This is a genomic window from Adhaeribacter aquaticus DSM 16391 (assembly GCF_000473365.1).
GTDB classification, from domain to species: domain Bacteria; phylum Bacteroidota; class Bacteroidia; order Cytophagales; family Hymenobacteraceae; genus Adhaeribacter; species Adhaeribacter aquaticus.
In genome coordinates this window covers 1574116-1689458 of record NZ_KI421517.1, presented here as the reverse complement: position 1 = coordinate 1689458, position 115343 = coordinate 1574116, and the positions used below count along the sequence as shown (strand labels likewise).

The 115343-nt window shown below is 38.7% G+C and carries 98 protein-coding genes and 4 tRNA genes (2 of these 102 only partly in view); 48 read left to right on the top strand and 54 right to left on the bottom strand.

The window, feature by feature from the left end:
• Positions 1–144: the end of a phosphatase PAP2 family protein gene (locus ADHAQ_RS0109545; RefSeq protein WP_026462739.1), read on the top strand. 561 nt of this gene lie to the left of the window's left edge; only the last 144 of its 705 coding nucleotides appear in the window; its start codon lies beyond the left edge, outside the window; its stop codon occupies positions 142–144.
• Between the two features lie 99 nt (positions 145–243).
• Positions 244–327 (top strand) — tRNA-Leu (locus ADHAQ_RS0109540).
• Positions 328–957: 630 nt separating this feature from the next.
• On the opposite strand, the gene ADHAQ_RS0109535 is transcribed toward ADHAQ_RS0109540, so the two are convergent.
• Complete coding sequence (locus ADHAQ_RS0109535) at positions 958–1674, bottom strand: hypothetical protein (protein ID WP_026462738.1); 717 nt, start codon at positions 1672–1674, stop codon at positions 958–960.
• Positions 1675–1852: 178 nt separating this feature from the next.
• Complete coding sequence (locus ADHAQ_RS0109530) at positions 1853–2197, bottom strand: DUF4359 domain-containing protein (RefSeq protein ID WP_026462737.1); 345 nt, start codon at positions 2195–2197, stop codon at positions 1853–1855.
• 216 nt (positions 2198–2413) lie between these two features.
• Between ADHAQ_RS0109530 and ADHAQ_RS0109525 the strand changes: the two genes are divergently transcribed.
• Entirely contained in the window at positions 2414–3142 is a 729-nt protein-coding gene (locus ADHAQ_RS0109525; protein WP_026462736.1) for a phosphatase PAP2 family protein, read from the top strand.
• Between the two features lie 3 nt (positions 3143–3145).
• Here the strand turns inward: ADHAQ_RS0109525 and ADHAQ_RS25170 are convergent, their stop codons facing one another.
• Positions 3146–5467 carry a hypothetical protein gene (locus ADHAQ_RS25170; RefSeq protein WP_051359823.1) on the bottom strand — a complete coding sequence of 774 codons (2322 nt, stop codon included), beginning with the start codon at positions 5465–5467 and terminating at the stop codon, positions 3146–3148.
• A 518-nt stretch (positions 5468–5985) separates the two neighbouring features.
• Between ADHAQ_RS25170 and ADHAQ_RS0109515 the strand changes: the two genes are divergently transcribed.
• Both ADHAQ_RS0109515 and ADHAQ_RS27210 read left to right on the top strand, forming a co-directional pair.
• Entirely contained in the window at positions 5986–6177 is a 192-nt protein-coding gene (locus ADHAQ_RS0109515) for a hypothetical protein (RefSeq protein WP_026462735.1), read from the top strand.
• Positions 6178–6659: 482 nt separating this feature from the next.
• Positions 6660–8303: a T9SS type A sorting domain-containing protein gene (locus ADHAQ_RS27210; protein ID WP_051359822.1), complete on the top strand. Its 1644-nt coding sequence runs from the start codon at positions 6660–6662 to the stop codon at positions 8301–8303.
• A gap of 88 nt (positions 8304–8391) precedes the next feature.
• Here the strand turns inward: ADHAQ_RS27210 and ADHAQ_RS25160 are convergent, their stop codons facing one another.
• A complete protein-coding gene (locus ADHAQ_RS25160; protein WP_034256713.1) occupies positions 8392–9777 on the bottom strand; it encodes a dicarboxylate/amino acid:cation symporter in 1386 nt (461 codons plus the stop codon).
• Positions 9778–10031: 254 nt separating this feature from the next.
• Between ADHAQ_RS25160 and ADHAQ_RS0109500 the strand changes: the two genes are divergently transcribed.
• Positions 10032–11021, top strand: a complete 990-nt coding sequence (locus ADHAQ_RS0109500) for a dipeptide epimerase (protein ID WP_026462734.1) — start codon at positions 10032–10034, stop codon at positions 11019–11021.
• Between the two features lie 730 nt (positions 11022–11751).
• Here ADHAQ_RS0109500 and ADHAQ_RS25155 read toward each other — a convergent pair.
• The gene (locus ADHAQ_RS25155; protein ID WP_051359821.1) at positions 11752–12384 is read right to left on the bottom strand and encodes a DedA family protein; all 633 of its coding nucleotides are present in this window, start codon (positions 12382–12384) and stop codon (positions 11752–11754) included.
• A gap of 155 nt (positions 12385–12539) precedes the next feature.
• On the opposite strand from ADHAQ_RS25155, the gene ADHAQ_RS0109490 reads away from it, so the two are divergent.
• From ADHAQ_RS0109490 to ADHAQ_RS0109480, 3 genes are all read left to right on the top strand, one after another.
• Positions 12540–12995, top strand: coding sequence for a MarR family winged helix-turn-helix transcriptional regulator (locus tag ADHAQ_RS0109490; RefSeq protein WP_026462733.1), 456 nt, complete (start codon positions 12540–12542; stop codon positions 12993–12995).
• A 35-nt stretch (positions 12996–13030) separates the two neighbouring features.
• Positions 13031–13705: a YceI family protein gene (locus ADHAQ_RS25150; protein ID WP_034256711.1), complete on the top strand. Its 675-nt coding sequence runs from the start codon at positions 13031–13033 to the stop codon at positions 13703–13705.
• Between the two features lie 124 nt (positions 13706–13829).
• On the top strand, positions 13830–14747 hold the full coding sequence (locus tag ADHAQ_RS0109480) for a cation diffusion facilitator family transporter (protein ID WP_026462732.1): 918 nt from the start codon (positions 13830–13832) through the stop codon (positions 14745–14747).
• Here ADHAQ_RS0109480 and ADHAQ_RS25145 read toward each other — a convergent pair.
• The 8 genes from ADHAQ_RS25145 to ADHAQ_RS0109440 form a co-directional block, all read right to left on the bottom strand.
• Entirely contained in the window at positions 14744–15469 is a 726-nt protein-coding gene (locus tag ADHAQ_RS25145) for a Dph6-related ATP pyrophosphatase (RefSeq protein WP_034257267.1), read from the bottom strand. The two genes, ADHAQ_RS0109480 and ADHAQ_RS25145, sit on opposite strands and share 4 nt — an antisense overlap.
• Before the next feature lie 49 nt (positions 15470–15518).
• Positions 15519–17921: an MG2 domain-containing protein gene (locus tag ADHAQ_RS0109470; protein WP_157433384.1), complete on the bottom strand. Its 2403-nt coding sequence runs from the start codon at positions 17919–17921 to the stop codon at positions 15519–15521.
• 46 nt (positions 17922–17967) lie between these two features.
• Entirely contained in the window at positions 17968–19098 is a 1131-nt protein-coding gene (locus ADHAQ_RS0109465) for a DUF4249 domain-containing protein (protein ID WP_034256710.1), read from the bottom strand.
• 31 nt (positions 19099–19129) lie between these two features.
• Positions 19130–20284 (bottom strand): DUF4249 domain-containing protein, encoded by a 1155-nt coding sequence (locus ADHAQ_RS0109460; protein ID WP_051359819.1) that lies wholly within the window; start codon positions 20282–20284, stop codon positions 19130–19132.
• 12 nt (positions 20285–20296) lie between these two features.
• Complete coding sequence (locus ADHAQ_RS0109455; RefSeq protein WP_026462728.1) at positions 20297–21463, bottom strand: DUF4249 domain-containing protein; 1167 nt, start codon at positions 21461–21463, stop codon at positions 20297–20299.
• On the bottom strand, positions 21464–24247 hold the full coding sequence (locus tag ADHAQ_RS0109450) for a TonB-dependent receptor (protein WP_026462727.1): 2784 nt from the start codon (positions 24245–24247) through the stop codon (positions 21464–21466).
• A 60-nt stretch (positions 24248–24307) separates the two neighbouring features.
• Positions 24308–25051 (bottom strand): hypothetical protein, encoded by a 744-nt coding sequence (locus ADHAQ_RS0109445; protein WP_026462726.1) that lies wholly within the window; start codon positions 25049–25051, stop codon positions 24308–24310.
• Between the two features lie 242 nt (positions 25052–25293).
• On the bottom strand, positions 25294–25845 hold the full coding sequence (locus ADHAQ_RS0109440) for a hypothetical protein (protein WP_026462725.1): 552 nt from the start codon (positions 25843–25845) through the stop codon (positions 25294–25296).
• Between the two features lie 216 nt (positions 25846–26061).
• Here ADHAQ_RS0109440 and ADHAQ_RS0109435 point away from each other — a divergent pair, with 216 nt between their 5' ends.
• The 13 genes from ADHAQ_RS0109435 (at position 26062) to ADHAQ_RS0109375 (ending at position 40617) form a co-directional block, all read left to right on the top strand.
• On the top strand, positions 26062–26343 hold the full coding sequence (locus ADHAQ_RS0109435; RefSeq protein ID WP_026462724.1) for an ATP-dependent Clp protease adaptor ClpS: 282 nt from the start codon (positions 26062–26064) through the stop codon (positions 26341–26343).
• 14 nt (positions 26344–26357) lie between these two features.
• Positions 26358–26963, top strand: a complete 606-nt coding sequence (recR, locus tag ADHAQ_RS0109430) for a recombination mediator RecR (RefSeq protein ID WP_026462723.1) — start codon at positions 26358–26360, stop codon at positions 26961–26963.
• 342 nt (positions 26964–27305) lie between these two features.
• Positions 27306–28523: a pyridoxal phosphate-dependent aminotransferase gene (locus tag ADHAQ_RS0109425; RefSeq protein ID WP_026462722.1), complete on the top strand. Its 1218-nt coding sequence runs from the start codon at positions 27306–27308 to the stop codon at positions 28521–28523.
• Positions 28524–29543: a bifunctional heptose 7-phosphate kinase/heptose 1-phosphate adenyltransferase gene (locus ADHAQ_RS0109420; protein ID WP_026462721.1), complete on the top strand. Its 1020-nt coding sequence runs from the start codon at positions 28524–28526 to the stop codon at positions 29541–29543.
• 203 nt (positions 29544–29746) lie between these two features.
• Entirely contained in the window at positions 29747–30778 is a 1032-nt protein-coding gene (locus tag ADHAQ_RS0109415; RefSeq protein ID WP_026462720.1) for a quinone-dependent dihydroorotate dehydrogenase, read from the top strand.
• Positions 30779–30849: 71 nt separating this feature from the next.
• Positions 30850–33519, top strand: coding sequence for an FtsK/SpoIIIE family DNA translocase (locus tag ADHAQ_RS0109410; protein WP_026462719.1), 2670 nt, complete (start codon positions 30850–30852; stop codon positions 33517–33519).
• A 29-nt stretch (positions 33520–33548) separates the two neighbouring features.
• The gene (lolA1, locus tag ADHAQ_RS0109405) at positions 33549–34196 is read left to right on the top strand and encodes an outer membrane lipoprotein periplasmic chaperone LolA1 (protein ID WP_026462718.1); all 648 of its coding nucleotides are present in this window, start codon (positions 33549–33551) and stop codon (positions 34194–34196) included.
• 124 nt (positions 34197–34320) lie between these two features.
• On the top strand, positions 34321–35145 hold the full coding sequence (gene pyrF / locus ADHAQ_RS0109400) for an orotidine-5'-phosphate decarboxylase (RefSeq protein ID WP_026462717.1): 825 nt from the start codon (positions 34321–34323) through the stop codon (positions 35143–35145).
• Between the two features lie 55 nt (positions 35146–35200).
• Positions 35201–36493 carry a DUF2851 family protein gene (locus ADHAQ_RS0109395; protein WP_026462716.1) on the top strand — a complete coding sequence of 431 codons (1293 nt, stop codon included), beginning with the start codon at positions 35201–35203 and terminating at the stop codon, positions 36491–36493.
• Between the two features lie 119 nt (positions 36494–36612).
• Positions 36613–37770: a hypothetical protein gene (locus ADHAQ_RS0109390; RefSeq protein WP_157433383.1), complete on the top strand. Its 1158-nt coding sequence runs from the start codon at positions 36613–36615 to the stop codon at positions 37768–37770.
• 98 nt (positions 37771–37868) lie between these two features.
• Positions 37869–38501 (top strand): NeuD/PglB/VioB family sugar acetyltransferase, encoded by a 633-nt coding sequence (locus ADHAQ_RS0109385; protein WP_026462714.1) that lies wholly within the window; start codon positions 37869–37871, stop codon positions 38499–38501.
• A 202-nt stretch (positions 38502–38703) separates the two neighbouring features.
• Entirely contained in the window at positions 38704–39657 is a 954-nt protein-coding gene (trhO, locus tag ADHAQ_RS0109380) for an oxygen-dependent tRNA uridine(34) hydroxylase TrhO (RefSeq protein WP_034256708.1), read from the top strand.
• 72 nt (positions 39658–39729) lie between these two features.
• Complete coding sequence (locus tag ADHAQ_RS0109375; RefSeq protein WP_026462712.1) at positions 39730–40617, top strand: nucleoside phosphorylase; 888 nt, start codon at positions 39730–39732, stop codon at positions 40615–40617.
• Here ADHAQ_RS0109375 and ADHAQ_RS0109370 read toward each other — a convergent pair.
• Complete coding sequence (locus tag ADHAQ_RS0109370) at positions 40614–40913, bottom strand: hypothetical protein (RefSeq protein ID WP_026462711.1); 300 nt, start codon at positions 40911–40913, stop codon at positions 40614–40616. The genes ADHAQ_RS0109375 and ADHAQ_RS0109370 overlap by 4 nt on opposite strands.
• 122 nt (positions 40914–41035) lie before the next feature.
• Positions 41036–42046: an aldehyde dehydrogenase family protein gene (locus ADHAQ_RS0109365; RefSeq protein WP_026462710.1), complete on the bottom strand. Its 1011-nt coding sequence runs from the start codon at positions 42044–42046 to the stop codon at positions 41036–41038.
• Positions 42047–42157: 111 nt separating this feature from the next.
• On the opposite strand from ADHAQ_RS0109365, the gene ADHAQ_RS0109360 reads away from it, so the two are divergent.
• On the top strand, positions 42158–42508 hold the full coding sequence (locus tag ADHAQ_RS0109360) for a 4Fe-4S dicluster domain-containing protein (protein WP_026462709.1): 351 nt from the start codon (positions 42158–42160) through the stop codon (positions 42506–42508).
• A 66-nt stretch (positions 42509–42574) separates the two neighbouring features.
• Here the strand turns inward: ADHAQ_RS0109360 and ADHAQ_RS0109355 are convergent, their stop codons facing one another.
• A complete protein-coding gene (locus tag ADHAQ_RS0109355) occupies positions 42575–43168 on the bottom strand; it encodes a hypothetical protein (RefSeq protein ID WP_026462708.1) in 594 nt (197 codons plus the stop codon).
• A 152-nt stretch (positions 43169–43320) separates the two neighbouring features.
• Between ADHAQ_RS0109355 and ADHAQ_RS25140 the strand changes: the two genes are divergently transcribed.
• Positions 43321–44823, top strand: coding sequence for an ATP-binding cassette domain-containing protein (locus tag ADHAQ_RS25140; protein ID WP_034256707.1), 1503 nt, complete (start codon positions 43321–43323; stop codon positions 44821–44823).
• A gap of 154 nt (positions 44824–44977) precedes the next feature.
• On the opposite strand, the gene ADHAQ_RS0109345 is transcribed toward ADHAQ_RS25140, so the two are convergent.
• The 4 genes from ADHAQ_RS0109345 to ADHAQ_RS0109330 form a co-directional block, all read right to left on the bottom strand.
• Positions 44978–45316: an avidin-fold protein gene (locus ADHAQ_RS0109345; protein WP_026462707.1), complete on the bottom strand. Its 339-nt coding sequence runs from the start codon at positions 45314–45316 to the stop codon at positions 44978–44980.
• 37 nt (positions 45317–45353) lie between these two features.
• On the bottom strand, positions 45354–45845 hold the full coding sequence (locus ADHAQ_RS0109340; RefSeq protein ID WP_026462706.1) for a dihydrofolate reductase: 492 nt from the start codon (positions 45843–45845) through the stop codon (positions 45354–45356).
• 167 nt (positions 45846–46012) lie between these two features.
• A complete protein-coding gene (fmt, locus tag ADHAQ_RS0109335; RefSeq protein WP_026462705.1) occupies positions 46013–46939 on the bottom strand; it encodes a methionyl-tRNA formyltransferase in 927 nt (308 codons plus the stop codon).
• A gap of 5 nt (positions 46940–46944) precedes the next feature.
• Positions 46945–48168 (bottom strand): exo-beta-N-acetylmuramidase NamZ family protein, encoded by a 1224-nt coding sequence (locus ADHAQ_RS0109330; protein ID WP_034256705.1) that lies wholly within the window; start codon positions 48166–48168, stop codon positions 46945–46947.
• A 530-nt stretch (positions 48169–48698) separates the two neighbouring features.
• Here ADHAQ_RS0109330 and ADHAQ_RS0109320 point away from each other — a divergent pair.
• Positions 48699–49913 (top strand): ABC transporter permease, encoded by a 1215-nt coding sequence (locus tag ADHAQ_RS0109320; RefSeq protein WP_026462703.1) that lies wholly within the window; start codon positions 48699–48701, stop codon positions 49911–49913.
• Between the two features lie 789 nt (positions 49914–50702).
• The gene (locus tag ADHAQ_RS27205; RefSeq protein WP_169727991.1) at positions 50703–52082 is read left to right on the top strand and encodes a sensor histidine kinase; all 1380 of its coding nucleotides are present in this window, start codon (positions 50703–50705) and stop codon (positions 52080–52082) included.
• A gap of 72 nt (positions 52083–52154) precedes the next feature.
• On the opposite strand, the gene ADHAQ_RS27200 is transcribed toward ADHAQ_RS27205, so the two are convergent.
• Positions 52155–52571, bottom strand: coding sequence for a hypothetical protein (locus tag ADHAQ_RS27200; protein WP_051359817.1), 417 nt, complete (start codon positions 52569–52571; stop codon positions 52155–52157).
• Positions 52572–52798: 227 nt separating this feature from the next.
• On the opposite strand from ADHAQ_RS27200, the gene treF reads away from it, so the two are divergent.
• Complete coding sequence (treF, locus tag ADHAQ_RS0109305; protein WP_026462702.1) at positions 52799–54385, top strand: alpha,alpha-trehalase TreF; 1587 nt, start codon at positions 52799–52801, stop codon at positions 54383–54385.
• 67 nt (positions 54386–54452) lie between these two features.
• On the opposite strand, the gene ADHAQ_RS25125 is transcribed toward treF, so the two are convergent.
• Entirely contained in the window at positions 54453–55229 is a 777-nt protein-coding gene (locus ADHAQ_RS25125) for a mechanosensitive ion channel family protein (RefSeq protein WP_051359816.1), read from the bottom strand.
• A gap of 57 nt (positions 55230–55286) precedes the next feature.
• Positions 55287–55982: a peptidoglycan DD-metalloendopeptidase family protein gene (locus ADHAQ_RS0109295; protein WP_034256703.1), complete on the bottom strand. Its 696-nt coding sequence runs from the start codon at positions 55980–55982 to the stop codon at positions 55287–55289.
• A gap of 122 nt (positions 55983–56104) precedes the next feature.
• Between ADHAQ_RS0109295 and ADHAQ_RS0109290 the strand changes: the two genes are divergently transcribed.
• The 3 genes from ADHAQ_RS0109290 (at position 56105) to thiL (ending at position 60180) form a co-directional block, all read left to right on the top strand.
• The gene (locus ADHAQ_RS0109290) at positions 56105–57271 is read left to right on the top strand and encodes a ferredoxin--NADP reductase (protein ID WP_026462700.1); all 1167 of its coding nucleotides are present in this window, start codon (positions 56105–56107) and stop codon (positions 57269–57271) included.
• A gap of 92 nt (positions 57272–57363) precedes the next feature.
• A complete protein-coding gene (locus ADHAQ_RS0109285; protein WP_026462699.1) occupies positions 57364–59085 on the top strand; it encodes a M3 family oligoendopeptidase in 1722 nt (573 codons plus the stop codon).
• Positions 59086–59154: 69 nt separating this feature from the next.
• Positions 59155–60180 carry a thiamine-phosphate kinase gene (thiL, locus tag ADHAQ_RS0109280; protein WP_026462698.1) on the top strand — a complete coding sequence of 342 codons (1026 nt, stop codon included), beginning with the start codon at positions 59155–59157 and terminating at the stop codon, positions 60178–60180.
• 67 nt (positions 60181–60247) lie between these two features.
• Here thiL and ADHAQ_RS25120 read toward each other — a convergent pair whose 3' ends face one another.
• The 3 genes from ADHAQ_RS25120 to rlmD form a co-directional block, all read right to left on the bottom strand.
• Positions 60248–61090 (bottom strand): DUF1206 domain-containing protein, encoded by an 843-nt coding sequence (locus ADHAQ_RS25120; RefSeq protein ID WP_026462697.1) that lies wholly within the window; start codon positions 61088–61090, stop codon positions 60248–60250.
• Between the two features lie 73 nt (positions 61091–61163).
• Positions 61164–61535 carry a hypothetical protein gene (locus ADHAQ_RS0109270; RefSeq protein WP_026462696.1) on the bottom strand — a complete coding sequence of 124 codons (372 nt, stop codon included), beginning with the start codon at positions 61533–61535 and terminating at the stop codon, positions 61164–61166.
• 6 nt (positions 61536–61541) lie between these two features.
• Entirely contained in the window at positions 61542–62957 is a 1416-nt protein-coding gene (gene rlmD / locus ADHAQ_RS0109265) for a 23S rRNA (uracil(1939)-C(5))-methyltransferase RlmD (RefSeq protein ID WP_026462695.1), read from the bottom strand.
• A gap of 178 nt (positions 62958–63135) precedes the next feature.
• Here rlmD and ADHAQ_RS0109260 point away from each other — a divergent pair, with 178 nt between their 5' ends.
• The gene (locus tag ADHAQ_RS0109260; RefSeq protein WP_026462694.1) at positions 63136–63939 is read left to right on the top strand and encodes an SDR family oxidoreductase; all 804 of its coding nucleotides are present in this window, start codon (positions 63136–63138) and stop codon (positions 63937–63939) included.
• A gap of 69 nt (positions 63940–64008) precedes the next feature.
• Here ADHAQ_RS0109260 and ADHAQ_RS0109255 read toward each other — a convergent pair whose 3' ends face one another.
• On the bottom strand, positions 64009–64542 hold the full coding sequence (locus ADHAQ_RS0109255) for an SH3 domain-containing protein (RefSeq protein ID WP_245590591.1): 534 nt from the start codon (positions 64540–64542) through the stop codon (positions 64009–64011).
• Between the two features lie 274 nt (positions 64543–64816).
• On the opposite strand from ADHAQ_RS0109255, the gene ADHAQ_RS0109250 reads away from it, so the two are divergent.
• Positions 64817–64889, top strand: a tRNA-Lys gene (locus tag ADHAQ_RS0109250).
• 105 nt (positions 64890–64994) lie between these two features.
• Positions 64995–65067 (top strand) — tRNA-Lys (locus tag ADHAQ_RS0109245).
• Positions 65068–65361: 294 nt separating this feature from the next.
• Here the strand turns inward: ADHAQ_RS0109245 and ADHAQ_RS0109240 are convergent.
• Positions 65362–66609, bottom strand: a complete 1248-nt coding sequence (locus ADHAQ_RS0109240) for a cation:proton antiporter (RefSeq protein WP_026462692.1) — start codon at positions 66607–66609, stop codon at positions 65362–65364.
• A 365-nt stretch (positions 66610–66974) separates the two neighbouring features.
• On the opposite strand from ADHAQ_RS0109240, the gene ADHAQ_RS28625 reads away from it, so the two are divergent.
• A complete protein-coding gene (locus ADHAQ_RS28625; RefSeq protein WP_026462691.1) occupies positions 66975–67217 on the top strand; it encodes a hypothetical protein in 243 nt (80 codons plus the stop codon).
• A gap of 775 nt (positions 67218–67992) precedes the next feature.
• On the opposite strand, the gene ADHAQ_RS0109225 is transcribed toward ADHAQ_RS28625, so the two are convergent.
• From ADHAQ_RS0109225 to ADHAQ_RS0109195, 7 genes are all read right to left on the bottom strand, one after another.
• The gene (locus ADHAQ_RS0109225) at positions 67993–68391 is read right to left on the bottom strand and encodes a response regulator (RefSeq protein ID WP_026462690.1); all 399 of its coding nucleotides are present in this window, start codon (positions 68389–68391) and stop codon (positions 67993–67995) included.
• A gap of 5 nt (positions 68392–68396) precedes the next feature.
• A complete protein-coding gene (locus ADHAQ_RS27195; protein ID WP_051359815.1) occupies positions 68397–70316 on the bottom strand; it encodes a PAS domain S-box protein in 1920 nt (639 codons plus the stop codon).
• A gap of 528 nt (positions 70317–70844) precedes the next feature.
• Positions 70845–71270 carry a hypothetical protein gene (locus ADHAQ_RS0109215; protein ID WP_026462689.1) on the bottom strand — a complete coding sequence of 142 codons (426 nt, stop codon included), beginning with the start codon at positions 71268–71270 and terminating at the stop codon, positions 70845–70847.
• A gap of 11 nt (positions 71271–71281) precedes the next feature.
• Positions 71282–72253, bottom strand: a complete 972-nt coding sequence (locus ADHAQ_RS0109210) for a deoxyhypusine synthase family protein (RefSeq protein WP_026462688.1) — start codon at positions 72251–72253, stop codon at positions 71282–71284.
• Positions 72254–72274: 21 nt separating this feature from the next.
• On the bottom strand, positions 72275–73162 hold the full coding sequence (locus ADHAQ_RS25110; RefSeq protein WP_034256701.1) for an ABC transporter ATP-binding protein: 888 nt from the start codon (positions 73160–73162) through the stop codon (positions 72275–72277).
• Positions 73163–73173: 11 nt separating this feature from the next.
• Positions 73174–73971 carry an ABC transporter permease gene (locus tag ADHAQ_RS0109200; RefSeq protein WP_071781105.1) on the bottom strand — a complete coding sequence of 266 codons (798 nt, stop codon included), beginning with the start codon at positions 73969–73971 and terminating at the stop codon, positions 73174–73176.
• 41 nt (positions 73972–74012) lie between these two features.
• Positions 74013–75119 (bottom strand): putative urea ABC transporter substrate-binding protein, encoded by a 1107-nt coding sequence (locus tag ADHAQ_RS0109195; protein ID WP_026462686.1) that lies wholly within the window; start codon positions 75117–75119, stop codon positions 74013–74015.
• Positions 75120–75732: 613 nt separating this feature from the next.
• Between ADHAQ_RS0109195 and ADHAQ_RS25105 the strand changes: the two genes are divergently transcribed.
• Both ADHAQ_RS25105 and ADHAQ_RS0109185 read left to right on the top strand, forming a co-directional pair.
• Entirely contained in the window at positions 75733–76914 is a 1182-nt protein-coding gene (locus ADHAQ_RS25105; protein ID WP_071781104.1) for a transporter substrate-binding protein, read from the top strand.
• A 234-nt stretch (positions 76915–77148) separates the two neighbouring features.
• Complete coding sequence (locus tag ADHAQ_RS0109185) at positions 77149–77871, top strand: hypothetical protein (RefSeq protein ID WP_026462685.1); 723 nt, start codon at positions 77149–77151, stop codon at positions 77869–77871.
• A 55-nt stretch (positions 77872–77926) separates the two neighbouring features.
• On the opposite strand, the gene ADHAQ_RS0109180 is transcribed toward ADHAQ_RS0109185, so the two are convergent.
• On the bottom strand, positions 77927–78580 hold the full coding sequence (locus ADHAQ_RS0109180; protein ID WP_026462684.1) for a response regulator transcription factor: 654 nt from the start codon (positions 78578–78580) through the stop codon (positions 77927–77929).
• A gap of 6 nt (positions 78581–78586) precedes the next feature.
• Positions 78587–80401: a sensor histidine kinase gene (locus tag ADHAQ_RS0109175; protein ID WP_026462683.1), complete on the bottom strand. Its 1815-nt coding sequence runs from the start codon at positions 80399–80401 to the stop codon at positions 78587–78589.
• A 459-nt stretch (positions 80402–80860) separates the two neighbouring features.
• Between ADHAQ_RS0109175 and ADHAQ_RS0109170 the strand changes: the two genes are divergently transcribed.
• The 6 genes from ADHAQ_RS0109170 to ADHAQ_RS0109145 all read left to right on the top strand — a co-directional run bounded on the left by ADHAQ_RS0109170 (position 80861) and on the right by ADHAQ_RS0109145 (position 89462).
• On the top strand, positions 80861–81580 hold the full coding sequence (locus ADHAQ_RS0109170; RefSeq protein WP_026462682.1) for an urea amidolyase associated protein UAAP1: 720 nt from the start codon (positions 80861–80863) through the stop codon (positions 81578–81580).
• An 11-nt stretch (positions 81581–81591) separates the two neighbouring features.
• Positions 81592–82242: an urea amidolyase associated protein UAAP2 gene (locus tag ADHAQ_RS0109165; protein ID WP_026462681.1), complete on the top strand. Its 651-nt coding sequence runs from the start codon at positions 81592–81594 to the stop codon at positions 82240–82242.
• Between the two features lie 14 nt (positions 82243–82256).
• Positions 82257–84026 (top strand): allophanate hydrolase, encoded by a 1770-nt coding sequence (atzF, locus tag ADHAQ_RS0109160; RefSeq protein WP_026462680.1) that lies wholly within the window; start codon positions 82257–82259, stop codon positions 84024–84026.
• A gap of 23 nt (positions 84027–84049) precedes the next feature.
• Entirely contained in the window at positions 84050–87742 is a 3693-nt protein-coding gene (gene uca / locus ADHAQ_RS25100; protein WP_051359812.1) for an urea carboxylase, read from the top strand.
• 74 nt (positions 87743–87816) lie between these two features.
• Positions 87817–88818, top strand: a complete 1002-nt coding sequence (gene bioB, locus ADHAQ_RS0109150; protein WP_026462679.1) for a biotin synthase BioB — start codon at positions 87817–87819, stop codon at positions 88816–88818.
• A 17-nt stretch (positions 88819–88835) separates the two neighbouring features.
• Positions 88836–89462, top strand: a complete 627-nt coding sequence (locus ADHAQ_RS0109145) for a hypothetical protein (protein WP_026462678.1) — start codon at positions 88836–88838, stop codon at positions 89460–89462.
• 96 nt (positions 89463–89558) lie between these two features.
• Here the strand turns inward: ADHAQ_RS0109145 and ADHAQ_RS0109140 are convergent, their stop codons facing one another.
• Complete coding sequence (locus tag ADHAQ_RS0109140) at positions 89559–90008, bottom strand: hypothetical protein (protein WP_026462677.1); 450 nt, start codon at positions 90006–90008, stop codon at positions 89559–89561.
• Between the two features lie 352 nt (positions 90009–90360).
• Between ADHAQ_RS0109140 and ADHAQ_RS0109130 the strand changes: the two genes are divergently transcribed.
• From ADHAQ_RS0109130 to ADHAQ_RS25095, 3 genes are all read left to right on the top strand, one after another.
• Positions 90361–91719, top strand: a complete 1359-nt coding sequence (locus ADHAQ_RS0109130; protein ID WP_026462676.1) for a Gfo/Idh/MocA family protein — start codon at positions 90361–90363, stop codon at positions 91717–91719.
• A gap of 313 nt (positions 91720–92032) precedes the next feature.
• Positions 92033–92233 (top strand): hypothetical protein, encoded by a 201-nt coding sequence (locus tag ADHAQ_RS28055; protein WP_157433382.1) that lies wholly within the window; start codon positions 92033–92035, stop codon positions 92231–92233.
• Between the two features lie 540 nt (positions 92234–92773).
• On the top strand, positions 92774–94168 hold the full coding sequence (locus tag ADHAQ_RS25095; protein WP_084523796.1) for an erythromycin esterase family protein: 1395 nt from the start codon (positions 92774–92776) through the stop codon (positions 94166–94168).
• Positions 94169–94252: 84 nt separating this feature from the next.
• Here the strand turns inward: ADHAQ_RS25095 and ADHAQ_RS0109120 are convergent, their stop codons facing one another.
• Positions 94253–95368 (bottom strand): S1C family serine protease, encoded by a 1116-nt coding sequence (locus tag ADHAQ_RS0109120; protein ID WP_026462675.1) that lies wholly within the window; start codon positions 95366–95368, stop codon positions 94253–94255.
• Between the two features lie 67 nt (positions 95369–95435).
• Entirely contained in the window at positions 95436–96014 is a 579-nt protein-coding gene (locus tag ADHAQ_RS0109115; RefSeq protein WP_026462674.1) for an RNA polymerase sigma factor, read from the bottom strand.
• Between the two features lie 224 nt (positions 96015–96238).
• Here ADHAQ_RS0109115 and ADHAQ_RS0109110 point away from each other — a divergent pair.
• A tRNA-Leu gene (locus ADHAQ_RS0109110) sits at positions 96239–96321 on the top strand.
• Positions 96322–96687: 366 nt separating this feature from the next.
• Here ADHAQ_RS0109110 and ADHAQ_RS0109105 read toward each other — a convergent pair.
• The 6 genes from ADHAQ_RS0109105 to ADHAQ_RS25090 all read right to left on the bottom strand — a co-directional run bounded on the left by ADHAQ_RS0109105 (position 96688) and on the right by ADHAQ_RS25090 (position 105608).
• On the bottom strand, positions 96688–96882 hold the full coding sequence (locus ADHAQ_RS0109105; protein WP_026462673.1) for a hypothetical protein: 195 nt from the start codon (positions 96880–96882) through the stop codon (positions 96688–96690).
• A gap of 500 nt (positions 96883–97382) precedes the next feature.
• A complete protein-coding gene (locus tag ADHAQ_RS0109095; RefSeq protein WP_026462671.1) occupies positions 97383–98951 on the bottom strand; it encodes an NFACT RNA binding domain-containing protein in 1569 nt (522 codons plus the stop codon).
• Positions 98952–98954: 3 nt separating this feature from the next.
• Positions 98955–99716 (bottom strand): MBL fold metallo-hydrolase, encoded by a 762-nt coding sequence (locus ADHAQ_RS0109090; RefSeq protein ID WP_026462670.1) that lies wholly within the window; start codon positions 99714–99716, stop codon positions 98955–98957.
• Entirely contained in the window at positions 99713–99988 is a 276-nt protein-coding gene (locus ADHAQ_RS0109085) for a hypothetical protein (RefSeq protein WP_026462669.1), read from the bottom strand. Before ADHAQ_RS0109085 ends, ADHAQ_RS0109090 begins: the two co-directional genes overlap by 4 nt.
• A gap of 9 nt (positions 99989–99997) precedes the next feature.
• On the bottom strand, positions 99998–100375 hold the full coding sequence (locus tag ADHAQ_RS0109080) for a response regulator (RefSeq protein WP_026462668.1): 378 nt from the start codon (positions 100373–100375) through the stop codon (positions 99998–100000).
• A gap of 1 nt (position 100376) precedes the next feature.
• Complete coding sequence (locus ADHAQ_RS25090; protein WP_071781103.1) at positions 100377–105608, bottom strand: PAS domain S-box protein; 5232 nt, start codon at positions 105606–105608, stop codon at positions 100377–100379.
• Positions 105609–106218: 610 nt separating this feature from the next.
• Between ADHAQ_RS25090 and miaA the strand changes: the two genes are divergently transcribed.
• Entirely contained in the window at positions 106219–107148 is a 930-nt protein-coding gene (gene miaA, locus ADHAQ_RS0109070; protein ID WP_026462667.1) for a tRNA (adenosine(37)-N6)-dimethylallyltransferase MiaA, read from the top strand.
• A gap of 31 nt (positions 107149–107179) precedes the next feature.
• On the opposite strand, the gene pfkA is transcribed toward miaA, so the two are convergent.
• A complete protein-coding gene (gene pfkA, locus ADHAQ_RS0109065; RefSeq protein WP_026462666.1) occupies positions 107180–108151 on the bottom strand; it encodes a 6-phosphofructokinase in 972 nt (323 codons plus the stop codon).
• A gap of 307 nt (positions 108152–108458) precedes the next feature.
• Here pfkA and ADHAQ_RS0109060 point away from each other — a divergent pair, with 307 nt between their 5' ends.
• Complete coding sequence (locus tag ADHAQ_RS0109060) at positions 108459–108887, top strand: tellurite resistance TerB family protein (RefSeq protein ID WP_026462665.1); 429 nt, start codon at positions 108459–108461, stop codon at positions 108885–108887.
• On the opposite strand, the gene ADHAQ_RS0109055 is transcribed toward ADHAQ_RS0109060, so the two are convergent.
• From ADHAQ_RS0109055 to ADHAQ_RS0109025, 7 genes are all read right to left on the bottom strand, one after another.
• Entirely contained in the window at positions 108884–109393 is a 510-nt protein-coding gene (locus ADHAQ_RS0109055) for a hypothetical protein (RefSeq protein WP_157433381.1), read from the bottom strand. The two genes, ADHAQ_RS0109060 and ADHAQ_RS0109055, sit on opposite strands and share 4 nt — an antisense overlap.
• A 241-nt stretch (positions 109394–109634) precedes the next feature.
• Entirely contained in the window at positions 109635–111392 is a 1758-nt protein-coding gene (locus ADHAQ_RS0109050; RefSeq protein WP_026462663.1) for an SLC13 family permease, read from the bottom strand.
• Between the two features lie 142 nt (positions 111393–111534).
• Positions 111535–112722 (bottom strand): aspartate aminotransferase family protein, encoded by a 1188-nt coding sequence (locus ADHAQ_RS0109045; protein ID WP_026462662.1) that lies wholly within the window; start codon positions 112720–112722, stop codon positions 111535–111537.
• 167 nt (positions 112723–112889) lie between these two features.
• On the bottom strand, positions 112890–113357 hold the full coding sequence (locus ADHAQ_RS0109040) for a hypothetical protein (RefSeq protein WP_051359811.1): 468 nt from the start codon (positions 113355–113357) through the stop codon (positions 112890–112892).
• Between the two features lie 4 nt (positions 113358–113361).
• Positions 113362–113781 carry a hypothetical protein gene (locus ADHAQ_RS0109035; protein ID WP_026462660.1) on the bottom strand — a complete coding sequence of 140 codons (420 nt, stop codon included), beginning with the start codon at positions 113779–113781 and terminating at the stop codon, positions 113362–113364.
• Positions 113782–113811: 30 nt separating this feature from the next.
• Positions 113812–114351, bottom strand: coding sequence for an RNA polymerase sigma factor (locus tag ADHAQ_RS0109030; RefSeq protein ID WP_026462659.1), 540 nt, complete (start codon positions 114349–114351; stop codon positions 113812–113814).
• A 77-nt stretch (positions 114352–114428) separates the two neighbouring features.
• Positions 114429–115343, bottom strand: partial view of a transketolase family protein gene (locus ADHAQ_RS0109025; protein ID WP_026462658.1) — the 3' portion only. The gene runs 39 nt beyond the window's last position; only the last 915 of its 954 coding nucleotides appear in the window; its start codon lies off the right edge, out of view — the gene reads right to left on this strand; it ends in the stop codon at positions 114429–114431.

Below are 115343 nucleotides of genomic sequence, written 5' to 3'. Positions count from 1 at the left end.
ATTTACCTGCACGTGCATTATGCCACCGATGTGTTGGCTGGATTTGCGGCAGGATTTATCTGGGTTATTCTGGCTATTTTCTTTCTCAATAAATTTGAACGGTACTCCGGGCGGAAACTTAGAAAAACAGTAGAACAAGCTTAAAAAAAGAAATATTTATAAAAAACAGGTGGTGCTGATTAAATATTTTCTTTTACCTTTGTGGCCTACCAGTGGAAACCAGTTGAGATTTTCTCTTAGAATGCGCACGTGGCGGAACTGGTAGACGTGCAGGTCTCAGAAGCCTGTGGGAGTTGTCCCGTGGGAGTTCGAGTCTCCCCGTGCGCACGAAAGCCCTTCTACAAAATGTAGAAGGGCTTTTTTTATAAAATGTCACGATAAGTGTAACTAATCCTATAAAGCACAAGCGGCTCCTTAATTAAGGAGCCGCTTGATGTAAAACGTTAATCTTTAAACAAGTTTTGAAGTTGAGTTATTAGTATATTGACATCTTTAAATAAACAAAAACTAATTTCTATAACTCATTTATATTCTTTATAAATCTAAAAAATAAATTAGAATAATACTATTAATAGAAAGATCAGGACTCTTTTAGCATTTATTAACGATGAGGCGCAATTGATTAAAAAGAATATTGTAAGAAGAGATGAAAATTCCTAAAGTCTGAGGAGTTATTTTCTTTTTGTTGAATACCTGATAGAGAGGTAACAACTGAAGGGAAGCTTAGAAAGAATAAAGCAATAAGTAGAATTACTTATATTTTAAGCCCACCTATAGGTATATACTAGTATAAAGGAAGAAATATTAAAGATAAAAATAAAAATGATAGCCCTATGGGTACTATTTTTTTTGGGATAAGTATAATTAGGAGGGGGGGGCTACTGGCAATCCGTTATTATTGTTCAGTAACAGGTTTTTGTAGCGGAGTGTTAGGCTTTCTTATAAATCCAACAGGATTTACCAATCAGGTCTAAACCTTTTTCTTTCATTTAGTTTAAAGATTTCCTCAAATTGTTTATCCATAATAGACATAGCCTGGATTGCTTCCGGATTTGTTGCCAATAAGGTTTTATCTTGTCGGGTAAAAAGACTATTGCCATCTGGTTGAGGTAACCGAGGATCGGTAAATGCCATATCCCAAATAAGTAGGCTATAAGTACTGCCTTTAAATTGTATAGTAAACTTTCCATCAACTGGGAAAGTAAGCAATAGGCCGCTAGAGGCTAGTTCATTACCATATTTCCGGGTGTCAAAGCTAAGTTCGTCTATTTTACCTGATATTATATTGTTTTCCAGTTTTACTTCTGATAATCCTGTTTCCGAAGACAAATATTTGAAAAGTTTAACGGGCAAATCGTTTTCAGCTTTGGTTGGCGCTTTAAAAAATTTGGTATAATAAAATTGCTTTTTACCTACTAAAAAATTCTGGTACTCGGTAGTTATTTTGGAAGTAGAATCGGGGGAATTGGCATTAGCTGAATCTGCTTTTTTGGCAATAAACTCCTGTGGTAAATGCTGATCAGAATTTAATTTTCCTAAACTGATCTTATCTTCGGCTGGTTCAGGAGATTCCTTTGTTTGCCTGAACCGAACAAAAGGATTTTTATCTTGGTAAGAATTGGAAAATCCGGTTAAAGAAAATAAGCAGAAAAGGAGAGAAGCTAGTAATTTCATGGGGATAAATTTGTTTATTGAATTACTTTCTTTGTTTGGCTACTTATTGCCTTATATTGGCTTTTAGATTGTCTTTTATTATTTGTCTGGCTAATTTAGCAACAGATTAAAATAATAATTAGATATTTTAAAAAGAATTCTTAGGTAAATTTAAATATTTTAAATGAAATAATTTGATTTAAAAGTAATTAATTTTTTCGTTCTTAAAATTATTCATATCCTCTGTTAAAATTACAGCCCCTAATAATCCTACGCCAATGGTTTTACTTTCACCACCTACAGCAGCCTTAGTAACAGAAAAGAGACCATAGTTTTTTCTGGAAATTGCTTTACTCAGGGCATTGCTTATAAAGCTCATTTGAGGATTGCTTTTGTTCTTCTCAAAATTGCTTCTTTGAGAAGAACTATACAAGACAGAAAATAATTCCGTTCTTACTTTTTCCTGGTGCTTTTCTGTTTGAGGATTTGAAACTATCAGTATAAGCACAAGAGCAGCTAAAAATAGAAATACTTTATTTTTCATATCCTTTATTCCAGTATCTAAAAAAAATATATAAAATAGTTTATTTTAGGTACTACCTATTTTCAGGTTACTAAATTACTATATGCTTTTAAAATTTATGGCTACTTCCATAAATATAATTCTTCTTTTAAACAATTATCTGCTTTTTGCTTATCCATAAATTCTAAAAATAAGTATTACATATATTTTTGTGAAAGCATAAAAGAATAGAAAGGCATGTCTGAAGTGTTTAAAAAAGTAATTGCCGTTTTTACTTTGATTGGTCTAGAACTGGCGGTTTTAGCCGGGGTAGCCGTAGTAAGTGTATTTATATTTTTGTATATAGCAAAATTGGTTTTTATTGATCAGAACCAAGCACTTGATGCAGTTGCTTTTTCTTTTGCCGAAGCCCATACCACTCCAGCCCGCACTTCTTTTTTTAAGTTTGTAACGTTTTTTGCTTCTAAAGATTTTTTAATTTATGGTTCTTTAGGGTTGGCAGCTTTATTTTTAGTATTTAAAAAACACCGTTGGTATGCCTTAAAAGTGCCGGTAATTTCAGCTGGTAGTTCTGCCTTAAATCAGGGCATGAAAGCTTGGTTTAACCGGCCCCGGCCAGAAACAGCTTTTTACGAACAATCGGGACTGAGCTTTCCCAGTGGTCATGCCATGATAGGGGGTGCTTTTTATGGTTTGTTAATATATTTGGTCTGGACCAATATTCGCTCCTTGTTTTGGCGTTGGGTTTTATCTGGGTTATTATTTATTTGGATAATTTTAATTGGCTTTAGCCGGATTTATTTACATGTGCACTACGCCAGTGATGTAGTAGCGGGTTGGGCAGCAGGTTTTATCTTCTTAATTATTAGTATTTTGTTGCTACGCCGCCTGGAACCTAAATATGCCCGTAAAGCTACTGATGTAATGGATGAAAGTCCGGTGGAATCTTCTCACCGAAATAACTAAATATTAAGGTTTAATATGCACCCGTAAAGCTTTTAAACCACTTACACCCTGCAATTCTTCTAAATCCAGGTCTTCTACTTGCGCGGTTATCATGCCTACAGTTTGTAAATATTCTATGTAGCCTTTGTATTCGTTTGCTTCGCGACCCTGGGCATACACAATGGCTACGGTACCCGGTTGAGTAAGACGTTCTTTAGTGCCCAAAACAGTGGCTTTATCAATCCGCTTTTTAATAATTTCGTACCGAATATTATACGCGCCGTCTACATCAAATTTGCGCTCATCGCGCCGGAACCGGATAGCCAGCGGCTGACTATAAATAAGAATTAACTGCGTGGTATCTAAAGGTAAACTCAAGGTTGGTTTTAAAGCAGCGGTACGTCTGGCAATTTCGCACATGGTTTTAAGTTGCCACAGACGTAAATTCCGCAAGAAAACCATATCGAAATACCGGTTTTCTACAATAGAGGCCCCTACATAGATATTAAATTCTACCCCATCTGTTTTATATTTTTCAAAGTAATGCGGGTACATTTGCTGCGCTTTGGCTTCTTCCTGTTCCAGGTATTCTGAGATAGTTTCATTTATCTTCGTCAGGCTTTCTTCAAAGTATTTTCTGCGTTTGTACAAAATGCCTAAGTTAGGGTCCATGGCATTCCAGTAAGATGCTATAACCGGAGCTAGTGATGCCGTATTTTTTTCCAAATAATTGAATAAGGGCTCAACATGTTTTTTAACCACCTCTAAAATTCCGGCTTCGTCTTCTGATAAAATTCCTTTCCGGAGTTTCTTTAAGCTTTTAGATACATAAAAATTTAATTCGTCCAAAACCGGTAAAGAAACCAGATTGCCAGCTTGTTTTAGTACTTTCTCCACTAAACGTAGGTGTTCTATTAAATCGGCCTGAATGGCCATGTTCCGTTCAACAGAGGAGCTTCGGATATCGGAAACTCCATATAGCGGATACACATCATGAAATACAATGGGTTCTATTTCGGTAGGTTCACCTGCTTCCTGTTTCTCTAAATAATTGGAGGCCGCATCTTTAAAGCGCCATTCCAGTACCGGGTGAATGGTTGTGAACTTATCTTTTATTACTGATTGAATCCGGCTTTCTAAATCTTCCGCATTGCGTTTTACAGCGGCTTCAAAGTGGGGCAAAAATTGTTCAATTTTCCCCAATGAAAAACTGTTCAGGTCGCGTGGATAAGGGGATCCTAACTCAATGATACCCAAAATTTCGTCTCCGTAGCGAAGTAAGGCCAGAATTATGCTATTTAAACCCATTCGCTGAATTTTTTCTGCTACCCCATCCGGTAAAACCGAATTGGTAATATCTTCTATTACCATTGGGTCGCGTACTTCTATCAGTTTATCATATATTGCTTTAAAAATAATGGAGGTGGTTGGGTCTTCGGTTTGGGGTATTAGAAAGCTGTGATTTATTTTCCGGCCAAAGTTAACGAAGGTATTTTTCTTTTTATTAAAAGCAGCTACTCCCAATTGCAAATGCGGCCGGCCAAAAAAGATGCGGATTTTTTCCTGCAATTGTTCAAACCGGTCAGCCGCCACCAAAACATCCTTTTCCAGTAAGTCCAGTTTTATGGCCGATAGCGTTTCCTGTTCTGTTACATCTACCAAGTCCATTACATAAAATCCTTCAAACTCAAAGTTCTCCGGGCGTAAGTATTCCAGCCATAAATCCAGGTTTTGCATATTGCTAAGTAATAACTGAATATCAGCGGTACTTAATTCTCGTGGTTGTCCAATAGATTTTACCTGTAAAAAGGTTAGGTTAAAAGAGACTTTATAATGTCGGTAAAGCCCCAACTGGTAATCTGGTACGGTAAAAATGGTAGCTTCTTCGTCGGGAACGGGTACCTGATATACTTGTTCCAGTATTACTAACAAGGCAAGCCGGGTCTTAAAAAAAACCATTGCTTGTTTATCCATGTTCAGTGGCCGTTTCAGAATATTTCCATCTGTCAGGAATATTTCCCGAAATCTGGGGGTTTCATAAAAGCTTAAATGCTGAAAGGGAATAAGTGCTCCACTTATCTGAGAGTCCCAGGAAGCAGGAGGAAAAACGGCCGTCATTAAAAGTTCTACTAAATCTTCGAATTTGTTTAGCAACAAAGTGTCATTTATGACTTTCTGTAAATCTGGCGCCTGTTGTAACTGTCGGGTTATTTCTTTAGCAAAGCGGGATATACCTTTATTATCATCGTTAATTTTGGTTTCCCAATAATTAATTATGGGTTCAAAACATAAATTTGATTTAAAAGGAAACTCAGTATAGCTTAATCTAAAGTCAGAACTCTTCATATATTTTTATAACTGGCCGCAGTTATTTGATTCTTGTACCCGATTATACTCTAAATGAAGGTAATTAGGTACATGCCCTAAATAGAAAATTTAGAAGATTATTCAGGTGTAACTGCTTTTTAAATTGAGCCTTTTTTTAGGATACCAGGCATGGCGGGAAAGGCATTATTATTTTGTTATTCTGAAATCTTTTTAATGTAGTTAAATCTTTATTTTGATTCAAAAACCATCACGTAATGAAATTTATCTATTCCCAGTTTTAATTGGTTGATAGAGGATTGAATTTTGGTAAATGTTACTTATATTTATAGAACCTAATATTTAATTAAAGTAACAGACAGGAAGTCGTTTATTTATTAAATATATTAGCCTAATCTCTTTAGATCATTTTATTCAATTTATCTGTCATGAATGAATAATTTATAGAAGTTTAGTTAAGCGGGTAAAATTTTTTAAAATTCATTTTCAGAAAAGAGAAATACACTTTTACTTTGTATTATCAGGTATTGTAAAATTAAATGTTAGAAAGTAGCCTAAAAATTCGGAAAGAGGATATAGAGAAGCTGGGCTTTGCAGAGTGTGAGGAAAAGCTTATTTACCTGCGCTACTTGTTTAAACGTACCGATAACCCGGAGTTGATAATAAAATACAAGCTTATAAAACATCGGGTTGAACTTCGCCTGAAAGAAATAAAAAAAGCACAAGCCTAAGTTGCCTTTCCCCGATCTTCTAGATTAGGCAAATAGCAGGTTGGCTTTTACTAAAGAAAAATTAAGGTAGTTTTAGAAAATTACCTGAATAAAAATTCTCCCTCTTTAAACCTTTCTTTACCAGGTGTCTCGCCTTGTTTGACCAGCTTCTTTTTAAGTATTTTCCTTTTTGGCAGTTGTTGTATTGTCAATAACTTATCTTTTTTAGCCTGTTCGAATCAGTATCAGGGTTATAAATTGTGCCAGGTATTTAAAAATAAGGCTTCCGCAATTAACCAAAGTCATCTCCAGAGGCGCTTCTATCATGCTTTTGTGCTCCAAACATTCCTGAAATGAATGACGATTTATTTTTTCTAAAATGAACTAAAGTACCTGTTCAATCATTTACCTCTTTAAATTTTATTGCCAACTACCTGATTATCAGTAATGGTGTCTGCTGTAAAAGGGGTATGCCTTAAAGAAGCAATCAATCTCTAACATATATGAAGTATCTACAATTTGTTGAATCGAATGTTTCAGTTAAGCTTAGCTTCTTATTATTACTTTTTATTACACCATTTTTCTCTTTTGCCCAATTAGGCAAATACGAATTTACAGGCACCACTGCTATTGATAATCAGAACAACAAGATTACCAGCCAACCGGCTCATGCTACTTTCTCAGATTTTACCAGAGTAGGGGTTAATTATAATTTTGGTAATGATGTGCTAAATTCTAGAAACTGGAGTACTACTGCCAACACCTATTCTACTTTTATTGAGTTTAAAGTTACGGCTCACCCAGGTTATAGCCTCAATCTGTCTAGATTAAGTTTTACCAATTCCAGGAGTAATGCCGGGCCTTCTAAAATACGGGTGGCACATAATGCCTCCGGAGATTTTACCACGGATTATTTAGATTTTGATTCTTCAGTAGAAAATACCGAGACAGTCTGGGATTTTACCGATATTAAAACAGAAGTTGGGGCTACCATTACTTTCAGGATTTATGGCTTTGCTGCTCCAGATGGCAGAGGAGCGTATAAAGTAGATAACGTGTTTTTGTTTGGGAGTGTAGTGCCTAAACTTAAAATTAATGAATTCCATTATGCAAATTCAACCGTTTCTAAAACAGGTTTTGTTGAAGTTATTGCACCCAAAGATTATAGCCAATTAAGTTCTTCAACCCTGTCGTTATATAATGCTGGCGGCAGTGTTTACAATTCATTTCCTTTAAACGCTTTTCTTTCGCATGAAACGGCTGTTTATGGCAATGACAGAATATATTATCTGGATATTCCGGTTGGTTTGGTTGATGGCAGGGGTGGCTTAAGCCTAAGTTCAGGAACAGATTTAATACAATTTATTTCCTATGGCGGCACAATTACCGCTACTTCTGGGCCGGCCGCTGGTACTACCAGCCAGGATATTGGTATTACAGAATCATTGGAAGAAGGAAATAATCATTCCTTATCCTTTAACTTGCTAAATACCCGGCAAGCAAATGGTGGCGCTTGGGTTAGTAATCCTTACAATTATAATACAAAAGGCTATGATAACAATACTGAGAATCTTTCATTAGGTGTTCCTCAGACCCTACCCGTAACTTTATTATTTTTCCGTGCTAAATCAGAACCGAAAGGAGTATTATTAAGCTGGGCCACTGCTTCAGAAATAAATAATGAAAAGTTTGAAGTACAAAGAAGTTTAAACGAAGCAGGTGCTTTTGAATCGATTGCCAGCCTAAAAGGTAATGGAACCACACATCAAGAGCATCAATATACCTATACCGACAATAATCCTATGGCTGGTCTGGTTTATTACCGATTAAAGCAACTGGATTGGGATGGTACCATTTCTTACTCGCCCATATTAGCAGTGAACAGAAAGGTTACTAGTCTTAATTCAATGAAGATTTATCCGAACCCGGTTATGGATGAACTAACAGTAAATTTAGACAAATCCTCTCCCAATAGTACCTACCAAATCCAGGTGATAAATAGTTCGGGACAGATAGTGCTGGAACAACAGGAACCAGCTGGTATTTATACTTTAACAGTACCAACTCAGAAGCTGGCTACCGGAACTTATTATTTGATATTAGTGAAGGATGGTAAAAAAGAGAGTAAAACTTTTATGAAAAAGTAAAGACCCTATCTATTAAACAATAAAAAGCTACTGGTAATTTAAAATTAACCAGTAGCTTTTTATTGTTTAATCTTTATTAAAAGGAAGGCTATATCTCGGTTACATGCTCCTGAATAGGAGTAGGGTTGTCATTAAATTCACCTTCCCAACGGGCCACAATGGCCGATGCTAAACAGTTGCCAATAACATTGGTGGCGGTGCGGGCCATATCCATCAACTCGTCTATTCCCAATATAATAAAAATTGGCTCTACAGGTAAATTAAATGAAGCAGCAGTTCCCAATAAAATAACCAGTGAAGCCCGCGGAACGCCTGCTACTCCTTTGCTGGTTAGCATGAGGGTAAGAACCATTAAAAGTTGTTGTTCCCATGGCATATCAATACCCGCTGCCTGAGCCACAAATATGGAGGCCAGAGAAAGGTAAAGGGTTGTGCCATCCAAGTTAAAGCTATAGCCCATGGGCATAACAAAAGCCACAATTTTACGAGGTACTCCAATAGATTCCATGGCTTCCATGGCACGGGGTAGCGCCGCCTCGGAGCTGGTAGTCGCAAAAGCAATGGAGACTGGTTCGGTCATGGCTTTTACAAATTTTACTACCGGAATTCGGAATAAAAGTGCTGCCGGCAATAAAACCAGTAAAATGAATGCTATTAAAGCAACGTAAAGAGTGGCTAATAATTTAAAGAGGTTTACCAAGATGCCAAAACCCATATGTCCAACGGTATAAGCAATGGCAGCACCCACCGCAATGGGAGCAAACAACATAATAATATTGGTAAATTTAAACATGGTTTCGGCCAGGCTTTCGGTTACAGAAAGCAAAGGCTTTCGCCGGTTTTCAGCCAGCATGGCCAGGGCAATACCAAACAAGATACTAAAAACTACTACCTGTAATACTTCTCCTTCGGCTACTGATTTGGCAATGTTTTCCGGAAAAATATGCAGCAAAATATCTCCTACAGATTTCTTTTCAGGTATGGCTATCTCTTCGTGTACCGTTGCTCTTAATTCAATACCCTCGCCGGCCCGGCTAATATTTATCGCTGCCACCCCAATAAATAACGCCAGGGTGGTTACAATCTCAAAATAGATCAGGGCTTTCAAACCCATTTTTCCTACCTGCTTCAGGTTTGAATGTCCGGCAATACCAACTACCAGGGTGGCAAAGATAAGTGGTGCAATTATAGTCTTAACCAACCGTAAAAACATTTTGCTTAATACATTCAGCTCTGTGGCAAATCCCGGGAAACTGAAACCAATTTCGGCCCCAATGGCCATACTAATTAAAATCCAGGTTGTTAAGGATTGTTTTTTTAACCCGTATAAAACCAGTAACCCTAATCCCACCCATCGAAGAGCAGTTAAGGGTATAGTATAATCTACAATACCATAGTTATTGGCAAGTACTGTTACTAAAGCAGAAAGAAATAAAATGAATAAGGCTCCTTGTAATAATTTTTTTTGATTCATGCAGCACAACTCGAATGAAAATACCAGGAATACAGAGAAATAAATTCTCGGTACCAGTATTATATAATTTCAGGATAAGAAAAATTAAGCAAAGATAGAAGAATCTGTGGTTAAATGATATTTTGGATATTAGGGAGAATGCTAAATTTCTATAATAAATAAAGTGGCTTTTTCTTTAAGATAAATCTTTAAAGTGTAAAATTCCTGCAATATTTGTGATACATCCGTATTACCTGGAATAAAGAGAAGGATTTATGCTCCGATGGCACATTGAGGCAAAGCCATTGCAATTACGATATACCTGGAAGATTTCCCGCAACAGCTCCGATATAAAAACAAATTTGTTTATACGAGTGGCTGACCGGAAACACGTGGGTATTGGGGAAGCAGCGCCCAATATTAGGTATAACGAAACAGCTGAAAACCTGACGGAGCAGTTTGATAATTTAATTGACCACGGCCTAGAATTGATCCGAAGCCTGGAAGATTTACAAATTTTATTAAGTCTTTATCCGCCAGCCAATGCCATCCGGTTTGCTATTGAATCTGCTTACATACATTACATCTGTCAGCAAAAAGGACTTAGTGTAGGCGATTTCTTAGGTATTAATATACCGGCCAGTGTGGCTACTTCCTTTTCGTTACCAATCATGAATCCGGAAACGGTAGCTGATTTTATTAAAACTAACCACCTAAACCGGTTTGCTTCTATAAAAGTAAAGGTAAACGAGGAGGAGGGGCTGGATTTAATAAAGCAGGTAGCGGGAGTGTGCCACCGGCCCTTGATTATAGATGCCAATGAAGCTTGGACAGATCCGGAGAAGTTACTGGTTTTTTTAGAAAAGCTAAAGCAATACAACATAGCCTTTGTGGAGCAACCTATGCCCGCCTCTAGCACCGACGAGTATGTGCACCTGCATAAACATTCTCCTTATAATTTATTTGCCGACGAATCAGTAACCAACCAAATAGAGGTGGAGGTTTTAAAAAAGCAGTTTCACGGAGTAAACATGAAATTAATGAAAGCCGGCGGTTATCTGAATGGGCTGCGAATATTAGAGCAAGCCAAGGCGGCAGGCCTGAAGACTATGGTTGGTTGTATGGTAGAAACGTCGTTGGGTATTTGGTCGGCTATGCAGCTTTGTGAAGGTGTTTATCAGGCTGATTTAGATGGATTCCTGATCCTGAAGGAAGAGCCCTTTGGTATTGTTCAGGAATTAGGCGGACGGTTATACATGAGTTAAACCTAAAGTATATCCTTGCCGGCTGTTATTGCTTTAGGCTTATACCATTATTATTTTTTTCGCTAGAAACACTCCTCTTTTAGGGCATTAACCGTGTAAAATTACAGGTTCATCTAATAATTTCTTCTGCCTCCCTGTCGCCATTTACCTTTGTTTAAATATTATAATTATGGTTATTATAACAATGTTTTCGGGGATGATTGGCTTTTCTTATGTGGTAACCAAATTAATAGATTTGAAAGCCAGAAGTCGTTCTTACAGAAGAATTTATAAATATTAATTCAGAACAGCCCATTTCAGGTAAGGTTACCATGTTTACAACAGCAGCAGCACTTTATTTAATTAAAGCACACTTATTAAAGTTATCTATAATTATGATAGTTAACCCAAAGAAAAAGCTAACCATAAAATATGATTAGCTTTTTAGGACTATTATGAAAAAACTAAGGAAGAATCCAACGCAATTGAACACCTATATCACGGTTTTATCCTTTCACGTATCAGATTAGCAACCTGCTGTGTTATTTTACGGTTAGCAGAAGCAGAAAATTGGATTATTTATACTGATTTTTATTGGAGATAAATACTGAAATAGAATGTTTTAGCCTGATGAGCCTAATATTTTGCATCAATTTACTGGAGAATAATACCTTCAAGCATTTCAAATTAGTTTAATAAGCCTACTTTTAGCCTGTCCGCCTATAAAATTGTTGTTTTACCCAATACTAATTCAGGTTTTTTCTGGCTTCTGATGTTTAAAATATTGGAGTATTAAGGGAATAACGGAAACAAGAATAATTCCGGGTATAATAAAATGTATATAATTTTTTAGCCCAGGGAATTTTATACCGGTTAAATAGCCAATAATAACTAAGGAGCTGATCCAAAGAAATGAACCTATGGACGTAAAAAATACATAGGTTCTTAAGGAGAGCTTACCAATCCCGCACAGTAATGGATTTAGTGTCCGGACAATTGGAATAAATTTACCAGCTATGATGGCTAACTTACCTTTTTCCTGATAGAAAATTTCTGCTTTTTCTAAATACTTACGCTTAAAGTACCAGGAGTCTGGTTTATGGTAAAGCTTGTGTCCCATTTTACTGCCTAAAAAATACCCGAGCAGGTCTCCTGAAATGCCAGCTACAATAAGTAGTGGTATTAATAAATATATATCCGTTTCTAAAACACCTGTTGCACTTAATAAGCCAGTTGTAAATAATAGAGAATCTCCCCCGGGTATTATTAACCCTAAAAGTAAGCCTGTTTCTATAAAAACAATAGCGCTTATAAGTAATAGTCCGCCATACCTGATTAGTTCTTCCGGATTGGGTACAGCTAATAAAAGACAATAATTATTCATTTAAAGAATCATAAGGAGCAGAATAGGTATAGCCTACGGTGCCTCCTGGGATTTGTTTATAATTAAAAAATAATGGGAACTAAAAAATAATTAAAATATGTTGTAACATTAAATGTATATACATACATTTGTAACATCATTTAAAGCTAGTGCAAATGCGGATAGAAGATGAAATAAAACAACCGACTTTTAGGAATGTATTCCAAAAGGCCTATATCAATTTAGCATTTACGGCTAACTGGCTTCAAATGCAAGCTGCTCAAACCTTTAAAAACTATGATCTGACTTTACCTCAATTTAATGTTTTACGAATATTGCGTGGGCAACACCCTAACCCAGCTACTGTAAATCTTATAATTGAGCGCATGTTAGATAAAACATCCAATGCCTCTCGCATTGTAGATAAATTGGTAGCCAAGGGTTGGGTAACCAGAACTCAATGTGAACATGACCGGCGAACTGTGGATGTTCTCATTACAGAAGAAGGCTTAAATTTATTAAAACGGATTGATGAATGTGAGCAAACATTGAATGCTCATATGGGAATGCAGCATTTGTCTGAATCCGAAGCCGAACAACTTAACCAGATACTTGACAAAATTCGAGGATAAATAAACAATTAATAAAAAGTAAATTAAAAATAAACATGAAAAAGTTAGTATTATCATCTTTAGTAGTTGCCAGTTTATTAGTGGCAGATGTTACAACCACTTTTGCTAACACCAATGGACCTGCTCCTAAAGTTGGTAAAACCGTAAAGGTAGCCGCTAATACTTATAAAGTTGATGTAAATCAAAGTAACATGGCTTGGGAAGGTAAAAAAGTTACCGGCCAGCACAATGGTACTATTAAGTTAGCAAACGGAGCCTTACAGGTAGATAAAAATAAAGTAGTTGGCGGTACTGTTGAAATCGACATGAACAGTATTGTTAACTTAGATTTAACCGATAAAGAATACAACGGTAAATTAATTGGTCACTTAAAATCAGATGATTTTTTCTCAGTAGAAAAACATCCGCGTGCTACCTTTAAAATTACCAACGTAACTCCAGTTAAAGGAGCAAAAGCAGGAGCTGCCAATTATAATGTAAATGGTATCTTAACTATAAAAGGTATCTCTAACCCTGTAACCTTCCCGGCAACTGTAGCTGTTAATGGTAACAGTTTAACTGCTAAATCAGAAGCAGTAGTATTAGACCGTACTAAGTGGGATATTCGTTATGGCTCAAAAAGCTTCTTTGCCAATATTGGTGATAAAGCAATTAACGATGACTTTACCGTTCAGTTTAATTTAGTAGCTAATAATCAGGTAGGTTTATAATTAAACCTTCTTTAAATAAATTAAAATCTGCTTCGTTTTGCATTTTGCAAGGCAAGCAGATTTTTTTTTAAGTTAAATCTGCCGAGATTTGCTGAAATTCAGGTGCATTTCTTATTAAATAATTTTGCAAAACGAATCTCTTCACAAACCTACTCATCCGGCCTTAAAGGGATTAAGATCTACTTTAATAAGCATAATGGCCAGTATTGCCCTGGTTGTAGTTAAAGGAACAGCTGGTATTTTAGGTAATTCTTATGCCTTAGTAGCAGATGCCATCGAGTCAGCTTCGGATGTGTTTAGTTCGCTGATTTTATTTGCGGGTTTGCGTATTGCAACCAAAGCACCTGATAAAGATCATCCGTACGGGCATGGCAAAGCCGAACCTTTAGCGGCTACTGTAATTGCCTTAACCATGGGTGCGGCGGCCGTATTGATTGTAGTAGAAAGCATCACCAATATTATTACGCCCCATGCCGTACCGGAAACCTTTACCTTGTGGGTTTTAGGTGCCGTTATTTTAGTAAAAGAAGTACTTTTTAGATTTATTATAAAAGTAGGAGAGGAAGCCGATAGCACGGCCGTAAAAGCTGATGCTTGGCATCATCGGAGTGATGCCATTACATCGGCAGCGGCTTTTATAGGTATTTCTATTGCTATTTTGGGCGGTCCAAATTATGCCGTAGCCGATGATATTGCGGCTTTGGTTGCGGCCTGTATTATATTAATAAATGCTTATTTGGTATTTCGCCCAGCTTTAAACGAAGTGATGGATGCAGCGCCTTCATCCGAAATAGTAGAGGAGGTGAGAAAGCTGGCCAGTACAGTAGAAGGCGTATTGGGTTTAGATAAATGTTTTGTCCGGAAAATGGGTTTTGAGCTGTTTGTGGATTTGCATATAATTGTGGATGGTACCTTATCCGTTAGAGAAGGTCATGATATTGCGCATAAAGTAAAAGCTGTAATACTGCAGGCCAATCCGCGCATATACGATGTGCTTACCCATGTAGAACCGCCAGATGCGTTGCATGAGCCACATTTCTAAGTGGTAATTTCCTTTTCGGATAAGGAAAGTAAATCTAGAAACCAGAATTTAGAATCATAATTGGTAGGGTTATCATTTCCTTCAGCTGCATAATCCCGAAAAATTATTTCACCTGTTTTTATGGAAACTGGTTCCTTGAAGAAGGGAGCCTCATACACAAAAGAATGGTATTCGCCGTTTTCACCACAAGCATCTACAGTCGCGGGTAAATCAATCAGAAACTGATCATCTATTTCCCGGCCAATAAAGTCTTTTCCTAACCGGCTATCGCTAACACAAACTAACTTGGCTTTAAAGCCTAATGTTATAAATTCCTGAATTAGTTTGGTGGTTGATTCCTGCCACAATGGAAAAACAGCATTCAGGCCAATGGCGGCTACTTGTTTTTCGCGGTAATGGCGTAAGTCCTCCAGGAAAATATCGCCAAATATAGCGTTGTTGATGTTTTCACCCTTCATTTTTAGCAAAGCCGTTTCCATGCGCTGGTTATAATCTTCCATGGTGGCTTGCTCCGGAATAAATATTTTCACCAAAGGTATTCCTATGGCCTGGGCCTGTTCTTCCAGTAATGAAACCCGCACCCCGTGCATGGAAACCCGTTGAAATGTTTCATTCACGGTAGTCAACAGGTATTTAACTTTATATTGCTTTTGATCAAGTACCCGCTGCAGGGCCAGGGCAGAATCTTTGCCACCACTCCAAACAAAAAAAGCATTTTCCATTTCTGTTTTTTCTTTTGGCAATAATAAACAGAAAATTATGGAATATGAGTTAAAGCGCTTTTTTTACCTCAAAAGTAAAACTGGTGTGGCCAGCTATCCCCGCTTTTGAAAGACCCTGTACAACTACCAGGTATTTGCCAACCTGGTCTGAGGTATAAAACTCCAGCTTTTGGACTTCATTTGCTCTTGTAGTCAGAACAGGTTTCCAATAAAGCAAATTTCTGAAATCAGGCAAACGACCTTGTTGCTGCTGGGTGGTTGCATAAGTGGGTGCATAAAACTCACGCTGAAGTTGTAAGCCTTCATACTCCATAAGTAAGGCTCTTGAGTCTACCTGAAAACCGCCTAAATCGCCTTTATAAGTTGTATAACTAATTAAGCCTTCATAAGATAAAGAGCCCTGGTTATAGCGGTTGGTTATTACTTCCAGTTTCTGAATCTTTAAAGGATCAAAAGCCATTATTTTATTTATATCAAAAACAGGCAAACCATCCAGCAACACCATTGGGTTATTCTGGAAAAATAAATCATTGGACTTGTCATAAGTTAGGAAATGGAAACCATCTTTCCTGATTCTGACCATTACACCAGGAACGTATTCCCGCATTACTTCTTCCAGCACTTTAAAGCGCGTATAATCATCCAAGTTATATTTAGCATCCGGATTCCCGTAAAAGGATAAACTATCAACCTTAGGCAAACTGTAAATCCTTCGGAATTTATCAAAATAAGCATGTTGGGTTTGTATTTGTACATGCCGTTGGGTCAATTCGGGTTTCAATGCTTCAGATAAGTAAAACGCCGGTAGTTTATAATCAGGAAATTTTGAATAGAAAGGACTGAAGATTTCAAAGCGGTAAGTGCTGTCCCGTTTTATATTGGATTGTAGGATTACCTCCCGGGGGCCTGTAAAATCTTTCATTTCAAATTGGATAAGCCCGTCCTTCTGGCTAGTAGAATTGTATAAGCGGACAAGCCGGCTGGGAGAAGCTAAATAGGTAGCAATTTTTTCGGCCGGAGCACCAGTTGAAGCCTGTACGACCCGCCCTCTTATAATATGGGAGTTTATCTCTGGTAAAAACTCAAAATCAGCTGCTTTTCCGGCTAAAATATTTTCCCATTTAAACCTGCTCCAGCCATGCGTCAGCATTAAATTATCTAAGGCTTCAGAGGTTTCGCTGCTGTTAGAAGTGAAATAATATTCGGGGCTTTCTATAGTGCCTTTTAAATCTGAAGAAAGCCACAAATAATTAAAAATGGTAGCCGGTTGGTGCTTTTGTAAAGAATCAATTTGGAAAACGGCTAGCGAGAGATTGGCTGAATCGGTTTGAACAGGAGTGTTTATAGTCAGAATTACTTTTTCACGGTTTGCAAATTGGGGTTTATTGGCGTTTGCAGAAATGGTTAAGCTTTTTTGTGGTTGTTTAAAATACAAACGTTCACATACCGGCTTTTTCTGGCTGTTAAACAAAGTAAAGTGAGTTATGCCATCACCTAATTTATCTTTATCAATCAATATTTCGGCTTGGCCATTTTCGAGGTTTTTATCTATGGCTACCGAAACTAATTGCCGGGCATGCCCTAGTAAATAAATGGGTTCAGAAGAATTAATATTTTTAGTCTGTACTGATAGCTTAATCTGATTAAAATTGCTTTCTTCCAGGTGCAGAACATAACCTGTTTGGTAAACCTGCGGTAATTTCTGGGTGAGTGGCTGACCATTTTTGAGTTTAAATACTGCTACATAATGCTGGTTTTCGGCAGGGGTAAAGGTAAAATTTCCCATACCAAATTTTAATGTTGAAAATGAAGCAACCGGTTTACTTCTATCATCCAGAATAGATCCTTCTGCTTCCAGGCCTTTACCGTTTCTATCGGTAATTTTGAAGGCTACCTTGTTGGCAAGGCCCGAAACTAAATTTCCTCCTTCCGGGAAAAATTGAACGTTGTAAGTTGGGTCTGTTTTAGCTATTTCTGTACCCAGTACTTTGGTAGTGTTAATAAAGGTAACCGGGCTGGTAAAGAAATAGTCTGAATTAAAATTTTTCATCCAGCTGGTATAGGCCCGAACCGTATAATTGCCCGAGAACAATGATGTCGGAACTACAAAAGATCCTTGGCCTATCCCTTTCTTTAATTCTACTTTAGCTTGCAGAACCGGCGATTGATTCTGGTCTAACACCTCTACATAGGCCACTTTGCTCACATTTAAAGGTTTGTGAAAGGTACCGTCCACGTAATATATTTTAAACCACATGGTTTCACCGCTTAAATAAACCGGCCTGTCCAAGTGTAAGAATACTTTTTCCTGCAGGTGCTTTTGCTGGTAAGAGGTAAACTGCCGGGCAATAGTTTTTAAGCTATCGGTTTGGGCCAAAGCGCTGGATAAACTTAATACCCAAACTAAACTTAAAAGAAATCCCTGTTTTATAAATTGTAGCGCAAACATCATAGTTTAACTAATGCCAATTGATGACTGTAAAATAAAAATTAAGGTACTATTGCCAGAAGCTGGGCCTGACTTTAGTTCCGCGTAACCGGCAATCCACACAATCTGGGGTTGAGTAGGTATACCCTACTAAGGCAGGTCCCCTATAGACCCCACCAACCGGTAGGGATCCGCCATTGGCAAAGAGAGGCACGGCATCTCCTAAACCTACTGTATCTGGTATTGCACAACTTTCGTAGCCAGTCTTATATGGCCATACCGGTAGGTCTTTTTTGTCAACAAAAATCCGTTTCTGTTTTTCTGAAGTGGCTCCCACAAAACCTAACACAGGTTCAGCCGGGTTATTCAGGCATTGAATATTGCCAGTAAGTTGGGAGGGCAAAGGATCAAATAAGGTGCCTATTTGCTCTGTATTTTTACTTAAGATTTCCCAATATTGATATTCTTCTTTGGAAAGAGAGTATTGTTTGACCAGAATACTATACTTGTAGCGGAGCTTTTCGGTATTTTTAGGTAAAAACACGATCGATTGGTTGGAGAGAATATTCTGATTTAACCCGGAAGTGTTGCCAATTTTTATGAAAGTAGGTACTTCAGTGCGCCAGCAATAATAAATATCATTTTGCCGGGCCTCAATCTTTCCGGGAGCTTTATATTCGTAACCAGAATAGTAGCCCGATGAAAATTCATAGGTTTCTTCGTATTGCCAACGGTAATAGCGGGAGCTGTTAGGGTTATCGTTGGTATTAACTAATATTTGTAAGCCGTCGTTTTGTATCCTACTCGATAACTCAAAATCGGGCGTAGTGCTGGCAGATGTAAGCAGCGAAAGATATTCTGATCCATTATCAGTTCTGATATGAAGCTGATATCTTTTTCCCGGGTTTAAGTTCAGTAATGCCGATTGGTAGGTTCCGGGAGCTATTTCGGTTAAATTGTGGTTAGATCCACTTTCTTCTTTAATTTGTAACTGAGCCCGGTTTTCTACACTAGGCTTCATGTTTTCCCCCAGATTTTGCGTCCTGGAAAGCTTTATGGTTGTTACGCCTGATATATTTATAAAGCCATCGACCACCAGAAAAGAACTGGTATGAGATTTTACCTCCGGCGAAAAAGGTTCTACACAACTATTAAGGAAGGATAAAATAATAAATAAAAACAGGTAAACCTTGCGAATCATTATATAGTGTTAAGTATTGTAAATTAATAAATCAATGCCAAAAGTCTGGCATTACATTCGTTCCCCTAAGTCTGCAATCTACACAGCCAACACTAGAGTAAGTATAGTCCATAGAACCATCTTCCAGCATTACCCTGTCCACAATCAGGTAGGCCGGGTTGGCTGGGGTAAGCCCATCCTTACCCATAAGGCCAGTTTCACAGCTAGCGTAGGTAATACTTTTCCTGTTTATGCCATGCCAGCTGGTAGGTAAATCAGCATAAGTTGAAATGAAAATTCTTTTTTCTATTTCGTTGGTAACAGAAACAAAGCCAAAAACCGGCTCTTTCGGGTCGTTTAAACAAGTGATATTGCCAGTAAGCTGACTTGGAAATGGATCGAATAAAGTGCCTATATTTTCAGTGTTTTTGCTTAAGGTTTCCCAATACTGGTAAGCTTCTTTGGTAAGGCTTTGCTGTTTTACCAAAATGCTGTATTTTACCTGTAGTTTTTCAGAGTTTTTAGGTAATAACACCAGAGGGTGTTCTGACAAAACATTTTCTGATAAATTATCAGTGCTGGCTATTTTAATAACCGGATTTCTTTCAGTACGCCAGCATTGAAATATATTATTAGTTCGGGGTAGAATTTGTCCATTCCTATATTCCCAGGCAGAATAAATAAAAGAGTTAAATTCCCAGGTTTCTTCGTGTTGCCAGCGGTAATACCGGGTGTTATTTTCCCTGCCCTGCGAATTGATTGCTATTTGTAATCCTTCATTTTCTACTTTCCAAACTACCTCAAAATCTGGCGTGTACCTTACCGGAACATAATCAGAAACATATTCTTTATTAAAAGCTGTTTTAATGTAAAGCCGGTATTTTTTCTGCGGATTTAAAGTTAAATAGGACGAAGTATAAGTGCCCATTCTGCCTTCGGTTAAAGGATAATGCGGCCCTTGCTCTTCCTGAATAACAACAGATGCTTTTGCTTCGGCTTGAGGCTTATTATTGTCCGATATTTTTTGGGAGCGGGAAAGGTTAATAACCGTAATCCCATTGTTATTGATAAGACCATCAACCACTAAATAGCTATGAACAGTATCTACTACATCAGGCGCAAAAGATTCGACACAACCATAAAACACCATTAGCATAACTATGCTTAAGGTAGATAAAGGCGTTGCTGAATAATGCTTTTGAGTCATTTACAAACTTATTTATCTCCAAAAATCCGGACGAACATTTGAACCTTTTAATGTGCAATCGGTGCAATTGGCAGTAGAATATAAATAATCTATAGTAATATTGGCCGAATCTACCGGGGCAATTATAATAAGGGCTCCATTAGCTACATAATTCCACGGGTTTTGAGAACCTCTTGGTGGAGGGGGAAAATCCTCGCTTAAAAGGCCAATCCGGCAATCTTCATATCCTGTTTTGGAAATCCAACTAGCAGGCAAATTGAGTTTGTCAATAAATATTCTTTTTTCTACCATAGTAGTAATGCCAACATAACCCAATACCGGTTCATTTGGATCGGACAGGCATTCTATATTGCCAGAAACTTGAGTTGGCTGCGGATCAAAGAGTGTTCCTATTTTTTCGGTATTAGTTCTCAATGCTTCCCAATACTGGTATTCTTCTTTAGTTTGAGCAAATTGTCGTACTTGAATGCTATATTTATACCTTAATTTTTCGGAGTTCTTTGGATGAAAAACCAATGGATGATTGACAAGTTTATTGACTGAAAGTTTTTCTGTTGAAGTTAAGTTTATCTTCGAAGGTTTCTCTGAACGCCAGCATCTGTAAATGTTTTCATTCCTCGGAACTAGCCGGTTGTTTTTATAATCTAATACAGATTGGCCGATTGAAGTAAATTCCCACGTTTCATCGTAATCCCAGCGGTAGTAAGTCGGTTGTTCCGGTCCACCCTCCGAATTTATAGCTATTTGCAAGCCTGTACTTTCAATATTGGGAGAAATTTCAAAGTCAGGTGTAAAAATAACAGGCATAAAATTGCTTGCATATTCCTTATTCCAAGCTGTTTTAATGTAAAGCCGGTATTTTTTTTGTGGATCTAAATTAAGATTAGCCGAATTATAGATTCCTGTTTTTGATTCATGTAAAGCAAACTGGCCTCCTTGTTCTTCCTGGATATATAGTAAAGCTTTTGCTTCTGGTTGAGGTTTCCCGGTTTCAGCTATCCGCTGGCTACGCGATAGGTTTATGGTGGTAGTTCCACTGCTGTTTATAAAACCATCTACGACTAAATAGCTATGAACAGAATCTACAACATCAGGTACATAAGAATCAATGCAGGCAGTGGCTAGCAGCAAAAAGCTCCAGCAAATAACCTTTGTTCCTATGTAAAATGGTTGCTGCATTTAAAATTTGAAGTTGTAGGTAACCGTTGGAATAGGCTGACCAAAAATCGATAGCTTATAACCATTTATTTTACCGTTTTCGGTTTTAAAATATACAGAATAAGGGTTTTTGCGGCCGGTTAAGTTATACACAGATAAAGACCAGGAACTATGCGATAACTTCCTTACTTTATGGTTGCCCTCTATGTTCATGGCAAAATCCATCCGGAAATAATCTGGCACCCGATACTCATTGCGCTGGGAGTAATAAACCCGTTGGGCACCACCGATTTCGTATTTAGCTAAAGGCAACGTTATTGGCCGGCCAGTGCTGTAAGTGGCATTCAGGGAGGTGCTAAACCGGCGGCTGAAACGGTAGTTACCTATTAATGTAAAATCGTGAGGCTTGTCAAAGTTACTTGGGTAGTATTTTCCATCATTTACCATATCGGAGGCTAATGCCGTATTTACCCGTACTAAGGTGCGGGAATAGGTATAACTGGCCCAACCATTAATTTTTCCGGTTAATTTTTTCACCATCAGCTCTACCCCATAAGCTTTTCCTTCAGCATTAATAACATCTGTTTCTATGTGGTGATTAAGAATAAGCGTGGCGCCATTTTTATAATCAACAAAATCGCGCATGCTCTTGTAGTAAGTTTCCACAGAGGTTTCAATGGTGTTAGAACGCAGATTACGGTAATAGCCAATAGCATATTGGTCGCCAATTTGCGGGCGAATGTACCGGTCGCTCAATTTCCAGATATCGGTAGGCGACATAGAGGCAGTATTGGAAAGCATGTGAATGTATTGACGCATGCGGTTAAAACTGGCCTTAACAGAAGAGTTATCAGTTAAAATATATTTGATGGAGGCCCGGTATTCGGGGCCATGGTAGGTGGCCATTACCTCTCCATTTTTGTAGTGGGTAGTGTCAATGATGGAGCTTTCATTCCGGGACAGGCCGGAGGTATACTCAAATACATCTTTAGGTCCTAAAGCTTTGTACATAGAGTAGCGTACCCCTAATTGCACCGCTATACGTGGACTGATATTGATTAAATCAGAAATATATAAAGCAGATTCCTGTCCCTTTTCATTTGATAATATGTTAGGAGCAATTAAGGATTTACTGCCCAGCGGGGTTTGGCTACCCGGAGAAACTTGATATAAAATAGTACTGGCACCAAAGTCTATGGTATGCGTTGGGTTCAGAAAAAAGTTAAAATCAGCCTGAACGTTAGATTGGTTTATGCCATACGTTAGTTTAGAGGCTGTACTTTCATGTTTGTCGCTGGTAATATTATAGTTAAATATACTGTGGGCACCGGTTAATACACCATATAATTTGTTGTTAAAAATATGTTTCCATTTCAAACTGGCATTTCTGTTCATGTATTGAAAGGCCGTATCAGTTCCCAGTTTAAATTTATCCTGGCTTTGGTAACCGGTAGCATAAATTGTATTTTTATCATTGATTTCGTGGGTGATGTGGGCATTTACATCATAAAAAGAAGCTTCACTTTGCCTCAAGGTACTATTAGGAAGCTGTTTCAGAATCCAGTCAGAATAGGTGGTTCTGCCGCCAATAATAAAAGAGGTTTTATCTTTAACAATAGGTCCCTCCAACGTTAGCCTGCTGGTTAGAAGGCCAATGCCTCCCGAGCCGGCAAACTGTTTTTTATTTCCATCGCGGGTACTAATCTCTAAAACCGAAGATAGCCGACCACCATATTTAGCTGGTATGGCACTTTTATACAACTCTACCGTTTTTAAAACATCCGGGTTAAAGGCCGAGAAAAAGCCAAATAAATGCGAGGGGTTATAAATAGTAGCATCATTAAACAAAATAAGGTTCTGATCGGTGGCGCCACCCCGTACGTTCATGCCGGTACTGCCTTCGCCAACTGATTTTACGCCCGGTAAGGTTAAAATAACGCGTAAGATATCGGTTTCGCCAAAGGCAGTGGGTACCTGTTTTAAAGTTTTTATATCTAACTTTTCCAAACCCATTTGCATGCCTGCCACATTTTTGTCTTTTTCGGCTTCAATTACCACTTCTTTCAAATTGGTAATATCTTCTTCTACCTCTATTTCTAATTTGCCATCGGAGTGGAGCATAATTTGCCGGCGGGTATTTTTAATTCCGACTCCTTTAATTTTAACTTCGTGCCGGCCAACGGGTAAGGTAAGCGAATAATAACCAAACTGATCGCTGGTACCACCGATTAGTGGTGCTTCAATATAAATAGACGCACCAATAACGGCTTCACCGGACTTAATATCCCGTAAATGACCAGCAATAGTAGCTTTTCCGCTGCCATTGGCCGACCGGCTGTTTCCTATTTCGTAAAGTTTAAGTTCGGAAGTACTTCGGGTTCGCGGCCTTTCCGGTTCTGCGGTGTTTGTATTTATTACATTGTTTTGGGCAATGACGGCCCCTGCTTGTCCGGGAGTGAAGAAATTGGCGGGCAGATTTAATTCAATGGCCCGCCCTTTAGTTATATAAACCTGATTTTCCTGGTCTATGGCAAATGTGAAATTAATAGGTTTCAGCGCTTGCTCCAGTACTACCGGCAGAGGTTTGCCTTGTACTTGTAAATTTACTTTAATGGTATCCATTAAAGCTGGGTCATAATAAAACCGGTAAGTCGAGTTCGCTTCAATTTCCCGGACAAACTGCTCAAATTTTACATTTTGGAAATCGCCAGTAATTAATTTAGTATTGTTTTGCTGACCCAGAACAGGCAAAAGAACTAAAAAACTACCCAATGCAATTAAAAGGGTTCTGTAAAAAAATACCATAGGTTAGAAAGGTAGGGGCAACTAAAAGATTTGGTGTGGTTCAGGTATGATTAAAAATAGTTATTGAGGCAAACTGTTGTAGTGCCTTACTATTTTTACCAAGGCGTCTTCGCGTTTATGCTTAAAGTTAATTTTGTTGGTCCGGGCAAAGGCTTGCAATTCTTTTCTTTTTTCAGGAAGTAAGCTCAAAATTGTTCTTTTTTTATCTACCTCAAACAATTTGTTTCCTTTCAGAACATAAAATTTGTCTTTTAACTCAAATACCTTATAAATGCCGTCAGTTTCTTTAACTTCCTGAATTTCTTTTTTTCTTTTAGCCAGCAACTTAATTTTTCCATCGAGGAGAAACTCGTAAAAACCAGCTTGGGGAAGGTTGCTGTAGAGGCTGTCTTTCTGTAAACGATAAAAATGATGATCATTATAAGTGAAATCTTTTACTTTCTCACTTATCAATTTGATGGAGTTGCCATTTGTTAGTCCCTCTACCACTAATTGATCCAGCACAGTATCGTATAGTAAAGGGACATCTCTAAATAACAGGTTATCATAAGTAACAGTGCCTTCCGTGATTTCGTCGTTCTGGAAAAATTGGTGCCCCACAAAACCCCGATCATAATTTACGTATTGAGGGCCATTGTATAAATGCGACTCCTGGTTTAAAATTTTGGCATGAACACTAATAACGTTTGAGACAGATGTAGCCAGAAAAACAGAATCAGATTTTAGATTCTGGCTAAAAGAAAATTGAGCAGATAATAAACTCAAAAAGAAGAAACTGTAAAAAGTGGTGGCCTTTTTATTCATAGTTCTTAAGTGCTGATAACTGGAATAGTTGCACTAATAAAATTTCTCAAAAAGGTACAGAAAAATCTTCTTTACCTCCAAATATCCAACAGCTTTTCTGAAGATAATACCTAACAATAGGTAAAAAGAGAACAAAAAGAAAACAACAAGGGGAAATGCTTGGCTATAATGCTAAATCAGCCAATTAAAGAAGAAGTATATTTAATATGCTGTTATATGTAAAGCTTTTAATAAGAAGTTACTTAATCTACTTCAAAGGTTTGGGGTAGGGTGAAGCTTAACTGGTTGCTTTTGCTGCGGCTGTTTAGTTGCTGTAAAAAATCATCCAGATCAGTTTTATATTCTATATGGTAATCTTCGTGCAAATTTTTCCGGATTAACTGCATGGTCCGGAGTACTAACCGGGCAGTAGCTACAAAAAAACTCTTAAAACGGCTTTCAAACTGGCCCGTGAAGTTGTCGAAAATTAAACGCAGCAAATAAATGTGTAAATCAATTTCAGCTTTTACGTCTTTGGTAATTCGTTTAAATCGGGCAATTTCCTTCGTAGATTTCCTAAGGGATCGGGTGATGCTTTTAGTCAGGTTTCTGCCGGTTAATCCATACATTAAATCATGAATTTTTTCGGAAGTCTCGGTTGTTAGTTGTTCCAGGGTAATATCGGGTAACAACTCATAAGAAAATAAATCATAAAGTTCGGCGTCCCGCCGCACAGCCCGTAACAGTAATGTTTCTTTTTCTTTGTCAGATAATTGTTTTATGGCTTTTTTAAAGTCGGCGGACGGAACGGGCATACTACCTTTTTCTTTTAAGGGATGTTAGTTTGCAATATTACTAATTTATAAGCGTAAGGTTCTTTTGCGTCTTTAAATCAGCTTTAAGAATAAGGTTTTTTAAAAAATAAGAACCTAAATGAATTAGTTAAAAGTATAATAAAAATAGGTTGGGTTGGAGGTTATAATTAAGTTGAATCCTTTTAAAAATCAGCTTAATTTCGTAAATTTGCTGCTATGAATACAGAAACAGAAATAGCATTTCAGGAAGATGTATTGCTTCTGGAGGAAGTAATAGACCTGAAAAATCTGGTCGTTTATAACGATGATGTGAATACATTTGATCACGTTATAGATACGCTTATTGCTGTATGCAAGCATACGCCTGAGCAGGCTGAGCAGTGTACCTACCTTATTCATTATAAAGGCAAGTGTACCGTAAAAGTTGGAACGTTTGAGGAACTGGAGTCCATGTGCTCAGCCATTCACGATCGCGGTATATCAGCCGATATTGTTTAACCTGATACTATTGGATGAATTTTCCGTCAAAGTTAATTGAAAATGCGGTTGAGGAGCTGGCAAAACTTCCGGGAATTGGCCGAAAAACAGCTTTACGCCTGGTGCTTCATTTGCTAAAAGGCGATACTGAAGATACCAAGGCTTTATCGGAGGCGCTTGTAAAAATGCGTGAAAACATCACGTATTGCAAAACCTGCCATAATATTGCTGATACTGAAATATGTGATATTTGTGCTAATCCGTTACGCGACCGCAGTTTGTTGTGTGTGGTTAGTGATATTCGGGATGTTATTGCTATTGAGAATACCAGTCAGTATAAAGGAATTTATCATGTTTTAGGGGGTGTTATTTCTCCTATTGAAGGAATAGGCCCCTCCGATTTAAATATTACCTCGTTGGTGGAGCGGATTCCGGGTTCCGAAATAAAAGAGGTAGTTTTAGCCATAAGTCCTACTATGGAAGGCGACACTACCGCATTTTACATAACCAGAAAGCTCCGGGATTACAACCTTAAAATATCAACTATTGCCCGTGGAGTTCCTGTAGGTGGTGAGTTGGAGTATACTGATGAAATAACCCTAGGCAGAAGTATTATTGAGAGGACCTCCTACAGTAAATAATAATGCTGAAGAATCTTTTACAAAAGGCTACCGGTTTTCCGGTAGCCTTTTTATTTTGATGCATAGGCTAGTTATAGTACGGTATGTCGTTTTCTAATTTGAGAAGTTGTAGAAATATATAATAAAGCTATTATGTTTCCTTGCCTGTATTTTACCTCAAGAATGATAAAAGGAACGAAATTTGTCTTTGAAATTCGATTGGTTTTTTAGTGGTTTATCAACTTTATGTATGCTATAGCCTTTCCCCTAAACCATTAAAAACCTTAATTTTTTTTTTAATAGACTTATAAATTAAATAATTGATTTTAAATCTTTAATTTTGCCCAAAATTCATAAAAAATCATGCAATCAACAGAACAGGTAACCAGTTTTTTATCCGACAGGATAACGGCACTGGCCGAATCACAAACCATCGCGATGGCGAAAAAAGCCCGCGAACTGGCTGCTCAAGGACATGATGTAATCAACCTGAGCTTTGGAGAACCAGACTTTCAGACGCCGCAATACATTAAGGATGCTGCTAAGAAAGCCCTGGATGATGGATTTACATTTTATACTCCGGTGGCTGGTTACCCAGACCTGCGTCAGGAGATTGTGGCCAAGTTAAAGCGGGATAATAACCTGGATTATAAACCTGAAAATATTGTTGTTTCTACCGGGGCTAAGCAATCTATTGCTAACGTGATTATGACGTTGATTAACCCAGGTGATGAAGTAGTTATTTTCTCGCCTTACTGGGTGTCTTATGAAGAAGTAGTAAAATTAGCCGAAGGGGTGCCGGTTTTAGTAAAAGCTTCTATCGATAACGATTTCGTAATTACACCGGAGCAATTAGAGAACGCCATTACTTCTAATACCAAATTAGTAATGTATTCTTCGCCATGTAATCCAACTGGTTCTGTATTCAGCAAAGATGAATTATTAGCTTTTGCCCGTATTCTGGAGAAACACCCGCAGATTTTTGTAATGGCGGATGAGATTTATGAATACATTAATTTTACCGGCGAGCACGCCAGCATGGCGCAATTCGATTTTATTAAAGATCGCGTTATTACTGTAAATGGTTTCTCTAAAGGATATGCCATGACCGGCTGGCGCGTTGGGTATATTGCTGCCCGTAAAGAAATTGCTGATGCCTGTGATAAAATGCAAAGCCAAATTACTTCCGGTACGTGTTCTATTGCCCAGAAAGCGGCAGTAGCGGCTCTTAAAGGAGGTCGGGGTGCTTCAGAAGAAATGAGCGCTGCTTATTTACGTCGTCGGGATTTAGTTTTAGGTTTAATGAAAGATATTCCGGGCATCGTAACCAATGTGCCGCAGGGAGCTTTTTATATTTTCCCGGATGTTAGTGCTTACTTTGGTAAAACCACACCAGACGGACAAAAAATTAACGGTTCTTTTGAATTAAGCATGTTCATCCTAAATGATGCTCACGTAGCTGCTGTAAGCGGTGATGCTTTTGGTGCGGATGAATGTATGCGTTTCTCTTTTGCAGCTTCTGACGAAAAGTTAAAAGAAGCCATGGAGCGTATTAAAGTTAGTTTGGCGAAATTACAATAAATGCCGGCTTCCGCTAGTTTACAATCCTTGTTCGAGGCGTTTGATCAGCTCACTGTTTTAATTGTGGGCGATGTGATGATAGATTCTTATTTGTGGGGCAAATCAACAAGGCTTTCGCCGGAAGCACCGGTGCCCATAGTAAATGTTTTAAAAAGTGAAAAAAGGTTAGGTGGTGCCGCTAATGTAGCCCTGAATGTTCAGGCATTGGGCGCCACCGCCTTACTTTGCTCTGTTATTGGCGATGACCAGGAGGGGGCAGACTTAATTCGTTTATTAGAGGAAAAACAACTTTCTACTGATGGTATTATCCGTAGCCCTGAACGCATAACTACTGTTAAGCAACGTATTCTGTCGGGTGGCCAACAACTCCTCCGGATTGATTGCGAAGTCGAATCAGATTTAGTAGAACACGAAAACCGGCATCTGCTGGAACGTTTCGAACAATTACTGCAGCAGGCAGATGTAGTTATATTTCAGGATTATGATAAAGGGGTTTTAAACCAGCAGAATATAGCTGAATTAATTGCCCTTAGTCAGCAGAAGAGCATTCCTACAGTTGTAGACCCAAAAAAGAAAAACTTCCTTCGCTATAAAGGTTGTACCTTATTTAAGCCCAACTTAAAAGAGTTAAAAGAAGGTTTGAAAGTAGACTTTGCTGATGCCAATCTGGAAGCTTTTGAAGAGGCTGCCTCCGATTTACAAAAAACTTTACAAACTGAAAATATCCTCATAACCTTATCTGAAAGAGGCGTTTTCTGCATGGCTAATCAAGCCAAGACTTATATTCCAGCGCATTTGCGCACTATTTCCGATGTGTCGGGAGCCGGGGATACCGTAATAAGTATTGCAGCGGTTTGTATAGCGCTTAACCTGCCTTTACCCCTGGTGGCCGAGCTATCTAATTTAGGCGGTGGTTTAGTATGTGAGCAAGTAGGAGTAGTGCCCTTAAATAAACAAAGCTTATACAAAGAAGCCGTTTCCTGTAAAATATTGGAAAAAGATAAGGCCCTAAAAGTTTAAGGCCTTATCTTTTTTATTAGTCTTCTCATTTCCAATTGGCTACTCAGGTAATAAAGGTAAACTTCCTCCCTGTATATCTGAATATAATACTCCTCAAAGTTCAGTTACTCTGGCTCTAATCAAAAACATTCTAGATTGCTTTAATTTTAGCATGTAAGCTAAAATTGCATGGAAGAGCTTGAACTTCTTTTTATCTTTGCTACATGTACAAATCCCTGCTGCGCCCTTTATTATTTAAAATAGATCCGGAAACAGTTCATACTTTTTCTTATTCAGCTATCAAAACCGGATTTAAAGCACCCTTGTCAAAACAATTAAGTAAAAAAATGTTTTGCCTGGAGCATCCTAAGCTAGAACGAAAAGTTTTTGGTTTAACTTTTCCTAATCCTGTAGGGTTAGCTGCCGGATTTGATAAGAATGCCTTACTGGTTGATGAGTTTGAAAATTTTGGATTTGGGTTTTTAGAAATAGGAACCGTTACTCCCCGGCCCCAGCCTGGCAACGATAAGCCAAGACTGTTTAGATTACCTACTGATCAGGCTTTAATTAACCGAATGGGATTTAATAATCAGGGCGTAGAAGTAGCCGCTACCCGCTTAAAGTACCGGAAAAGCAATATTATAATTGGCGGCAATATTGGAAAGAATAAAAATACTCCTAACGAAGAGGCTTTACGGGATTACCAATATTGTTTCGAATCGCTTTACGAGGTAGTGGATTATTTTGTGGTAAACGTAAGCTCGCCGAATACCCCTGATTTACGGGCGCTTCAAGATAAAGAACCATTGCGTTTTCTGCTGGAAGCTTTACAACGCCGGAATGCCCTTAAGCCCAAAGTTAAACCGCTATTACTTAAAATTGCTCCGGACCTAAATCAGGAACAGTTAGATGATATAATTGAAATAGCTATCCAGACCAAGCTTGATGGTATAATTGCTGCAAATACAACAGTAAGCCGGAAAGAATTAAAAACCGACAAAGCTACTTTAGAAGCCATGGGAGCTGGTGGGGTAAGCGGTCGGCCTTTGAAAGAAAGATCAAATGAAATTATAAAATATCTCCGCCAGCACTTACCTGAATCTATTCGCATTATTGGTGTAGGCGGTATAATGACGCCCGAAGATGCCCTGGAAAAGCTGGCTGCCGGAGCAGATTTGATTCAATTATATACCGGTTTTATTTACGAAGGACCTTCTTTGGTAAAACAAATCAATAAACGGATTCTGCAGAGCTAACAGTACTTTATCCTGAGATTTTAGGAGGCAATTTGCCTGAAAAAGTGTAGATTTGATATAATTATTGGAGCATGGCAAATAATACGTATAAAAGTGAAGTGGGAGCGCCTCGCGCTAAGAACGTGCCACGAGGGGTGAACGAGCCCATGAGTAAAAGTGCCGCAAAGGGCCCCAAGAAAGAAAAGGTAAAATTTTTATGGCCAAAAATTAACCTTTCTTTTCTTAATTTTTTCCTGGATAGACGCTTTCAGCTTTTTTGGGGCTTTTTCTTTTTACTAGGCTCCCTTTACCTTTGTATTGCTTTTGTTTCTTATTTGTTTACTGGTCATGCCGACCAAAGTGTAGTAGAGGCCCTGCCCACTACCGACTTAAAAGAAGCTGGTATTGAGTCGGAGAACTGGTTGGGATTGGTTGGGGCCTGGCTTTCAAATTATTTTATATACGAAGGTTTTGGCATAGCTGCATTCTTCTCGGTTCCTATTTTCTTTTTCTTGGGATATAAAATTGTTTTCCGAAGCCGAAATATTTCCCTGTCGTACATTACCACTTTATGCCTGTTTAGCCTGTGTTGGTTTAGCCTTATGTTTGGTTATATGGTATTAAGAACTAATACCGTAGAAGCTTTTAGTTTTTTAAGCGGAGCAGTGGGTTATGAAACATCCCTTTGGCTTGACAGCCTTATTGGCTGGGGAACCATTCCTTTGTTGGGATTCTTTTTAATAACTTTTATTATTTTCTTTTTTAATATTACCAGTTTCTCTACCGGAAAGAAAGTAGCGGCAGAGGTGGTAACCGCTACGGCCAATACTTTTGCCGAGCAACCGGCTACTTATGAGCAAATGTCAAAAGGCGTAAATCAATATGCTAACCCAGCTGCCTCCCTGGACGAAGATGAATTAGACACACAAGAAGAGGAGTTTGAAGAAGAGGATGAGCTGGGAAGTGAAGACGAAATGCCGGAAGCGGATTCGGAAGAACTTTTTGAAGAAACGGTAGAATTAGAACTTAAACCCGCTCCTGTTGCGGCCCAAGTGCCTCGCGCCGTAGTAACTCCTCCAATAGTAACTCCTCCAGTAAATACACTGGCTTTAGATATAGAACCGGCTGCCATTGAACCCGATATATTTGCTGAAGAAACTGAAATAGAAGAGGACCTTTTTGAAGATGAAAAGGAAGTAGTAGACCTTAAAATTAATAAAATACCGGAAGAAGAAATAGGTTCTTTAAGTGAAAATTATGATCCTACTCTGGATCTGGCCCGGTACCATTATCCAACGCTGGAGTTGTTAAATGATTATGCAGCAGCTAGGGTGCAGGTTTCAAAAGAAGAGTTGGAGGCTAACAAAGATCGTATTGTTGAAACTTTAGGAAATTACAGCATTGGTATTGCCAGTATAAAAGCTACCATTGGTCCAACGGTAACTTTATATGAAATTGTACCGGATGCCGGCGTGCGTATTTCCAAAATTAAAAATTTAGAAGATGATATTGCCTTAAGTTTAGCGGCTTTAGGAATCCGGATTATTGCCCCTATTCCAGGAAAAGGGACCATTGGTATTGAGGTGCCAAATAAGAAAAAAGAAATGGTTTCTATTAAGTCCATTCTTTCTACCGAAAAATTCTTGAAAAGTGAAATGGATTTACCCATTGCTTTCGGAAAGACTATCACCAACGAGGTATTTATTACGGACCTAGCTAAAATGCCTCACTTACTTATGGCGGGAGCCACTGGTCAGGGTAAGTCAGTTGGTTTAAATGCCATCCTTACCTCCCTTATTTATAAAAAGCATCCTTCTCAGCTTAAGTTTGTTTTAGTAGATCCTAAGAAAGTAGAACTATCTTTATTTAATAAAATAGAGCGCCATTTCTTAGCTAAGTTACCTGATTCTGACGAACCGATTATTACCGATACCAAAAAGGTAATTAATACCCTTAATTCCCTTTGTATGGAGATGGATATGCGGTATGATTTATTAAAGGATGCCGGCTGTAGGAATTTAAAAGAATATAACTTAAAATTTGTAGAGCGCAGGTTAAGTCCTAAAAAAGGCCACCGTTTTATGCCTTTTATTGTGTTGGTAATAGATGAGTTGGCAGATTTAATGATGACGGCCGGGAAAGAAGTGGAAACCCCGATTGCTCGTTTGGCCCAGCTTGCCCGGGCAATTGGTATTCACTTAGTAGTGGCTACGCAACGGCCATCCGTAAACGTAATTACCGGTATTATTAAAGCCAACTTCCCTTGCCGGATATCTTTTAAAGTAACCTCTAAAATAGACTCCCGCACCATTTTAGATACGGGCGGTGCCGATCAGTTAATAGGGCAAGGGGATATGTTATTTTCAGTAGGATCGGATCTGATTCGTTTGCAATGTGCTTTCGTAGATACGCCGGAGGTTGATCGTATTTGTGATTTTATTGGTAATCAGCAAGGATATGATGATGCTTATTTATTACCGGAGTTTGTGGGAGATGAAAGCGGAAATGAAAAAACTGACTTTGATCCCTCTACCAGGGATTCCATGTTTGAGGAAGCTGCCCGCATTATTGTAACCCACCAGCAAGGAAGCACGTCTTTGTTGCAACGCCGGTTAAAGCTTGGTTATAACCGGGCTGGAAGGTTGATTGATCAATTAGAATCAGCCGGAATTGTGGGGCCTTTTGAAGGAAGTAAAGCCAGGGAAGTTTTAATTCCGGATGAATACAGTTTGGAACAGTTATTGAATAATATAAATAAGTAATAACTAGACTGTATCAATACAAACCATATATGAAAAAAATAACTCTGTTTCTGTTCCTGTTTTTGGCAATAATAACTTTTGCCCAGGCACAGCAAGATCCCAAGGCCGAAAAAATATTGGATGCCATGAGCAAAAAATATCAAGCCATGAAAGCCTTTAATGTGGATTTTGTTCAAACCATGGAAAACTCCACCAATAAGGTAAAGGAAACCATGCAAGGCAATATTACCATTAGTGGTGATAAGTTTCGGTTAAAAATAAAAGATCAGGAAATTATAAATAACGGAAGCACGATCTGGACTTTTATGAAGTCTGAGAATGAGGTTAATATTTCTGAAAGTGATCCGGACGATCAGCAAATGTCGCCGAATGCTATTTTTAACTTGTATAAAAAGGGCTATAACAAATACGCTATTGTGGATGAAGTAAAAGAAGCGGGGCAGGTTTATCAGGTTATTGAATTAGCACCAGAAGATAAAAATAACCCTATTTTCAAGGTTCGCATTCAGATAAACAAGAAAGATAACAGTGTAAAAAGCTGGAAAATGTTTCGGAATAATGGAAACCGTTATACCTATACCATTAAGCAGTTAAATCCAAACCCGGTGGTAGATGCTAATACCTTTACTTTTGATAAGAACAAATACAAAGGAGTAAAAGTGGTGGATCTTCGTTAAGATTAAAAATTTGAATAGAAAAGAGTTGTTTCAGAAGAGGCAACTCTTTTTTTATGGCTAAAAGTTAAAGTAAAATCTATTTTAAAATTTGAATTAAATTAGTTTTGCAGATATAATTTCCAGTATGACCAGAGAAGACCTATTTTCCCAGATTCAGAAAAAGCAATCCTATTTATGTGTTGGTTTAGACGCTGACATAAAAAAGATTCCGTACCATTTACAAAAAGAGGCTGATCCTATATTTGCATTTAATAAACAAATAATAGATGCCACTGCTGATTTTTGTGTTGCCTATAAGCCAAATATTGCTTTTTATGAAGCTTTAGGTCCAAAAGGGTGGGAGAGTTTAGAAAAAACGCTGGCTTATATTCCTGAAAATATATTTACCATTGCCGATGCCAAACGTGGCGATATAGGAAATACTTCGGAATTATATGCCCGTACTTTTTTTGATTATTTTAATTTTGATTCTGTAACAGTTGCGCCATACATGGGACAGGACTCTGTAAAGCCTTTTCTTATTAAGGAAGGTAAATGGGTTATTCTACTGGCTTTAACCTCCAATCCCGGATCTCAGGATTTTCAGTTGATGTCCATCGCTGAAGAGAAAAAAGCCCTTTTTGAAGTCGTTTTACAAAAAAGTCAGGAATGGGCTACGCCTGAACAACTAATGTTTGTAGTAGGGGCCACCCGAGCCGAGTATATAGAGCGCGTACGTAAGATTGCTCCTGAACATTTTTTGCTGGTTCCGGGTGTAGGTGCCCAAGGTGGTAATTTGGAAGAAATCTCCCGGTTGGGGATGAACAAACAGTGCGGTTTATTAGTAAACTCAGCCCGAAATATTATATACGCTGACAATGGAACAGACTTTGCTAAAGCTGCCCAGGTAGAAGCTAAGAAAGTACAACAGGAAATGGCCCAGCTGTTAGACAAGTATCTGCCCCGGTAAATTTTCCGTAAGGTTTGTTTGATTCAGCGCAAGACCTTTTATTGTTTTACCTTCTATGAAAGAAGATTTTCTGCATTATGTATGGCAGCACCAGTATTTTGATAAAAAAGATTTGGCAACTGCTGATGGGGAAAGTTTTCAGGTTTTACGCACAGGCATCCTGAATACAAATGCTGGACCGGATTTTTTAGGAGCGCAGGTAAAAATGAATGAAGTAACCTGGAACGGGAGTGTCGAAATTCATCTGAAGTCTTCGGATTGGTATAGACATAATCATCATAAGGATCCTAAATATGATCAGGTGATTTTACACATGGTTTGGGAACATGATCAGGTGGTAAAGCGTAGAGACGGTACTATAATACCTGTTTTAGAGATAAAAAATAGGGTGCCAGAAGCGCTCCTCCAAAATTACCTGAATCTGACGGCCGACAAACCCACACTTCCTTGTGCTCCATTTGTTTCTGAGGTTCCGCATTTGACCAAACTAACGATGACCGATAGAGTGTTATTGGAACGGCTAGATGAAAAGGCTTGCGTTATCCAGGAATTGTGGCAGAACAATAAAGCTGATTGGGAAGAAACAGCTTATCAAGTTATTCTAAGTAATTTTGGCTTTAAGGTAAATCAGGAACCATTTCTACGGTTAAGCAAAGCTTTACCCTATTCGGTTATTAGGCGGCACCAGCACCAACGCTTGCAGATAGAAGCCTTACTTTTTGGGCAAGCAGGTTTTTTAGAAGAACCACTCTCATCTGATCAGTACCAGCAAAGGTTAAGCCAGGAGTTTGCCTTCTTACGGCACAAATATAGTTTACAAGACTCCTTAACTGTTTCAGACTGGAACTTCTTTCGGTTACGGCCAGCTAATTTTCCAACGGTCCGGCTAGCTCAGCTGGCCTCCTTGTTACTAGGTAAAAGCCACTTATTTGCTACTTTAGTAGAATTAGAGAATATAAAAGATTATTATAATTTTTTTGAAGGAAGGGTTTCAGATTATTGGCAGGAGCATTACATGTTTAGCAGACAAAATAAAACGCTCAAAACAGGTTTGGGAAAGGCAAGTAAAGACAACCTCCTGATAAATACCGTTATTCCTTTAATCTTTGCTTATGGTCGGTATTTGGACAACCAGACTTATATTAATAAAGCTTTAAGTTTGTTAGAGCAACTTAAACCAGAGGAGAACCATAAAACTAAACAATATAAAGCTCTTAACTTCCAGTTTTTATCTGCTTTTGACTCACAAGCCTACATTCAGTTATACAACCAGTATTGTGCTCCGCGGAAATGTTTAAGTTGTTCTATTGGTCACTACATCCTGAAAAATACTAGGGCATGCCAATAAGCATATTATACCTTTTATTTAATATCTTATTACTGGCTGGCCTTGTTTTTTTACTCTGGCGACAAGAACCAGATACTTTTTTGAAGAAACTATTTTTTCCTGCCCTCTTTCTAAAAATAATGTGCGGAATTGGACTAGGTTACTTTTATATAAATTATGCTAACGGGAGTGATACCTATAGATATCATACCCAGTCCCTAGTAGTTTATGACTATTTTCAGGAACATCCATCCAAATACTTCTACTTATTGCTTAGCCAACCTTACCAAAGCTCAACGTTCCGCCACCTAATAGATTTTGCCACCTATTCCAATTCTTATTTTCTGGTGCTGGTTTTAAGTTTGTTAAATATAATAACCAACGGCAGTTATTATTTAAATTCCGTTTACTTTTCTTTGTTTTGTTTTTTTGGGGTTTGGCAATTAATCAGGGTGCTAAACCACCTTAATACAGAATATAAAGTGCCGGTCGTTTTCTCTTTTTTACTTTTCCCTTCCGTTGCTTTTTGGTCCTCAGGGGTTATGAAAGAACCTATTTATTTAGGTGCCCTTTGCTGGTTATTTGCCGCAACGCTTACGATCGCGTACCAGGAAAGAAATAACAACTTTCTGAAGCATTTATTACAAGGAATAATTGCGGCCTATTTGGTTTGGAAAATGCGTTATTATTTTGCTGCTGTTGTTTTTCCATTGCTTTTTAGTTTCGCTTTGGTAAAGCTTTTAGCAAATAAATTAAAACTTTCTGCATCAAGAAGAAGGACCATAGTGATATTCGGAGGTTGGATTTTGGTTATAGCTTTATTTTTAAGCCAACTGCAGACAACCCTTAATCTAGAATTCTTTCTAGAGCAGCTTATGAAAAATTACCATACGCTGCTAAAAGCCTCGGAAGGAAAACCTGTAATAGAATTAACAAACTTAGAGCCAACGGTTTGTAGTGTTATGTTACACGCTCCGTTAGCCCTGCTTCAAACTATTTATAGACCTTTTTTGGGAGAAGGAACTTCTTTTTTTTATTGGGTGGCTGGGTTGGAAAACTTATTTATTTTAGGGCTTTCAGCCTTTTCATTAATAGGATTCATAAAAAAATCACCTAAAGAAATTACCTTTATTTTTATAATCATGGGTATCTATATATTGGTGGTAGGAGCTTTGCTGGGCTTAACTACTCCTAATTTTGGTACCCTCAACCGGTATCGCATTGCCATTCTCCCATTCCTGGTTTTTATTCTTTTACAAGGCTCTTTTACCTATTGGCGGTTTCGGAAGAAAACATAAATCTGAATTGTAAAAGAATGATTTTAAACACGCAAATGTTCTAGTTGTACTGTAGAAACTAATAAAGTAATTTTGTCTCAGAATTAAAACAAAACGAAATGCAAAACCCCGTAATAATTGTAGGTGCTCAGCAACTAGGCAAAAATGCTTTAGATGTATTTATGAGCAATAGTGTAGTAGTTTATTGTTTTTTAGAAGACAACAAGGAGCTGCAACAAAAAGAAGTAAATAATATTACGGTAATGAGCAGTAGCGATGATCCTGAATTTCTGAAGTTATTAGGAAAAAAATGTGAGGTTTTTGTAGCAGTGGAAGATACAGCAGGTCGAAAAAGCATGATAAATCTGTTAAAGGAAGAATACCAGATTGTACCGGTAAATGGTATCCATAAATTTTCGTCAGTATCAGAAAACGCCTGGTTAGGCCACGGGAATCTGGTAAATGCTGGTGCTGTTATAAATGCCAACGTAAAAATAGGGAACCATTGCGTGGTCCATTCCAATGCCGTAATTGATGCCGAAGCTATTTTGGGAGATTTTGTACAGGTTGGAGCAGGAGCCATCATCAACCCGGGTGTTGAAGTTGAAGAAGAAGCTTTTATTGGCTCCGGCGCAATAATTGTAGCAGGGGTGAAAATTGGTAAAAAAGCCCGGATTGGGGCTGGTTCTGTTGTGGTTTCCAATGTTGCGGCTAACCAAACTATGTTTGGAAATCCGGCCCAGAAAGTTTAAAAGATTGTTTTCTTGGTTGATTAATTCTTATGTATATCGTTAATCAATTAAAGCTAAATCTGAAGATAAATAAAAGTTAGCTTATGGTTTTTAATTCAGCACCAAGGTTAATAAACTTAAATAAGCTGTTTGGTGTTGAATTTTAAATTATTTTTGCAGCAAATTATACTTAAAACACTAAGTTGAAACTTAGCCAGTTATTATGAAAGATTACAGTATTCTGCTTTATTACCATTATACACCTATTGAAGATCCGGAAGCTTTTCGGGAAGAGCATCACTTACTTTGCTTAAAATTAAACTTGCTAGGCCGCATTATAGTAGCTGCCGAAGGTTTAAACGGTACTATCTCTGGTTTACGTGAAGATTGTGAGGCCTATATGGCTACAGTTAAAGCTGATCCACGGTTTGCCGGTATTGATTTTAAAGTTGATGAATCTGACAAACATGCTTTTACCAAATTGCATGTGCGGTATAAACCTGAAATTGTGCATTCCAGTCTGCGCCATGTAAAGCCCATTGAAAAAACCGGTGTACATTTATCTCCAGCCGAATTTAAGCAATTGAAAGATCAGGAAGATGTAGTATTACTGGATGTCCGGTCGGATTATGAGCATTTGGTAGGTAAATTTAAAAATGCTATTACGTTAGATATTGAAAACTTCCGAGACTTTCCGGAGAAAGTAGAGGAGTTGGCACATTTAAAAGATAAAAAAGTTATTACCTACTGTACAGGTGGCGTAAAATGCGAAAAAGCCAGTGCATTTTTGCTGGAAAAGGGCTTTCAGAATGTATACCAATTGCACGGAGGGATTATTAAATACGGTCTGGAAGAAGGCGGAGAAGATTTTGAAGGAAAGTGTTATGTATTTGACAATCGCTTAACTGTTGATGTAAATAAAGTTAATCCGAAGGTTATTTCAACTTGTTACATTTGCCAGGAGCCCAGCGACCGAATGGTTAATTGCGCTAATCCAACTTGTAACATTCATGTGCCCATGTGCGAAAAGTGTGGTCACGAAATGGAAGGAGCTTGTTCAGATACTTGTAAAACAGATCCTGAAAAAAGACCTTACGATGGTACCGGGTATTACCAGAAAGAAACCAACGGCTACAACCCTTTTAAAGGTTTATACCGTAAAACAGTTCAGAACTAAAACAAAAAGAGCATTTAATTATTAAATGCTCTTTTTGTTTCTGCTAAACCTAAATTATAAGCCAATAAAACTATGAGAATCCCTGAATCTGAATTGATATTAAATGCTGATAACAGTGTTTATCATTTAAATTTATTGCCGGAGCAAATCTCAGACACCATCATAACCGTTGGCGATCCGGAAAGGGTAGCCCGTGTGAGCCGTTATTTTGACTCCATGGAGGTGCAGGTGCAAAAGCGCGAGTTTGTTACGCATACAGGTTATTTTCAGGGGAAAAGGCTAACGGTAATGTCTACAGGAATTGGAACTGATAATGTAGATATAGTCATGAATGAACTGGACGCCTTGGTAAATATAGATTTAATCAACCGGACGGTAAACGAGGATAAAATTCAATTTAAAATTATTCGGATTGGAACCTCAGGCGCCTTGCAGGCTGGCGTGCCGCTGGATAGCCATTTAGTAGCGGAATATGCCATAGGTTTAGATACATTAATGCATTTTTATCCGCTGGTGCAAACCGGCTATGAAACCACGGTAAGTTGTGCACTGCAGGATGAATTTAAACTCGGTTTTCAGCCGTACTGCGTGCGGGGCTCTGATATTTTAAGGGAGCAATTAGGGTATGATATGGTACCCGGGCATACAGTAACCTGCCCTGGTTTTTATGCGCCGCAGGGGAGAGCATTACGCATAGAAACCAAGGTAGCAAACTTTATAAACCGGCTCCAGCAGTTTCTGGTAGAAGAACCTAACCACGACTTGTTTCAGTTGACCAATTTTGAGATGGAAACAGCGGGGTATTACGCATTAGGGCGTTTGTTGGGGCACGAAGTTATTTCTTTAAATGCCATAGTTGCCAACCGCATAACTCATCAGTTTTCATCAAACCCTGACGCCGTGGTAGACGACTTAATTCTGAAAACATTAGAGCGCTTAGTAATTACCGATAAAACCTAAAAGAATTCGAGTTGGGTTACAGCTTTAACAGGCATGGAAGCGCCTGATTTTAAAATAATATATTCCTGGTCGAAATCCCAAATAGTAGTGACAACGCGTTTTTGTTCGCCATTGCTGGTCTGAAAGGTAATTTCAACTTTCCCATGATAACCGTTACCTAATGATGTAGCCCGGGAAACGTCCTGCAGGCGCTTCTTACGCGCTTGCGGGTCTTTCAGTACATCCTCTTGTCCAAACTTCAAATCCGGAATCTGTTCTTTCTCAATTAATTCAGGGGAGCTTATCATACTTTGCATTTCACCTTCGTTTTTGTGGAGATCTTTCCATAATATAACGAAAATTCTCTTAAATATTTTCTTCTAAAAATAAGAAAGCCCATAATGAGAGCTTTCTTTTTGATTTTTAGGTGGTTAGTGTTTTATAATTTTTCCAGAAAAGCTAATGTGTCCACACCATCGGCATAGTCCCAAACTGCCGGGCATTGGGCTTGTCCAAAGTCAAAGCTTTCCGGATACCAACCATTTGCCGATACAATACACTGAATTTTGTCTGCGGCAGCAGTTACTTGGTCGTTTAGGTTTTGGGTATTGGTGTACTCCTGGTAAAAAAGTACGCTAATGGGCGAAACAAATTGTTCGCTTTGGGTTAAGAGTAAAAAACCATTATCAAAATGGGGCGTTTGGTTTACCAGTAATATAGATTTATTGTAGTCATAATTATTTTGATATTTATGATGGTCTGATAAACTTTTCAGATTTTCTATCGATTCAAAGAAATGATTAAAGCTATATCCTGGCGGTACCATTACTTTGGAAACATTCCGACAGCCTAAGCCATAATACTGAAAAATATCCTGCCCCAGGGCCCGCAGTTCTTCCGGCGTTTCTTTTCCGGTGAGTATGCCTAAACTGGTGCGGTTGCGGCGAATAATATGCGGTTTTTTAGAAAAATAATATTCAAAATACCGGGAGGTGTTATCACTGCCGGTAGCAATAATGGCATCTACATCTTTTAGTATATTTACAAATTTTATTTTTTCGGCGAAGCGGGGTTCAATGGCAATGAGCTTCTGTGCCAGCATTTGCATCAGAAAAGTATCTTCGCTGCTTAGTTTGGCGTGGAGTTCATGCCCTGCAATAAGTACCGATAAAAAGTCGTGAAAACCTACCATGGGAATATTTCCGGCCATGACCACCCCCACTTTTTTAACAGAAATATTCTCCAGATTATAAACATATAGCCAATCTTGCAGGTTTTGCTTATCCAATAAATAAGCTATTCCGTTTAAAGCATTAATAACATTTGGCTCATCAAACCAGGCATTTGCATTGCTTGCCCGGAAAGCTAATTCCTGAATTTCAATAGGAGATAAATTTCTAATTTGTTCTCCTAGCGAAGCAAAGGCCAGGGTACGTTCAGTTAAGTTCATGGTAGATTATAAGGAATAAAGCTTAAAAATGTTTGATTGAAGCCGGAAAATTTATATTTTCGCGGAAAATTTTTGGATTGCAAAAATAAGAAAATAAACATATATACGATTATGGCTATAATGATCACAGACGAATGTATCAACTGCGGCGCTTGTGAACCAGAATGCCCGAACACTGCTATTTATGAAGGCGGTGCTACGTGGACCTGGGGCGGTGGTACATCGTTAACCGAAGTGGAGATTGATGGTGGTGAGGTTGTGGCTGGCAGCGCCCCACAGGCTCCTATTTCCGATGAGTATTATTACATTGTTTCAGATAAATGTACTGAGTGTCAGGGTTTTCATGAAGAACCGCAATGTGCAGCCGTTTGCCCGGTAGACTGCTGCGTAGATGACCCGGATTATCGTGAAACAGAAGATGAATTATTAGCTAAGAAAGCTTGGTTACACGCCGAAGCATAAAATTATCTTAGTTTTAAAAAAGAAGCCTGTTCCAATAGGAGCAGGCTTCTTTTTTATAATTAATAATTAGTTAGCCTTGGGGGGAGTAATCATGATATGAGCTCCGTGAGTGCCTGGGTGCATTATCCAGGGCATACCCGGCACTTCTGCTTTTAATGGCAAACCAGTGCTTTCGGCGGTTGCGTAGGGTATATACACTACATAACGTAAATTACCGGCCTTTACCTCGCCTGTTGCGGCACTGTAATTGTCGGCCGAAGCTGTGTAAACAAATAGAGTAGCGGGCTGCTTGGGCATTGATAACTTGCCAGCTTTAGCTTCCTGTTCCCGCATGTCAAAAATTTCCTGGGCTGTTTTTCCGGATTTTCTCAGCTGGCGGCCTCGTTCCATAAACGGATTTAAATCTTTGTGATAACAGGAAACTGATAGGCCAGCCTGATTGGGATCATCGGCGAGGCAAATCATTTCATTGGTTCCTTTCCGCAATAAAACAAATTCCTTTTGCGCGTTGTAACCATAAACAGTAGCCTCTGCCCGTTTATCAGCCGGGGCTGCTAAAACAGCGGTTTTAATCTGAATGTCTGCCGGAGGAATTTGATTTTGGGCAGATACCTGTAAAAACAGGCCTGACAACAGGCTCAAAAGAATAGATTTTTTCATAGCAGAAGATTTTTTTTATTTCTCAAATTAAGCATTTACCGGCAAAAAATCAAGTAGCAAAAGAGCAGAGGCGGCTGGTTTAAAGCTCCTTCTTGTATTTTCTGTGGAATTAAGAAAATGACTAGTACCTTTAAACCTTAAATTAAAGATGCATGCAACCGGTTACTCAGCCCTCTGACATTCTTTTTGCTTTAAAAGAAGCTACTTTTCAAAAAGGCCCCGAGATTTTTTTCAATAAAATTACCTTGGAAGTCAAAAGAGCCGAACAATGGGCTATTTATGGTTCGGTTGGGGCAGGTAAAACTACTTTAGTGGACGCTCTTTTCGGCAGGTATAGCCTGCGGAGTGGACAGGTAGTTTCTAATTTAAGGCAGAAAGATAATGTTTCAGGCCAGGTTGTTTCTTTGCGTGAAGCTGCCGTTTTGGTTTCTTTTCAAAAAGGCGATCAGTTATTTAATTATTCCCATGCCTTTTACCAGCAACGCTACCACAGCCTGGAAAGTGAGGTATATATGCCAACTGTGTTGGAGGTGTTGGAGAAAGCCCAGCAATTAGCTGGTACAGCTACAAATTTAAGTCAGGTAGCTAAACTTTTACATATTGATGATTTATTATCGCAGGAAGTAATTAGCCTCTCTAATGGCCAGACCCGGCGGGTTTTAATTGCCCGGGCTTTGTTAAAGGAGCCGGCTTTACTGGTATTAGACAATCCCTATACAGGATTAGATGTACAGTCCAGGTCTGATTTAAATCAGATAATAACTCAGCTGATTCAACATGGCACCTCTGTTTTATTAGTCACTAATCAGCCAGAACTTCCGGAAAATATCTCTAATGTAATGTGGCTTGAGAATTTTACCATTAAAGGGAAATATACCCGCTATGAATTTTTGCAGGAATTAAAAGCACATCAGATTCATGAGCAGCAGGCATCTGGGATTCATCAGGTCTCTAAAGCATTACCACAAGCTTCTGATTTCAAAATAGCCATCCAGTTTGAGAATGTTACGGTAAAATACCACGACAAGAAAATACTTGATAATATAAACTGGACTATCCGGAAAGGAGAAAAATGGGCTTTACTGGGACCCAATGGTTCGGGTAAATCTACCTTACTTAGTTTAATAAATGCTGATAACCCGCAAGCTTACTCCAATAAAATTTACCTGTTTGATAAACGAAAAGGTACCGGCGAAAGCATTTGGGATATAAAAAAACGTATTGGTTTTGTGTCGCCGGAGTTGCATTTATATTTCCGGCAAAACCTGAAAGGAGAAGATTTAGTAGCGTCTGGATTTTATGATATGTTGCACCGACCTAACCGGGTTACAGCCGAACAAACGGAATTAGTACAAGCTCATTTAAATTTTTTTAAACGACCGGATTTAGCGCAAAAGTATTTCTTACAGTTATCGGCTGGGGAGCAGCGGATATTATTGCTTATTCGTTCGCTAATAAAAAATCCTGGTTTAATAATCTGGGACGAACCTTTTCAGGGGTTAAGCCCCGAATACATAGATTTAGCCACTCAACTTCTCCAGCAGTATTGTGTGCCCAGCACTACCTTGTTATTGGTGTCTCATTACAGCCAGGAGATTCCTGATTTTGTGCATCATACATTTAGGCTAGAGAATGGAAAAAAGAAAGAGGAGTAATCCTAAGGGTATATTTAGGCTGACGTAGAGTTCAGCATTGCCAGTTTAATAAAGGAAACACTGTGTAATTTATTATAAAGGTTTAACTTCTTTATTCGCCCCGCTATGGAAAAAATTTAGGTTATGGCTTTCCTTAAAATTAACTTCTGACCTTTTATACTTCTTCCATTATGGAATATCCTTTGGATAAGTCGCCTGAAGTCCATTGCCATTGTTCATGCAGCCGTATTTTACCATTGGGCAGTATTTCGGGGGTAGATTTGCAAGTGCCTGTCATGATCTCGCCCTGCTTATTTACCTGATGGTAGCGCATATCTAATGTCCCATCATGGCCTACCAAAGCAATCAAATGACCTTTTATGATATTAACACCTGTATATTCTGAAGTTAAAACATTACCTTGTTGCTGATACAGAAAATGCATACCCGTATCTACTTCGCCATTAACTGAGTTAGCCACCGGTTTAAAAATTTTATTTTTGTAATTAATCATAGATTTAACAAACAGATAGCTTCGGCTAATTGGTGAATTAGCTTTTAATGCGTTCCAGTTTTAAAAAGCTAAAGGCATATTTATTCTTTTCATCTGGTTCATGGTCTTCGCGCCAGGTTTCTTGCCACTCTGCCGGGTTGTATTCCGGATAAAATACATCGCCTTCAAATTCTTCATGAATTTTGGTCAGATACATGGTATCAATCAAGGGAATAGCTTCTTTAAGAATTTCTGCTCCGCCAATAATAAATAAATCCTGATTAATTACCTGGCCGGCTTTTATGGCATCCGAAAGAGAATTTACCACAATAGCTCCGGGTACTTCGTAGTTTTCCTGCCTTGTAATAACAATGGAAGTACGATTAGGTAAAGGTTTACCAATAGATTCATAGGTTTTACGACCCATTAAAATAGGATGACCTGTAGTTTTATTTTTAAAAAATTTCAGGTCTGCCGGCAGGTGCCAAGGTAAAGTATTGTCCTTCCCAATTACCCGATTGGACGACATGGCAAAAATAGAGGCGATCATATTAGGAATGGTAAGTTAAATGAATTCCTTAAAAATACCTGTTAATTGTTGAAGGCAGGTATATGATGAAACAAAATTGGTAATAAAAGTCCAAGTACAATGGGTAGGCAGGCTCCAAATTTATTAGTGAATGGTTACTTAAAACCCATCACTCGCCATTTAATATCTTACTTAAACCGGTAGCCGCGCAAAAAATCTACTATTGTCATTCTTTTTTTACCTTCCAGCTGCAGGTCTGTAATGGAAAGAATGCCAGTGGTAGTGCCAAAGTATATAAAGGTTTTATGGTCGGTGCTAAACGCGCCAGGAGCTAAAGACGATGTATCATTTGTAACCAGTTCGGCGGCAAAAATCTTAAGTACTTTACCTTCTAATATTGTCCAGGCGGTTGGATACGGTGATAAGCCCCGGATAAAATTACGTACCTGAATAGCAGGTTGATTCCAGTTGATTTGGCACGTTTCTTTGAAGATTTTGGGCGCTTCTTTAAGCTCTCCTGTATTGGGTTGTGGTTGAGTAGTAACAGAATCCGCTTCTATGGCTTTAACTGTTTTAAGGGCTAAAGCAGCCCCGGCATATTTTAGTTTCTCGTAAAGTGTGCCAAAATTATCTTCATCCGTTATGGCTACTTTATCCTGTAAAATAATATCACCAGTATCTATCTTATGTTGCAGGTAAAAGGAAGTAACGCCAGTTTCGGTTTCGCCGTGCATAATAGCCCAATTTATGGGGGCTGCACCCCGGTATTGCGGCAATAAAGAGGCATGAATATTAAAGGTGCCTATAACCGGCATATTCCAGACCGCCTCTGGCAGCATCCGGAAAGCCACTACAATTTGTAAGTTGGCTTTATAAATCTTCAATTCTTCCAGGAAGGCTTCCGATTTTAAATTAGTGGGTTGTAATACCGGTATATTTTGCGAAACGGCATATTCCTTCACCGGCGATTGCGATAACTTTAACCCCCTGCCGGCTGGTTTATCAGGCGCCGTTATGACGGCTACAACCTGGTAGTTATTTTGAACTAGAGTTTGTAAAGTAGGTACGGCAAAATCAGGCGTACCCATAAATATAATCCGTAAATCTTGGGGCATCGTTATTATTCGAAATCAGGATAAAGTAAATATTGCTTGCGCATTTTTTTATAGGCTTGCAAAGCTGGTTGCCAGGTGGCTTTTATTTCAGCTTCAGATTTGCCTGCTATAATCTGTTCTTTTAGCTCAGTAGTCCCGGCTAAATTGGTAAAATAGTTATTAAAAAATTTTTCTTTATTAGTTGAATTCTGGTAAAAGTCCAGCAGGTAAGCAAGGGTAAATTTTTCCGGAGTATTTTTAGCGGTAAATTTCTGGCCGTAACAAACCTGGTTCAGGTGAGGCGGATTGGTAGCACCGGGCATAGATTTAGGTGTAAAAGAAAAATCTTTTTTGCTATAAAAGGGGCTGCCAATAACCTGAAAAGGGGTTTCGGTACCTCGTCCTACACTTACATTGGTGCCTTCAAATAAACAGATGGAAGGGTAAATCTGAATGGCAACATCATTAGGTAAATTAGGAGAGGGCTTAACCGGCAGCGAATAGCGGGATTTGTGGGTATAGTTCTTTGCGGGAATAATAGTGACCGGGCAATTTTTACCACCAGCTAACCATTTTTCACCGTTTATCATTTGCGCCAGTTCGCCTACCGTCAGGCCATGCACAATCGGAATGGGATGCATGCCCACAAAGGATTGATGTTTTAGATTTAAGACCGGCCCATCCACGTAATAACCCGTTGGGTTAGGGCGGTCCAGCACCATCAATGGTTTGTTATTTTCTGCACAGGCTTCCATTACATAGTGCATGGTACTAATGTAAGTAAAGAAGCGGGCTCCAACATCCTGAATATCAAATACCACTATATCGATGTCTTTTAATTGGTCGGCTGATGGCTTTTTGTTTTTGCCGTACAAAGAAATAATAGGTAAACCCGTTTTAGTATCGGTACCATTGCTAATGGTGGCCCCAGCATCGGCATCGCCTCTGAAACCATGTTCCGGCGCAAAAATAAATTTAATGTTTATGCCTTCCGATAGTAAAGTATCAACTAAATGTTTTTTGCCGATTAATGATGTTTGGTTAACTACCATTGCTACCCGCTTGTTCTTAAGCAGGGGTAAATACTGCGGAGTTTGATCCGCTCCCGTTTTAATGGCAGCTGGCTGTACAAAAGCAGCCTCTTTCTTTTGTATTGGTTCGGATTTAGCATGGGAGGTTACATTTGCCGGTCCGGAACAATTACCTAGTGACAGAAGCGAAGAGAGGAGAACCACTACAAGGGTATACATAAGAATATTATTCTAGAAATAAAATATAAAAAGCTATTCTGAAATCCTGAATTTTGCCGTGAATATAATTATTTCTTCCGGTGTTCTGGATTTGGCCTTCCTTAATCTAAGTTTATATTTTATTATTACCCGTTAACGCAGAAATAAGTTAAAGAAAAAGGTAATGGATCATTAACAAAAAAGGCAATCATTTCTGATTGCCCTTCTTGTAATCTTAAATAACCAAAACTTTTTGGCAGGTAACCGGTAAGGGTTACCTGCCTAACCACTTAACATGAAAGATAAAAAAACATATACTTATTGTGCGCGGTACAAATATAAAAAAGAGTTTTACTTATTGTGTATTTTACAATAATATTTTTTTTAAATTTTATTGCAGAGTTTTAACTAAAAAATAATACGGTTTTTTTATTTATAATCTACCTATAAAAAAATCCGTACTTTAGAACCACCATTAAAACCATTTCCTACTAATTGTTTCCTAGAAGGCCCAAAGAATGGTTTAATGGTTCAAAAGCTAAATAAACAGCGTGAATACAGCGAGGTATATTTCAAGTAAAATATCCGACTCCGGATCCAATTCTTTTACTGCTTCAGTTACTAAAATTGCCATTACCAGTATTGCTATTGGTTTGGCTATTATGATTGTCTCTTTCTCCATTCTGGAAGGGTTCCGAAATGAGATACAAAATAAAATTTTTAGTTTTGCGGCTCATTTACAAATCAGTAAATACGATACCAATAATTCGTTTGATAACGAACCTGTGAGTATTCGGGCCGTGGAAGAAGATCTTCAGAATATTCCGGAGATAAAAAAATACCAATCTTTTGCTTTTAAAACAGCTATTGCCAAAGCCGGAGATGATGTTTTAGGTATTGTATTAAAAGGAGTGGATAAAAACTATGACCTTACCCCAATGCAAGGTAACCTGGTAGAGGGGCAAACCATTGCTTTTACCGATACGGCCGCTTCCAATGATATTATGATAAGCCAGCAAATTGCAGATAAACTTCAGCTAAATATTGGCGATAAAGCTACTTTTTATTTTATTCAAAATCCTCCCCGGGTAAGGCGCTTTACGGTAGTAGGTATATATAAAACAGGATTAGAGGAATTTGATCAGGCTTATGTGATAGGCGATATTCAGCATATCCGGGATCTGAACAAGTGGGCGGATACTTTAGCGGGGGGCTACGAGGTAGTACTAAAAGATTTTAATCAAATAGATACCGTTGCAACTACCATTTTTAATAACATGAATTATGATCTGCAGCTTGAAAAAATAACGGATCAATACGCTCAGTTATTTGATTGGATGAAGCTGTTAAAGAAGAACGTTGTTATTTTTCTGGTACTCATCTTCTTTGTGGCTACTTTCAATATGGTTTCTACCGTTTTTATAATGATACTGGAGCGAACCAACATGATAGGTTTATTAAAAGCACTTGGTGCCACCGATAAACAAATCAGGCAAATATTCTTCTTTCGGGGTTTAAATTTAACAATTAAAGGTCTGGTTTGGGGAAATATAATTGCCCTCGGCTTTTGCTTTGTTCAGGATAAATTTAAACTTATTCCGCTCGATCCGGAAAACTATTACATGGAGACAGTGCCAATAAACTGGAATTTTAATATAATTATATTGCTAAATGTCTTAACGCTTGCTCTAACTATGTTGTCCATTCTTATTCCCACCTTTATGATTGCCCGCATAAAGCCTGTTACTGCTATAAAGTTTGATTGATTTAACTTGTTGCTAATCAGTGTTTAAATAGTATAGTTTGTTAAAATATTTTTGCTATTTATTTGTGATTTATATAATTATATAAATTATCTTTATAAAAATTTTAAAAATTATTTTTATAATATATTAGTTAGTATTAATATTATAAAAAGGTCTTAAACCTATTGAAAATTAATTTTACCAATTTAGAATGGGGAATATTTTTACTATCGTACTTGTAACCGTTGTTGGGATAGTATTTCTTTATTGTCTTAAATTATTATACCGGGATGTTAAGAGTGAGTATAGCTTATACCGGTTTAGAAAAAATAGACTAAAAAATAAAAGAACAGCTAAATAAAATGTTGTAATTACATGTTTTATCCTGTTCTTTATTGCATATAATTCAAGAAGAATTCTCCTTCTGATTATTTATTATCCCTGTTTTGGCTACCGTCTTAAAAATAAAATCTTAACATTTCCTGGTGTATCAACGCCAGGAAATATCACCTTCCCCTAAACTATTACTGGTAAAGCACTGCTGGATTTCGTGAAATAGCCTTTACTTCTGACGCGAATTATCAATGCTAATAGGATAGCTATACTATTAGATAGTTAGTTTCTTCCTTATCAGGTATAGCTTTCCTCTTTTATTTTAACGTATATGGCCCAACAGCATTCTTCACCAGCATGGACCATAAAATTCCTAGAAACATAAGGTTAAGTTTTATAACCACTTGCTGCTTATTAATTATAGTTTTTGGCCTTTCTTTATGGAGTCTGAATCGGTTAGTAAACAAAGCAGATTGGGTGGAGCATACAAACCAGGTCTTATTAAAGCTGGAGAATATATTGTCTTTGTTAAAGGATGCCGAAACCGGTCAGCGAGGGTTTTTATTAACAAATGATGAAGAATTCTTAGAACCCTACATTGGATCTTACTATAACACCATTCAGAGTTATAAAGCAATTAGAAATCTTACCATTGATAACCCGAGTCAGCAGCAAAAGCTGGATACCCTGATTACCTTGGTAGAAAAACGTTTTAGTATCTTGAATCGGACTATTGAGTTTGAAAAGGCAGGCAATGTACAACAAGCCCACTTTGTAGTTTCCAGTAAAGAAGGAAAGCGGGTTATGGATCAGATTCGGCGGGTAATAAAAAGGATGCAGGCCGAAGAACTCCGGCTTAAGGAAATTCGGTACGATCAGGTACGAACTTCTTCTTTTGTTACGCCCATTACAATGGTTGTTGCTACTTTACTTTCTCTAATTGTAGCCATATTTGCTTACCGAAAAACCAAGGAGGCAATGCATAAAGCAAGACACTTAAACCATGAACTGGCTACATCCAACTCAGAACTTCTTATGGTCAAGGAATCCTTGTTTACCCTTAATCAGGAACTGGAGAAAAAAGTAGATGAACGTACCCAAAATCTGGAGAAAGCAAAAGTAGATTTAAATCATTTAAATCAAGAATTAATAAAGAAAAATAACAAACTGGTGCGCACAAATACGGATCTGGATAATTTTATTTATACGGCTTCGCACGACTTAAAAGCCCCTATTGCTAATATAGAGGGCCTTACTTATGCATTAAAAGATAGCAACTGTTACCAAGAAGAGGAACCTAAAATTTTAATCCAGATGCTGGAAAATGCCAGTTTAACGTTAAGAGAAGTAATAGAAGATTTGGCTCTGGTATCTGGTATTGAGGAGGAAGGTAGTTTTTCTGATACGGAAATAATATCAATTGAAGAAATTACGACCGAAATTCAGCAGACCATTGCACCTTTATTTGAAGAAACTAAAGCAGAAATTATATTAGATTTAAATGAAACTGGCCATATTTACTTTTCTAGAAATAATTTCCAGATAATCCTGTTTAATCTTATTCAGAATGCTATAAAATACCGCTCTCCCCAAAGAGCACCACGAATTTATATTCGCACAAAGAAGTTACCGGATTTTACTGTTCTGTCTGTACAGGACAATGGTATAGGCTTTGATCCGGCTACTACTGATAAAATTTTTGGTTTGTTTAAAAAAATGCATAACCTAGCCGAAGGAACCGGAATAGGGCTTTATATTGTAAAACGAATAATGGATAGGGTTAACGGGCAGATTCAGGTTGATAGTCAGCCAGGAAAAGGTGCCACTTTTCATTTATTCTTTCCGGAGCAAAGATAATTTAGCTTACCCATAGAAATAATTTTTCTACAGGTCTTTATTGTAAAGTAAAACCGCCCAGCCTACCCTTTGCTATTTTCTCCTGCGGGTTTTGTTATAATTAGTTTGAATGATGCGGCTCACATATTCCACCGTATCGTCCAGGTTATGGCGAATCAAGGAATTAGGAATCCGAATGGTATAAATATTTTGTTGCAAGGAATAATAAGTCCGTTTTAAGTCAGCCAAGGCTTGGCGGGCAATGGTATTATGATGAGAACCATCCACTTCAATATGAATATTGGCATCCGGTACGGCGATGTCTACGGTTTTATAACCATCAAAAAACTCCAGTTTTGCCGGTATTCCCATTTCAACTAAAGCCCGGTGCAAGGCTTTGGCTTCGGGTGAAATTTTTGGCAAGAACCAAAGCCGTAACTTTTGCCAGATATAATAAATAAGCAAAAAGCAGCCTAAACCAGCCAGTAAAATTCCAAGAATACTCTCCATCTAAAACCTCCATGAAAATGGCTGCAAATTTAGAGAATAGATAGAAAAGAAAATGCTCTTTCTTACTTATTTCTTCTTTGGAAGATCTAAAAGAATTGTGGTTGTGCTAATAGGTTTACAGCCGAAGAAATATCGACTCTTGCTTTCTAAGCTTACAATCAGATATAATATTTCCTGCCGCTAATTTTTCCTATGCTACGTATAAGCAGCTTAATTAAGCGTTTATTATGCAAAAACCGACTAAGCTTCTATTTAGCCAATACAAAATACTAGCTTTCTTATTATTTCTGATTCAAAGCTTCACATTTTCCTTACAGGCACAATTTCGGCCAGCAGAGGAGCTGGAAGAATTATTTGCGGAGGTTCAGCTTAAGCCTGTTTTCCCCGATTCTAAAACTTTTCCTGATTGCATACCAGTTAAACCTCCCAGGGAAATTTTGGATGCTTACCGGCAGGAAAAAAATAAACCAGGCTTTGACTTAAATAGATTTGTTTTACAATATTTTAAACTGCCTCCGGAGCCTGCTAATAATTTTCGTTCCGATCCAAGTCTTTCCGTCGATCAGCATATCCGAAGATTGTGGCCGGTATTAACCCGGCAACCCGACGCTGAAGAAAGTTCGCTTATTCCGTTGCCACACGCTTATGTGGTTCCGGGTGGCAGATTCCGGGAAATTTATTACTGGGACAGTTATTTTACCATATTAGGGTTACAGGTAAGTGGCGAAGCAGATCTGATTCAAAATATGGTTGATAATTTTACTTATTTAATCAATACCGTAGGGCACATTCCTAATGGAAACCGTAGCTATTACATAAGCCGGTCGCAGCCGCCATTTTATGCTCTTATGTTGCAGGTGCTGGCGGAGGTAAAAGGAAAAGATATTCTATTAAAATATGAACCAGCCCTTAAAAAAGAATACAACTTTTGGATGGATGGAGCTTCACAACTTAACGCAACCAATAAAGAGCACCGACGGGTGGTAAAATTGCCCGATGGTAGTATCCTAAACCGTTATTGGGATGATAACCCAACACCCCGTCCGGAACCATATAAGGAAGATATTACCTTAGCACATGAGTCGGGCAGAAAGCCGGAGGAAATTTACCGGCATATTAAAGCAGCTGCCGAATCAGGTTGGGATTTTAGCAGCCGCTGGTTTGCTGATGGAAAATCGTTGGCTACAATTCGGACCTCTGAACTGATTCCGGTAGATTTAAATGCTTTGCTATATTTCATGGAAATTACCTTGGCCGAAATGGCCGTATTAAGCGGAAACAATTCAGACGCTAAATTTTATAAGCAAGTAGCAAAAGCTAGGAGCAAGGCTTTACTTAAATATTGCTGGAATAACGGGGATAGGTTTTTTTATGATTATGATTTTGTGAAAGGCACCACCACTAATATTCCTACTTTAGCCGCTGTAGTACCATTGTTTTTTAACCTGGCAAAGAATAAACAGGCCGCGGCTGTAGCCCGCAAAATAGAAGCCGACTTTCTTAAACCAGGAGGTGTTGTAACTACTTTAACAGATACCGGCGAACAATGGGATGTGCCTAATGGCTGGGCTCCTTTACAATGGATGAGTATTCAGGGTTTGCGCCAATATGGGCATCAGCAATTAGCCCAGACTATAGCCCAAAACTGGATTAAGCTAAATACCAATATTTATAAAAAGAGTGGTAAACTGGTGGAGAAATACAATGTACTGGACATTAATTTGGAAGGCGGCGGCGGGGAGTACCCGCTCCAGGATGGTTTCGGCTGGACTAATGGTGTTTTGTTAAGATTGTTTTCTGATCCTGCTAATTAAAGCAGAATTAGAAGTTATTGCGTTTTCTGGTAAAATTTCAAATAAATACAGCCTTTTATTTAAGGAGCTAAATATTAAAATTTTGCTTTTGTAAGGTACTTCTAATTATATCATGCAAGTCATTGGTCAGGCTGCCAATGTGCTGCTTATCTGCCCAAACCCGCGTAATAAGAATTACTCCGGCCGGCGTATTTTCCGTTAACACCTGAGGTGCAGGATTGGTTATAATGCGTTGATCTGCTAAAAGTAAGTTGGTAATAAGCGCTTTAGCAGCATCTATGTCGTTATCATATTTAATCTGAATTCTGATATCTGTCCGGCGGGTTTCCTCCACATCGTAGTTTACAATAGTAGAGGCAGCTAAAGGCCCATTAGGTATAAATATTGTTTTGTTTTCAGTGGTTTTAATTATAGTATGTAAAATATTAATTTCTGCAACGGTACCGCCCACATTTTGGGCTTCTATGTAATCACCCACTCGAAAAGGTTTTACCGCTAAAATTAATATACCACCGGCAAAATTGGAAAGACTGCCTTGTAAAGCCAAACCTACCGCTAAACCTGCTGAACCCAAAACAGCAAAGAATGAGGTCATTTCCATTCCTAATTGGGAAATAACTAATATTAGAAGTAGGATTTTTAGCGAAATATTAAGTAGGCTCCTTAAAAAGGGACGAAGAGAGGCATCTACCTGCCGGCTTTGCATTTCATAGTCCAGGAACTTTATAATTTTTGAAATAAGCCAAAGCCCGATAAATAGTATAACCAGAGCAACCACCAAACGAGCACCATAAATAAGAAATAGCTGGGTGATGGTTTCCCGGTATTTTTCAAAATCAAACATAACCTCGGATTTAGAGTAGTTTAAAATTTTTTGACTTTATCATTAAAGTATATATAACTAAGCTAATACTTTGCTTTTTAAGATGAGGTTTGGGTCTAAACAAATTTTTGAAAATTGATCTTGTTGTTTAAGAGTGCATACTCCCGGGAAATCTCCCATCATTCCTAATAAATCAGTCATTAACTGAAAATGTAAGTGCGGAGGCCAATCACCATTTTCCGGGAAAGGCCCAAACTGGGCAAATTCTTCTCCTTTTTTAATAATCTGACCAGGGTGCAGGTGCTGTAAAGAAGTACGGGTTAAGTGTCCGTATAGCGTATAAAATTTACCTTCTTCCAGTTCGTGCTCCAATATTATGGTAGGACCATAATCGCCAAAGTTATTGTTATCCTGGAAACTGTGTACCCGTCCGTCCAGCGGAGCCAGTATAGGAGTAAAAGCGGCGGTCCAGATATCAATACCTAAATGCACGCTCCGTTTATCCTGTAAAGCATCAAAGTGCTGACTGCGACGGTAAATTACCCGGTCTTCTAAATAGCCGCCTACCCCGATGGTAGCATTTTGGATTTGAAGCATTTCGTTTATCAATTCATCAAAAGCCTGGGTATTGGTTAAATTGGCATGGGCTAATGCCTGATTATTAGCTGTTAAATCTAAACGGCATACATTGGGAGCGCTTAAATCATGCGGTACAACCGGGCCAATTTCTTCCTGGTTTTGTTCTAAATATTGAATTAAAGTTTGGGTTTGCATTTGTTTTTGAAAAGAGGTTGCCAAAGGTAGCAGATGGTAATTTCATATCATACCTAAAATATTAAGTCGTAACTTTGGCCGCAAAATTTAGTTATTATAGAATTTCACTTTTGTAAATATACATGAGTAACCAATATACCAAACTAAAAGTAGTTGCTGTTACCCGCGAAACACCTGATGCTGTTACCATTCATTTTGAACATCCTGAGCGTAAAAATATTCCGAGTAAAGCCGGACAGTTTTTAACCTTAATCATTCCGGTAAATGGGAAGCAGGAAAGACGTTCTTATTCATTAAGCTCTGCGCCGTACGAAGCGCCCCAATTAGCCGTTACGGTCAAACGGGTTCCGAATGGTTTAGTTTCCAATTACCTGGTTGATGATTGTAAACTAGGCATGGAACTGGAGGTTTTGGAGCCCTTGGGCAATTTTAAAGTAGATACTAATCCAGCTAATAGCCGAAATATGGTTTTGATTGGGGCCGGCAGCGGTATTACTCCCTTACTAGCCATGGCGAAGGCTGTTCTGCACGATGAACCTAAGAGCCGGGTAACCTTAATATATGGTAACCGAAACGAAGGCACGGTTATTTTCAAAAATAAGCTAACTGATATGGTAGCAGAATACGCTGGCCGGTTTGCGGTAGAGCATGTATTTAGCCAGCCTAAAAGTTCGGGTGAAACGCAAAAGTCAGGTGTTTTTAAGAGCCTTTCTTCTTTATTTTCTAAGAAGAAAGAAGAGCCGGCCCCAGTTGAGCCGACTCTACATAAATATACCGGCCGTTTAAACCGAAAAATGCTTATTCAGATACTGGAAAACCTTAACTTTTCAGGCGCTCCAAATACAGAATATTATTTATGTGGTCCTGAAGGTATGATGACGGAAGCCCGGGAAGCCCTGAATATATTAAAAGTTGCGCCAGAGCGTATTTATAAGGAAAGCTTTGTAACCGAAAAAGAGAAACAGCAGCCTTTGGAGGGAAGTGTAACGCTGGAAGAGACTGGGGAGAAAAAGGAGGAGCACCTGGTAACTTTAATTTACGAAGGTGCTGAATACAAAGTCCCTGTAAAAAAAGGTCAGACTATTCTGGAAGCTGGCTTAGCCCAAGAGATAGATTTACCTTATTCGTGCCAGGCTGGTTTATGCACCGCTTGCCGGGGCAAATGTTTATCGGGTAAAGTGCACCTAGATGAAAGGGATGGCTTATCAGATGCCGAAATTAACGAAGGTTACGTATTAAACTGCGTTGGCCACCCAATTACTGACAATGTGGTAATTGAGATAGGCTAAAAATGTTTTTAGAATTTTAGGTAATTACTTATCAGCTGAAGTCTTCTTAACTGAATTTTAACATTTACCTAATTACTCAAATCTAGAATTATATGACACAAAATACAGCTGTTTTAGAACCAAAACCACGTACTTTTTTACCTCCGGATTATAAGGTAACTAACTGGGATACCCTGGAACCATACCTGGAGGATTTAAAGAACAGGCCCATACATTCTGCCCAGGAGTTAGAGCAATGGCTCCTGGATCGAAGTGAATTAGAAAGCATACTGGGAGAGGATATGGGTTGGCGCTATGTTCGGATGACCTGCGATACCCAGGATGAAAAAGCCACTGAAGCTTTCCAATACTTTGTAAGCGAAATAGAGCCCAAAGCCGCCCCTTACGACCATGCCTATAATGTAAAACTGGTAGAGTCGCCGTATCTGCAGGAGTTAGATCAGGAGAAATACCGGATTTATTTGCGTTCAGTTAAAAAAGCAATCGAAATATTCCGGGAAGAAAACATTCCGCTGAATACAGAAATTACTACAAAACAACAGCATTATGCAGCCATAACCGGAGCTATGACGGTAACCCTTGATGGGGAAGAAATGACCTTGCAACGGGCTTCTGACCGGTTAAAGAACCTGAACCGCGACATCAGGCGGGAAGCATATTTAGCTATTCAGGACCGGCGCATACAAGACCGGGATGAGCTAAACAATTTATATTCAGAGCTTATTCATTTGCGGCACCAGGTAGCTCAAAATGCCAGTTTTGCCAACTTCCGTGATTATATGTTTGCCTCCCTGGGCCGTTTTGATTACACCCCTCAGGATTGTTTTGATTTTCATGAAGCAATTCGGGCTACGGTGGTGCCAATTATAGATGAAATAGACCAGAAACGGAAACAAAACCTGGGATTGGAGGAGTTAAAGCCTTGGGATTTAGATGTAGATGACTCTGGTAAGGCACCTTTGGAGCCATTTAAAACCGGTGAGGAATTACTGCAGAAAACTATTGACTGCTTTTACCGCTTAGACCAGTTTCTCGGCGATTGCCTGGTAACCATGAAGAACATGAATCGCCTGGATTTGGAATCGCGGAAAGGAAAAGCACCCGGCGGGTATAACTATCCTTTAGACGAAACTGGTGTGCCTTTTATTTTTATGAATGCTACTTCCTCGCTACGCGATGTAGTAACGATGCTGCACGAAGGTGGCCATGCTGTTCATTCTTTTTTAACGCACCCCTTATCTTTAGGCGCCTTCAAGCATCCGCCTTCAGAAGTGGCTGAATTAGCTTCCATGTCCATGGAATTAATCAGTATGGACCATTGGGATTTATTTTTTGAAGATGAAGATGAGCTGCGTCGGGCCAAGAAAACCCATCTGGAAAGTGTATTGGAAACATTCCCGTGGGTAGCCACCATCGATCGGTTTCAGCATTGGGTATATGAAAACCCCAATCATACGCTGGAAGAGCGCGAAGCTAATTGGTTGCAAATTTTCAATAGTTTTAATCAGCACGAAGTGAGTTGGGCCGGTTTAGAACAATATAAGCCTTATATCTGGCAGAAACAGCTGCACCTGTACGAAGTACCTTTTTATTACATTGAATATGCTATGGCTCAATTGGGCGCAATAGCCGTTTGGAAAAACTTTAAACAAGACCCGCTGGCTGGTTTAGAAGGCTATAAAAATGCATTAAGTCTGGGCTACACCAAATCTATTGGAGAGGTTTATGCGGCCGCCGGTATTAAGTTTGATTTTTCAGCGGAGTACATTAAGAGCCTGGCTGAATTTGTAAGAGCAGAAATGGCTAAATTATAAGAATCCTGGCTTAAATTTTTACATCAGGATTACTTGCTGAGGAGTCCTGTAAATAAATAAAAAAATAATATGAGTGAATATACAGCCCTAAGTGATTTAGGCGAATTTGGGTTAATCCGGAAGATTCAGGAAAATATTAAACTGGAGAATGCATCTACCAAAATTGGGATTGGAGATGATGCCGCCGTACTGGAACCGGGTCAGAAAAACATTGTTGTTTCTACGGATATGCTGGTAGAAGGCGTTCATTTTGATTTAACTTTTTGTCCGTTGCGCCACCTGGGATACAAAGCTGTAGCCGTGAACGTGTCTGATATAGCAGCTATGAATGCTATTCCTACTCAAATAACTGTTAGTTTGGCTATTGGAGCCCGCTATACTGTGGAGGCTATTGAAGACTTATATGAAGGCATCCGGATTGCTTGCGAAAATTATAAAGTAGATTTAGTTGGTGGTGATACAACTTCTTCTAAAGGGGGGTTAGTGATCAGTGTAACGGCAATAGGAGAGGTAGCGGCCGGTGAGGCCGTATTGCGCAGCACAGCTGAGGTAAATGATTTAGTTTGTGTTACCGGCGATTTGGGCGGCGCCTATTTAGGTTTGCAGGTGCTGGAGCGCGAAAAGCAGGTGTTTTTAGATAACCCGGAGATGCAGCCGGATTTACAGGAAAAAGAATATTTGGTACAACGGCAACTAAAACCCGAAGCTCGGATGGATGTAATTCATGAGTTAAAGGAGTTAGGTATTAAACCTACTTCTATGATTGATATATCGGACGGATTGGCCTCAGAATTAATGCATATCTGCTCCCAGTCTAAAGTAGGAGCCGCCATTTATCAGGATAAATTGCCCGCTGATCCGCAGGTGTTAAATACCGCTGATGAGTTTCGGTTAGATCCGGTTATGTGTATTTTGAACGGTGGCGAAGACTACGAATTGTTGTTTACAGTAAAATTAGCTGATTTTGATAAACTTAAAAACCACCCGGATATTTCAATTATTGGTAAAATAACGGAAGCTTCGGAAGGCGTGAGGCTGGTAACGCCAAGTGGTAATACCTTCCCTATTAAAGCACAGGGCTGGACCCACTTTTAAGAACAGCAAGTCTGAATAAACAAATAAATAAAAAGCCCATTGTTAAATGGGCTTTTTATTTATTTGTTTATGGGGTATTAATCACTTCGTATCTGGCCCGGACAAACATGAAAATGCCATAGCCTATAAATCCTAAGGCTAAAGCACCTAATATTATGGAACCGTGGGTGTTTTTTTCTAAAAATTGAAAGGCTTCTTCCGTACCGCCGGCTTCTTTGGAATTGGTATTATAAGCGGCTTTAAATAGCATATACCCAATTACAAGCCAAACGGCTCCCCGGGCAATATGTCCTACTTTCCCCGCTCGGCAAAGCAGATTTTTGGTTTCGGAATTGTACCCCATAGATTGGATTTTCTTTAAATACTTTCCCGAAAAAGCTTTGTAAATTTGATATAAACCAGCTAGAATAGTACCTGCTGCAACAATGCCTACCAGCCATTGCCCAAACGGTTGATGAAGGAGTTTTTCGGCAAGTACTTGGCGGGAATTAGTATCGCTATTATTTCCGCCAGGTCCATTATTCAGAGAAAAAGCCGAAAAAGCAAAAGCACCATAAACTAATCCAGTAAAGGCATAACCAACTCTACGACCTATTCCTTTTAAATCGGTTCCTTTATTTTCGGTATCTAAAATGGCCATGGCTAAGCGCCAAATGGTATAGGAAAGTAAGCCTACGCCCAAAACTGCCAATAAAAATTTGCCAAATGGCTGTTCCTGGATAAATTTAAATATACCCTTTATACCAGAATCTTTTGCGGTTTGGCCATTAACTTCCAAGGCGGCCATAAAAGCTAAGGTGCCGATTAAGCAGTAAACTATTCCTTTGGCAGTTAACCCGACCCGGGCAAAGGTATCAATTTTAGAATTGTGGGAAGGCGGGAATTTAGAAGTAAAAGCAGGAACATCCATAAAAAAAGCTTTTGTGTAGTAAGTTATTATTCTTACTCAAAAGCTTTTTTTAAGTTATCAAGACCTTAGCTAGTTAATCTTCCGGGAATGGTATAAAAACGAAATTTGTAAAATCTTCATCTATAACAAACAGGCAGCAAAATTCATCAGGGTTTTTATAAGCCTGTTCAAAGTCTTCTACTTTATCTACACTAATGACATCCCGCTGTACAAAATCGTATAAATAGGAAGCATAAATGTGCCAATCTAAAGCCAGTTCATCTGCATTAATTAAAAGAGAGCCTAAAGAGGTTTCCTGCTTCGCGAAAATAAAAATAGGGTAACGGGAAATCTCGCGTTTCCGAATCTGGTAAGAAGCCTCCTTCAATGTATCAGAAACAGCTGCAAAATCTTTTGTAATAGTACCTAAATATTTACCGTTTAGCTCTGGATCGTTGTTGTACATGCTTCTTTAAAATTTAAGTTCAAGGGATACTACGTTTTCTACGTGGTGCGTTTGCGGAAACATATCAACCGGCTGAATTTTTGTTACCTCGTAATTAGCTGATAAAGCTTCAAGGTCACGTGCTTGGGTAGCCGGATTGCAGCTTACATACACAATTCGTTTGGCTTTGATCTGGTTTAGCTTTTCAACTACATCGGGGTGCATTCCAGCGCGGGGAGGGTCGGTTATAATTACATCGGGTTGCCCATGTTCCGCTATGAAATCATCATTCAAAACATCTTTCATATCACCAGCATAGAATTTGGTATTGGTTATATTATTGATGCCAGAATTAATTTTGGCGTCCTCTATGGCACTGGCTATATACTCCACGCCAATTACTTCTTTAGCCTGCCTGGCCACAAAATTAGCAATGGTGCCGGCTCCGGTATACAGGTCGTATACCACTTCTTCACCGGTTAGGCCAGCCATGTCACGGGTTATCCGGTACAATTCGTAAGCCTGGTCAGAGTTGGTTTGGTAAAACGATTTAGGACCTACCCGAAATAGTAAGCCTTCCATGCTCTCGTGGATGTAAGGTTGGCCGTGGTAGCAAATTACCTCCAGGTCGTGGAAAGTTTCGTTTCCTTTATTGTTTATTACATAATGCAAGGAACTAATTTCGGGGAAACTATTTTTCAGGTGCTCCATTAGGCCATTAATCGCTGGCATGTCCTCAAAATAAACCTGCAGAATAACCATGATTTCACCGGTATTAGCTGTCCGGATAATCAGGTTTCGCAAAAAGCCCTCCATCCTTACCATATCGAAAAAGACGAGGTTATGCATTTTAGCGTATTGCCGAACCGCTAACCGGATATTGTTGGAAGGTTCAGGTTGTAGATAACAATGCTTAATATCTAATATTTTATCGAATCGACCCGGTATATGAAAACCAAGTGCATCCCGGTCGTATTCCTGATCTGACTTAATTTGTTCCGTAGTCAGCCAACTGTTATTGGAGAAAGTATATTCAAGCTTATTGCGGTAATAAGTAGTTTTATCTGAGCCCCAAATGGGTTCCATTGGCTTATGTCCAATTTTCCCAATGCGCTCCAGGTTATCTTTTACCTGCTTGTGCTTATAAAATAATTGGGTGTCGTACCCAATATGTTGCCATTTGCAACCGCCACAGGTGCCAAAATGCTCGCAAAAGGGCTCGGTTCGTAAATCTGAATACGCATGAAATTTTACTGGTACTGCTTCCAGGTAATTTTTCTTTTGCTTGGTTATTCTTAGATCTACTACATCGCCGGGAGCAACACCCGTAATAAATACGACCTGGTTTTCGTGCCGCGCCAGGCATTTACCCTCGGCCGCCATTTCTTCAATCCGAATATTCGGAATTATATCAAACTGATGCTTTTTCTTCTTCTTTCTCACAGTACCGCAAAATTACGGTAAATAATATTCTTTTTAAAGATTATAAGTGCATCAGCAGCAAAGATTGAGGTGAAAGTTGCATTATAGCAGTAAGGAAGGCTTATACAGAAGTGGTAGATATCTCTTACCTTTGTGTTGCTTATTTAGGCACTTAAGATCCTGATTTTAGCAATTCATCATGAAAAATAAAGTAGTTCTGATTACAGGTGGTACCTCTGGTATTGGGAAAGCATTGGCATTTAGCTTTGGCAGGGAAGGAGCTAAAGTAGTAATTACCGGCCGTAATCAGGAAAACTTGATTGCAACATCTCAGGAACTACAGCAGCAAAATATTGATAACCTGTCAGTTAAGGCCGATGTAAGTAATGAAGCTGATTGCCAACGAATGGTAGCCGAAACAATTGCCAAATTTGGGCAGCTAGATGTTTTAATAAATAATGCCGGTATTTCCATGCGGGCCTTGTTCGAGAGTTTAGACCTGGATGTAATCCGAAAGGTAATGAACATTAATTTTTACGGGACCGTTTATGCCACCAAATTTGCCCTGCCTTACATTATAGAGGCAAAGGGATCTATTATTGGTATTTCTTCTATTGCGGGTTATCGGGGTTTGCCAGCACGTACAGGTTATTCAGCTTCTAAATTTGCCATGCATGGTTTCCTGGAAACTTTACGGACGGAGGTAATGAACAAAGGAGTACATGTAATGATTGCCTGCCCGGGATTTACGTCCTCTAACATTCGGAATACCGCACTTACAGCTACCGGCGCAGTGCAAGGAGAATCCCCGCTAGATGAAGGGAATATAATGAGTGCCGAAGAGGTCGCCAACCGCATTTTAAAAGCGACTAAACAACGTAAGCGTGATTTGGTAATGACCACCCAGGGTAAATTAACAGTGTTTTTAAACAAATGGCTACCGGGGCTAACAGATAAGCTGGTGCTAAATCATTTTAAAAAAGAAAAAGATTCACCAGTTTAGGTTGTATTTAATTTATTATGTTAAATAGAGTTAAATGTTATAATTAACCCATTTTTGAATGGAGCCTCCTTATGGAAGTTCTAAAACATTTTTTTTGCGGATGTAGGCTTTCTTTCCCATCCATTCTGTTTCGTACCATATATCCTGCTCACCCTTCAGGTCTATTTTATGCCCCTCCGTTGCAGTAGCCAGCCAGGTAGAGGCAGCTGATGGCGCCGACATAATGGCCACATTATTTTCCTGAATAATTCCTTTCCGGCCAAATCTTAGGAAGTTGATGTAGTAAGCAATAAATAATAAATAGAATAAAAATAAAACCCGAATGGGAATTGGTAGCAAGCGCTTTTTACGGTAGGTAATAAAAAGAATGGTTCCTATTCCAACGGCCCCCATCAACAGAGCCTGCAATATATTCAGGTAATGTTTATTAAACTGGGTCTGGAAAAAATCAAGGTCGCTATAGACGTAACCCATATAATGCTGGCGTTGCGCCAGATCTTCCATTTTTTTTAAGACTGACCGGTTGGGCGTTTTATTGTAATAAAGGTGGAGGTAATAAATAGAGGAGGTATAGTTTTTTTCTAACTCTTGAATAAAGGCCATCTTGAGCAGCATTTGCGGCGTATAAGATTGATCTTTTTTTAGAATAGAATCGTAAATATGGAAACTTTCGGAATATTTCCGAAGATTAAATAAACTATCGGCCTTTGTTAATAATAAATTATTGTCCTGACTATTACAAGGTTGGTAAAAAAAGAGGAAAGAAATTAAAAAAAATAGGTATAATTTGTTCTTTTTATTTGTCATTTTGAAATAAGTGCGCTACTTTTGCATCGCAATTCAGGGAAACGCCCTAAGGTTGTAAAGATAGTAAAAAGATTCTGTAGCTCAGCTGGTAGAGCAATACACTTTTAATGTATGGGTCCTGGGTTCGAATCCCAGCGGGATCACAAAGCTTTAAATATTGTCTGTTTAAGTAATAGCAGGCATATAGCTTTAATAAAGAACAATTGTTTTTTTAGTGAACGTAGTTCTTGCATTTACATTTTACTTCTGATTCTGTAGCTCAGCTGGTAGAGCAATACACTTTTAATGTATGGGTCCTGGGTTCGAATCCCAGCGGGATCACTAAAAACAAAAGCCTGTAAGAATTTTCTTACAGGCTTTTGTTTTTTTATACCATCAGCTTTGAGTACATAAGTTTTCAACATGCTTATGGCTAAAATGCTTTTCTCCTGATTATTTGAGCAGGTAGTTACGTCTCATTTTTACCTGTAATATCTTGGTAATGAATATTTCTTTTACCTTGAAGTTATAACTAAAGCTAAAACTTAGTTTAATGCTAATTTTAAACCTTTAACCTTTTATACGAAAAGGGTGTGTACCTGATGGTTTGGTTTATACTACGGCTGCCGTGTATCCTCATTTAATTTCCAAATCAGAATGAGTTCTTCTTAAATCCAGATATTTCATGGTGGGGGCAGCTAAAACACCATGGATAATTATAGAAACCAAAACTATAAAACCAGCTATTGCCCAAAGCTCCTTTGCCTCCGGAAACGTTGCTTTACCTAAGGCAAAGGCCAGGTAATAAAAAGAGCCAATACCCCGGATACCAAAAAAGCTAATAGCCAGCTTTTCCCGAATAGTTATTTTCTGATTGTATAAAGTTGCCAGAGTAGTAAGTGGTCTTGCTAAGAAAATAAAGGCTAGCCCAACGGCTATTCCTCGTCCGGTCAGGTTATCTAATAATCCATTCGCCAGGCTTCCTCCGAATAATAAAAGTAAAATTACTAAAAACAACCTCTCTATTTGTTCTGTAAAGTCATGTAGTTCCAGGTGGTAATGGTGGTTTTTTTCGAGGTGACGAATGGTTAATCCGGCTATAAAAACAGCAATAAAGCCATATCCGTGCACCAACTCCGTTACCCCGTAAACAAGTAAAGTAGCTGCAATGGCTACAAAACCATCGCGTGATTTAGGAAAGTTTGTTTGCTTGGGTAGTACAAAAAGTAAGTAGGAAAGGGCTCTGCCCAAGAAATAGCCAGAAGCGACGCCACAAACAATTTTATAAATCAAATCATCCCAGAACCAGGGCCAGAACCAAGCTTCACCGGTTTGACTTGCTAAGGCCAGGGTTACAGCTAACCAGGTAAAAGGAAAGGCTACGCCATCGTTTAAGCCTGCTTCAGAAGTAAGAGAGAACCGAACATGGTCTTCCTGCTCTTCGCTGGGCGGTCCTACTTGAATATCTGCTGCCAGAACCGGATCGGTCGGTGCCATTACAGCTCCTAATAAAACTGCGGCAGCCGGCGTGAAGCCTAATACCCACCATCCCATAAAACCTAAAAAGCTTATGCACAGTAGCATGGTAACCGAGACTAACAATAGTGGTATTTTCCAATTCTTTAAACTTACATCTCGATTTATTTTTAAGCCTGTACCCATTAAAGTGGTAATAACGCCTAATTCTGTAAGCCGGGTGGTCAGGTTATTGTATTTTAAAGGATCGGGAGCAGGCAGATTTAGCGGTATTTTATATAACAAGTAGCCTAATCCTAAAAAAATCATTGCATAAGAAAAAGGAGCATTTTGGAGCAAGGAAGGCAACCATGCCATGGCTAGTGCGGCTAAACCAATTACCGTAATTACCAAGATAAAAGTAGTCATGAATAATTTAATTTACTTTGGAAGTACGGGAAATACGCAGGAATGACTGATAAATAGTAATAACTTAATTCTTAAATGAATGAAAAATAAATGCTTTAAAATGGATGTATTTTACTTTAGTAAGTATGAAGAACCTATGAAAGTACTGGTATTTAATAAAATTTAAGATGTAAGGGTAGGTAATGTGCTGGATCTGGTAATTGAGCAGCTGCGTGAAGCAATTATTTAGGTAATTTCTACAGCAGTTCGTGGTTCTGATTTACTTGTTTTAGATGGCTTTGATCCATAAATGTATAATATGGTGTTAGGGCATGAATGTATGGGTATTGTGAAAGAAGGAGGCGCAGGCGTAACCAACTTAAAAAATGAGATCGGGTAGTGGTGCCCTTCATTGGCTTGCGGGTAATGCTACTTTTGTACCCACCCATGGCCAACACAATGTTAAAATTCCAATTCGAACTGATGGTGGATTTATGACCGAAAAAGCTACTGCTTTATTCAGGTATACTGATTTATATGGCGGGTATAACGGAGGTCAGGCGGAGTGTGTACGGGTGTTCTTTGCTGATTATGGTCCTCGTGTAGTTTCGGATAGATTAACCGATTAACAAGTTTTATTTCTGAATTGATAATATTCTTATCTACCGGTGGTTTGATAAAGACGTGACTATAATAGGAAAACAAGCACCGGTTCAGTACTACCTCGATCACCTGATGAAGCAGGTAGTAGGTGGTAAAGTAAAGTTAGAAGGCATCATAATATATACGTTACCTCCTTCATAAGCAGCACCTAGTTATTATATTTTTAAGCACAAACGGGAGAATTGGGTAAAAGCGGTGCTTAAGTTACAAAAGTATCAAGATTTAATGAAGAAATTTATGCAGGGAAAAGAGGGTAACCAGCTGCTGTCTTACAGTTTGGTTTTTGCCAGTTATGCCGCAGCTGGTTAGCAGGAAATAATATGCAACATCTTATTTTAAAAGCTTGATTATTATTAGATTTTGAATAAAGATGTTGCTTCAAAAAGCTTAGAGTAACAGAATCTGATCTGGTGATGCCAGGGCAGGTAAAAAATTTACCGCGTTGGTTCAGCTTTTGGCTTGATCAAAGATAATAAGAGAAGTCCGATCCCAATTCCTTTCAAAAGACCGTCAATGAAATCGGAAACATTTAAAAAATAGCCAATTAGATATGTGCAGAAGAAAAACAGCAGAGAAATTGGCAAAAGATAGTTATCCAGGATCCTCATAATCTAAAACTTTAGAAAGTAATTTACTAATATAAGTAATTGGATTATAGAATCCTACGAATTAGTTAAATTTATTTTTGAATTTTGCTGGTAAATTACTGGTGCCGGTAGAATTCAACTATCTTATGTAAAACTAAACTAACAAACTCTTAATAATGGATCTTATTTCATCCCGGTTAACAGGTTTAATTAAATAACCTTTTACCTGATCAAAAGTTCTAGCCTTATCCATATCATCCAGGCTGTTTGAGGAACTGATAACAAATAATGTTATCTGCTTTGGGAATTTGAGTTGAGTATATTTATTCAAAAACTGCCATCCATCCATAAACGGCATCTCAAGATCTAAAAAGATGCAATCGGGTAGTTCATTGGTTTGATTTTCATTTGCAGAAAAATATTCTATGGCCTCCAGTCCATTTTTAAATTGAATAATTGAATCTACAAGGCCTGTATTTTCAATTGTTTTTTTCATCATGAACCGATAAATGTCATCGTCATCAATTAAGCTAATTAGGCTTAAAGTTTTCATGTATTTTAAAACTTAATAGTAAATTCACTGCCTTCCAACGGTACACTTTTTACAGCAATACTGCCTCCAAATGTCTCAATCTGATTTTTGGTAATAAATAAACCAACACCCTTACTGTCGTAGCCCGGATGGAATATTTTTTTTAGTTTAAACACTTGTTTGCCATAGGTATCCAGGTCAATGCCAAGCCCATTGTCTTTTACAGTTAAATATAACTTACCCTTTTCGGTGTAAGACATTACTTTTATTATGGGTCTTTTACTTGGCTGCGAATACTTTAATGCATTACTCATTAAGTTATGCAGGATGCTCTCCAGGTAAACTTTTGGGTATTTAATAATAGGCTCGGCTAAATCATAATCAATAATGGCATTTTTTTCTATAATTTGGGCTTTAAAGGATAAAAGAATTTTGTTCAGCGTTTCTTCCAGGTCACATTCATTAAATTCAATTTCCTTGTTCAAACGTACTTCCAATACTTTCATTAGCTCATCCAAGGTGTCTAGCATGTTTACATTGGCCTGGTTCAGCATGTTGAAGTAGATGTTGCTTTCAATATCTGGATAGTCTGTTGGTAAGGCTTCGAGTAAAATTTTAATGTTACCGGCTGGCCCCCGTAAGTTGTGGGCTACAATTTTATTGAATTCTTCTACCTGCTCAATTTTACCTTCTAAATCAAGGGCAGTAACCTGAAGCGCCTCGTTTTTTTGCTCTAATGCTGTTATTAAATGTTTAGTATTGGTGATGTCTACAATTTCAGAAATAAAAAACTTAGGTTCATTGGTATTCTCCCAGACCAGTGATACGGTCAGCATTACCCATATTATTTGCCCGTTTTTATGGAAATACCTTTTCTCCATTTGGTAGGAGCTTATTTCTTTATGAAGCATTTTCTGCACATACTCCATGTCTACTTCTAAATCTTCAGGATAAGTTAGCTCTTGCACCGTTTTTTTAAGCAACTCTTCTTTTGAAAAACCTAATAAACGACAAAGAGCAGGGTTTACATTTAACCAGCAACCAGCAGGTGAAACAAATGCCATTCCAATGCCTGAATAAGTAAAAGCACTGGAAAAGGTGTTTTCACTTAACCGGAGTTGCTCCTGAAATTCTTTTGCATAATGGATATCTTCATGGGTGCCTACAATTCGCCCAGGCTTGCCATTAGGGAGGCGGTAGGTTATTTTTGCGGAGGCGCGTATCCATTTATAACTACCATCTTTGCAGCGTAAGCGGTATTCAGCTTTATAAAAGGGGGTTTCACCAGAAGCGTGTTTATCTATTTCAGCTAAAGTTGCTGTTTTATCTTCCGGGTGTAGTCTGGATTCCCACTCTTTAGAATCGTTTTGTATTTCATGGTCCTCATAGCCGATAATTTCTTTCCATTTTTTAGAATAAAATACTTGCTTTTTCTGGGCATCCCAATCCCATACTCCTAATTGGCTGCCTTCTAAAGCAAATTGCCATCTTTCTTCACTTTCCCGGAGTTGTTGCGTTAAGCTCTCAAATTGCTTTTGAAGAATTTCCTCAATTTGTTTAGGCGTTTTTAGGGTGAGCAGTTGGGGTAAACTTTTTGCCAGCGTTATAACAGCTACCCAGGAAATAATAGCAGTAATAAATAAAATAAGGGCGCTCATCCGGTAGGCAGGGTACCAAAACATGATACTGTCGGATAAGTGCGTAACACCGCAGGCAAAAATAAAGGCAATGAATAACCAGAAGATTCGTCCAAAGGGAAGCACTTCTTTTTTCCTTCTCAGAAAAAGGAACAATAAAAATGGAATTGCAAAATAAGCTAGCCATATAGCCAGACTGGATAGAATATAAGTCCACCCATGAAAAGGAGTCCACTTGCCACAAACCCATCTGGCCGGAAATCCATTAGGATCAAATAAATCCTTAAAAAAATCAAGTAAAATAGTCACTTAAAAATATAACTCAGGATATAGAACTATTAATAAGAAGGGAAATTACAGTTTTATAATGATAATTATATAAAATAGGAATAAATATTTATTTTTTGTCAAGAACTGTATTAGTTTCAAATTAAACTTTATATAATATTATTTTTTATAAATAGTGTTAAGCCACCAAGAAGTTTAAAATAGGAGCAATTCTTTAGGCAAGTTTTAGCTGAAGGAAAGGAGGTATGGAAGAAATTTGGCAGATAACCTTTCAGAAAATTAGACCTTAATTAGTAAGAAAATAAGGGCGCACCTTATAAAATAAAAAAGGTAACTATTTAGAAGTTACCCTTAGTAAAATAATATCGATAATTTATTTTTTGTCTTATACTATATTGTTAACCAAATGGTTACAGATTTGAGTGAAGCTGATAGATCTAAAGCTTAAATTTAAAAAAAACTGTTTTAAGAAGTTGTTAGCGTTCTATGGTCTGTTCAAAGGGGCTTTGGTTAACAAACATTAATATTATACATAGTTTAGCCTCTATTCTATTTCTGGATATTTTTGTTTATATAATCCTGTAAATTTTGTTCATTAAAGTCTGTGCCAGTTAGTACCAGGGTAGACACGGTTTGCTTTTTAATATCTTGTAGCTGTAAGACTTGAATGCCTACATAGCGCTCCTGGATAAAATAAAGTTTAAAATCCTGGATATCTTTCCAGGCTACGAAAAAATCTTTTGCCTTATTATGTAAGCCTTCCTCGGTTAAAATGTATATAGGAGTAGTATCCAGGAAGTCTCTTATAAAAAGTGTCGTTAATAAGATCAAAACAAGTCCTGGTACCGAGGTTATAAATGTATTCGGGTTATTTTCCTCAGAAAAAACCAGAAAAAAATAAAAGGCTAGCGCCGAGATACTGAATAAAACATTTATACCATTTCTTATTTTTGATTTTCGTATCTCGAGCGGCATACCTTTAATTTTTATTTTCCCAACACTAATGCAAAAACAAGAGGAGCTACTATAGTAGCATCAGATTCAATAATGAATTTAGGTGTGTCCTTGCTTAATTTCCCCCAGGTTATTTTCTCATTTGGGATACAGCCAGAGAAGGAGCCATAGCTAGTGGTAGAATCAGATATTTGGCAGAAGTAACCCCATAGAGGTACCTCAGGCCGCTGTAAATCCTGGTGCAGCATTGGAACCACACAAATTGGGAAGTCGCCAGCGATTCCTCCGCCAATCTGGAAGAAGCCAATCGGGCTCTCGGCAGTGGCAGTTTTGGTGTAGTAATCGGCCAGTTCCATCATGTATTCAATACCTGTTCTAACAGTATGTACATTTTTAATATCGCCGCTGATAACGTGGCCAGCATAAATATTACCCAGGGTAGAGTCTTCCCAACCTGGTACTACCATAGGTAGGTTTTTCTTGGCTGCTTCTAATAACCAGCTGTTTTTCGGGTCAATCTGGAAAGATGGATCTAGTTCACCGGAAAGTAAAATCTGATACATGAACTCGTGTGGGAAATACCTTTTACCTTCGGTATCGGCCTTTTGCCAGTATTTTAAAACTACGTTTTCTATCCGGCGCATGGCTTCCATTTCTGGTATGCAGGTATCGGTTACCCGGTTCATGTGCCGGTTTAGTAAATCTTCCTCATCCTGGGGCGTTAAATCCCGGTAATTAGGAATGCGCTCGTAAAAGTTGTGCGCTACCAAATTAAATACGTCTTCTTCCAGGTTTGCTCCGGTGCAGCTAATGGCGTGGATTTTGTCTTCCCGGATCATTTCGGCTAAAGTAATTCCTAATTCAGCTGTAGACATAGCACCAGCCAGGGTTACCATCATTTTATGGCCATTGTCTACATGTAGTTTGTATGCTTCTGCTGCATCAACTAAGGCGGCAGCATTGAAATGTTTAAAATTCGTTTTTAAAAATTGAGTAATTGTCATTTGTTTATAGTTCTTTCTATTTTAACTAGCTAATTGAATGGCATCGGCATGAGAAAGGTCAAATTCTTCCTGGTTTAGCAGGTAATTTGAATTTAATCCCTGGTTGCGGATGGTTTTAATCATATCCTGGAATAGTTCTTCTTCCTTAACTGATTGGTCGCGGGGATGTGGCCACGGGGTATTAAAGTCTTTTACAATTTTAGCACCATTGGCTCCCTGGTAATACTGGGACAAAACAATTACCCGGGTACCTAAATAAACAGCTTCCTCCAGGTCGTGCGTTACAAAAAGTATGGTCTGACCAGTTTGTTGCCATTGTTCCAGCATAAAGGCATGCATCTGGTCTTTTGTGCCCGCATCTAAAGCACCAAAAGGCTCGTCCATTAGCAAAACCTTAGGTTTCATTATCATGGCTTGGGCAATAGCAACCCGTTGGCGCATACCGCCCGATAGCTGATAAGGGTATTTATCCCCGTGTTGGAGCAGGCCTACTCTTTCTAAGTATTCATCTACTAAAGTGCTGTATTCTTCATATTTCCAACCCGGGAAAACAGTGTTTAAGAGGTTGCCAAAAATGCTGAAGTTCTCCAGTTCTAATCCTATTCTTACATTTTGCCTCACGGTTAAATTATCAAATAAGGAATATTTTTGAAAAACTACCCCCCGGTTCCGGTCTGGTTTTAGAATTGGTTTTTGATCCATCAATACGTTACCGGCCGAGGGACGCTCAGAACCCAAAATCATGCGCAGTAAGGTAGATTTGCCGCAGCCGGTGGGTCCCACAATGGTTACAAATTCACCTTCCCGGATTTGGAGATTAATGTTATTTAAAACCTGAAAGCTTTTTTCTGATTGGTCGAAGTACTGCTGAGAGGCGCCTTCTACTTCAAGTATATATTTTCCTGTCATGTGTTCTATTATTATTTGTTGTACCAGCGATACTGTTTTTTAATCCATAAGCATATTCCTGCATCAATCAGGTAGGAGAGTAAGCCAATCCAGATAACATAAGAGATAATGATATCCATAGCCATGTACCGCCGCACCACAAATATCCGGTAACCTAAGCCCGCTGTTGCGGCCAGTGCCTCTCCGGAAATAAGAAACAGAACAATGGCTTTAAAATTGAGCCGGATGGAATCTAATGCCATGGGGAAAATCTTTGGCAGAATGATCTTGAAGATAATCTGGGATTTGCTGGCGCTCATGGTAATGGCCTTTATTACTTGCTCTTGCGGAAAGGCCTTTGCCCGTAAATAGGTATCCAGTATAATAGTAGGAACCACGCCAATAACAATAAGGGCTACTTTTGAAACTTCACCTAAACCAAAGAAAATGAATAATATAGGAAGAATTGCCAAGGCCGGAATTTTATCAAAGAATAGAAAGAATTTATAAAATAATTTATCCATTACAGGGAATAACCCCATATAAGCTCCCATTAACACACCTCCAAAAACAAACACCATGCTAATCAATACCCGTTGACCACTAGCCAGTGTGTCGTCTAATAAGCGATATACCCCATTGCGGTCGGGCTCAAAAGTCGAGCGGGTAAAGGCATCCAGCATCTGAGCAAAAGTTGGAACCAGTTTATCATGAGGGTTGAGTAAATGACGCTGGTGGGCAAAATACTGATACAAAATTATAATGAGAACAAACAGGAATATTGACAGGAGGGTGTCTGTCCAGGATGATCTTTTGGTTACCGACAACATAGCTATCCTTATTTTAGAGTGAGAAATGATTTTAAGCAGACCTAAAGCTGGGCGTTAGCTGCTTTTTCCATAAAGGAAGAATCAAAATACAATTGAATGTTATTTTTGTCTCCCTGAATTTCACCGTTAGGATATTGAATTCCGATTTGATCGAAAGAAGTAGCGTTTTCGCCTAACAACCCATGGCTAAAGCAAAACTTTCTTACATAATCCATGCTTTGAATGACTGCTTTGCTAGTGGTATAGTTTAAGGCGCTTTTTGGAGAATAAAACATAGCTGTAGTTTTTAGCTGGTCTTTGTATTCTTGCAAACTGCATCCCGCAGATTCTGCCATGATGGCTAAAGCTTCTTCAGTTGCCTTATCTTCTTTTTTCATAATGGCCATTACCTCGTACCAGGCACCGGTTAAAGCATTTCCTAATTCCGGATTATCTTTTAGCACATTGGTTTTTACAATCATCAGGTCCATTATTTCGCCCGGAATAGAAGAAGAAGCAAATACTTGTTTTACATCGGGTTGCTTTTTAATTTCCATGATCAGCGGGTTCCAGGTTATTACTGCTTTTTGGCTATTGTTGGAAATAAAAGCAGGAGCAATATCACTATCACTGGTATTTACAATAGTAACATCTGATTCTTTTAAACCATTTTTCTCCAATGCTCTGGATAAAATGTAGTGCGAGACAGAAAGCTCTACCAGGTTTACTTCTTTACCAACCAGATCTTTTACCTGTAAGTTATCGCGGGTTAATAAGGCATCGTTGCCATTAGAATAGTCTCCTAATATTAAAGCAGTACTGGTTACACCGGAGGCTGCCGGCATATCCAGCGCTTCCATATTAGTCATTACACAGGCATCTACCTGGCCGGCTACATAGGCTTCAACAGAAGGAATGTAATCCATTTTTATCAATTCAATCTCAATCCCATATTTTTTAGCCCACTTTTCTAAAATTTTAGATTGGTTGGCATAATCCCAAGGCTGCCAGCCAGAATAGATAGACCAGGCTACTTTAAATTTTTTTGATTTTCCGGAAGTAGAAGATGATGCGTTCGATTCCTGACCAGAAGGAGAGCTGCAGGCTGCAATAAACCCTGTTAAAAGCAACAGGATGAAAAATTGACTGATTCTTTTAAAGTTGTTCATGGGACTCTTTAATTAAATTTATTTATGAATACTAGGGATATATACATTGATAAAATATATACTTGCTTAAGCAACTAATGGTAAAGGTTGGAATAATTACTTAAGTAAGCAAGTGTTGGTTAGAAAAAATCTAAAAATTTTAAATACCCTATTAAAAATTAGCTGGTAAGAGGTGTAAATGATGTGAAAAGAAAGTATTGGCCTTAAAAAAATGCCTTCCTTTAAAAACTTAAGATAATGATAAAGTGTTAGGCTTTAAAGATGATTTGCTTATGAAGGATTTTATATTGTATAGTATTTAAATTTTTACTCAAATCATTAAGTTTTTTTTAAAAATTTATTATTTTGTAAGTTTAAATTTCAAAACAGATAATTCTTTAAAAAATTTTAGTTTACTTAGGTAATTGTGTTAAAAGATTTACTAACATTGCGTAAGTATTCAATGCAGGAGTTTTAAAGTATTATTTCTAGTTATAAAATCTGCTGTAGGGGAATGAAGTATTTGAAAAGCATAAGAACGTTTACATTTAGGATTGCATGGCTCACGCTTTTTATTTTTTCCTGTAGAAGTCCTGTTGATAAAAGCAGCACTAGGGATTCTTTAGAAAGTTCAGTGCGAATAGGAGTGTTGTTCTCTAAGACAGGTGCTAGAAGTGTTACAGAGGCGTCTATGCGGGATGCAGCTGCTATGGCTGTTGAAGAGATAAATAATGATGGAGGCGTTCTTGGTAAGCAGGTTGAAATAATAGCGGTGGATGCCGAGTCGAAGGATAATGTATATAAAGGCAGTTTGGTACAATTGGTTAATAAATCAATGGTTTCGGCAGTTTTTTGTAATCTGCCGGTAGGTGCGCGAGCTTATATATTACCTAAAGTAGAACAAAGCAATAGCTTGCTTTTTGATTTGAGTGATTATGTTGGTGAAAGAAATTTTTCCCCGGGGTTAATTTGTTTGGGTTCGTCTCCGGATCAGCTATTAAAGCCAGGCATACAATATTTGTTGGGCTTGCCAAAGCATCCTTACTCAAAATTTTATTTGATGGGTACAGAGGATGCGTATTCTAAAGGAGCTAATAAGATAATAAAAGCTTATTTACTTAGTCAGGGTATAGCAAGGGAAAACATTAGGGAAAGTCTGGTTGATGTTACAAGCGAAGACTTGGCTGATGAAATTGTAGCCATTAAAAGATATTCTACTGATGGAAAAGCCTGTGTCTTAAATACCATGCAGGGGGCTGTAAACCTTGCCTTTTTTAAAGAATTTGCCAACCAGGGGTTGTCTTCGCTGGGGTGTCCGATAATGTCGTTTACCATTTCTGAAGATGAGCTGAGGCAAATGGGTGCCGAATTTATAATTGGTCACCTTTTCAGTCGCAATTACTTTCAATCCGTGGATACCGATAAAAATATTCGGTTTGTAAGTGATTTTAGATTGTTTTGTGCCATCAATGAATTACCGGAGGGTGTAGACCGAGTAACCGGAGAGGCTATAAACCGTGCGTATACCGGAATTTATTTATGGAAAAAGGCAGTAGAAAAAGCTGGTTCTTTTGATAGAATACTTATTGAAAAAGCTTTGTATGGGTTAGAATTTAATTCACCGGCTGGTATGGTGCAAATAAACGATCAGGCCTTGAGTTTAAATAAGCCAATTATGGTGGGAGAAAGTGATTCTGAAGGTCAGATTAATGTGTTGTGGCATTCGGAGCAGTTGGTGCCAGGATCCGTTGATAAGGTTAAGTTAAATGCTCAACCTATTGCTAAAGCAAGTAATTCATATCTAGTAAAAAAGTAGACAAAGAAGCTTTATTATGGTGTGCCTCCTTGTCGGTCTTAAAAATATTTTCTAGGCACTTTTAAGAATACAATTCCAAGTGAAATTTTTAAAATGAGATTTTCTCATGGAGGGAATTCTATTGCCAAAATTTTACGAGTTAAGGTTTTGTCTTATTTGTTTAAAACTTTGCTCTGCTGCCAGCTCCACGCTCACACATATATATTATTCTTAACCCTTTAACTTTTATGAAGCATGAAAAAAACACTTTTACTCCTTCTTTTGCTGGCTCTATGCTTGTCTTTTAAATCTTTTGCGCAACATATTGATTCTGTTGCAGCTAAACCAAAATTTACGGTAGATGCAGGTGTTGATATTCTGAATAACTTTCTCTGGCGCGGGATTCCGCTTGATCAGGGGCCTAATCTACAGCCTACCTTAATTCTAAGTCATCGGAATGTGAAACTTTCCTTTTTAGGATCCTATTCTTTTAAGTACAATTTTAACAACATCATGACCTTGTTAACTTATGACATTGCAGTAGGGGCAGGCACTATTACACCGAGTTTAACACATTATTATTATCCTTACGATCCGGTAAGAATAAGCGACTACCGCAAGAACCCGGAAAGTTTTTCGCACACGACCGAAGCTGGTATTCAGTATTTAGGTACTAAGTTTCCAATCCGGATCTATACTTCTATAAATGTGGCGAATGATCCGGAAAAATCTACTTATGGTGAGGTGGCTTATAAATTTAATGTAAATGGAATAGGCTTTGAGCCATTTGTGGGCGTGGTTTTTACAGAAAGTCCGAACTGGCATGCTGCTGAACAAGCCGGTCTATTAAATGTGGGTTTTAATACTACAAAGTCTATAAAATTTTCGGATAGCTTTAGCTTGCCTTTAACGGGTACTTTAAGCTACCATACCCAATTAGATATGTTCAATGTAATGGTGAGAATGAGCTTTTTTTAAACGTAACTTATTAGTAAATAAAAAAGGAGAAGTATAACTACTTCTCCTTTTTTATTTACGCTATTCTTTCTATCTGACTAATAACTTCTTCCATGCTTCTGGCTCCAAATTTTTTTATAATATTATACCGATGCGCATCAATGGTCCGTACGCTATTCCCTAATATATCAGCAATCTCTTTACTGTTTTTGCCCTCTTTTATTAACTGAATTATTTCCTGCTCTTTTTTAGACAAGTGCTCTGCCACGTTTGCCGAGTTTTTTACTTCCGGTTCCTGTTGGCCATGGGTTTTGTAATAACTGATTACGCTGTTAGAAACATCGCCTATATAATAAAACTGATTTTTATAAACCGCCCGAATAGCATCCAGAAAAATTTTATTGCTGGTATCTTTTAATAAATAACCTTTTGCGCCCAGGTTCAACGCTTGTACTACGTATTCAACGTTATCATAAAGTGAAAATATTAAGATTTTGAGGTTTGGGTTTTTATTCAGCAAAAGTTTACTTGAATCTATTCCGTTTAGCCTGGGCATGCGGATGTCCATAATCAGCACATCTGGTTCTAAGGTTTCGACTTTGGCAATTACTTCTTCCCCATTGGATGCTTCGCCAACCACCGTCATGTCAGGTTCATTATCAATCAACGTTCGAACACCGTTCCGAAAAATTTCATGGTCATCAGCCAGTAAAACCTTGATTTTGGTCATAATATATTATAAAGCTATGTCTAAATGAATAGTAGTTCCTTCGTTTTTCTTTGTGCTTATTTTTAATTTCCCGCCAATCATTTCAGCTCGTTCCTTCATAATGCGTAGTCCATTATTTTTTTTAGCCATGTCCTGTATATATAAGGTTTCTTCTTTAAAATTAAAACCCTTTCCATAGTCGGTAACCGAAAGTACAAGTTTATCCTGATTATTACATAAAGATACCTCCATGCTTTCTGTTTGAGCGTGTTTTACGGCGTTGTTTAAAGATTCCTGTAAAATCCGGTAAACCCCCATTTCTATTTCTTTGCTTAAATATTGAGGGGCTATTTCTTCATCCAGGTTTATAACAATGTTGGCTTCTTCTTCTACGCTTCTTAATAGTTCAGTTACAGCGGCCTTTAACCCAAAATCACCTAAAACGCTGGGTAATAAGTCGGAGCAAATACGGCGGGTTTCGTCTATTATGGATTTCAGGAGTTTATTTACGCCGCCCATTTCCTGTTCCAGATCCGGGCGTTTGTTCTCCAGCATTTCTAACCGCATGCGCATACTGGTGAGCATCTGGCCAATGCCATCGTGTATTTCAGCTGCTACCCGTTTGCGTTCATTTTCCTGGCCCACAATTATGGAATAAGACTTTATCTTTTGTTCCATGCTTTTGGCTTTTAACTGCTCTTCCATTAATTGCTGCAGCTCTTGTTCGGTATTCTTCCGTTTAGTAATGTCATTGGAAACTACCAGGTATTGGTACAGGCAACCTTTGTTATCTACAATGGGCATCATGGTGACATCCAGCCAGAATCCGGTGCCATCAGATGCGCGGTCAAAAATTTCTCCCTGCCAAACTTCTTTATGGCGGTCCTGATCCCGGATGTGCTGGTAAATGATGCTTTCTTCTTCTCCAAAACTATTATAAAATAAGGGTTTGCCAATAAGCTCGCTCATGTTGTATCTGGTTACATGGCAATATTTATCATTGGCATAAAGAATCTTGCCAGCGGCATCTGTTTTTACCAGGTACGTAGCTCTTTCCAATGCTAGGTTCGTTTCTTTTAATTCTTTATTAGAGCTTTCCAGAGATATGTTGGCATTCTGTAATTCTCTGGCCAGGGAGGTAGCATGGGTTTCTGATTCAGTTAAGCCACTTATAATTTCCCGGATACGTTTAGAAAGCGGGTAAAATATAAATAATGCCTCCAGTACCAGTAGTAGTAATAAAATGCCTAGCAACCAATATTCAATTTTCTTTAGTTGGTATAGGTTGTTTCGGGAAAATCTATCATAATCAAATACAATAAGGTCCATTGTAAGCAAATATGACTTCTCATGGGCAAGTATTCTTTTTACATAAGGCGTTATTTTTAACTCCTCGAAAGGCTTTTTGCTCGCTATTTCAAATGATAATTGGCTGGCGGCTTTTATTATTTCTTCATAAGGCTCCTGCACAACCTTGTACATTTGAGTAAGCTCCTCCCGGTCGTTTTTCCGAATGTTAAGAAATTCACTTCCTTGTAATAAGCCCTCATGTAAGCTTTGCCATTGTTTAAGGGTGTTGTTAAAATCCCGGCTAATAGTTTCCAGGTCTTCTCCTTTTTCTAAAAGCAGGGCTAATTTGGTAAGCGATTGGCTATAGGTTCTTAGTCGGGCAGCATAATTTATTATGTGGGCATCGTTGGCCTGGTTGCTTAAGTGCATTTGAATAAGAACCTGGCTAAAAACAGATATAAGTGCTATGGCCGAAAGCGCTAAAATGTATAAGCGGGTAAAAGTTTTAAAGGTCTTAAGTTCTTTCCTTGAGTTTAAATCGTTGAATATCATTCTAAACTTGGTATACTTAAGTAAAGTTAAGAAAAATTTTTAGAATATAATTGGGTTAGGTGATTTACAAAATTTAACAGCCTAATTAGGTAACCTGATTTTTATGATTCCTGATTTAAATTTGGTCCTACTACACAAAGGTATTTATGATAGGCGCTACTTCCTTTATAGGGTCAAGAAGAAGTTTGTAAGAAATGGTTAAAATAAGGTTGTTGTAAGTCAGGCTTTGAATATTGACTTATGTTAGCATAAATGCGTAATAATTTTAAAAAGAAGCTTAAAATTTAAGGCATACATAAGGGATTTTTATTGTTTTTGTTTAAAAGCTATTAAAAATTAAAATACTTAACATTTTTCTTGCCTTTTAAAAATTACTCCCATACTTTTACTTAAGTAATTTAATGACGCTGCTTAAGTGTTGTGGCGCAATCAAATTAAAATATACTTCTATTAAGTGATATGGGAAAACATTGGAGCACCATTCTTCGTCCGGGCGCTAAATGGTCCGGCAGAATTAGCAAAGGAAAAGCAGTCCGATTTACGGCCTTAGAAAAAGGAGCAAACGTGTCTTTATTATTATATAATGCTGCTGACCTGACGGAGCGGTATAATATGCCGGATACTTTAAAAGGTCAATATACCTCCCGCTTAACCAAAGGTCATACTTTAATGAGTGATAACGGACGGGTATTGGCCAGCATCGTGGAAGACACTTTGGATTGGCACGATACTATTTGCGGCTATACCAGCCGGGACTTGACAGATGTTAAATATGGTAAGACTACTTACCAGGAATTGCGCAACGAATGGTTACGCAGTGGGCAGGAAAATTTTGCGGTAGAATTAGTACGGAATGGTTTATCGGTGCGGGATATAATGCCCAATGTAAACTTGTTCTCGAAAGTTTTCTGTAACGATGCCGGCGAAATGTTCTTTGATGCTAACCATTGCACGGAAGGCGCTATGGTTACCCTGCGCACAGAAATGGATGTACTGCTAATTCTTTCCAATACTCCAAACCCCCTGGATACTTCTAAAACTTATACCTCGGTATCAGTTCAGGTAGAAGTTTTTGATGCAGAGCCAGTAGACCTGGAAACAGATTATTGTGCCAACTTCCGCGGGGAGAATCGCCGGGCTTTCGAAAATACCCTGGAATATTATTCACTATTACAATAAGCAGATAAAAAATGGCTGTTTTAACGCAAGTAAAAAGCACAAGAGTTGCCGAGGAAGCAACTTATGCAAAAACAATATTAGCCGGGGATGGCTGGATGCACGAATTGCTGCCAGGAAAAGTATTGCGGATAGTGGATTTAGAAGGTAACCAGGCTGCCGATACTTTATTTTTTGATAGTGAAAACCCGGAGGACCATTATAGTGCCGTAGCTACTATTGCCGCCCAAGGCAATATTTACTTAACCACGGGCTCGGTTTTAAAAGCCGAATCTGGTAAACCTTTATTGGAAATAGTGGCCGATACCTGTGGTCGTCACGATACCGTTGGTGGTTCCTGCTCAGCCCAGAGCAATACCGTACGGTATGCCCACGAAAAACTGCACATGCATAACTGCCGCGATACTTTTATGCTGCAAATGGCCAAGTTTGGCAAGAACTATACTAAACGGGATTTAGCTCCTAATATCAACTTCTTCATGAATGTGCCGGTTACAGCCGAAGGAGGGCTAAAATTTGATGATGGCGTATCTGCTCCGGGTAAATATGTAGAGTTGGTTTCGCTTGCCCATACCACGGTTTTAATCAGCAATTGCCCGCAATTAAACAACCCGTGTAATGCTTACAATCCTACGCCAATTGAAATTTTAATCTGGGATAAATAAGTTAAACCTGAACGATGGAAATAGAAACAAATCAACTGCAAATACAGGTTTTACAGAACGCATACTTAACCGGTAGTTTAATACCGGAGCAGGTAATCGATCAAATTTTTGTGCGCGCGCAGCAATTCCAAGATTACAACATCTGGATACACCTGAACCAAAAAGTAACTGTTTACGGACAATTAGCAGAAGCACGGGCAAAATTGACTGCAGGTCAAAAACTGCCGTTATTCGGAATACCTTTTGCCGTAAAAGATAATATAGATGTTGCTGGTATACCCACAACGGCAGCTTGCGCCGAGTTTGCTTATACGCCAGAAAAAAATGCCCCGGTAGTGGAGCAGTTATTAGCCGCAGGCGCTATTCTAATTGGCAAAACCAATATGGACCAGTTTGCTACCGGTTTGGTAGGAACGCGTAGCCCGTATGGTGCTGTAAAAAATGCTTTTCAGCCAGAATACATTAGTGGCGGTTCCAGTTCTGGTTCGGCGGTGGCAGTAGCTTTAGGCATGGCCGCCTTCTCTTTAGGTACCGATACTGCCGGTTCCGGCAGGATTCCGGCAGGCTTTAATAACCTGGTAGGGTTAAAGCCTACTATTGGGGAAATAAGCACCGAAGGCGTAGTACCTGCCTGCAAAACATTGGATTGTGTTTCTATTTTCGCCAACTCCATTGAGGATGCCGAACTAGTATTTAGTATTGCTAAAGAATCAGTTAAAAATATAGAAGTAACTAAAGAAGAGACCCGCTCTCTAAAAGTTGCTATACCAGAGGCCAAATCCCTGTATTTCGAGGAAGCATTTGATTATGCTGTTTTGTTTGATGGGGTAAAAGATAAAGCTGCCGAAGTTTTCGAGACAAAATCAATTGCTTTTGAAGTATTCCAGGAAGCGGCTAAACTATTATACCATGGGCCCTGGGTGGCCGAGCGGATGGCAGCCATAGGAACTTTCTATGCTGAACAAGCCGAAAAAATGAATCCGGTAGTACGGGAGATTATAAGTAAAGCCGCTAATTACTCCGCTATCGATACTTTCAAAGCCATTTATAAATTGGATGCGCTGAAGAAAGAGGCACAAAATATATTTGCCGAAACAGACTTCCTATTAGTGCCAACGGCTCCCGGTATTTTTTCCATCGCCGAGGTGCAGCAAAATCCTATTGAGTTAAATACAAAACTGGGGTATTACACTAATTATGTAAATCTGCTAGGTTTATGTGCTTTAGCCATTCCGGTAGGTTTTACCGAGGCAGGTGTACCGTTTGGTGTTACCTTAATTGCCGCTGGAGGCAAAGACCAGCAATTGGCCATTTGGGCTAAAAGGTTGCAAAAGCAATTGCAGGTCGAATCAGTAAAGAAGGCAGATTATATTGATATCGCCGTAGCTGGGTTGCACAAAAGAAATCAACCTTTAGTGCCTCAGCTTACCGACCTGAACGCGCAGTACAGTTATACCACTTCCACCAGTGCCAATTACCGCATGTATTTGGTAGACCCGAAAGGCAAAAAGAAGCCAGGCGTAGTACGGGTGGAAGAAGGGCAAGCCGGATTACCGGTGGAAGTAGAAATCTGGCAAATTCCGGTAGGCAACCTGGGAAAATTTCTGGTGCAAATTCCGCATCCGCTGGGTTTGGGTAAAGTAGAGTTAGCCGATGGTAGCTGGGTGCAAGGATTTATCTGCGAACAATACATTGCTGCCTTTTCCGAAGATATTACGGAATTTTTTAGCTGGGAAAATTTCCTGGCCTCTTTAACCCAACCGGCTGCACCAGCCCTTTCCTAATTTTAATTCAGACGAATCACATCATGCAAAATACTAATACACAACCTTTATTTCATACCGTTCTTATTGCTAACCGCGGCGAAATTGCCGTACGGATTGCCCGTACTCTAAGGAAAATGGGCATCAAAAGTGTAGCCGTTTATTCCGAAGCCGACACGTATAGCAACCACGTAACCGCCGCCGATGAAGCAGTTTGTTTAGGCGGAAATTCAGCCTCCGAAAGCTATTTACTAGGCGATAAAATTATTGCAGCTGCCAAGCAAACCGGTGCCCAGGCCATTATCCCCGGTTATGGTTTCTTATCCGAAAACTTAGCTTTTGCCGAACGTTGCGAGAAAGAAGGTATTGCTTTTGTGGGGCCTACCGCCGATCAGATCCGGCAATTTGGGTTGAAACATACTTCCCGCGAAATAGCCGAGGAGGCCGGCGTGCCTTTAACGCCCGGTACCGGTTTATTAGGCAGTTTAGAGGAAGCTATTGCGGAAGCCAACCGGTTAGGTTATCCGGTGATGTTAAAAAGTACGGCCGGTGGGGGCGGTATTGGTTTAACCCGTTGCGAAGATGAAGCTGGTTTGATAGCGGCTTTTGAATCGGTAAAAAGGTTAGGCGAAAATTTCTTCAGCGACAGCGGTGTGTTTTTAGAGCGTTTTGTGAGCAATGCGCGTCACGTAGAGGTGCAGATTTTCGGCGATGGAAAAGGAAACGTGTTGGCTGTGGGCGAACGTGATTGTTCGTTGCAGCGCCGGAACCAAAAAGTAGTAGAGGAAACGCCGGCTCCAAACTTACCGGCTGCTACCCGTGCTCATTTATTAGATTCAGCGGTAAAATTAGGCGAGCGCGTAAATTACCGTTCGGCAGGTACGGTAGAATATATTTATGATCCGGTACGGGATGAGTTTTACTTCCTGGAAGTAAATACCCGTTTGCAGGTAGAACACCCAGTAACCGAAATGGTAACGGGTGTAGATTTGGTAGAATGGATGATCTTGGCCGCTTGTGGCCGTTGGGAAATGCCTACGCAACCGTTAGAGCCAAAAGGAGCCTCCATCGAAGTGCGAATTTATGCCGAAGATCCGGTGCGTGATTTTCAACCCTCGCCCGGCATATTAACCGAAGTTAGTTTCCCGGAAAATGTTCGGGTTGATACCTGGGTTGAAACTGGCACGGAAGTTTCGCCTTACTACGACCCGATGATCGCCAAATTAATTGTGCACGGCGAAGATCGGAACGATGCCATTGCCAAATTACAGGCTGCATTAGATGCAACTAGTTTGGCGGGTATTGCTACCAACTTAGATTATTTGCGCAAAATCATTAAAACGGACTTTTTTGCCAAAGCCGAAGTTTCTACCGGAAAATTAGCTCAATTTACTTATGTGCCACCAGTAATTGAAGTAATGCAACCCGGTACATATTCTACTATTCAGGACTATCCGGGTCGGATTGGTTATTGGGATATAGGTGTTCCACCATCCGGACCAATGGACCACTATGCTTTCCGTTTGGCTAACCGGATTGTAGGAAACGATGCTTCTGCTGCTGCCATTGAAAGTACTATTATTGGTCCTAAACTTAAGTTTCATACTGATGCCGTGGTAGCCATTACCGGTGCTACCTCTAAAGCAACTCTGGACGGAAAGCCAGTAGCTTTTTACGTACCTATTACGGTTAAGGCTGGTCAGGTATTAGATTTAGGTAAAGTAGAAACGGGTTGCCGTACCTACTTAGCCGTTCGGAATGGAATTGATGTGCCGCTTTATTTAGGTAGCCGCTCTACGTTTGCCATGGGGCAGTTTGGTGGCCACGCTGGCCGACCATTAAAAGCTTCCGATATGCTGGCCATTAGCCAACCGGAAATAGCGGCTTGTACTACACCAGCCCCGGTTTACGAACCAGCTCCTGCACCAAAAGAATTAATACCGGAATATGCCACCGCCTGGGAAATTGGCGTGCTGTATGGTCCGCACGGTGCTCCTGATTTCTTTCAGCAAGAATATATAGATACGTTCTTCTCTACGGATTGGGAAGTACATTATAACTCCAACCGTTTAGGAGTGCGCTTAATTGGCCCTAAACCGATCTGGACCCGGACTGATGGAGGCGAAGCGGGTTTGCACCCATCCAATATCCACGATTCCGAATATGCCATTGGTACCATCAACTTTACGGGCGATATGCCGGTAATTCTGGCACAGGATGGTCCGAGTTTAGGCGGTTTCGTTTGTCCGGCGACTATTGTAAAAGCGGAAATCTGGAAAATAGGCCAGTTAAAACCCGGTGATACCATCCGGTTTAAACGGGTAAGTTTTGAAACGGCCCTGGACCTGGAGTTAGCTATGGATGCGGCTATTGAAAAACTACAGCCTAAAGCACAAATAACCGAGACACCAATTAAAGCACCTTTAAATACCGTTTCAGAATGCGTTTTATTTAGCTCTGAACCGAATGGAAATGTGCCGGCAGTAGCGTATCGTCAAGCCGGCGACAAGTACATCCTGATTGAATATGGACCAAACGTACTGGATTTCAAGCTGCGGTTCCGGGTACATGCCCTAATGGATGCCTTAAGTAAAAATCCGGTAGCGGGTATTATTGAATTATCGCCGGGTGTGCGCTCCCTGCAAATTCATTACGATGGACGAAAAGTCACCCAAAGCAAACTAGTAGAAACGTTAGTAGCCTTGGAAGCCAGTTTACCGCCAGTAGAACAAATGGTGGTACCTAGCCGCATTGTGCACATGCCGTTGGCTTACGAAGATAAAGCTACTTTGGAATCAGTTGAGCATTACCGGAAATCGGTGCGGGACAAGGCGCCTTGGTTGCCAAGTAATATTGAATTTATCAGGCGGATGAATGGCTTGCCAAGCCAGGATGATGTCCGGAAAGTAGTTTTTGATACTAGTTATATAATTCTGGGCTTAGGAGATGTGTACCTGGGAGCACCGTGCGGGGTTCCGGTTGATCCGCGCCACCGGTTAATTACTTCTAAATACAATCCGGCCCGGACCTTTACCGTGGAAGGTACGGTGGGTATTGGCGGAGTTTACATGTGTATTTACCCGATGCAGGGCTCGCCGGGCGGTTATCAGATTGTGGGCCGTACGTTACCAGTTTGGAATCGCTTCCTGAAAAACAAATCATTTGGTGAAGGTAAGCCGTGGCTGTTACGTTTCTTCGACCAGATTCGCTACTACCCGGTTACCGAAGAAGAATTACTGGAAATGCGCAAAGGCTTCCAGCAAGGTAAAACTATTGTTCGCATCGAAGAATCTACTTTTGACTTGGGTGCTTATGAGAAGTTCTTAAAAGACAATGAAGAAAGTATAGACCAATTTAAGGCAAAACAAAAAATTGCTTTTGATGAGGAGGTGGAATACTGGAAGCGGGAAGGCTTTAACAAAATTGCCGAGGAAGAAACTAAACAGCAAGACACTGGCACGGTAGAAGTGCAGGAAGGCCACGAAGGGGTTTATTCGGTAATCAACGGCAGTATCTGGAAAGTATTGGTAGAGGAAGGACAGGAAGTAGAGGTTGGCCAGCCGATTTTAATTATTGAGGCCATGAAAATGGAGTTTACAGTTGCCTCGGAGTTTGCCGGAGCTATATCCGGAATCCTTTGTCAGCCTGGCAAACAAATTAGCTCCGGTGATTTGCTAGTTACGATAGAAGTTAAAGTAACAGAAGAAGTAGAGGAAGTAGAAGAAGTTGTAGAGTAAATTTAATTTATAAAAAACTATGGCAGATAGGCAGAATAACAGCATATTTGCCATAGTAATAAAAAATATTAATAATGGCAGAGGTTAGGAACAACTGGACAAAAGAAGAAATATCGGAAATATATCACCGTCCTTTATTAGACTTGATATACGAAGCAGCTACGGTACACCGCGAAAATGAAGATTACGCCGAGGTACAAATCAGTAGTTTGCTCTCGATTAAAACAGGTGGCTGTCCGGAAGATTGTGCTTATTGTCCGCAAGCAGCGCGTTTTCATACTGATGTGGAAGTGCAGGCGCTTATGTCAGTAGAGCAGGTTACCAATGCTGCCCAAAAAGCGAAAGACGGCGGGGCTTCCCGTTTATGTATGGGAGCCGCCTGGCGTGAAGTGCGGGATAACCGCGACTTTGACCGGGTAATAGAAATGGTGAAAGCCGTAAATTCACTGGATATGGAGGTATGCTGTACTTTAGGTATGCTTTCCGAGAATCAGGCGCAACGCTTGGCCGATGCCGGTTTATATGCTTACAACCACAACCTGGATACGTCAGAAGAAGATTACAAAAGAATTATTTCTACCCGTACGTATGATGATCGTCTGAAAACCATTGAAAATGCCCGCAAAGCTAAGTTAACAGTTTGTAGTGGTGGTATCATAGGTTTAGGCGAAACAGTAGAAGATAGAGTTTCTATGCTGAAGGTATTATCGAACATGCCAAAGCATCCGGAGTCTGTGCCCATTAATGCCTTAGTGCCGGTTAAAGGAACACCTTTAGCGGATCAGCCGCGGGTTCCAATCTGGGACATGGTACGCATGATTGCGACCGCCCGAATTATTATGCCTAAAACGGTAGTTAGGTTATCTGCTGGCCGTACTGAAATGAGCTTAACCGATCAGGCATTTTGTTTTATGGCAGGTGCAAACTCAATATTTGCCGGGGATAAATTATTAACCACGCCAAATCCGGCCTTTAATGAAGATATGCAGATGTTTGAGTTATTAGGGTTAAAACCACGCGAAGCTTTTAAAAGTGGCCGGCCGCAAGTAAAACAAGAAGACAGTGTATTAGCCTAATTTTAAATCAAAATTTAATGGCGCTTCAGGAAATAATCAAAGAGATTGTAAAGGATACCGATTTACATTGCCGGTGGTTAAATACCCTTTCCTTAATGGAAAATACCGGTGCCCGGAAAATATCGGCGTCGGAGCATAAAACAGAAGTAACCTTACTGGTACTAAAGCATGCCGCTGAAGAGCACCGCCATGCTTATTACCTGAAGCGCCAAATTAGCAGATTAGCCGAAAGTAATTATTTAACTTATGCAGACGATAGTTTATTAGCGCCGGTAGCTAGCCGTAACTATTTAAACAGATTAGACCTGGAGGTTTGTAAATACCTGAAAACAACTTTAGGATTGCAAAGTTATGAGTTAAAATTTGCGGCATATTTACTGGTTACTTATGCCATTGAGGTAAGAGCCGATGCCTTATATCCAATATACCAGGCTGCTTTGGATGAGGTAAAAAGCAAGGTAAACGTTAAATCAATTATCCTGGAAGAGGAAGGGCACCTGGAAGAAATGCTCCATCAGTTAAAAAGTTTTTCCATAAATTGGGAAGTTTATGCTGAAACAGCAGTAGCAATTGAAACCAGACTTTTTGAAGATTGGATAACAGCAGTTAAAGAACAATTAAAACATGCTTTAACCTTAGCTTAATGCTCTTCTGTAATAAAAAAGCCCTTAATAAGCATATGCCTATTAAGGGCTTTTTTATTATATGTATTATAAAAAAAGCCGATGAAGGTAAACTTCTTAATTACTCATATCAGATAAAAGCCAGTTGAGGGCATTAGGAAAATTCATGAATACCCGATGTTGAATGATTCCTTTTTTCTGAAACTGTTGTTGCACTTCGCTGGTCAAATCCCATGTACTCATTAATACATCATAATTTTCATGGCAAACTATTGCCGATCTTTCCAAGGTGGATTGGTTAAGCAAATCAAGCCATTCATTTATGATCCAACTTTTTTCTTCCGGGCTCACATAATAAATATTTTTATTACTAACTACCCAGGATCTTAATTCATAAGCTTTGATTATTTCTAAAGCTTGCAAAAAGCCACTTTTTCTTTCAGCTAAAGTTATCTGGAATTTCCATTCTAAAATAAGTATGGATTCTGCTTGAATTATAAAGATTTTAACAAAGGCATTCTCTACGACTAAGGTAGCAGAATCTAAAATTTCACTATTGCTGCCCATTCAGATTAAGTTTTCATTTTTTAGATAGTAGCTTTTTATATAGTAGCTAATCTTTAAAAGGAGATGTTTGATATATAGCTTATAATATATAAAATATTTTTAACTTTTCCAGACTTTCGAACCCGAATAGGTAGGAAAAGTTTTTGGTTGTTCTCCTCTAAAATAAGTCTACTGGTAATTTAAGTTACCTGCCAGAGGTAAAAGCCATACTCATCAAAATAAAATTATACTCATGATTTTAGCGAAAGAATAATGTATATTGCTTTTAATATAGGTACTACTTTAGTAAAGGATTATTCTTGGAAGAAGCAGTTCCTTTTGCCTTATCCACCCAAATTAAATTGTCTTGTATATGCAAAAGTTTAACCTGGATCGCCGTACTTTTTTAAAAGGAGCTACGGCTACATTAGCGCTTACTGCCTTAGGAGCGCATGCCATGGAAATAGATTATTCGGCCGCCAAACCTTATCGGGTAGGGCTGATTGGTGCCGGGTGGTATGGGAAAAGCGATTTGTTTCGGCTGATTCAGGTGGCTCCCATAGAAGTTGTAGCTCTTTGCGATGTAGATAAAACTCAATTAAATGGAGCTGCAACCCTGGTAAGTCAGCGCCAGAAGTCACGCAAAATGCCAAAGCTGTATAACGATTACCGTAAATTGCTTTCTGAAAATAAATTGGATATCGTCATTATAGGAACTCCAGATCATTGGCATGCCTTACAAGCTATTGCAGCATTAAGGGCCGGAGCACATGTTTACCTGCAAAAGCCCATTAGTGTAGATATCATGGAAGGCGAAGCTATTTTAGCGGCCGCACGAAAGTATAATAAAGTAGTACAGATTGGCACACAGCGTAGGAGCACCCCCCACTTAATGGAGGCCAAAAAGAATATTGTAGATGCAGGGTTATTAGGTAAGGTTTCGCATGCGGAAATGAATTGTTATTTCCATATGCGTAATAACGCTACCACTGCTGAAAAAGCTGTGCCAGACTACCTGGATTATGAAATGTGGACTGGTCCGGCACCTATGCGGCCATACGATGGAATTCCTTGGCGGGCATTTATGGAGTACGGCAATGGGATTATGGGCGATATGTGTGTGCATATGTTTGATTCAGTGCGTTGGATGTTGGATTTAGGTTGGCCTAAAAGAGTTAGCTCCAGCGGTGGTATTTATGTACAAAAGGAGGCTAAAGCTAATACCGCAGATACCCAAACCGCTACTTTTGAATATGAGGGTCTAAACTGCGTTTGGCAACACCGGTCCTGGGGTACACCTGTAAATCCTGATTATCCTTGGGCCTTTGCTATTTATGGAGACAAAGGAACCTTGTGGGGTAGTGTAAACAGCTATGATTTTATTCCTGTTGGCCAAGGTCAGAAAATGCATGCAGATGTGGTGTTCGAGAAAGAAAAGTATCCTGAAGATGTAACCGAAGCCCGCATTGAATTGAATGCTGCGCCGGCCACCCGGCAACATATGCGTAATTTTATAGATGCAATTGAAAAGGGAGGTAAGCCGGTTGCCGATATTGAGCAAGGGCATATATCTACGGCCAGTTGTATATTAGCCAATATGTCCATGCAATTAGGCCGGCCTTTGGTGTACGACCCGGTAAAAAAACAAATAGCAAATGATCCGGAAGCAAATGCTTTACTGAAAAGACCTTATCGTCAGCCCTGGATACATCCCGAACCAGATAAGGTATAATCAATCATAACAAAGAAAAGGTTGTTTCTTCCTGCCGAGGCGGTTGTTTTAGAGGATTAAACCATCCAGATTTTTTTACCCCTCAACTCTTAAACAAGAATAAGAAAACAAGGCCTTTAAAAAGGATTTGGAGTTCTTATTTAGTAGGCCTTGTTATTCACCCTTAGTTGGTAAGTGAAAGGTTAACTAGGTTCGTTTTTAGTATAAAAGAAAGGTTGCGGTATTTCTCCGTATAAATTCAGGTGAAAATACGTAAATCACCTTGCCAATATTTAAGCAATTTTTCCTAATTTAGAGCATTAGGAATTTTGTCATGTACGCGAAGGAAAGAGATTTTAGATATTATTTGGATAACAAGGACAGATTTTCCAGAAGATATCCAAACCAATACATATTAATTAAAGCCGGGGCTTTAATAGGAGCCTTTGATTCATACATTCTTGCAGAAGAAATAGCCAGAAGATTGTACCAGGAAAATGAATACTATATTCAACACTGCCATTCTAAAGAATAGTAGTTCTGCCTGTTTTCTATTTTGAGCAAATTTTCTGATTTGATATAACCTCATTTGGTAAAGTTTTTAAGGGAATTTATAATACCTTATTAAGGTAAGCAGCCCATGATGGTAGTATAATTGCCGCCAGATTTCTCTAAAAATTTATTTTAATTGGGAAAGCGATGTGTCAATACAATATGTATTACCTATTCCGAATAATGGTTAACTAAACCTGTTTAATCCCTTTTACTTGTAAAGCTTGCTTCCGAAAACAGATCAAATTATTGCTGCCATTCTAATCCTCTGACTTCTCACCAGGAGACCGTATTTTCACGGATTTTGCCTTTTTAACTAAGTAAATAATTGTATTTATTTTATATGTAATAAACTTGCCAATATACCTGTCGTAGGTTGTTGTGTAGCTTTATGGTAGTTTGATCTAGTTTAAAATTTGGTTCAACTTTACTTATTTGTTAAATAAAATAATAAAAAACCGGCAAGGCAAAGTGCATAATTATTCTGAAACAGGAGTTAAAAAGGGGAAGTAAAAAGGGGAAGATGGGACGGATCACAACTTTATATTTATTTATTTTATTAAACCTGGTATTAGGTTGCAATACAAAAGAAGACGATGGTATTACTCCGGCTGGTGGAAACAATACAACCACCTCCGAAATAACACTACCCGATAATGGAATTGCTCCTTTACAAGCTGAAGCAGATTTAGATATTTTGCTAAATCAGATCGGGGACGCTAAATATGTGCTTCTGGGAGAAGCCTCACATGGTACAGCAGAATTTTATACCTGGCGGGCAGCTATCTCCAGGCGGCTTATCCAGGAAAAAGGATTTAATATAATTGCCATAGAAGGGGATTGGCCAGCTACTTATGAAGTAAACAAATACATAAAAGGCAACGGTAATGCCACATCGGCAACTGATGCATTAAAACCTTTTCAGCGGTGGCCAACTTGGATGTGGGCCAACCAGGAAGTTGCCGCTTTAGTTGAGTGGTTAAAAACCCACAATACCAATAATGCCACTAATCAGCAAGTGGGTTTCTATGGCTTAGATGTTTATGGCTTGTGGGAAGCTTTAGAAATGATTCGCCAAAGTAGCACAGCAGATGCGGCAACTGTTCAGGCCGTTAATCAAGCTATGCAGTGCCTGAACCCTTATAACCGCAATGAACAAGCCTATGCCCAGGCAGCTAACCGAGGTAAAGGCTGTGCCGGAGAAATTGAGAATGTGCTTAAGGCCGTGCGGAACAGAATGGGTCAGGTGCAAGCTAGAAATGAAGAAGCTTTTAGTTTAGAGCAAAATGCTTTGGTAGCAGTGAATGGTGAAAGGTACTATACTTCAACCGGAAATGCTGAGTCCTGGAACATCCGGGACCGGCACATGACGGAAACTATAAATCGTTTAATAAATTTATATGGGGCAAATGCCAAAATTATTATCTGGGAGCATAATACCCACATAGGAGATGCCCGCTACACCTCTATGGCTCGGGAAGGGATGGTGAATGTGGGGCAATTGGTTCGGGAACAACATGCCAAGGACGGGGTGCATCTAGTTGGGTTTGGCACCTATGAAGGAACGGTAATTGCTTCTGCTTATTGGGGTGGACCCACTACTACTATGGCTGTACCTCCGGGACGAGCAGGTTCCTGGGAAGCTTTATTGCATGAGAAAGAACCTCGAACTAAAATTATTAACCTGAAGGAATGGCGAAATAATAAAACGCTTACCCAGCCCCGGGGGCATCGGGCCATTGGAGTTGTTTATAACCCAGCGCAGGAAGCAGGAAATTATGTGCCTTCTGATCTGCCCAACCGTTACGATTCTTTTATTTTCATAGATAAGACAAGCGCTTTGCATCCTTTAACAGGAATAGGATCGGGGCAACGAATTAGTTTTGTGAACAATCCTTATTTCTCCTGGAATTTTTAAAGAAACGGCCTAACTAATATAAATTAGTTAGGCCGTTTGCTAATAGCAGGAACTGATCGTGCTTTTACCTGAAGGATTGGAACTTTAGTTGTTGTATACTTTCACTACAAAAACATAATCCTCTATTTTCTTTAATTGATTGGTCCGGGAAGTGCCGGCCAATGAATTCTTCTTAGATAATTTAATTGGGGCATCCAAAGAATCACTGGAAAGCTGTTCTACTAATTGCTTCAAATAAGCCGATTTTACCGCAAAGGCAGCACCTTGTAAATCTAATTGTTTACCGCTTATTACACCTATTAGATTGCCCTGATTATCCATTAAAGGGCCTCCGCTATTACCAGGATTTACCGGAATAGAAATCTGATAAGAGGTGGTATCGCCTTCAAATCCACTACGGGAACTGAGAGAACCTTCTCCAAAAACCATATCTTCGCGTGGGTAACCTAACGTATATACTTTTTCACCTAAATCAGAATCCCCGGATTTAAAAGCATATGGTAAGGTGCCAAAAGAGGTAAATTCTTTATCCTCAATTTTAAGTATAGCTAAATCATGCGCTTTATCCCGGAAAATGCTTTTTACTTTATAACGCTTACCTACCCGGTTCTCAATAAAAACAGAGTCAGCACCATTTATAACATGATAGCTGGTAACTAAATACCCGTCGGGGCTAATTACAAATCCAGTACCTGTGAAATTTCCCGGATTAACTTCTTCTTTGGATGGATTTGCCAAACTGCCGGTAATATCCCGGATTATAGCCCGCTGGCTGCTCTTTATGTTTTCTACTTCCCGGCGCAGAGCCGAATATCTGGCTGCCTGTTGCTTGCCCATAGACCGCCATAAATCAACACTAAGCAAAGTCCCAAAAACAGTTAGAATGGCTACCGAGGCCGCCACTGCAATAGTTGCATAATGCTGGTTCCAGAAGAATTTACGCTTTTCTTTATTTCCAAAAGGAGATAGAGCAGGCGCTTGATTTTCTTCCAAGTCGGCATGTATGGCATTAAGCTTTTGTTTTAAAGCTTTCCGGTTATTATAGAAACCTAAAGTGCTGGTAACTTCCTTGTACTGTTTAAAGTACTCAGCCATTACCGGATCAGTTTCTAGTTGGTGTTCAAAATCTAACAGAGCATCTCCTTGCAACTGACCGTTGAGGTAATTTTCTATTAGTTTAAAAGCTTCTAACTCTTTCATATATTTTTGCGAATTAATCCTAATAATCCAATGAGGTAATCCGACTTAAAAAACTGTTTACTTTGTTTTATTTAACTACATCTGCCTTATAAATATTAAAGAATAACTTCTTTAATCGTAGCAGACACTTATATTTTTGATTTTTAGTATTGTCAGAATTGGTATAGCCAAACTTATCGGTAATGGTTTGCATAGATAAATCCTGGATATAAAAATCTTCCAGTAATGTTTTGCAGGGCTCCCCTAATAAAGCCAAAGCTTCTCCCATTTTAGAAAACTGCTCTTCTTTTTCAGTTGCCTCCGCTATATCATTTTCTACCTCCACAAAAGTATCTGATTCGGAAACAATACCGGCAAATCTGTTTTTTAAAGCCAGCCGCTTGAGCCATAACCGGCGACAGATGGAATACAAATACGTTTTAATCTGACAATTCAGTTCTAAGCTTCCTTCCCGTACCTTCTCGTAAAAAATAATGACCGCTTCCTGGTAAATATCTTTTGCTTCATCGTCGGTTCCGTTGTTATTCTGTACAAGATGCAGAATCATTGGAAAATGAAGCTTGTACAAATACGCTAATGCTTCTTCATTTTCGTTCTGAATTCCCGCCAGCAAAGCCTTATCTGAAAAATAAAGTACGTTAGGCATTCATGTTCTCCTTTAATACTACTAATAGCTGATTGTAACCCAATTATTTAAAAAATTTTAAATAAATTTAAAATTCAGGAGCTACTTTCAGTAATAACTTAAAGCTAATTAAGATTACAAAAATTCACTTTTAAATTTAAATTAGCTATACCACATCCAGTCTTTCTTGCACACGATTTAAATGCTTCTTACATTTGCGTACTTTATTAGCTAAAGGCTTTCTTGCGCACGTGGTGAAACTGGTAGACACGCCATCTTGAGGGGGTGGTGCCTTACGGGTGTGGGAGTTCGAATCTCCCCGCGCGCACTTCTTTAAATTTTTATAACCTTGTAATTAGGACATACGCCTGATTGCAAGGTTTTTTCTTTTATAACTTCTTGCTTAACGACTTTTTTAATAACGGAAATAATACTCTTTTTATGTTTCCTGAATAACCTATTTAGTCTGTACATAATAAAAGAGAAAAATAGAAAATAGAGGAATAAGATAAATCTGGATGTGCAGAATAAAAACTTGTACTAAAGCTTATTTAATAAATTAGGAGAACTGTTAATAGGGAGGAGTGAACCTAAAATGGTAATGAACTAATTGGAGGGAGGTGGTTCCGGTGGAACCGAGGATGGCTACCTAAAATAGCTGTTATAAATTTATAGAATAAAAAAGGGTGATTGTTTAAAATTCACCCTTCTTAAAATCCCAAATATTGCCATATTTCATATACAGCATAACGTGCAATAGAACTACAATATAACCTAAACTTAAAATAAAAGATAAATAGGTTAAACCTAATAAGTAGGTAGACACATTAAAACTAGCCACTAAGGATACTGCCAGAATAGCCAGGCCAAAAATCAGATTCTTTTTCATACTTAAACTTTGTGTAAAACTTTATCGATTTTTAAGCTTAAAGTAAAGGCTAATAATAAGTAGCTTATTAAAAATGTGCTAGCAAATAGGCCTAAACTATTACCGGCTATTACAATCCCTAGGATCGATAATACCAGAACAACCGCTAAAATGGTTGTAAAAGTTGAGTTTAATAAAATTTTCATTTTTTAATTGTTTTAATATTTATGATGCAAATATAATAACAAAACGGATTAAAAACTAAAAAGTTGCTAATAAAAAATAATTTATATTAAAATGTTTTTATTATATAGATGGTTGCGTTGAAAAAAAGGAAATTTAGGATGTTTTTAACTGGGAGCAGGAACGCTAACTGGATAGTATAATTTTTTTACTAAGTGCTGAGAAGCTATTGATTTAGTAACGCTTAATTAAAATACATTTGGGCCTGCTAAACTGGCAGGTACCATACAGGAAACTGAAAACCAATTTGAGTTTAATAATTTAGATCAGGTAATGCTTTATTCCGGATATTGGCTAAAGGGATTTTCGGGTTTTACTAATAAAACTTTCTCCCGCTCTACGAAAACTTCGCCGGGTTCGGCTCCTTTAGGTTTTCTTACATATTTTTTAGGAGTATAAAGTACCGGGCAAAGCGAATCGTTTTTACGTTTCGAATACCAGGCTGCTAATTGAGCTGCTTTCTCCAGAACCGACTCTGGAATATTTTTACCAGCTTGAAATTTAATTACAACATGTGATCCACTTACATCTTTTGCGTGTAGCCACATATCTTCCTTGTAAGTATGCTGTTGGGTTAGCAGGTCATTGTTTTTAGCATTTTTGCCTACTAAAATTTTAAAACCTTCTGTTTCAAAAGTGCGGAAAAGATGCTGAGTCTCTTCTTTTTTTTCTGTAGGTAATAAATTATGTTGTTGAATAAAAACTTTCAGCTCCCGGTACGAGGTAATTTTATTTAGTTGATTGGCTTGTGTTTCTAAAAGAGTATTTTCTTTTTTCTTAGCTTCTATTCTTTCCTGCACATATTTCAATTCAATTTGGCGGCTTTTATTTTTTTTATAAAGCCGTTCTGCAAACTTTTGAGGAGTTTCTTTGCCCGATAATTTTATAACAGTTTGTTTATCATGATAAAAATCAAAAACCTCAACTTCAGTTGAACCAGGTTTAATCTGGGTAAGATTCGCCATTATTAAATCAGCAGTTTGCGCAAACGAGTTATCATATTCCAGCTCTAAAGCTTTGTATTCTAATTGTTCCAGGTAGTTTCCGGACCCTTCTAACTTTTTCTTAATTTGCTGTTGAACCAGGTTATAATTTTTTTCAAAATTATATTCGGTTAAATAACTCCTGACAAAATTTTGTACAGCGGTAATGGGTTCATCAAAAGTAGCCTTGATTTCACCAATTGGCAGCAGTGATAACCGGGTAGTATTGGCTAATTTAATAATGTAATAGTTGGGGCTTTCTAAAAGATGTAATGTTTGCTGCAACAATTTCCATTGTTTTTCGGGCGGGGCAGATTCATAGCCTTGTTGGTTCAGGTACTTAGCCGGAACATCGCCAAAAGTAGGGTAGAGCTTTTGCAGCGATGGTTTGTTCTGTAGAAAATACTCCTGAGTTGTTTGTAGTGTTCGGTTTAAGCCGGAAAGTCTTAGTTCCAGATCTTTATCAAATTTTTTCCGGAATAAGTTAATGGGTTCATCTTCCTGAAATAAAACAATGTTGGACCGGTTGCCAAACATTTTAAAAAGAAAAGATAAGTTATCTTCTAAAGCTAAATAAAAGCTTCGTTCATTTTCCTGCTGAACAACATCAATTATTGTTTTCGAAATAATTTCAGGAAATAAATTAATACTATTTGCTTTGGCGCGGTTAAAAACAGGGGGAAAGCTTAAGGCAGAAAACTGGGGTGATAAAATAGCCTTGATATAAAAGTCTTCGGTGCCATTTGTTAAGGCAGTAATTAATTCATATTTGTTTTGGCTAAAGCACGCAGTTACCCAAAAACCAATAAGTTTTTGTTTCAGAGCAGCCGATAAATGCCTGAGGAAATAAAAATTATTGTGCACCTGTTATAATCTTATTTTTAAGCCATCGTAGGCCAGGTGAATAAAGTCAGGAAGCTCTTCTTCGACTTCGCGGTGTAAGCCCAATAAATGGCTAATATGGGTAAGATAAGCCCGTTGGGGTTGTAATTCTGTTAAAAGGTCTATTGCTTCTGATAGGGAAAAATGGGAGATATGGGGTTCTTTCCGCAGGGCATTAATTACCACTACTTCTGAGCCTTTGATTTTTTCTTTTTCTTCTTCCGAAATAGAATTAGCATCGGTTATATAGGTAAAGTTGCCAATTCTAAAACCCAACACAGGCAATTTATAATGCATCACCCGAATGGGGGTAACGGGTATGCCTTCCATTTCAAAAGGCTCGGTGGTAATACGCTGCAGGTTTACCCGCGGAATGCCCGGGTATTTCTTTTCGGAAAATATGTAGGAGAATTCTTGCTTTAGCTGGTTTAATACCCGCTCTTCCCCATAAACTGGCATATCGGTATGCTGCATAAAATTATAGGCCCGAATGTCATCTAAACCAGCTGTGTGGTCTTTGTGCTCATGGGTAAAGAGCAAAGCATCCAAGTGCTTGATGCGCTCGCGTAAAACCTGTTGTCTAAAATCAGGGCCAGAATCAATTATAATACTCTTGCCTGCTATTTCCAAATGAACAGATACGCGTAACCGTTTGTCACGAAAATCAAGTGAACGGCAAACTTCGCAATCACAACCAATAATGGGTACACCCTGGGAGGTGCCGGTTCCTAAAAAAGTAACAATCACTGGGGCTGTTCCTGTTTGCAGATTTCCTCATAAAGCTCTAAGCTTTTTGCGCTTAGGCCAGTGGTGTTTATCTGGATACCTCGTAAAATATCGTATAAACAATTTATTCTTCCTTCAAGCGGAAAGTATTTATTAATAATGGCAACTTTCATGTCTTTGATAAGACAATAACCCGCCTTGAAGTTACCTTTCTCGTACCGGAGTACAAAGTCCGATTCGGCAAAAATATCTTCAAGGCGGCTTAAAAAAGATTTAGTATATTTTAATTCCATCCGTTAGGATTAAGCAACATATTGTTTTACAGTTTGTACCAGCATGTCAAAATCCAGAGGCTTAGGTAAGTAAGCATTAATGCCTGCTTCCTTAAAATCATCCATAGAATAATTATTGGCATTACCGGTTACTGCTATTATTGGAATTTTAGAAATTTCAGGATCCTGATGGCTACGGATTTCTTTCGTACATTCCATGCCATTCTTTACCGGAATATTTAAATCCATCAAAATAGCATCAATTTTTTGTTTCTCGATTTGTTTAATTACCTCACCGCCATTTTTAGCTGTAACAATATGATAATTCTGTAACTCCAGAATTTTCTTTGTCAGGTTAAGAATTACAGAGCTGTCCTCTGCAATTAGAATCGTTTTAGCGTCTGCCATATTAGTTTAAAATAAATTTTTTCGGATAAATTTCTTTAAAATCTTTAAAATTTTGAATAAGTAGGGCAAAATCTTCCTCTACATGGGTAAAGTCCTGCTGGCGAATTGCATGTTCCAGTTTTTTAGCCATTTCTGCAATTGGGTTAAGGCCAAGGGTAAAGCCGGTACCCTTAATTAAATGTAGTGTACTTAATATTTCTACGTAATGTTTTGCCTTAACCTCTTGGGCTGCTTCTTCTAATAAAGGTTCTACTTCTTCCTCAAACTCAAAATATAATTGTTTGGCAAATTCTTCACCGCCTAATTGCCGCAATTGTTCTAAAACATTTTCGTCGATAAATATATTAGTATTTTTATTGTTTTCAGCTAGGATAAATATTTTTTCACCTGTGTTAGGTTGCATCCATCGGTTTATAACAGCAAACACATTATTGGCTTTCACTGGTTTAGATATATAATCGTCTAGGCCTTGTTTCAGGAATTTTTCTGCATCATCCTTCATCGAATAAGCGGTCATGGCTATAATGGGCGGACAACCAGTACCTAACATTTTCTTTATTTCATTGGTAGCCGTAATGCCATCCATTTCCGGCATCTGAATATCCATAAAAATAACATCGTACCTTTTGCTAATGGCCATTTCAATGGCTTCAAAACCATTATAGGCAATATCAGGACGGCAGCCCATCCGGATTAAAATTTGTTCTGCTACTTTTAAATTAATGGCATTATCATCTACGAGTAATATTTCCGGAGAATCCTCAAAATGTTGTACTTGCTTTTCTTCTTCCCGGATTTGCTTGTTATTTAAAATCTCAGCTTCATTGAAAGCCCGCTCGCACTTAATCGTAAACCAGAAGGTACTGCCCTCGCCATAAACAGATTCTACCCCAATTTCGCCACCTAGCAATTCGCTTAGATGTTTAGAAATAGCCAGCCCTAAACCAGTACCTCCAAATGATTTAGTGGAAGAGTTATCTAATTGAGTAAAATTGGTGAATAATATTTTTTTATCTAATTCGGTAATGCCAATACCACTGTCAATAACCCGGAATTGAATTGTATAAAAGTTGTTTTCTACTTTAGGCGTGTTTACTTCTATATGAATACCCCCGGAGTTAGTAAATTTAATAGCATTGGAAGTAAGATTAGACAATACCTGTAATAAACGGGTTTCGTCTGACCGGATAAACCGGGGCGTATCAGAAGTAATATTATAGGTAAAGGTTAAATCTTTTTGCGTAGCCCGGTTGTCAAACAAAGAATGAATTTTTTCCAGCGTATAATGCAGGTCTACCCCATCAATATTTAAAACCATTTTACCGGCCTGAACTTTAGATAAATCCAAAATATCATTTAGAATGGCCAGTAAGGCATCTGATGATCTTCTTAAGGTGTCAACGTATTCGCGCTGTTCGTCAGAAGAAACGGTATGGAGTAATAAATCAATCATACCAATAATCCCGTTCATTGGAGTCCGCAACTCGTGGCTCATGTTGGCCAGGAACTGGGTTTTGGCCTGTAAGGAGTTTTCAGCTAATTCTTTGGCCCGAATTAATTCGAGTTGAATTTGCTTCATCTCCGTAATGTCACGGGCTACTCCTTCAATTCCAGTGATGTTACCTTCTTTGTCGCGGGTAAAATTGGAGTTAATTAAAACCTCTTTTATAGCATTGTCTTTAACTTTCAACTGCGTTTCAAAATTTCGAACCCGGCCGTTTGTTTCTAAACGGTCAAGTAAAAGTTTGAAATCATCGGCATGTTCAAAGAGGTCATGAGCGGGCTTATGTAGTACCTCCTCTGCATCAAAATTAAGCATTTCAGTTACGGATGGGCTCATTAAATTAATAAAGCCATTCACATCCGTACGGTAATACAAGTCTTGGAAAGATTCGAAAATGCTCCGGAATTTTACCTCATTTTCGGCCAGGGCAATCTGGGAAAGCTTTTTCTCCGTTATATCAAGCGCCATAGCCGATATTTCTTCAAAAGAACCGTCTTCCAGGTATATCGGGTTTAAGAATACTTCCTGCCATTCTTCTGTTTTTTCATTTGTCAGAGAATAAACTTCGAAATGACGCGGTTGTCCTTCAAAAGCTTTTTCATAATTATATTTCCAAACCTGAAATTGATCCTGATCGGCATAGGAGCGGAGGTAGGCCTCAAAATTTTTAGTAAGTTCGGGCTGGCTTCCGGTTTTCCTTTCGTAATTAGCAGCAAAGTTCTGGTTGAAGGAAGTAAAAATATCATTTCGGTTAATGGACCACATTAAGTGGGTGCCGCTTTCGAATATAGCCTTTAACCGCGCGTTTTGATTGTTAATCTGAACCTCGTTATGTTTCCGTTCAATGGCCAGAGCCACCTGGTTAGAGATAAAATGCAGTATTTCTATATCTGTACTTACATAGGCATCCTGTTTCCGGTAATCCTGTACGGCAATAACCCCAATAATCCGGTCGCCAACTGCCAACGGCGAGCAAAGAATTACTTCCGGTATGGCCGTTTGTATTGCCAATACTCCTTTTTCCTGCAAATTCTCAATATCCCCTTTCAGCAGGAAAAGAGGTTTTCCGGTATTAATAATGTATTCTGAGATACCGTTAGCAAAAGGTTGTTCATTTATAAACCGGGCAGTGGGTTTATACTGATCTACATAATATACGAAATTGAGGGTTGTACGGGCTTCGTCACAAAGAGCAATAAAAATATTATTTGTTTCAATGATTTTACTCAATTCCCTATGAATCGCCCCATAAAGCGAAGTAAGGTCTTTGCTACTAATGGCCAGATTAGCAATACTGTAATAAACCTTTTGCAGGCGCTCGGCTTTAATACGGTCGGTAATATCGTGTAATATAGCCCGGGAAGCTACGGGTTTTCCGTTTTGCCAGGTACAGTTTATACTGCCAATTAAGTGAACCGGCTTACCAGCTTTAGTTAAAAAAACAGTTTCAATTTTATTTACATGTTCTCCTTTATATAAATTGCGGAGTTGGTAAATCAGTTTGGCTTTATAGTACGGGTGAACAATATCGTTTAAGGTCAGGTTCTCAATATCGTAGTCATCGTACCCTAATTTATCTTTCCAGGCTTTGTTAACGAAGATAAATTTATTGTCAATGGATATATTCTGAATTAAGTCGTGCGCATTGTCAAAAATGTCCTGAAGGCGGCTTTTATTATCTTTCAAGGCTTCCATGGCAGCTTTTTTATCTGTCACATCTTTGCCAATGCTTATCACGCCGGCAATTTTGCCCTCGGCATCATATTCAAACATGCGCTGCCAGAAAAGGGTTTTTATTTCTCCCGATTTTGTCAGAATATCCCTTTCAAAATGATTAATCAGGTTTCGTTCCGTAATCATTTGTTTGTACTGCGCCCGGCGAATATCTCGTTCACCTTCCTGTACAAATAATGAAAAGTAATCTTTCCCAAATAACTCCTGGGTATCAAATCCTAATACTTTCTGATAATAGGTGTTCAGGTATTTAATACGTCCTTCTGTATCCAGGCTCAGGTAAGCCATTTCCACATGGCTGATAAATTCCCGAAACTGATTCATCGACTCCGAAAGAAGTTCTTCTTTACGCTTGGCTACCAGTATGTCTTTTCGTTGGGCTGTATCCCGGATAATAGTTTGGAGAAAAAATTTCCCGTTTATAAGGATGCGATTAAAAGTTACTTCGGCTTCTAATGATCTATCAATTACCTGCGTGTACCATTCAGTTGTTATCTTATTGCCATTTTCCAGTACATCCTGAATTTTTTGCTGGATAGCTTTTTCCTCTGCTATACACTGATTACTTAATAATTCGGCCAGATCAGCGCCGGGTAAATCTTCTTTATTTAAACCAAGAATGGTAAGTGCGGCCTGGTTAAAATCAATTATCTGGCTGTTATCACTAAGGATTATGGCATCTGACGATGAGTCAAACAAAGCCATGTATTTCTCTTCTGAAAAAGATAATTGCCTGTTAAGCTCCAGTTTGGTTATGTATTGACCTATACTATTACCAATAGAATTTATTAATGAGGTAAAGGAAGAAGCAATATCTTTAGAATCAGGTAAAAATAAAACCAGAACTGCCACAAAAGCCTTGTCCGAGCTTACCGGCATTAGCACCATATTTTTAGCCGGAATAAGCTTTTCGAAATCAGAAAATAATTTTTTATGAGACTTACTTATATTTCTGGCCGTCATATTTCCTGCCAAATCCGGATGTAATGGAATGGAGGAGTGGCTTTGAAGCAGGCTGCCATGCATGCCATTAATAGTTAATAAATGAACCTTGTGGTCGCAGCTATGGTATAGGTAAATGCCACCGCCAATAACGGGTGTTTTTTCCAGTAACTGGTCCAGAACAAATTGTAAAATCTCCGCAGAAGATTTAAACCGTGCCAGATTTGTTTGTAAGTAATTAACAAACTCTAATTGATTACTTTCGAAAAATACATGTTGTTCTTTATTATCATGCTCCTGAATATCAAAAGCCCGTAAAACAATTACTGGTTTACCGGCAAACAGGCCAGGTGTTAATAATATTTCTACAGGATTTACTTGCTGATCATTTTCTCGTTTGAACCACCAATCAAATTTAATAGTCTGCCCAGTTAAAGCTTTAGAAACGTATTTTAGCAGATTAGCCCACTCTGATTCTGTTAATAATAAAGCATTACGGAAAGATTGTCCTTTTAACTCTTCCTTAGACAAGGTTGTATATTTCAGGAAGGCTTTATTTGATTCCTGAATGTTGCCTTCTTCGTCTAATAAACAGATACCCTCTCCACTATTTTCAAAAATATCTTTAAAGCATTCTTCTGTTTTTGGCGTTGCCCCACCAGGCAGAGCAATAGGGTTTTTTAATTGCAGGCAAATAAATACTTCTCCTTCAAAATCAACCCGGTAGCCAGAAAGAGAACTCTGACTAATATCCTGTAATTCGTTTGTATTGGTAATGGTTACTTCTCCTTTTTCGCCTTGCAGTACCTGCTTAAATAAAATTTTTATTTTTTGTTCTTCCTGATTTGGAAAATAGGTTAGGAGGTTGTTATTCTGGCTCCCCTGTGCGTTTAATATAACAGAGGCTTTATTATTTATAGCTAATATATCGCCATCAGTCTGACAAATTAAAATGCCATTATCCTGGCCATTTACCTGGGCCGTCAATTGTAAGAGGCTTTCTGCAAGTTTAATTATTGGAAATGGAAGCGTAGAAGTATTATTAGTGGCCATAAGTAGGTTTGCAAACAAAAGTATAATGTTAGGAAGTTTTAATAAAAGCTCCTATTAGTTTACTATCAATTAACCAGAAAAATTCCTGTAAACAATAACATTTATTTCGTAGAGGTTATCCTGATAAACTGCCTTGTTTTTGTAATTGTTAATCAATAATAAACCTTTTTTACCAAGGATTATTGTTCAGCATAAAAACGAAACATTATGCTCCTTAATTATTAGTTGTTTCCTTGTTAAAGGATAAACGAATTCATTCCAACATTTGTTAGTTTAGATAAATTTAATTCTGGTTCTTTCTCTGCAAACACATATTTACCAGCGAGGTTAGCCTCTCTTATAAAATAGTTGACTTGCTTTTATGCCTTTATACCAGTTTCTTTTTTAATGTTTAATTCTGATAATTTCTTTAAAGAATGTACCTCAAGGCTTAGAAAAATAAAATAATATTTGGTCCTAATCGAACCTGATACTTGCTTGTCAGCTTAAAAAGTATACTATTATTGGCCATTAATTTTAGTATTTTTACCGCTTAGAACAAAAGGGCTTTACCTCCTGGTAAAGTAATGCCAAGAAGCAGGGTAATCAATTTAAAAGTAAAATCAAAAATATGGGCTTCAAGGATAGCAATGCTTCTAAAACTTTAATAGTAATTGCAGGGCCTACGGCTGTGGGTAAAACCGACCTTAGCATCCGCTTAGCACAGATATTAAACACTGAAATTATTTCAGCGGATTCGCGGCAGTTTTATATGGAGATGAATATAGGTACTGCCAAACCATCGCCAGAAGAGTTAGCGCTTGCGAAACATCATTTCATAAATTCCCATCATATAGCTGAAGAATATAATGCTGGTGCTTTTGAAATAGATGCCCTCCAAAAATTAGAAGAATTATTTAAGCTGAAAAATCATGTGATCTTAACTGGAGGATCAGGATTATATATACGGGCTGTTTGCGAAGGAATGGATCAGATGCCAGAGGTAACCCCAGATATCCGGGAAGCTCTTATTCAGGAATTAGACCGCGAGGGGTTAAATCCTTTATTAATAAAGTTGCAACAAGTAGATCCGGAATATTATGAATTTGTAGATAAGGCTAATAGCCAGCGGGTAATTCGGGCTTTGGAGGTCTGTTATGCCAGTGGCAAGCCTTATTCATCTTTCCGGTTGCAGGAGAAGCAGGAGAGGCCATTTAACATAGTTAAAATTGGTCTAACCCGCGATCGGGAGGAGCTTTATCGGCGCATTGATTTACGAATGGATTTAATGTTAGAACAAGGTTTACTGGCAGAAGCAAAGCAATTATTTCCGTATCGGAATCATAACGCTTTACAAACAGTAGGGTACAAAGAAATTTTTGATTTTTTAGAAGGAAAGCAAGATTGGGAGGAAACGATAAGACTTTTAAAAAGAAATAGCCGGCGGTATGCCAAACGACAGTTAACATGGTTTCGGAAGGATCAGGAATTTTCCTGGTTTCATCCGGAAGAGTGGGGAAAAATTTTACACTTCCTGAAAATATATGAAGGGCAGCGTTAAAGGTTATTCCATCTTTAACGCTGCCTCAGCCTTAAACACTTAATATCTCTACCATTCGGGTAAAGCGCTGGTTAATTATTTTCTTTTTATTGATAGTATCTTTGAAAGGCGTAAATACTAATTTAGAATTTACAATACCGGCCATTACATCTGTTTTGCCATTCAATAATCCTTCTACCGTAGCAATGCCTATTTGGCTGGCCAACATTCGATCGGCCGCCGTTGGCGAACCACCCCGTTGAACGTGGCCCAAAATAGTTACCTTAATATCCATTATAGGTAGGGCTTCTTTTACTTTGGCGGCAATATCAGTTGCGTTACCTTCTTCATCTCCTTCGGCCACCACAATAATAAAAGAAGTTTTAGAGCGCTCCCAACCATTTTTTATCGTATCTATTACCTGCGGAACAGAGGTAATAGTTTCGGGAATCATTACTATTTCGGCTCCGCCCCCAATTGCACAAGGCATGGCAATATAACCTGAGTCTCTTCCCATTACCTCCACAAAAAATACCCTTTCATGGCTATCGGCTGTATCCCGTATTTTATCGATGGCATCCAGGGCAGTGTTAACCGCCGTGTCGTAGCCAATAGTATAATCAGTGCCATATAGGTCGTTATCTATTGTGCCGGGAGCTCCTACTACGGGTATGCCAAATTCTTCGAAAAAGAGGGTAGCGCCGGTAAATGTACCATTCCCGCCAATGGCAACTAAGCCATCAATTTCGTATTCTTTAAGTTGTTCATACGCTTTCTGCCTACCTTCTTTTGTCATAAAGTCTTGGCTGCGAGCTGATTTTAAGATAGTTCCACCTTTTTGGATGGTATTGCTTACCGATGAAGATTCCATTTTCCAGAATTCTCCTTTAATCATACCATTGTAACCTCTCCGGATGCCATAGACTTCTAAACCATGATAAATGGCCGTCCGGACTACTGCCCTGATACAAGCATTCATACCTGGGGAGTCGCCTCCGGATGTAAAAACCGCAATTCTCTTCATTTGATATATATTAAGCTGGCAAATTCATATTTGTAGAAAATATAAGTTATATTTTCTCTCATCCTGACGTCTAAATAAGCATTAAAATTAAATATTCTTCAATAGGCTATTTTATAATTGGTTTTATTAAAAAACAACCAAAAATTAAGCACCAAATTAAAAAATCACCGTATCTTAATGGAGCCCGTAAGGTGCTATATAGCCATATTTAAATTATAAGGTTTCACTCTTTGCCTTTAAATTTAAACATAACATTTTTTTAGATTACCTGATTCCATTGGCCTTAAACCTTAATGTATAAAAATATATGTTTAATTTTTTTGAAAGCGAACAAGTAAAAAAGGTTAAAAACCATTTACTTAATTTAGGAGAATTGGCCAAAGTAGACGGCCATATTGATGCTACAGAATTAAACTACATTGTTACTATTGGTCAGAAAAATGGATTAAAGCCTGAGGAAGTTAGATCTTTGATTGCGAATGCTGGTTCTTTTAAGCACCATGTTCCGGATAATGATTCCGAACGGTTTGACCAAATTTATGATTTAGTAGAGATGATGCTGGCCGATGGTATTGTAGATGACAATGAGATGGAATTTTGTGTGGATATGGCTGTTAAACTAGGCTTTAGGAAAGCGATTGTGGGGGTTTTAGTGCGTAAAATATCCATGGGTGTAAAAGATGGATTATCCCGGGAGCAAATAAAACAGGAATCGCAAAACTTCTTAAACTTTTAATTAGGAGATATTTCAAAATCATTTCCATTATACACAAAAGTTTGGGTAGTATTTTCCGCATGAATTACTATGGTTTTTCCATCTCCAGCTTTTGTGTTTTTATTTTTTGCGTCCTTATTAAGACCTCCTTCGGGAGGTCTCTCTATATATAAGAAAGCATTTCCATTTTTAGTATAGGAGTTTACAAGGTGTTTAGAAACTACTTTTTCTGACATTTGATTATTATTTTGTCTGAAAAAAGCAGAAACATAAATACTATCTTTAAATTGAAATAAAACAGCATAATCCGTTACCTGATTATTATCTAAATCGGCGGTAATAACATAAGGCCCCGTAGGGGATTGGCTGGTTTCTTCTATAAATTCTTTAGAAATTGTTGGTAATAGCCATCCAGGATATTTTTCATTTAAATAACTGGTTATAAAGGCCGGTAACTGGCGGTATAAACCAGTATTTATGTCTTCATAATCCAGACCATCCTGCCGAATATTGTTTAATGAATCCACCTGATTTTCCGGTTCAGTGCGGTTAATTTGACTTAAAATTTGTTCCGGTTCCGACTTTTTAGCTTGACATTGGAATAGGAAATAACTTATTAGCAGTATAACAATGTGTTTTAATCCCCTCATTTTTCTTCCTCTAGCCATTTAAATTTTTGGGCAGTTCCATTAACGTTATACTTAAATTATTATAACCAGTTTAAATGGCCCTGTATTAAATTGCACTACTAAATGCGCTTTGCCTTATTTATAGTGGCCAAAACATAGGTAGCATAAAAATTATGATTACTAATAACAATAAGGTCAGGCCAGAGCCCACTTTTAGAAAATCGCTGAACTTATATTTCCCTGGGCCATAAACCAAGATACAAGAAGGCTCAAAAGGTGTTACTAACGAAACAGAAGCTGCCAGCATTATGGCAATGGCAAAGGTTCTAGGTTCCGAATTTAGTGTTAGCGCTGTTTGCAGGGCAACTGGTACAATAACCAGTGCCGCAGCTGCATTAGACATTGGCTGGGTTAGAAAAACAGTTAGCAAAACAAAACCGGCCAAAATGCCAAGTTTTCCAAATGGCTCTAACCACTCTACAATATTCGTAGCCAGAAATTTGGCGGCTCCGGAATTTTCCATGGCCGAACCAAAGGCAGTCATACCCCCAATAAGAATAAGTAAGCGCCAATCTATGGCCTGATAAGCTTTTTCAGTTGTTATACACCCTGTAATAATGCTTATTACTGCAGCAGCTAAAAAGCTTATAGAAAGAGGTAAAATATTAAAAGACCCAAGAATAATGGCTAAAACAAAGCAGGAAATAGTTATAAATCCTTTTCGTTTAGCAAATAATATAGGTGCAAATTCTTCTAAAAGCGCTAAATGTTGGTTTACGCGTAATGAGGCTAACCTTTCCCGATCGCCTTGTACCAAAAGAAGATCGCCCAATTTAAGGCGTACTTCGCCAATTTTAGTTCGGATGGTTTCGCCTTGGCGGGAAACAGCCAGTACTACTAATCCATAGCGGCGCTGGAAATCTACGCCTCGGATGGTGTGCCCAATCATATTAGATTGAGCGGTTATCAAAACCTCTGCTAAACGAATATCGGGGCTTTGCAAAGCATCTTCCAGAATAACATCCGCCATTATTTCAATACCTTTTGTTTCCCGTATTTTAATTAAATCATCGAGTTGCCCTTCTACTAAAAGTACATCACCTCCTTTTATACGGGTGCGGTAATCAGGTAAAAATTTTTCTTTGTTCCGGATAATATTTAAAATCTTAAAACGCATCCGGCTTAAATCAGAAGCATAAACAATTTGGCCAACTAAAGGAGACTCATCCAACACAATTACTTCTGTTATGTATTTCTGCATTCGGTATTCTTCCGTAAGTGTCGTGTCCTGGTTGTTTGGTAGCAGTTTCCGACCAATTGTCATCATATACAACATGCCAACCGCAAAAATTACCAACCCTATAGGAGTAAGTTCGAACATAGTTACGGGTTCAAAACCAGCCTTGCTTATATATCCGCTTACGGCTACGTTAGTGGAGGTACCAATTAATGTACAGGTTCCTCCTAAAATAGAAGCATAAGCCAGCGGCATTAATAATTTAGAGCTGCTAATTTTAAGTTTTCTGGAAACTCCTACTAATGGCGACACAAACATGGCTGTTACGGTGGTGTTGTTCATGAAAGCTGAAATACCACCCGATATAAGCATTACCAGGAATAATAAAATATTGGTGCCTTTGCTGGCAACTTGTACCAACCGCACAATCATAAATTCCAAGATCCCAGTTTCTTCCAAAGCGGCGGTGAGCACAAATACCGAAGCCAGAATTACAATAAAATCGCTGCTAAATCCGGCGTAAGCCTCTTCTGGGGTGATAATGCGGGTGGTGCAGAGAACTATAAGCATTATAAGTGTCACGATATCCACTGAAATTTTTTCTGTGGCGAATAAGATGATCGCAATACCTAACAGCGATAAAACAATGGTTACTTCCATAAAAGCAGGTCGAAATTAAAACTTGATGTAGCTAAGGTGGAAATCTCTTTTATTAGCTAAAGTAAAATCAAGTATTGCTTTTACTATTTTTAGAAAATATTGTTTGCCTGCCCTTTTTAAATAAGAGTTTAAAAAAGGAAATTTAACCTGCTTCCTCTATTGCTTCCAGAATAATTTGGCAGGCTTCTTTAATTTCGGCAGGGGTAATAATAAGTGGCGGGGCAATACGCATGGAATTATCGCAGAATAAAAACCAATCGGTTAATACTCCTTTTTCAATTGCCCGGTCTATAATTGGCTTCACCACGGCAAAAGAGTCAAATTCGGCGGCCATAAGTAAACCAAAGTTGCGAATAGCCTTTATTCTAGGATGCACCAGGAACTGCCGGAATAAAGCTGCTTTTGCTGGAACCTCCGCCAGCAGATTCTCCTCCTGAACAACTTGTAAGGTAGCCAAAGCAGCCGCACACGAAACCGGATGACCACCAAAAGTAGTCATATGGCCGAGAATAGGATCATTCTTTAAAGAACCCATAATTTCAGCAGAGGCTATAAAGGCACCAATTGGCATGCCGCCACCCATCCCTTTGGCACATAATAAAATATCCGGTACAATGCCTAATTGTTCAAAAGCCCAAAAAGTACCCGTCCGGCCAAACCCAGTCTGAATTTCGTCTAAAATTAATAAGGTGCCGGTTTGGGTGCACTTCTCGCGTACAGCCTGCATAAAACCTAAATCAGGTATTCTAACACCCGCTTCTCCCTGAACAGCTTCTAAAACAATAGCGGCGGTATGGTTGGTAATATATTTTAAATCATCGAGGTTATTGTAATGGATATGGGTAACTCCTGGTAAAAGCGGTCTGAAAGCACGTTTTAAATCTTCGCTGCCGGTAATAGATAAGGCACCAATAGTAGAACCATGATAGGAATTATAACAAGATAACATTTGGGCGCGGCCGGTAAAGCGTTTGGCTAATTTAATAGCGCCTTCTACTGCTTCGGCCCCCGAATTTACTAAATAGGTATTATTCAAGGTAGGAGGAAGGGTTTCCTTCAAGGCGCTAGCTAGCTGCACCTGCGGAGCCTGTACAAACTCGCCATACACCATAAGGTGCAGGTATTTGTCTAACTGGTTTTGAATAGCCTGCAATACTTTCGGGTGCCGGTGCCCTATATTACTTACCCCAATACCAGAAATTAAATCTATGTACCGTTCGCCTTGCGTGCCATACATGTAAATACCTTCTGCTTTTTCTACTTCAATTAATAAAGGAAAATCAGAGGTTTGGGCCTGATTTTGTAAAAAAAGTTGGCGATGAGAAAGCATACGGTTAAATAATAGTTTATTAAATAATCAGGGTAAAAATATTTATTAGTGCTATACCTACTTTAAAGGTGAAATGGATTTAGCTGTACCAATATTTTATTTTGCAAAATTGAATAAAAAAGCCTGATGTTTTAGCATCAGGCCCTAAATCTTTAAATAGGTATTTATTAATTTCGGCTTATTCCTTGGCGGTTGGTATCTAATTTTTGTAGCAAAACCTTGGTAAATTCCCGTTCGCTCCGGTACAGCAATGCCACTTGTTTAACTGAAATTACTTTTAAAAATTTGTCCATGTATTGCCTCTCCAAAGCAACTTCTTCTTCCCGAACGGCCATTCTTCTGTTCAGGCCTTCCCGCACCTGCTGGTCAGACAAGGCTTCAATACTGGTGTCCCGGAACACCCGGGATTTACGTTTTAAAGCCCATTTTTCTTCTTCATACTGGTTATATACAGGCCAAAACTTTTGTGCCTGTTCTGAAGTAAGGTTTAGCTTTTCGGTTATATAGGCAATCTTAGCATTTTTTATTTTCTGTATGCGTTCTTCCCTACTGACAGGATTATCCTGAGCCAATGCGGGTACGGCATTAATGCAAAACACCAGTAATAAGGTTAAATACGTTTGTAACTTATTCATGTAATTAATTCATAATTATTTCTTCAACATCCATCGGATCTGTTATTTGCAGGAGATCTTCAGTGGAAGCCTCAATAAATTCATGCGTTATATCAATTGAGGTCTGAGCTAGTTCTGTTAAATCCTGATGATTTATTTCATCTGCCTGCAATAAATAATCCAATACTTCTTTATCCGAAACAGAAGTGAGTTCGAAATCTTTTTTAGTAATTGGTTTTGGCGTTAGTAAAAAGGTAAAAACAAAAGCTATGATTAAGGTAAAACAAGTCAATGCATTCCTGAAATAAGGAATTTGCCAAAAAGAGAAAATAGAAGATTTCTCTTCGGTAACAGAAACGCGTGCCATAATACTACCAGGTAATTGGTCGAAATATTTGTTTGGTACCTGGTATATATTCTTCTTCTCTAAATCTTCCAGTTTCATATGTGTTAGAGTTTAAGTTGCCAGAAAGGTTTAATGCCGACTTAAAAATTCTTCAATTTTTTTTACAGCGTGGTGGTAAGAAGCTTTGAGCGCGCCAGCAGATGTGCCTAATATGGCTGAAATATCCTCATATTTCAGGTCATCATAATAGCGCATATTAAAAACCAGCCGTTGTTTATCCGGTAACTGCAATAAAGCCTTTTGCAGTAACATCTGTATTTCATCTCCTTCCATTACCGGACTATTTTCCAGTTTCTCGGTAAGCTCTGCTGCTACATCACGTATGGGTAAGAAAAATTTTCGCCTTTTAGATTTAAGAAAACTTAAACATTCATTGGTGGCGATGCGGTAAATCCAGGTATACAGTTGGGAGTCCTGGCGGAAAGTGTCCAGGTTCTTCCAAATTTTAAGGAAAACTTCCTGGGTCAGGTCGTTGGCATCATCGTGATCAATTACCATTTTACGGATATGCCAGTAAACCTGTTGCTGATACTTCCGGACCAGCTGGTTAAAAGCAAAGTTCTGGGTATCAGGGTTTAAAAATTTAACTAGCAGTTCTTTGTCTTCCAAAGCTGGTAATCCGTTATAAGTTGTCAGCTACTGGTTTCGCAAGGTGTTTCCAGAAACTGACAACCTACAACCAATAACTATTTACGTGCCGTTACTCTTTCAACAGCTTCAACTATTGCGCCTTCATGCAGGCCATATTTCTCCATTAGTTGATCTGGTGTACCACTTTCGCCAAAAGAATCGTTTACACCTACCATTTCTAAAGGAAGTGGCATTTTGCGGGCTAATAATTGTGCAATGCTATCACCTAGGCCACCATTAAGCTGGTGCTCTTCCGCAGAAACTACACAACGGGTTTTAGCTACTGAAGCTAAGATTGCTTCTTCGTCTAAAGGTTTAATGGTGTGAATATTTATAATTTCGGCGTTAATGCCTTTTTCTTCTAGTAGCTTACCCGCTAAAATGGCTTTCCAAACCAGGTGGCCAGTGGCGAAAATACTTACATCAGTACCTTCATTCAACATCACTGCTTTACCTACTTCAAATTTCTGATCAGCTGGCGTGAAGTTAGGAATAACCGGACGACCAAAGCGTAAATAAACCGGACCTTCGTAATCGGCAATAGCAATGGTAGCGGCTTTGGTCTGGTTATAATCGCAAGGGTTAATTACCGTCATGTGCGGCAACATCCGCATCATCCCAACATCTTCCAGAATCTGGTGGGTTGCACCATCTTCGCCTAAAGTTAGTCCAGCATGCGAAGCACAAATTTTTACGTTTTTACCGGAATAAGCCACCGATTGACGGATCTGGTCGTAAACCCGGCCCGTAGAAAAGTTAGCGAATGTACCCGTGAATGGAATTTTCCCTCCAATGGTCATGCCAGCTGCCAAACCAATCATGTTTGCTTCAGCAATACCTACCTGAAAGAAACGATCCGGAAACTCGTTTTTAAATGCGTCCATTTTTAGGGAGCCGGTTAAGTCAGCACACAGGGCTACTACATTGGGGTTTTTCTTGCCCAATTCATGTAAACCTGCGCCAAATCCGGA

Bases quoted from the DNA above. Each gene is read 5' to 3' on its own strand.
- ADHAQ_RS0109105 (WP_026462673.1), bottom strand. From the start codon at position 96,882: ATGAAAAAGAATCTGATTTTTGGCCTGGCTATTCTGGCAGTATCCTTA.
- ADHAQ_RS0109470 (WP_157433384.1), bottom strand. From the start codon at position 17,921: ATGATGTTTGCGCTACAATTTATAAAACAGGGATTTCTTTTAAGTTTA.
- thiL (WP_026462698.1), top strand. From the start codon at position 59,155: ATGAGTGAATATACAGCCCTAAGTGATTTAGGCGAATTTGGGTTAATC.
- ADHAQ_RS0109170 (WP_026462682.1), top strand. From the start codon at position 80,861: ATGGGAAAACATTGGAGCACCATTCTTCGTCCGGGCGCTAAATGGTCC.
- ADHAQ_RS0109450 (WP_026462727.1), bottom strand. From the start codon at position 24,247: ATGGTATTTTTTTACAGAACCCTTTTAATTGCATTGGGTAGTTTTTTA.
- ADHAQ_RS0109255 (WP_245590591.1), bottom strand. From the start codon at position 64,542: ATGGCCTTTATTCAAGAGTTAGAAAAAAACTATACCTCCTCTATTTAT.
- ADHAQ_RS0109330 (WP_034256705.1), bottom strand. From the start codon at position 48,168: ATGTATACCCTTGTAGTGGTTCTCCTCTCTTCGCTTCTGTCACTAGGT.
- ADHAQ_RS0109035 (WP_026462660.1), bottom strand. From the start codon at position 113,781: ATGAAACTGGAAGATTTAGAGAAGAAGAATATATACCAGGTACCAAAC.
- ADHAQ_RS0109530 (WP_026462737.1), bottom strand. From the start codon at position 2,197: ATGAAAAATAAAGTATTTCTATTTTTAGCTGCTCTTGTGCTTATACTG.
- ADHAQ_RS0109210 (WP_026462688.1), bottom strand. From the start codon at position 72,253: ATGACAATTACTCAATTTTTAAAAACGAATTTTAAACATTTCAATGCT.
- ADHAQ_RS0109195 (WP_026462686.1), bottom strand. From the start codon at position 75,119: ATGAACAACTTTAAAAGAATCAGTCAATTTTTCATCCTGTTGCTTTTA.
- ADHAQ_RS0109440 (WP_026462725.1), bottom strand. From the start codon at position 25,845: ATGCCCGTTCCGTCCGCCGACTTTAAAAAAGCCATAAAACAATTATCT.
- ADHAQ_RS0109360 (WP_026462709.1), top strand. From the start codon at position 42,158: ATGGCTATAATGATCACAGACGAATGTATCAACTGCGGCGCTTGTGAA.
- ADHAQ_RS25090 (WP_071781103.1), bottom strand. From the start codon at position 105,608: ATGGCCACTAATAATACTTCTACGCTTCCATTTCCAATAATTAAACTT.
- ADHAQ_RS0109390 (WP_157433383.1), top strand. From the start codon at position 36,613: ATGTGCGGAATTGGACTAGGTTACTTTTATATAAATTATGCTAACGGG.
- uca (WP_051359812.1), top strand. From the start codon at position 84,050: ATGCAAAATACTAATACACAACCTTTATTTCATACCGTTCTTATTGCT.
- ADHAQ_RS28055 (WP_157433382.1), top strand. From the start codon at position 92,033: ATGTACGCGAAGGAAAGAGATTTTAGATATTATTTGGATAACAAGGAC.
- ADHAQ_RS0109500 (WP_026462734.1), top strand. From the start codon at position 10,032: ATGCTCCGATGGCACATTGAGGCAAAGCCATTGCAATTACGATATACC.
- ADHAQ_RS0109415 (WP_026462720.1), top strand. From the start codon at position 29,747: ATGTACAAATCCCTGCTGCGCCCTTTATTATTTAAAATAGATCCGGAA.
- ADHAQ_RS0109295 (WP_034256703.1), bottom strand. From the start codon at position 55,982: ATGCAAACCCAAACTTTAATTCAATATTTAGAACAAAACCAGGAAGAA.
- ADHAQ_RS27200 (WP_051359817.1), bottom strand. From the start codon at position 52,571: ATGGAGAGTATTCTTGGAATTTTACTGGCTGGTTTAGGCTGCTTTTTG.
- ADHAQ_RS0109375 (WP_026462712.1), top strand. From the start codon at position 39,730: ATGAGAATCCCTGAATCTGAATTGATATTAAATGCTGATAACAGTGTT.
- fmt (WP_026462705.1), bottom strand. From the start codon at position 46,939: ATGCCCCAAGATTTACGGATTATATTTATGGGTACGCCTGATTTTGCC.
- ADHAQ_RS0109340 (WP_026462706.1), bottom strand. From the start codon at position 45,845: ATGATCGCCTCTATTTTTGCCATGTCGTCCAATCGGGTAATTGGGAAG.
- ADHAQ_RS0109535 (WP_026462738.1), bottom strand. From the start codon at position 1,674: ATGAAATTACTAGCTTCTCTCCTTTTCTGCTTATTTTCTTTAACCGGA.
- ADHAQ_RS0109145 (WP_026462678.1), top strand. From the start codon at position 88,836: ATGGCGCTTCAGGAAATAATCAAAGAGATTGTAAAGGATACCGATTTA.
- ADHAQ_RS0109425 (WP_026462722.1), top strand. From the start codon at position 27,306: ATGCAATCAACAGAACAGGTAACCAGTTTTTTATCCGACAGGATAACG.
- ADHAQ_RS25160 (WP_034256713.1), bottom strand. From the start codon at position 9,777: ATGAATCAAAAAAAATTATTACAAGGAGCCTTATTCATTTTATTTCTT.
- ADHAQ_RS0109140 (WP_026462677.1), bottom strand. From the start codon at position 90,008: ATGGGCAGCAATAGTGAAATTTTAGATTCTGCTACCTTAGTCGTAGAG.
- ADHAQ_RS0109525 (WP_026462736.1), top strand. From the start codon at position 2,414: ATGTCTGAAGTGTTTAAAAAAGTAATTGCCGTTTTTACTTTGATTGGT.
- ADHAQ_RS0109130 (WP_026462676.1), top strand. From the start codon at position 90,361: ATGCAAAAGTTTAACCTGGATCGCCGTACTTTTTTAAAAGGAGCTACG.
- pyrF (WP_026462717.1), top strand. From the start codon at position 34,321: ATGACCAGAGAAGACCTATTTTCCCAGATTCAGAAAAAGCAATCCTAT.
- ADHAQ_RS0109165 (WP_026462681.1), top strand. From the start codon at position 81,592: ATGGCTGTTTTAACGCAAGTAAAAAGCACAAGAGTTGCCGAGGAAGCA.
- ADHAQ_RS0109490 (WP_026462733.1), top strand. From the start codon at position 12,540: ATGCGGATAGAAGATGAAATAAAACAACCGACTTTTAGGAATGTATTC.
- ADHAQ_RS0109120 (WP_026462675.1), bottom strand. From the start codon at position 95,368: ATGAAAGAGTTAGAAGCTTTTAAACTAATAGAAAATTACCTCAACGGT.
- ADHAQ_RS0109445 (WP_026462726.1), bottom strand. From the start codon at position 25,051: ATGAATAAAAAGGCCACCACTTTTTACAGTTTCTTCTTTTTGAGTTTA.
- ADHAQ_RS0109060 (WP_026462665.1), top strand. From the start codon at position 108,459: ATGTTTAATTTTTTTGAAAGCGAACAAGTAAAAAAGGTTAAAAACCAT.
- ADHAQ_RS27210 (WP_051359822.1), top strand. From the start codon at position 6,660: ATGAAGTATCTACAATTTGTTGAATCGAATGTTTCAGTTAAGCTTAGC.
- ADHAQ_RS25145 (WP_034257267.1), bottom strand. From the start codon at position 15,469: ATGGAAAATGCTTTTTTTGTTTGGAGTGGTGGCAAAGATTCTGCCCTG.
- ADHAQ_RS25155 (WP_051359821.1), bottom strand. From the start codon at position 12,384: ATGAATAATTATTGTCTTTTATTAGCTGTACCCAATCCGGAAGAACTA.
- ADHAQ_RS28625 (WP_026462691.1), top strand. From the start codon at position 66,975: ATGAGATCGGGTAGTGGTGCCCTTCATTGGCTTGCGGGTAATGCTACT.
- ADHAQ_RS25120 (WP_026462697.1), bottom strand. From the start codon at position 61,090: ATGGATGTTCCTGCTTTTACTTCTAAATTCCCGCCTTCCCACAATTCT.
- ADHAQ_RS0109435 (WP_026462724.1), top strand. From the start codon at position 26,062: ATGAATACAGAAACAGAAATAGCATTTCAGGAAGATGTATTGCTTCTG.
- ADHAQ_RS0109395 (WP_026462716.1), top strand. From the start codon at position 35,201: ATGAAAGAAGATTTTCTGCATTATGTATGGCAGCACCAGTATTTTGAT.
- ADHAQ_RS0109345 (WP_026462707.1), bottom strand. From the start codon at position 45,316: ATGATTAATTACAAAAATAAAATTTTTAAACCGGTGGCTAACTCAGTT.
- atzF (WP_026462680.1), top strand. From the start codon at position 82,257: ATGGAAATAGAAACAAATCAACTGCAAATACAGGTTTTACAGAACGCA.
- ADHAQ_RS0109465 (WP_034256710.1), bottom strand. From the start codon at position 19,098: ATGATTCGCAAGGTTTACCTGTTTTTATTTATTATTTTATCCTTCCTT.
- ADHAQ_RS0109515 (WP_026462735.1), top strand. From the start codon at position 5,986: ATGTTAGAAAGTAGCCTAAAAATTCGGAAAGAGGATATAGAGAAGCTG.
- pfkA (WP_026462666.1), bottom strand. From the start codon at position 108,151: ATGAAGAGAATTGCGGTTTTTACATCCGGAGGCGACTCCCCAGGTATG.
- ADHAQ_RS0109215 (WP_026462689.1), bottom strand. From the start codon at position 71,270: ATGCCGCTCGAGATACGAAAATCAAAAATAAGAAATGGTATAAATGTT.
- ADHAQ_RS0109290 (WP_026462700.1), top strand. From the start codon at position 56,105: ATGAGTAACCAATATACCAAACTAAAAGTAGTTGCTGTTACCCGCGAA.
- ADHAQ_RS0109385 (WP_026462714.1), top strand. From the start codon at position 37,869: ATGCAAAACCCCGTAATAATTGTAGGTGCTCAGCAACTAGGCAAAAAT.
- ADHAQ_RS25150 (WP_034256711.1), top strand. From the start codon at position 13,031: ATGAAAAAGTTAGTATTATCATCTTTAGTAGTTGCCAGTTTATTAGTG.
- ADHAQ_RS25095 (WP_084523796.1), top strand. From the start codon at position 92,774: ATGGGACGGATCACAACTTTATATTTATTTATTTTATTAAACCTGGTA.
- ADHAQ_RS0109050 (WP_026462663.1), bottom strand. From the start codon at position 111,392: ATGGAAGTAACCATTGTTTTATCGCTGTTAGGTATTGCGATCATCTTA.
- bioB (WP_026462679.1), top strand. From the start codon at position 87,817: ATGGCAGAGGTTAGGAACAACTGGACAAAAGAAGAAATATCGGAAATA.
- ADHAQ_RS0109240 (WP_026462692.1), bottom strand. From the start codon at position 66,609: ATGACTACTTTTATCTTGGTAATTACGGTAATTGGTTTAGCCGCACTA.
- ADHAQ_RS0109285 (WP_026462699.1), top strand. From the start codon at position 57,364: ATGACACAAAATACAGCTGTTTTAGAACCAAAACCACGTACTTTTTTA.
- ADHAQ_RS0109180 (WP_026462684.1), bottom strand. From the start codon at position 78,580: ATGACCAAAATCAAGGTTTTACTGGCTGATGACCATGAAATTTTTCGG.
- ADHAQ_RS0109200 (WP_071781105.1), bottom strand. From the start codon at position 73,971: ATGTTGTCGGTAACCAAAAGATCATCCTGGACAGACACCCTCCTGTCA.
- lolA1 (WP_026462718.1), top strand. From the start codon at position 33,549: ATGAAAAAAATAACTCTGTTTCTGTTCCTGTTTTTGGCAATAATAACT.
- ADHAQ_RS0109370 (WP_026462711.1), bottom strand. From the start codon at position 40,913: ATGCAAAGTATGATAAGCTCCCCTGAATTAATTGAGAAAGAACAGATT.
- ADHAQ_RS0109260 (WP_026462694.1), top strand. From the start codon at position 63,136: ATGAAAAATAAAGTAGTTCTGATTACAGGTGGTACCTCTGGTATTGGG.
- ADHAQ_RS0109115 (WP_026462674.1), bottom strand. From the start codon at position 96,014: ATGCCTAACGTACTTTATTTTTCAGATAAGGCTTTGCTGGCGGGAATT.
- ADHAQ_RS0109410 (WP_026462719.1), top strand. From the start codon at position 30,850: ATGGCAAATAATACGTATAAAAGTGAAGTGGGAGCGCCTCGCGCTAAG.
- ADHAQ_RS0109355 (WP_026462708.1), bottom strand. From the start codon at position 43,168: ATGAAAAAATCTATTCTTTTGAGCCTGTTGTCAGGCCTGTTTTTACAG.
- ADHAQ_RS0109040 (WP_051359811.1), bottom strand. From the start codon at position 113,357: ATGAATAAGTTACAAACGTATTTAACCTTATTACTGGTGTTTTGCATT.
- trhO (WP_034256708.1), top strand. From the start codon at position 38,704: ATGAAAGATTACAGTATTCTGCTTTATTACCATTATACACCTATTGAA.
- ADHAQ_RS0109085 (WP_026462669.1), bottom strand. From the start codon at position 99,988: ATGGAATTAAAATATACTAAATCTTTTTTAAGCCGCCTTGAAGATATT.
- ADHAQ_RS25140 (WP_034256707.1), top strand. From the start codon at position 43,321: ATGCAACCGGTTACTCAGCCCTCTGACATTCTTTTTGCTTTAAAAGAA.
- ADHAQ_RS0109365 (WP_026462710.1), bottom strand. From the start codon at position 42,046: ATGAACTTAACTGAACGTACCCTGGCCTTTGCTTCGCTAGGAGAACAA.
- ADHAQ_RS0109460 (WP_051359819.1), bottom strand. From the start codon at position 20,284: ATGACTCAAAAGCATTATTCAGCAACGCCTTTATCTACCTTAAGCATA.
- ADHAQ_RS0109080 (WP_026462668.1), bottom strand. From the start codon at position 100,375: ATGGCAGACGCTAAAACGATTCTAATTGCAGAGGACAGCTCTGTAATT.
- ADHAQ_RS0109270 (WP_026462696.1), bottom strand. From the start codon at position 61,535: ATGTACAACAACGATCCAGAGCTAAACGGTAAATATTTAGGTACTATT.
- treF (WP_026462702.1), top strand. From the start codon at position 52,799: ATGCAAAAACCGACTAAGCTTCTATTTAGCCAATACAAAATACTAGCT.
- ADHAQ_RS0109225 (WP_026462690.1), bottom strand. From the start codon at position 68,391: ATGAAAACTTTAAGCCTAATTAGCTTAATTGATGACGATGACATTTAT.
- ADHAQ_RS0109175 (WP_026462683.1), bottom strand. From the start codon at position 80,401: ATGATATTCAACGATTTAAACTCAAGGAAAGAACTTAAGACCTTTAAA.
- ADHAQ_RS25170 (WP_051359823.1), bottom strand. From the start codon at position 5,467: ATGAAGAGTTCTGACTTTAGATTAAGCTATACTGAGTTTCCTTTTAAA.
- ADHAQ_RS25125 (WP_051359816.1), bottom strand. From the start codon at position 55,229: ATGTTTGATTTTGAAAAATACCGGGAAACCATCACCCAGCTATTTCTT.
- recR (WP_026462723.1), top strand. From the start codon at position 26,358: ATGAATTTTCCGTCAAAGTTAATTGAAAATGCGGTTGAGGAGCTGGCA.
- ADHAQ_RS25110 (WP_034256701.1), bottom strand. From the start codon at position 73,162: ATGACAGGAAAATATATACTTGAAGTAGAAGGCGCCTCTCAGCAGTAC.
- ADHAQ_RS0109185 (WP_026462685.1), top strand. From the start codon at position 77,149: ATGAAAAAAACACTTTTACTCCTTCTTTTGCTGGCTCTATGCTTGTCT.
- ADHAQ_RS0109455 (WP_026462728.1), bottom strand. From the start codon at position 21,463: ATGCAGCAACCATTTTACATAGGAACAAAGGTTATTTGCTGGAGCTTT.
- miaA (WP_026462667.1), top strand. From the start codon at position 106,219: ATGGGCTTCAAGGATAGCAATGCTTCTAAAACTTTAATAGTAATTGCA.
- ADHAQ_RS0109420 (WP_026462721.1), top strand. From the start codon at position 28,524: ATGCCGGCTTCCGCTAGTTTACAATCCTTGTTCGAGGCGTTTGATCAG.
- ADHAQ_RS0109045 (WP_026462662.1), bottom strand. From the start codon at position 112,722: ATGCTTTCTCATCGCCAACTTTTTTTACAAAATCAGGCCCAAACCTCT.